Origin of the sequence: Olivibacter sp. 47 (genome assembly GCF_030372825.1) — a bacterium.
GTDB lineage: Bacteria > Bacteroidota > Bacteroidia > Sphingobacteriales > Sphingobacteriaceae > Olivibacter > Olivibacter oleidegradans.
The window spans coordinates 409511-524853 of the sequence record NZ_JAUCNR010000001.1; the positions used below are offsets into that span (position 1 = coordinate 409511).

Consider the following 115343-nt stretch of genomic DNA (forward strand, 5'->3'; position numbering starts at 1 on the left):
ACGTTCCGATTAGCGGCACCCCGCAGTACAAAACCGGTACCTTCCACTTCGAACGAAAACTCATCGGAAATGCTCTGGTTGATGCTTTGCTTTGCAATTGGATACACGCCCTCAAAGCTTTGTTCCAATTTTACGGTTTTGATCGGCTCCACCGGAATCCTTACTTGTGTCGGTGTCACTACCCCTCCATTTTTACGTAGCATTTCCAAAGCGTGCTTATAACTAATATCGTATACTTTGTTGAGCGACATGCGCGTGTATTTGAAATCCATATCCTCCACATCCCTTAAGCCCTTTTTCCAGAAGTCCGGAATTTTATTATAGCCATAAATAGTACCCAGTACACCTGCTGCAGAAGAAGGGTTACAATCCGAGTCCTGGCCGGCACGCGTTGAAATTTCCAAGGTTTTGGTAAAATCACCTTTGCCATAAAGCAGGCCCAATACCACGTAGGCAGCGTTCACCTTGGCGTCAATATCAAGCGGAGCAAAAATACCTTCCGGGCAACCTACCTCCTCCGTCCACTTACGTTGAATTTCAAACCAGGTTTTCTTCCAATCGTCGGGATATTGGTCGTGCCAGCGAATCACATCCGCGAGGCATTGATAGAAACTGCTTTCTACCGGAATCGTCTTCAAAGCTTCCTTCACTATAAAATCGACATCATCATGCAAAAAAGCCAAGGCGTACATGGCTCCCATATATACCCCACCATACCAACCATCACCGTAATTCATGATATGTCCTACCTTATCACTGAGCGCCGAGGCAGCATTCGGCATACCGGGACTCATTAAGCCTGCAAAATCCGCTTCTATTTGAAAGTCGATATCATCCGCGTGCGGGTTATTCAGCCAATGTCCCGATTCGGGCGCCTTCAGCCCGTTCAATATATTATATCTCGCGGCTTGATTGGCGTGCCATAGATTATAGCCGGCATTAGCAAAAGCATGCGCAAAAGAATCCACCGGCGCCTCAATCCCGTAGCGTTCGATTACATCCACAAAAGTCAAGTCCATATATATATCATCGTAGAGATCGGGCCATTCCAGCATCAGCTTCTTAATTTGGCCGTCGCTCCAGGGAATCGGTTGATAATCCTGGATAAAAGTACCGTTATGCCGGAATTCGGTATAACTTCCAAAAGAAACACCGATCGTCTGTCCGGCCCAACCACCTTTAATCTTATCCAATAATTTGGCCCTATCGATAGTCACTTCTTCCCTGCCGGGATGATCCATGACTTTTGCTATCAGTTCCGAAGAAGTGGCGAGTAAAAAAACGGCCACTTTAAATAAAGTATTCATCATATTAAAGGTTTAAAAAATTTAATTGTATCCGGGGTTCTGTTTTAAGTTCGGGTTCGCCTGCATCTCCGTAAACGGAATCGGAAAAAGATTCAGATGTTCACTTTGTGAGGCCGAGTGAAAGCGCCATTCACCGCGGGTATAATTATTATCAAAACGGATTAACTGCGATCGTCTCAAACCTTCCAGTGCAAACTCACGCCCCCACTCGAGCAGCATATTTCCCCATCTAACAGCTGTACCGTTCACCTGAACGGTTTCCGTTAAGTCTGAAGCGCTCAATGCCGACTCCACGCTTCGCTTGCGTACCGCATTCACCAAGATTGCCGCTTCATTTGCATCTTCTCCCAATCGTAAAATGCACTCTGCTTTCATATAATAAACCTCAGCGTAACGCATAGCCACCCAGTCATTGTTCATCGCTCGGCTTGTTCCCATTTCGATTTCATATTTTCCGCAACGATAGCCTTCGGCCTCGCCGCCATTCTCCAAACTGGATACCTCTTTAGTATAATTCAATGGTTTTCCGGCCCATCCTGGTACAATTCCTGTACAATAAAGCATCGATCCGTCACTACCATACTGCTGGCCCATACGCCAAGTCTTCTCCAGACGATGATCATCCGCTGCATAATGCTCAACAAACGAAGGGACCGCACAAACCCCATTATCCAGCCAGGTCTGCAAGTTAAAGGTCTTTACGTTAGAAGGATGCAGTGTTTTCTGCAAGGCCATATAAATCGTACTACCTGTTTTTACCTCATCGTTAGGATAAGCGAATATGATCTCCGGTGAGTTTTCGTTACGCACCGCAAAAGGAGCACTATAATCCGGTTCCAGGCTATACTTCCCGGAAGCGATAATTTCATCGCACAAAAGCTTACAGGCATCATACATGGGTTTCCCAATCCAAGCTTCCGCATTTAAATACAAGCGCGCCAATAGCATTTTCGCATTGAATTTATTAAACCTTCCGTAAGAAAGTCGAGTATCCTCACTCAATAAATCTACATTTTTTTTGATACTCGCTTCAATAAAATCGAACACTTCCTGCCTTGTATTAGTCGCCGGTAAATATCCCGGTTCCACATCAAAACGATCGATCAGCGGCACATTTCCAAAAGCTTCGCAGAGAATATAATACCAGTAGGCTCTCGCCAGCTCTAATTCGGCAATAAATCTGTCCTTGTTCTGAATAGGGAACTCGGCCTTATTGATCTGATAAATCACGCGATTGCAATCACTGATACCGCCATAAGCTTGGCCCCAAAGATCGGAAAAATGCGGATCCTCACTTCGCCACGTGTGATTATTCAAACGGATGTAAATTCCACCGTCAAACCACGCAGCCCTCGGCGTCACCACAATATCTGTGGTCTCCTCAAAATCCCACCATTTACGCCATTCCAACAAGCCCCTATATCCTCCATATACTGGCGCCACTGCTGCCAGCAGATCCCGCTCGTCCCGATAGAAATGCTCTTCCGTCAGTTGATCATACACCTCCTCATCCAGATTGGTACAAGCACTAAAGCTCAATATATTTAATAACACAAATGTTATTCGAAATAGATACATTTTCATAATACACGATTTATAGGTTAATCATACAGCCCAATGTATAGGATCGCACCGTAGGATAAAGCGATTTACTTTCAACTCCCGGCGCTAAGCCTTTTATACTTACCTCCGGATCCATGCCTTTGTAGCCGGTAAAGGTATATAGGTTAAGGCCCGAGAGATAGACCCGTAACCTTTTAAAATACTTATTGTTCAGGTTCAGGTTGTAGCCAAAAGTTATGTTGTCAATCTTTACAAAATCTCCATCCTCGATAAAATAGCTATTATAAACCTGCGGTTCCCATACATAGGAATTACTGCCAAAGGGTTTATTTAGGGCTGATTTAGGGAGGTTTCCCTCACTTATCCTACCCATCGTTTCCCAATGCGCACGGTATTCATTAAACACCTGGTAATCAAATGCACCCCTCACCATCATCCCTAGATCAAACTTCCTATAGCGCATATATACATTCAAAGAAGCATACATCTTTGGCAGGCCGTTTCCAAGCACTTGCTTATCTTCCTGTCCTGCCTCACTCTGCAGTTTTTGTCCGCCGTCCAATGCCTCAACCAGCCACCTACCTTCCTCAGATAGACCTACTGCTTTCAATCCGTAAAAATTACCCAAAGGTTCGCCCTGTTTAACAATATGGGTGTATTGTTGTATACCCGATGAGGTCCAACCCGTATACCAGTAATCCCGCTGATAGCTTTCGTTCGATAAGGATACCACCTTGTTCTTATTATAGGAGAAGTTGCCCGTCAAACTCAAATCAAACTGTTCACGTTGCACAGCTTTTCCTGTTAATGAGATTTCCACTCCGCGGTTATTTATTTTACCCACATTTGCCCACATCGAACTGGTATAATTAGGAGGCACTGGCACCTGGTATTCGGCCAGTAGATTGCTGGTCGTACGATCATACAGATCCAACGTAGCGCTTATTCGGCTTTTCAGTAAGCTTACATCCAAACCAACGTTCCATTCAGCTTTCCGCTCCCACTTCAGATTTGGATTAGGGTTAGATGCCGGGACCACCCCACGTATCCATTCGCCATTAAGAAAACTAGGTGAGGTATAATTTAAAAGTACAAGGGATTGATAGGCACTTCCGATCTCCGTACCCGTGATGCCATATCCAACGCGTAACTTCAGGTCGTCAATAGCCTTTGCGTTTTCCATAAAGCGCTCCTTCGAGATTCGCCAGCCCGCTGAAACCGCAGGAAAGAAACCCCATTTGTTATCCTTTCCGAATTTGGTAGATCCTTCCCGCCGAAGACTGGTCATCACCATATATTTATCCGCATAATTGTAAGTAAGCCGTCCGAAGAAAGAAATGAGCTTACTATTATTACGATAGCTCGACAGCTGTGCCCTCCCATCTAAGATGGCATTTGACGATTGAATGTTCCAAGCCTCAAAATAGTCGGTCGGAAAATCAAAGGCATACATGGAGCTTCCCTGCCGGTTAAAATCCTGATAATTGTAACCGATCATGCCCGTTATACTATGCAATCCGATGTCTTTCACGTAATCAGCCGTCAGTTCCAGTGTCCGATCCATATGCAAGTTATTCCACTTCGTAACTTCACCGTTCTTGTTTTCGATCGTTGTCGTAAAATAGCGGAAAGTATTCCATTTATCACGTGTATCGTCATAGCGTTGAAATCCGCCCATAACACTTACATTTAAATTACTGATGGGTGAATACGTTATTCGTCCACTGGTTAATAAGGTATTCGCCCGCTGCTTATCCGTTTCCTCATTCAGTAAAGCAACCGGATTATAAGGTTTGTAAGAAACCCCGTATTCGTTGTAAGTTCCGTCCGCTGCATAAACCGGTCGCGTTGGATTTGACAACATCGCTTGCAGAAAAGCATCATACCAAGTAACCTGCTGCGTAACCATCGAATTGCTGATATTAAACTGGAATTTCAATTTATCGTCCCACATATTGTGGTTGATATTGGCTTTCAAAATAATCGGCTTCTTATAAGTGCGCAGTAAAACTCCCTCCTGTGAACGATAGGTTCCCGAAAGCATGTAGTTTGTACTTGCCGTCCCGCCTCTTAGCGAAAGATTATGCACAAAATTGATCGGCGTCCGTGTTACCTCCTCCACCCAATCCGTAGAAGTGCCCTCATCGCTTACCTTGTCCGCAAACTGCGGATCCTGTAATAGGCTCCGATAGTCCGTCGCATTCAACAGTTCCGGCTTTTTCTGCAACTGCTCATAACTGTAATATGTATGGTAATCCAAAGAAGCTGCACCGGCCTTTGCCTTTTTAGTTGTTACAAGGATCACCCCGTTTGTACCACGCGTACCATAAATGGCTGCAGCCGATCCGTCTTTTAACACATCAATAGACTCCACGTCTTCAGGTGCAATGGCGTTCAGACTCCCGCCGGGGATTCCATCAATAACCACTAAAGGGTCCGATGAAGCCGATATTGTGGAAACGCCTCGGATGTTAATTTGAACACCGGCGGTCGGGTCGCCCGATGGATTGGACATTTGCAGGCCCGCCACTTTACCTTGCAGGAGCTGCGTAGGACTCCGCACCATACCCTGTACAAATTCGTCCGATTTTACATTTGCGATAGCGCTGGTCACTTCGCCTTTCTTCATCGATCCATATCCTACTACCACCACCTCGTCCAGTTTTGAGGCGTCGGGCACGAGCTGCACAATCACAGAAGCCCTTCCCTGCAGAGGTATCAAGCGATCAGTATAGCCCAAATACGTGATTCGAAGCGTATCCTGTAAATTGGCTACTGATAACTCAAAACGACCTTTTTCATCCGTTAAGGCCGTTTTTCCGCTACCAACGGCCGTAATGCTGGCCTTTACCAGCGCACGCTCAGTCCCTTGTTCTTTAACCGTCCCCTTTACGGTCAACTGTGCGAAACCGGGAAGATACCATAAGGAAAAACAGAGCAATAAGAAGCCCTTAGAAATCTTTTCCATTTCTTTTGAAATTAAGGTTTACAAATTAGGTTCAGTTTCCCGCCATTATTATCAATCCGAGACCGATAATAAAAAGCAGAAACATGGATGTTATATAAAATTTAACGGTTTTGCTCCCACCTTGAAACTCCTTCCAGACAAACACGCCCCACACTGCGGCAACCAGAGTAGCCCCCTGTCCCAGTCCGTAGGAAATCGCCGGACCGGCCTTTCCTGCGGCAATCAGGTTAAAGAGATTTCCAAGCCCCCAGATAGCGCCACCCAGAAGCCCCACTGTATGCATGCGCAGCGGGCCGCGGAAATACATGCTATATGTGATAGGCGGTCCCTCCAAGGGTCTCCGCATCAAGAAGCTGTTAAAAAACAAGTTGCTCACCGCGATTCCGAGTGCGAAAATCACAAAAGCGGTATAAGGCGTCATCTTTCCTACAGCGGGTGTCCTAAAATCCGAGAGGTCCATGCCGGCCGCTACAAAGGGATAAAAGGTTGACATCAATATCCCCGCAATGATCGAAACGACAATCCACTTTCCCGTAGCGCGACTATCCATATTTCCACCTCGATGCATACGATAGGCCAAGGCGTTCAGGATGATGGCCACACTCACACAGGTGACACCCGTAAAAAGCAAAAGAGGATCTCCCTTACTCGCCAGCACGTAGTTCAATACGACGCCAATAATCAAGGCCAGGCCAATGCCAAGTGGAAAGGCCACCGCCATACCCGCATGAGCGATGGCGGCTGTGAGCAGGATGTTTGCCAAATTAAATACCACACCGCCTATCAGTGCACTCCGGATATTAGCGGCTTCTGCCTGCTCCAAGTCTTGTAAAAAAGACCTTCCCCCCTCACCATAACTACCTAGCGTGAATGCACCGAGCAGTGCAAACAGCAGAATGCCCAATACATAATCCCAATAGAACAGTTCGAACCGCCACTGCCCCTGCACTAACTTTTGCGTATTAGCCCATGAACCCCAGCAGAGCATGGTAATTAGGCAGCATACGACCGCCAGCGTATAGGTTTCTACAATAAACATAATCCGTTTAAAATTTGGTTAATTGGTTCAATATTGCTAGCTGATGATACTCATCAGCACCTCATTCCGGTACGGAATAGATGATTGCGCGCCCAAACGGGTTACGGCAATAGCAGCAGCCCGACAGGCAAAGTTTGTCGCTTCGCGCAGAGGCTTACCCTCAGCGATCGCTACGGCCAAAGCCCCGTTGAATACATCGCCCGCAGCCGTAGTATCGATGGTTTCCACACTTGGTGCAGGAACATGGAAGAATGCATCATCCTCCAACACCGCAGCGCCCTGCTTTCCCATGGTAATAATTACCTGCTTGGGACCTTTTGCTTGTATCTTCCGAGCAGCTTGCCCGGCACTGTCCAGGTCAGCTATCCGTATACCCGATAACATTTCGGCTTCACTTTCATTCGGTGTTATGATATCCATCAATTCAAACACTTCCTTAGGCAGTTCATTTGCGGGCGCTGGATTCAGGATGATCTTCATCCCTTTCTCTTTGGCCCTTTTGGCTGTGTAAGCCACAGTGTCCATGGGTATTTCGAGCTGAATAAGCAGCAATGCCGCATCGGGATAATAGGTAAGCGCCTTTTCCACATCGGTCGCTTTCAAGTTCGCATTCGCTCCCGGTGCCACCACAATGCTGTTTTCTCCCTTTTGATCAACGGTTATCAAGGCAATGCCGGAAGGCAGCGCAGCATCCGAAACAATACCCTGCGTGTTCACTCCTTCTTCCTCGAATAATTGGGCTGACTGTTTGCCGAAGATATCATCGCCCATCTTTCCAATAAAAGCAACATCCCCACCCAAGCGTGCTACCGCGATGGCCTGATTGGCGCCCTTGCCACCGGGGTTCATAAAAAAAGACCCGCCTAATACAGTCTCTCCCGGTCGGGGAATATGACTTGTTTTGACCACCATGTCCATGTTCATACTACCTGCTACGATAATTTTCTTCATATATGATCTAAGGAAAAAGTTTATAATTTGATCAACTGCCTTGTGCAGCTTTATCTATTTTCAAAGATAGTCCCTTAACAGTTTCAAAATAGACACAAATTCATATAATTCCTGAATCGTAATTTTATTTTTTAATCTCTATATTTACCACATAACACTCACTAACAACCATTTGTAAACAGACTATTATTTTATTTTCCTGAATTTATTAATATGCTGAAGCTTGAACTGGAAAAATTGATCGGTGGACTATCTGTTTCGGAGCGGAAGCAGTTCAAACAACACTGCGCCGGGCAAAGGGCTCACAAAGAATATGTAGCTTTATTCGATCTGCTGACACAATATCGGGTAGCACCTGACCAGCAGGCTGAAAGTTTGTTTGCTGCGCGCTTCCCTGGAAAATCTTTTGAAAATACCGCAGCTTATTTATACAAGGTACTCAGCAATATGCTCATCCAAACACGAATTGAACAAGATACCTGGTATGCACGTTATCAAGCGCTCATGAAAGCTCGTTTATGCTTTGAGCGTTCACTTCCTTCGATGGCCTTAAAAGAATTGAAGAAAGCCAGGAAACTTGCAATAGAAGCGGAAGATCCCTACATTCAATATCAATCTTTACGCATGGAGCTGGGTTATCTAACTGATATAGGCCTTCCCGATGTACCGGAACAGACACTGGTAGATCAACAAATGCTCGGACGGAACCTATTGCGTATCATGCAGCAGATCCACGAGCATCAATCGCTGTATCAGCTGCTAACCCAGCGCCTAAATCACGATCATGAGCTTGTTTCCCAAGACCAAAAGAAGATAACTGATTTGGTATTGAGCGAATTAAGTATCACCAATCGAGGGATGCGTCATCAATTTGAATCAAAGAAAGTTCATTTGCTCTTCCAATCGTTCTTTTTCATCCGCACCGGTGAGTATCACGCAGCCTTAAAAATGTTCAAAGAATTGAACACGCTAATCGAGGCTCACGAAAATATGTGGAATTTCCCGCCCTACGACTATCTTTCTGCGCTACGAGGCATTCTTGATAGTCTACGAACCATTGGCTATTATGTCGAAATGCAGTATTTCATCCATCGTGTAGACAAACTATCTCAGGGCGCATACCCCGAGCATTTCATCCGCGAGGCAAGCCAAACTCATCACGTTTACCGACTCAATATGCTCACGCAGTTGCGTAAGGACGAAGAAGCCCTTCAACTTGTACTATCGCTCAAAAAACAACAATTGCTAAAGAATAACTTTTACTATCGCGACGAGCACAATGCCTTACTGTTTTTTACCGCTTTGGCTTACTTTCAGCAAGGCCGCTGGTCAGACGCCAACCAATACCTGCAGCTGGCTCTTCGTGAGCGTGAAGTAAGTAGTCAGCTCATATACCGTTCTACATGGCTACTGCATCTACTGGTACACATGGAACTGGATAATCTCGAATACCTTCACTACGAAATCCGGACCTATAAACGGGCATTCAGTAAGCAAGGTGGGATGTTCAAAATAGAGAAGTTTATTTTTAAGCTGGTCCAACTAGACCCCGGACGCTGCAGCATGCCAAAGAGAAAAGCCATTGCCGAGAAGTGGTTTACCCAGCTGGATGACTTACGATTGGATAAACGCGAGCGCCAACTCCTTAAATACGCCGATTTTATCGATTGGATTAAGCGAAAGATAGAAGATAAGCCATAAAAAATTGCGTATTCTATCCCGAATAAAAGAAACATCTATTAGTTTTGTCAGAACAATACATACGCTAAAAAGCCATGAACCGACGTGCCCATACCATTCCTTTAAATACGATGGCCAGTACATTCGGAACGGGTATTTTCCTCGAAACGGCCTCGTCGAGGGATGTAGAATTACATAAGCCCGCGGCAGAAGCGCATCGGGACGACTATCATTTATTTTGCATTCAGGACCAGGGAACAACCACGTTCGAGATCGACTTTCAACGCTATGAAGTCGTCGGCGCTGCGCTCATGTATATACAGCCCAATCAGGTACATCGGGTAATCGGCGTTGAGAAAGCGAACTTCCGTGTACTTATCATCAGTCATGACAACCTTCACCCCGAAATTCTCAATACACTGCAAGAAATAGCACCCGCAAAGCCGCTAAGATTGAGTCAGGAAGCTTTTAGTCTCGTCTCCGAAAGCATGTCGCTCTGCATCAAACATTTTCAACGGAAACAGGAAAAATTATATCACATCATACTCAGAGAGAGCTGCAATGCTTTAGTCGCCTTAATTACCTCTCAATATTCAGCACTTACCAAACCAACGGAAACCCTTTCCCGCTTCGATGTAATTACCAAAACATTCAAATCCATCCTGGAAAAGGACTTCACGCTCATAAAACGACCCACTGATTACGCCAGGCGATTAAAGGTCTCCACTGTTTACCTAAACGAGTGTGTCAAAAAAAGCACCGGCCAACCCGTACGCTATCACATTCAGCAACGTATCATACTTGAAGCGAAACGTTTACTTTATCATTCCAACAAATCGGTAAAAGAAATCGCGTTCGAGCTAGGTTATGACGATTATCCCTACTTTTCTCGTTTGTTCACCAAAATAGTTGGTATGACGGCATTAAGCTTTCGAAAGAAAAACCTTGATTAGTCCAATACTTACCCTGTTTCAGCCTTCTTTGCGCGGTCGTTTCGTGGTTTCTTTGTTCAAAAAAATAAAGATTATGCCAAGCGCTCCCAAATGGGTATTCGATGTTTTCGACCGTGTTTTATCGTCTAAGTCATCAACGATGGAGGTAACCAAGGTCGAATACCTATCCGATACCGTCAAGAGAATTCAATTTACAGGAAATTTTAGAAAGTTCAATTTCGGTGTAGGAAGTTTTATCGATTTCCGGGTAAGTGATACAGAGGCCAGGCGATATACCGTTTCTTATGTTGACGATATGCGCGAAAGACTTGAACTCATTGCGCATATACATGGTGAAGCACCCGGAAGCTGCTTTATGCGTAAGCTCGATATTGGCGACACGGTTAACATCAATCCGCCCCGAGAGTACAAGTATTATGAGCCAACAGCCGCAAAGTACGTCGTTTTTGGCGATGAAACATCCTTAGGACTTGCCTGTTCTTTCTTACCGGTGCTTATACAAAACCGGCATCAGTTTCAATTCTATTTGGAACTGGAAAAAGAAAATCACGACATCGTCTCGCTGTTGCCATTGAGCAATTGCACCGTATTTGATAAGAACGACGCATTTAGTGATGAGAAATGGGTGGACGCGCTACCCGTTGTCCAATCGACCGAATGGCAGCAATCCAACTTTGTCCTAACCGGGAACGCCAAATCGGTCCGAACATTCCGGAAGGTTTTGAAAGCCAGAAACGCGGGTAAAATAGTCTCACACGGTTATTGGCTGGAAGGAAAAAAGGGTTTATAATAAAATTTTATCAGATGATTTACATATTTAAAACTTCCGTACAGCGCGAAGAGGATATCCGGCAACTAAAGCCCTATTTAGATAGCATTCAACCGTGGGCGAAATGGAATTTTGATCTAGAGGATTGCGATAAAATCTTACGGGTCGATACCCCGCGCAATGATGCTTTTAGCATCATTCGCGTGTTGCATACGAATGGTTTTCAATGTGAAGAGCTGTCATATTGATTGCTCCACGTTCGAATGCTTCGATTGATTTTTATACATATCAATAAACACTTGCATCAGCTTGGATGAACGGCGGTTGCTACGCGAGATCAGGACTGTTGTCATCGTTCCGAGCGACTTGCTCAGCGGGAAAGTCTTGATCTCTCTCGCTGCATAATAGGAACTGACAATCTGCTCGGGCAAGATGCTAATGCCCAAACCCGCCTCTACAAAATTTATAATGCCCTCAATGGAATTCACTACAATAGGCCTATACTGTACGATGCCTTTTGCGCTTAATAGCGATTCCAATCTTTCCCGGAATACGCAGCCTTGATCAAATACAACAATCTTAGGGATTGCATGCCGGCTTAATTCCGATGATAAGGAGGCGGCCTTCCTATGCGCCAAGATAACCAATTGCTCTTCGTGAATGATTTCCTGCGTTAGACCGGAGATGCTAATAGGACCCGAAACAAAAGCCGCGTCTAGCTTATAGTCAAGTACATCCTGCACCAATTCCGGTCGCATGGCTGATTTGAATTCCAACTCTACATGTGGGTAGGCCGCACCAAAATCATGCAGAATCGTCGGAACACGAAGCGCCATGGTGGTTTCAATGCATCCGATTTTCAATGATCCCGTCAAGACATCAATATTTTTGACCTCTCTTTTCGCTTCATCCAGCAGGTGAGTAATCTCTTTAGCATATTGCATCAGCACTTCACCTGCCGGTGTCAATGCCACCTTTTTTGCATTTCGTTCAAAAAGCGATGTACCAAACTCCTCTTCCAAGCTGCGAATACGCGCCGTTACGTTCGACTGCACGGTAAACATCGCTTCTGCGGCCCGTGTAAAGCTACTATGCAATGCCACGGCCTCAAATATCCTTAGGTCATTTGTATTCATAAATCATAAATAATGATTTATTACATCATAATAAATCGTTTTTAATAATCAAATATCTGAAATAATTTTGGATAAGCAAAACAATAGAACATGAAAACAAATTCGATTCATTACCATACCCTGAGCGCTAACGGCATCAATATTTTTTACCGTGAAGCCGGCCCGACAGAAGCGCCAACGCTTTTATTGCTACACGGTTATCCAACTTCATCACACATGTTCCGGAGTTTGATCCCGATTTTAGCTGATCGTTATCACCTAATCGCGCCTGATCTTCCCGGCTTTGGCTACTCCGATGCACCTAGCAGAACGGTATTTACGTATACATTTGATAATCTGGCGAAAACCATGCAGGCTTTTATTGACAAATTAAACCTTAAAAGATTTGCCATCTATGTATTCGATTACGGCGCGCCTACGGGTTATCGTCTGGCACTCGCCAATCCTGAAAAAATCACCGGTATCATCTCTCAAAATGGCAATGCGTATGAAGAAGGTTTAGGCTCCGATTGGGGACCTATTCAAAAGTACTGGAAAGAAGATACGCTGGAAAACAGAGATGCACTCCGAGGCTTCGTTACATTAGAAGGAACCAAGTTTCAGTATTTTAGCGGTGTATCCGATCCAAGCTTAATAGCCCCTGAATCGTACACCCTGGATCAGTATTTTCTTGATCGCCCCGAATCGGATGAAATCCAGCTCGATCTGTTAAGAGATTACAAAAATAACGTCGCTTTATATCCAAGCTTTCAGGAATACTTCAGAACCTATCAACCCAAGCTTTTAGCTGTTTGGGGCAACAAGGATCCTTTCTTTTTGCCACCCGGCGCAGAGGCTTATAAAAGAGACATTCCCGATGCAAGCGTAAAATTCTATGACACCGGCCACTTTGCGCTCGAAACCCATGTGAACGAGATCGGCGCAGATATACTGGCCTTTTTAGACAGCCTGCCCCAATAGCCTAATACATAGTTTTTAAATTGATAATATATGGAACAGAAACATCCTTTACCGCCATTCACCTACGAAACAGCACTTCAAAAGGTACAATTAGCAGAAGACGCATGGAACAGTCGCGATCCCGAAAAGGTGTGCCTTGCCTATACCATCGATACCGAATGGCGCAACCGTTCGGAGTTCATCAATGGACGCGAAGAGGTGAAAGCTTTTCTTGCCCGAAAGTGGGCGCGGGAATTAGATTATAAGCTTAAGAAAGAGCTCTGGAGCTTTCAAGAGAACCGCATTGCCGTCCGTTTTGAATATGAATGGCATCAGGCCGAAGGACAATGGTATCGAAGTTACGGAAATGAAATGTGGGAATTCGATGAAAATGGGTTGATGCGGAAACGCTACGCTAGCATTAACGATTGTCCTATTACGGAACAGGAGCGGTATCTTTAACGTATAATCATCAGTTGAAAGACTGTCGAAACTCCAGGGGGCTGTGTTTGGTCTTGGCTTTGAATAGTTTGCTGAACGACTGAGCATGTTCAAAACCTAGTGCATAGGCGATTTCACTGACGGACAAATCGGAAGTAGAAAGCTGCTCTTTCGCTTTTTCAATCAGTTTTTCGTGAATATGCTGTTGGGTGGTCTGCCCCGTCAGCTGTTTCAGCAAACTGCTTAAATATTTCGTCGAAATATGAAGTTCGCTTGCGATGTAACCGACGGTCGGCAGACCTTTAGAAAGTAAATCTTCCTTATTGAAAGAAGATGCTAACACATCTTCCAGACGTTCCAGGATTTTATGATTGGTAATTTTTCGGGTAATAAATTGCCGCTCGTAAAAGCGTTGCACATAAGCAAACAACAATTCCAATTGAGCGATAATCACATCCTGGCTAAATTTATCAATATTTGTATGGTATTCCTGCTTAATATGGTCAATAATACTGTTAATAAGGGCCTCTTCCTTATCCGAAAGAAACAAAGCCTCGTTAGCGGCATAACCAAAATATTCATATTGTTTGATTTTTTTTGCCAGCGAAGTGCCCCAAAAAAAAGCAGGATCAATAAATAACATCCAACCTTCTAAGTTCGGTGGTGTGCTCCCCTCTTCTCCGCGCAAAATTTGCCCAGGCGCAATAAAAGCCATCACCCCCTCATCAAAATCATATCGCTGCTGCCCATAAATCAACTTATCACAACCTCTTTTCAGCGATATCATATAAAAATCAAAAACCGCCGCCGTTACAGACGAATTTCCCTTTAAGTCCGCACAATCAACGATACTAATAAGCGGGTGATGAGGTTTGGGTAGTCCGGATAAGCGATGCCCCTCCGTAATTGATTTTATTCTGACAGGTTTTGAACTTGACATAACAGAGTTTAGCTTTCAAATGGATACTTCAGCCAAATCAATATTAAGGGCATGATTAAAAACGGTATTTCGATCAAAGCCATTTTTGTGTTTCCTGCGTTTAACGCCAAGGCCATAATTAAAAGAATGGACACCGTGTTCAGCACATTCCCGAGAAAGAAAGTTCTCGGAAACAACAGCAAAAGCCCTATAAGGATCATCACGATTCCCATGATCGGGACATAAGACTCTTTGATACCCAACTCAGCCATCATCTTGGCAGATTCCGGATGATCTTTGACATGTAATGAATCCCATCCATGTTTAAAAGACAGGAAGACAGAGATTAATAGTAGGATGAGTGATATAATATGCTTTATCATGTTCAAATCATTTAGCTTATTGAATTCTTTTAAATTGCCTCGTTCTACCCAGCAGCGAAATGCCTACATAACCCCGGAATTCCAATTCATTGGCACTTTTTAATTTCGCTTTCACGTTATATGTTCGTCCATCGTCCGGATTGTATAACGTTCCCTCCTCATATTCACCCTGATAGTAGCGAAGATCACGAAGATTGACGATGTTCTGTCGAGATCTGTTTCGCAAATTCTTATCCGGATTCTTCGAATCCTTTTTGGGTGTTTTTCCATCCGCTTCAAACATCGTCGAAGCCCATAGCAGCTTCCCAAAGTATTTACCTTCCGATCTATATATCTCAAATTTAAGCTTTACATCTGAATCTTCACTAAACCAAACGCCTATTATTTTATCGGCAGGTAAATTTTGAGCAGATGCCGCAAATGCCATCCAGATCAAGGCAGTCGTAAAAAGTAAATTTCTCATTATTTCGTGCGATTAGTTCCATACATAAATGAAGCTCCCATTTTGCCCGCCTGTGCAATCATTAACTTCGGGGCGAGTCGGCTTACCATGCGCATCACTTTAGCAAGACCAGGGAACACTTCCTCTTTATTTTGCCGTATTCCTTTGATAGCGGCGTCCACAATTTTCTCCGGTGCCATCAGCATCTTCGCATTAAAACCATCCTCCTGCATAAACTTATCGTTCAATGATGTCGAGGAACCGGGAGCCACTAATTCCATTACTTTGATATCTGTATTTTTTAACTGCACCCTTAATGCTTGTGTATACGAACGTAAGCCAGCTTTACTCGCGCTGTATATGGGCGATATCGCAAAAGGCGAGAGTGCAATACCCGAAGTTACATTGAGAATAAGTGCCTTTTGTTGCTTTTTAAGTAAAGGCAAAAAAGTTTGTACCATCCGGATCGGCCCCATTAGGTTGATTTCCACCTCACGGGTAATGTCGTTCAGATCCTGCGCCTGCTGTAGACTTATTTTACGCATTTCTCCTGCATTGTTAATAAGCATATTCAGATTTGGAAATTGTACTGCAATATGATCATACAGCTCGCAAATGTCCTCCACTTGAGCCACATCACTCTTTATCACGTGTACAGCTGGAAGTCTACGTTTTATGTCTTGGAGTTTCTGTTCATTTCTCCCGGTAATGATAACCGTGTTACCCAGTGCAATCAGTTTAGAAGCAAAGGTGTAGCCGAAACCTCCCGTTCCGCCAGTAATTAAGATCGTATTCTTTTGCACGTTCATTTTGCTGATGTATTGTTTCAGCAAAGATCAGGCATCATTAGCTAGCGAATTTAACCAAAAGGAACATCGTCGTAGCCAAAAGGGCGAAATGTACGTGGGCACAGTAAACCTTTCCTATGTTCTAAAGTCAAAACTAAAAGCGCCATTAAGCTGGAACGATTTTTCGCTTTGACGCTTTCATTAAATTGAGCAAACATGAAAAGAGCAATATTATTAGCAGTTGCCGCCTTCACGATGGTAATTGTGGGACAAAGCCAAGTACATGCGCAACGCCACGAAAAGGACGATAAGTATTGGGAGCGACGTAAAGAAGCCGATAAAAAAAGATATGAATATTATCGTGAGCGCGACAAAAAGCGGGCAGAATATGCGCGTGAAGAAAGAAAGAGAGAAAAAGAGTACTATCGTGAGTCGGCTAAACGTCGTAAAGAATACTTAAAAGAACGCCGCAAGCATGGGCTACCTAGCTGGGCATTGGCACATCACTACGACGCAAGTCGCCATGTATATTTTCGCGATTATCATACCTTTTATGATCCCTATCGCGGCGGCTATGTTTTTTTAAACGGCGGGAATTGGCGTTTTTCAGCAGAAATACCTTCCTTCATGATCAATGTCGACCTTGGCCGCGCCAATATAATGGTAGTGAAGGATGTTCCGATAAGCAGGCACCCCGAGGACTTTTACGATGACTATGAAGAAGACTACTGGGATGATTAATGTGCTTTAATGTAGTGATTATTAGCGTAAAGCGCTGTAAAATAAGATACCCCATGACCTACTGCGCCAAGGGGTATCTTTATAAGCCATTTTCTTTATTAAAATGATCGAGTGCCTTACGCATTTTTTCATCTTTATCGTATACCTGCTGAAATAACTTTCCTTTTCGCTCCAACAATTCAAAGATCTTATCTTGCGCTAGCCTTATTTTTGTGGTATCCACGCCATGCGTTATTACTTGTTGCATAACCTCTTCCCGATCGGCCATATGTAGCAACTTCAACGCTTGATAATAATCAACCGCCGCTCGTTTTAAGGCCTCCCCTTCCTTCACGTTCCTAACAGAAATAGCAGAAGTTCTTTGTATCAAGGAATCAAATTGCGCTTCCTGTTTATCAATCGCTGATAAGGCGCCCTTAAAATCATCGTTTACCAAGCAATTCAATTTCGCCTCTTCCGGGCTTCCCTCACTTAGTATGATATCTTTTAGGTATTCGTCATTGGCGCTAATCGTGTTCCTTAGGTCAATAGCTTCCGTTGGTTTGCAGGAAGCAAGTACCAGCATGCCACCTATCGCAACAATAATTTTCGTCTTCATAAACGCTTCATCATTTCATGTGCAAATAAATTGATTTTTAACAACATATGGAATATTGCCTTTATTTTTGTTTGCACAGTCAATTATATTGTCGGTGTTCACAATTTAATTTTAGTCAATACTTTATTCAATAAATACGCTAAATCTTCCAACTCTTCTTTTGACAATATGGCGCTTGCTTGTTTGGTAACGTGCTCACGGAAGCTTTCTGAAGCATCTATTAACAACTTCCCTTTGTCGGTTGCTTTGAGATAAAAAACCCGCCGATCTTCATCGCTTTGCTCCTGAGATAGCAAATCATTTTCCAGTAAAAACTTAACCTGTCGGGATATGGCCGGTGCACTGATCCCGAAATCCATCGCCAATTTCTTTCCTGTTGTCTTCCCTTTGCGGTATATATACTCCACTAAGTTATAGTGCGTTGCGGTGACTCCATTAAAATCACCTTTGTTCATATTAGCTAATATATAACACTGAAGATCCGTAAAAACTTCAAAAAACCGTTTCTGCGCGTTTGTCATAAAACAAAAAAAGGTTAACTTAGTTAACTATTAACAAAGTTAATAAAAAAACATGTCTTCTATCAAAATCATCCATGCACGGCAAAATAACCTTAAAAATATTTCACTCGAGATTCCAAAAAAAAGTATCACCGTTTTTACGGGTGTCTCCGGCTCCGGCAAATCATCCTTGGTGTTTGAAACCATTGGTGCAGAGGCACAACGGCAGATCAATGAAACGCAGAGTAGTTTTATCCGAAATCGCTTACAGCACTATGGCGTTGCCGATGTAGATCGGATTGAAAATCTCAATGTTCCGGTCATTATCAATCAAAAAAGATTAGGGGGCAATGCACGTTCTACGGTCGGCACAGCAACCGATGTATATGCTCCTTTACGGCTTCTGTTTTCACGGATGGGCCAGCCTTTTGTAGGGTATTCTAATGTCTTTTCTTTTAATAATCCCCAAGGCATGTGCCCACAATGTGAGGGATTAGGCTTTGTTCAGACCGTCAACGTGTCCACGCTCATCGATAAGGAGAAGTCGTTAAACGAAGGCGCTATTTTATTTCCAACCTTCCAGCCTGGTGGCTGGCGTTGGACCCGCTATGTATATGCCGGTTATTTTGACAACGATAAAAAACTGAAGGACTATACCGAAGACGAGTGGAATAGGTTACTCTATGCGCCAGAGCATAAACCTCCGCACCCCGATAAAAATTGGGGCAAGACGGTAAAGTATGAGGGCGTAATCCCGCGAATTGAACAAGCTTTTTTACGAAAAGATGCCAAGGAATATCATACACGTAAACAGGCCTTAAAGCAGATAATAAGTACACAAACTTGCCCTTCCTGTAAAGGACAACGGTTAAATGAGAAGGTACTCTCTTGTAAAATAGGCGGAAAAAATATAGCAGATTGCACCGCATTAGCTATCGATGAGTTATTGCATTTCATTAATAACCTACAATCCGAAGCCTATGCCGTCATTCTTCAGGAAATAACCAAAAAGCTCCAAAACATCTGCGATATTGGTTTGCAATACTTAACGCTGGACCGGCGAACAGACACATTATCCGGTGGCGAGTCGCAGCGGATTAAAATGGTGAAATACCTTGGCAGTAGTTTGGTCGATTTACTTTATATTTTTGATGAACCCAGTATTGGTTTGCATCCAAAGGACGTTCAACATATCGCTTCGATCATCCATCAGATAAAAGACAAAGGAAATACCGTGCTGATCGTAGAACACGATCCGGATCTCATTAAAATAGCCGATCAGGTAGTAGACATGGGGCCGGGATCGGGCAGCAATGGCGGCGAAATCATCTACCAGGGCGGCTTTGCAGGTCTCAAGCAATCGGATGGAAAAACGGGCCGCTATTTCGCACAGCGTCCTTCGTTCAATAAAAATCCACGCAAGGCTAAGGGATATCTGGAAATCAAAAATGCCACCAAAAATAATTTAAAAAACGTTTCCGTGCGCATTCCCGAAGGTGTCTTTACCGTTGTCACCGGTGTAGCCGGCTCCGGAAAAAGCACCTTAATTCATGGTGTACTACCGGATTTTTATCCCCAAGCCACCATCATTGATCAATCGGCCTTCGTAAGCAATGTCCGATCCAATGTATTAACCTACCTTCATTTATCTGATGCCCTTAGAAAGCTCTTTGCTGACGCCAATCAGGTATCAGAAAAACTATTTAGCAGAAACAGCGAAGGAGCCTGCAAAAACTGCAAAGGCTTGGGCGTAGAAAAGATTGATCTTGCATTTATAGACGACATCGAACAACCATGCGAGGTATGTGGCGGTTCGGGATATGACCCGGAAGTTTTGCAATATACTTACCGCAAGTTGAGCATTGCCGATGTGATGAAGCTGACCATCACCGATGCAATTTCCCTTTTTCCTGAACCCCTGTTTTCAAAAGCTTTTAACTTGTTAATTCAGTTGGGATTGGAATACTTAACGCTTGGTCAACGGTTAGATACTTTTTCAGGTGGAGAAAGACAACGCCTGAAATTAACAAAAGAGCTGAGTGGTTCCGGCAATATCCTTATTTTGGATGAGCCGAGCACAGGCCTCCATCCTAGCGACACCGAAAAATTATTGATTTTTCTGAACCAGCTGGTTGATCAAAACAATACGCTTATTGTAATTGAACATAACCTCGACATCATTGCCAGAGCAGATTGGATTATTGATATTGGGCCCGGAGCAGGGAAATACGGCGGTGAAATTGTATTTGAAGGAACCATAGAACAGCTGTTAAAAAACAAAACCAGTGTTACTGCAAGCTACTTAAATCAGTATTTAAAGACATAGCCTTCGGGGTTTATCAGGACCCTATCAGTATACTTATTCCTTTTTTAAGGACTCAACCGGATTCATCCAAGCGGCTTTAACCGTCTGATAGCTTAAGGTTAATATCGTAATACCCACTGCAAATAAACCTACCAGCCCGAATACCCACCATGGGATCTGGATATGCAAGGCATAATTTTGCAGCCAGTTGTTCATGGCGTACCAGGTTATGGGGATTGCCACTACCAAAGCCAGTGCAATCAATCTTACAAATTCAAACGACAATAAGCTTACGATATCAGGTATCGAAGCGCCCAGCACTTTTCGAATACCGATCTCTTTGGTACGTTTATGAATGGTATAGGTGGTTAAACCCAGAACACCCAAACAGGTAATCAGAAGCACCAATACGGAGAAAACACCCACTACCTCGCCAAATCGACGGTCAGATTGATACTGCTGATCCAATAGTTCGTCCATAAAATGATAATTCAGGGCATATTCAGAGTAGACAGCTTTCCATTCTTTCTCAATCGCCAGCAAACTGCTCGCAACATGGTCGGTCTGTAGCTTTACGGTAAAGAAATCACTTCTTGTGCTATACCAATGGATCATTGGTGGCACGGCTTCCTTTAAAGAATGCTGATGAAAATCACGTATTACACCTATAACCGTTCTTTTGGCTCCCCATAAATCGATCAGTCCACCTACCGCGGCTGCCGGACTTTCAAAGCCCAACAATTTTGCCGCCGTTTCGTTAATAATGAGTTTATTTTCATTTAGTGACCCTTTTTCAAAGTTCTTACCTGCTGATAATTTGATATCATTGGTAGGAACAAAGTCTTCGTCTATGCCATAGAGATTGTAGTTATATCGATTTTTGTCGGTAGCACCGTAACGTGTGATTCCCACGGAAGTGCTAACATCATACAGCGCTGTAGGCACCGCATCGGAAAGTGCGACCTTCTCCACTTCGGGCAAGGCGAGCAAGCTATTCTTAAAGGCCAGACCTTTTTGGCTACGTAGCGAATCAGCACCAGTTTTTGGCCCACGGATTACCAATAGTTCCGAGGGGTTTAAACCAATATCCTGGTTTTTTAAAAATTTCAATTGTTGAAAAACGATTAAGGTGGCTGATAGCACCACCATGGCAGCTACAAACTGCCCCACAATAAGCGCTTTACGAAAGAAACTACCCTCTTTATCGGTCGTAAAGACTCGTCCCACTACCTTAATCGGTTTAGTAGCCGCCAATTGAAAAGCTGGATATAGTCCCGAAATAACGCAATTAAACAAAAGTAAAGAGGCGATGCTCAACCAAAAGAATCCAGTACCCAGCAGGTCAACCGAATTATCCTGCCCAATCAGCTGTCTATAAAAAGGTAAGACTGTAACGATCAACAACATCGCAAAACCTATAGCTGCCACATTAATAATCAACGTTTCTAAGAGCAGTTGGCGAATGAGCAGTCCTTTGGAAGAGCCCAACAATTTACGCATACCAATCTCTTTCACCCGATCAGACGCTCTTGCCGTGGTAAGGTTCACATAATTCACCGATCCCACAAGCAAGATCAACAGCGCAATAACGGCCAGAAAATTAACCGCTTTAACATCGCCATTCACCTCCGGTTCGAAGAATTTATGCGAATGCAAGTGGATTGATTTAATCGGTTCCGCATTAAAAACGTTTCTGACCCTTTCATTTAACTTGCTCTTCGTCAGCGCATGTAGTTTTGCATTAAAGGCGTTGACATCTATTTTTGGCGGCAATTGTATATATAGATAATTGTTATTTCCTCCCCAATTATCATCGATTGACCAGCCTAATGCATTCAATGAAGAGAAAGAAACCAATACATCCAGCTTAAGGTGTGTGTTTGCCGGTGAGTCCTGAAAAACACCGGTAACCGTATATAGCGTATTTTCTTGCTTAACAGTTTTTCCAATGGGATCTTCCGATCCAAAAATTCGCTTTGCTTCCGTTTCAGATAAGACTAATTGATAGGGTCGATGAAAACTGTCGGCATCTCCTTTAACGAAAGGCACTTCAAATAAAGAAAAAGTAGAAGGATCCGCCGCATAAATATGCTCAATCCGGAAAGCTCGATGCTTATACTGAATCTCATTATTATCCTCCAACATTTGTAACCGGGCAAAATCCAGCACCTCCGGCATTTCCCGTTTTAAAAATGGCCCTAAGGGCGGGAAAGTTTCACAATCGGTATCCACATATTCAGATCCGTTATAATTGTCCAACGTTACGCGGTACAAATCATCTGCTTTTTTAATAAAGTTCTCATAGCTATATTCAAAGCGGACAAAATGAACTAACAATAGAAATACGGCGGTCGATACCGCTAAGCCAAAGACATTGATAAGGGCATAATACCTATCTTTCCACAGTGTACGCCAGGCAGATTTTAAGTAGTTAATAAGCATAATGAACGGATTACCACAGAAACGCACAATTACAAAGCCAAAAGCCAAATTGCCTTCCTGTAGCTCACAAAACCCTATTTAGGCATTTAAATCATGTTCGGATACGAACAACTACTGTGCGGTAATGTACAGTTTGTTTAAGTAGCGCTATGAAAATGCTGAAAAATAAAACCCCTCCATGTTGTACCGGGCGGTAAGGAGGGGTTTAAAACCTAAACCTATATTCAAATTTACTTATTTTCTTTTTTAGATGCAAGATATCGTCGTAGTAAATTAAATTTCTTATCTAACACCAACATACACTTGTTATTAAATAAGAAAAAACAGAAGCATCATAAGTGATTCTTCGGTGGCTTACTTTCCGGTCTTTAGAGATGCTTAAGGAGGTCTTATTGGTTTAACCAATCCTTATACGAGATTACCCCCAATTCAGGTTTTCCATCACCATCTAAAATTGAAATAAATTCCAGCTGATTGCCATCCGGATCATTGAAATAGATCGCCAAAGCCGGCATCCAAGCAAACACCATAGGTTGCACACTTCCATCGTTAAGAAAATTGTAAGGCTGAAGCCTTCTGTCTGTTAAAAACTGTTGTGCCCGGTTTAAGATATCTTCCTTCGTACTCCTAAATGCAAAATGCCGTGGCTGAAAGTTTTCTTTGGTTTCCCAAAGCCCCAACATATATTCCTTATCTTGGCCAATCCATAGAAAAACGATTGGCCTTGTTTCATCACGATGTGCAAACTTAAGTCCCAATACTTCTGTATAAAACTTGGTTGCCATTTCTAGATCACGCACCTGTATATGCGTCTCGTAAAGTCCTCTAATCATTATTCAAAACATGTAATTCATTTCTAAACAAGATTTCATTGACTACGAAAATCAAGACACCTTGTGTAGGCGGTCGCAAAAGAAGATTACAACCATTGTAAATTTAGAAATAAAAGGTAAAAGACAAAAATCAATAGACAACGGATTAGTAGCTTAAACAAGTTTTAATGGAAAAATTGAGCTTTCGACAGTTTTGATTTATGCACAGTATTAAGTAAGTTTACTCGACACATTGGGTAGTTCCTAAACAAGATAAAAACCTTGATGAATACGCTATTAAAACTGGAAGAACTAGGACAGCTTTTACTTTCCATACTCCTATTCAGCCAACTGGACTATAGCTGGTGGGTTTTCCCTGCCTGTTTGCTCTTACCGGACCTTTCTATGCTTGGTTATGTGATCAACCCACGGGTAGGTGCCGCACTTTATAACTTTTTTCATCATAAATTACTAGCCATTGTCGTTTTAATTTTGGCATATTGGTTGGATAGTCAGATGCTCGGCTTATCCGGCATCATTTTATTTGGACATTCGGCCATGGATCGGGCGCTTGGCTATGGATTAAAGTTTAATGACGATTTTAAACATACTCACTTAGGCTGGATCGGAAAGAAAAACTGAAACTGACACGCCATATAGCGCTGCAAACAAAATCTATTCACTCCTCAGCGATTTTACCGGATTTGCCAAGGCTGCCTTTATCGTTTGAAAACTCACGGTAGCCAGGGTAAGAACCACCGCCCCAACCGCAGTTAAAACAAAGACCCATATGGAAATATTCGTACGATAATCATAATCGGCCAACCAATTTTCCATCATATACCACGAAATAGGAATCGCCAAACAAAAGGAAATGACGACCAACAGCAAAAAGTTCGTTGATAGTAAAATCCAGAGATTGAACACCGTCGCTCCCAGCACCTTCCGTACGCCAATCTCCTTGGTCCGTTGTTCGGCCATGAACGCTGCTAAACCGAAAATGCCCAAGCAACTGATAAAAATAGCAAAGCCGGCAAATAAAGAAGCCAGACTCCCTATTTTCTGCTCAAAGGAAAACTTATCTGCATAGTCTGTATCCACAAAACTATAGGCAAATGGCGATGCCGGATCATATTTTTTTAGTACGACCTCAATTGCTTTGAGCGCCTTCGCAGTGCTTACGTTAGGTTTGATCTTAATCGTTATCGCTTCCAGGTTATTGTAACTCAGCATAAATACGTTGGGGTATACTTCCTCAAAAGGCGATTCCATTAACACATTCTTAATCACACCAATTACCTTATAGGGCACATCCTCGAATTTTATCGTCTCTCCCACCGGATGCTGTAAAGCCATATACCGCACCGCAGCTTCGTTCAGAATAACCGCATTGCTATCGGTCGGAAAATCCCTTGAAAAACCCCGTCCCTCCTTAAATTCCCATGCTACCGTATTTCCAAAATCGTGCGTCACGTAAGAGACGCCAAAACTTTGATTGATATGAGGCTGTTTCCCCGGCCAATCAAAGCCATCAAAATGGTTATTGATGCCGGTGGCAGTATTAGAGGCCGCAGCCATGTTCTCTACATACCCCGAATTCAGCAGCTCGTTCCGCAAAACGTTATAAACACCTGGCAACCTTAAATCCGGCGTATTTATCTCCACACTGATCAAGCCGTCTTGATTATAACCCAAGGGTCGGTTTTTGACATAGTTTATCTGCTGATAAATGATTACCGTTCCGATAATCAGCGAAAGCGAAACCGTAAACTGAAAAACAACTAGCGAGCGCCTCGATATCTCCGCAAAGCCTCCCACCTTCATCAGGCCTTTTAACACCCCCACCGGTTTAAATGAAGACAGGTATAGCGCCGGATAACTTCCGGATAACAGCCCGGTCAACAGTGCAAACGGAAAAATGGCCAACCAAAATAGCGGAGCCTGCAATGGAAAAACAATCTCCTTATTAGCTAGGTTATTGAACCAAGGCAAGGCTAGCCAAACCAATACGATGGCTACAAGAGCCGAAAAAAATGCAATCAGTACAGATTCGCTTAAAAACTGAATAATCAAATACGCTTTCGAAGATCCAACTGTCTTTCGAATCCCCACCTCGGTTGCCCGCTTCTGAGATCGCGCAGTACTGAGGTTCATGAAATTAATACAGGCCAATAGACATACAAAAACGCCGATTAATCCAAACATCCACACAAACTGGATATTACCGCCCACATTTTTGCCATTTTTGAACTCATTGTACAGATGCCATTCAGAAGCAGGTTGAAGGATAATCTCGGGATGATCATCCCGATTAGGCTTACCCACCAGCAGGTTCTTTACTTTATTAGTTACCTTTTTTAAATCAGCACGCTTCGCTATTTTAGCTAGAATATAAAAGGAATTATTATTCCATTGGTTATAAGCCCTTTTAACCCATGGTCTCGTCGCCAGCAAATGACTCCAGGGAAGAATAAAGTCCCGTTTATTAAAATCGGTATTGGGTGCAAAGTTCCGGTAAACACCAATAACCTTTGCAGACGATTCATTGTTTATTTTAATAGTCTGATTTATTGGATCCCTTTGATTAAAAAGAACCGCCGCAAGGCGTTCACTGATTAAGATGGTGGATGGGTCGGTGAAATCACCAAGAGATCCCCTTGTTAAGTTCAGAGATAAAATAGCAGGGAATGCAGGTTCAGCATAAAAACCCTGGCTAATGGCTTTCTCCTCCCCATTCTCTTTTGTCAGCGTTGCTCGCCCATTACGATACAAGGCGATTCCCTCAAAATCCTGCGCAAACTTATCTTTGAGTTCTTCGGCTGTCGGAATGGATATCGTATTAAAGGTATTGATATGAAGGCCGTCGGAAGAATGGTGTAATACCTTGACAATACGCTCATTATCTTTGAAGCGCTTGTTAAATGACACCTCATCCCAAATCCATAAAGCAATCAAGATACTAATGGTCATACCGAATGCCAGACCAAAAATATTGATCACGGCATGTACCTTGTTTCTAACCAGATTTCGCCAAGCTACCTTGAGATAATTTTTTAACATCGTATGCAGATTATCGGGTGTAACCATCACCTTCAATAAAGCTGCCAAATTACTTATTTGTTGATAAAAGACATCCAGCGGCCCCTTTCCCCGCTAATCAATGTGCGATTACGAACACCTAGGTGTACGCTTGCGAACAGATATACATGGTTAATCCAACACCGACAAGGCCGTTTCGATGACGCCTTCGAAAAATGAACGATCGCTCCGAACTTTGGAATACACGCGCAACCCCGTGATGGTGTTACATAAAAAATGCGCAAGTACCTTTGGATCTTTGGAAGCGTTGATCTGCCTGTCAGCCTGTCCTTTTTTAATCGCTTTGATCAGTGCCTCTTCAATTAGCCGTTCATCCTCGCGCAGCACCTTCCTGATCAATTCATCATGGGTAGCAAGCTCTACCTCCGTATTCACCTTAAAACATCCTTTAGGGCATGCACTGTCGAGCCTATCCACAACACCGATACGTAAGAGTGCCTTAATTCCCTCTTTAACGGAGGATGCATCGTTCAGGGCGGCTTCAATACGTGCGGTCGCTTCCTCCTGATATCGCTCAAGCGCTTTTACAAACAGCTTATGTTTGTCGCCGAAGGCATGGTAAATACTTGACCGCCCGATGCCGAGGCCTTCTATTAAATCATACAGGGAAGTCGCATGATAACCTTTCTCCCAAAAAATAGAAATCGCTTTCTTTAATATCTCGTTCTCATCAAAGTCTTTTGTTCTCATAAAAAATAGCCTTACCCAACAGAGGCAAAGCTATTGATTTTAATAGAAAAAACATTACCGCAAGCCACCACTCGCCAGGATAAGCTCTCCGGTTAACCATTTTGAATCGTCAGATGCCAAAAACGCCGCCACGGCCGCAATGTCATCAGGCTCACCAATACGACGCAGCGGTGTCTCATTCGCCATGGCCTCTGCAAATTCGCTTCCCACAAAACCGGCAGCGCGTGAACCTTCCGTAGCCACCACCCCTGGATTGATCGAGTTTACGCGGATATTTCGAGGGCCCAATTCTTTTGACAACACACGAGTAATTCCATCAACGGCACTTTTAGTCGCCGTATACACGGCACTGCCGGCAGGTGTAGCGCTCGATACGACCGAACCAATATTGATGATGCTCCCTCCTTTTTCTCCAAAACTATTCACGGCAATTTTCGATGCTAAAATTAGTCCCAATACATTGATATTAAACTGACGGTGAAAACTTTCTTCTGTAAACGCTTCAATGGGAGCCCACTCATAGATCCCTGCATTGTTTACCAACACATCCAAGCTGCCGTACCGGCTAAGCGCTTCCGCAAAGAGACGATCCACATCCGCTGCCTTGGATACATCCGCTTGAATGGCAGTCGCTTTACCTCCATTGTTTACAATTTCGGCAACTACCTTTTCTGCATCCGCTTGCGCAGCACCATAGTTAACCACCACCGCGGCACCTTCTGTTGCCAACTTTTTGGCAATAGCGGCGCCGATCCCTTTTGAAGCGCCTGTAACCAGCGCAACCTTATTTTCTAATTTTTTCATATATTGAACCATTTGGTCCACAAAGATAACACCTAATTAGACTGATTGGTCTAATTAGGTGTTATATGAAGAAGTCATGACAATTGAGGTTTTTATTCTTCAACAGATATCCGCTCCATGATATCACTAAATTCAATCCCGTCAAGAAAAGCAACTACTTCGGTTATTTTGCCATCTTTCATTTTCATATACCATGAATACGAGCTACGATAAGGTTTTCCGTCCAGCGCCGTAGCTTCGCCATCCCAAAGCGCAATTACCATATCACCGTCAACAAAAATATTACGTACCGTTGGTTTGATTTTTACCTTCAATTTCTTGTTGAGCGGAATAATCACCTGATCCAAAAATTCCTTTTTGGAGTTATAGACCCTTGAGTAAGGTGTAGATCCCGTTATTTCCCAATGCAAATCGTCCGTCAATAAATCGAAAAAATTACCCGTCCCCTCCTGCCAGTCGTGAAAAGCGTTTGTAATAATTTCTTTATTGGCCAATTCCGCTTCGCTGTAATTTTGAGCTGACGCTATCGAAAATGAAATCATAAAAAGAGAAATTAATAATAGTTTCATTAGGATTATACTTTTAGTTAGTTGATCGAAACAAGCCTCAACGTTGGTTAAGGCTTGTTTTCCTTTAAAATCAAATGCGATTCTCCCAAGCTTTCAATTGATGATCTTTGAGCATATCTTCAATCACTTTAGGAACTACATTTCTGAATTTCCCTTCATCAGCCGGCACGATTTCAATCATGCGATCTATCATTTCTTTCGGATCCATTTTTCCTTCCGGTGTAGCAAAGAAATCATCAAAACCTTTGCGAAGGTCTGCTCTTTTCGTAAAGTTGACTTCATCATCCAACCAACGGAACGGATTATCAGCCATGGTTTCGTTATATCCCGTATAATAAGCACCCGGGTTAATGGTCTGTACCTTGATACCATACCCTGCAAGCTCTTGCTGCAAGGCTTCTGCCAAAGATTCCAGCGCGTGTTTGGTAGAAACATAGGTGCCCCAGTTAGCAGGTGTAAACAAACCTCCCATCGACGAGGTGAATACCACTTTTCCTTTTTTGCCGTCTCGCACCCATCGCTGCACCACCCCTTGCGTAAGAATCAGCGGGAGAAAAACATTCACTTCAAAGTTTTTCCGTACCAGATCTACCGGAATCTCCCAAACGGGCCCCGCCTCCCCCATTCCGGCATTGTTCCAAAGAATATCAAAGTCCCATTTTAAGGCTTGTTTGATATCATACTGATCGGTAAGGTCCAAGCGTTCCACGCGGATTTTATCAGACAAACCTAAGGCAGCAACTTCTTCGCGAAGCGGGGTTACTTGTGATGATACGTGTACCGTTGCAATGATGTTGTGTCCGTTTTTAGCCATTCCTAATGCAGCTCCTTTTCCGAATCCTGAACCTGCTCCTGTAATTAAAATTGTTTTAGCTTCCATTTTTTATCGTTTTAAAATTGGTAATAAAATGTTTATTAGTGTTCTAATTAATTTTGGTTAAAAATTTCCGCTCCCGCGGTTGCAATCTGTAAGTCTTCCGAAACGGCACCGCCTGATACACCGATGTAGCCGATGATACGTTTATCCTTCAGAATTGGAAGTCCGCCGGCAAATCCCACCAGACCATTGTTGGTGTTTACCATGCCGTAGGTTCCTGCTTCAGGTTTTAGGTATTCGCCAACGTTTTCGCTACTGGTTCTAAAAAGGCTGGCCGTTTTCGCTTTCTTGATGGCGATGTCCATGGATCCTAAGAAGGCGTCATCCATCCTTTCAAAAGTCTTAAGATGTCCGCCCGTATCCAGTATCGCAATATTTACATTTACATTGAGTTGTATAGCCTTTGCCCTAGCTTGCTGCACAACCTGTCTTGATTCATTGAGATTGATTTCCATACTATTGCTTTTTAGTTGTTATGTTTTTATTTCGTTTTGTTAAGACAAAGTTGCAGCAGATAGGGAAGGATTCTTATAGGAAAAAAAAGCCGGATTTTATGAAAATCAAACCTGACCAAAAATTTTAAGATTTTTGATAACTTTATGGAACGAAAACTAACCACGTCTATGAAAATGAGCATGGACCACAAAGCGATAGATCGGCTTCGTGATTTCCCGGAACTTACACCTATATACCGGGAGGCCCACGACCGTCCCCCCATCAAAGTGTTCAATCGTGAGATTGAAGACTGCCGTAATTACCTCTCCGCTAATCGACGAGACTTTTATAAAATTCTGATGATCGCCGGCGGAAAAGGAGTTTTCACCTTAGGGCTCAACAAGTATTTAATCGATACGCCGACTCTACTTTTTATTCATCCCAATGACATTATCTCCTGGCAGAAAACTTCGGGAGAATCGGCCGGATATTACCTGCTTTTCAAAAGGGATTTTATCAATCACCACCCCATGTTGAAGGCGACACTAGAGCGACTAAACTTATTTAAAGACAAGTCAAAATCAGTCATCCGGATAGAAGACAGAGACCTTCCCGGCTTTAACCGCCTTTGGGAAAGCATGTATCAAGAGCAAGGTAATGAATTGGGATATGATGCTATTCAGGCCTATATACAACTACTGATGATTGAAAGTGCCCGAAAATCCAATTACCTTGTTCCGCAACGAACAGATGAAGAGTACGACCATATTCATCGCTTTTTTGGTTTACTGGAAGAAGAAGTCTCTCAAATTAACTATGAAAACCCTATCCGGCTCCGAACTGCACAGGAATTTGCAGTCTCCCTCAATCTGCATCCTAATTATTTAAACCGGATTCTTAAAAAACGAACCGGGCAGAATGTAAGTACGCATATTAAGGGGAGACTTTTGGATGAATGCAAAGCACTTTTAATACAAACTACCTGGACCTTAGATCAAATTAGTTACGCGGTGGGTTTTTCTGATCAACCTAATTTTAATTTTTTCTTTAAAAAGAACACGGGATGTACCCCCAACGCATTTAGGAGAGGTGTGTCGCAATGATATTGCTTTATATATCGGTTAATTTTGGAATTACTCAATGTACTGCTAAAAATTACTCAGTACATTGAGTAATTTTTATAAACATGCACGAAAGACTTATTTACAAATATTTACCCCAATGCAGCATCTGTTTTCGTTAAAAAGTTATTAATTGCATCTTTGATATCGATACCAGATCTTTCAGCCAAAACAATAAGCCACCAGATATTTTCACCTAGCTTATGTTCTAATTCATCTTTTGAACCTGCTTTCGGCCAGCGTTGCTGCTCAGACATGATATTACGCCCTACTAATCCTGCATCGGTAAGATACGCCAAGGCATCTTCTTCCACCGTCCATTTGCTGCCGTGATGTTGCAGTTCCAGTTCGTGGTATTTCTTTCTAATTATCATCGAGTGACGAATGATCTCGTCAAAATCTTCTTTATTCATTCTTATGTGATTTTACTGAATCAATTTATCTGCTTTACTTTCTTAACCACATGGGTTTGGTTGTTAAAATTGTTTTATGGACAGAACAGGTTTCAGCGTGTGCCCCCGGCAGATAGCCGATGCTCATCAAAAACTCATTTACGATTTCGCCACCAGTAAAACGGAAGGTTTTCTTAAACAACTTTACCCACTCCTCTTTGCTTTTCGGATGATGATGTTCCAGCCATTTTTCAAAACTGCCATATTCTTTTTGCAAGGCTAAAATAGTTTTGGCATTTTCGATGGCTGCATTTACCTTCAGTTTGTTGCGGATGATACCGGCATCTGCCAACAGCCTTTCCCGATCTGCTTCTGTGTAGTTGGCAATCGTTTCAATATTAAAATCGTTGTATGCTTTTCGGAAGCCTTCTTCTTTTTTCAAAATGGTTTCCCAACTCAGTCCCGCCTGATTGATTTCCATAATCAGGCGTCCGAAAAGCTCATTATCATCATGAATAGGAAAACCATAATAGCTGTCATGATAGTTTTGATGAAGGCTACGGCTAGGCTCTTTCATCATGGGTATATAATCGCAATAACTCATTTTATTTATACTTTTAATTGATGTACAAAAATGAAACAAATTATCAATATAAGGTTCGCCAAAACGGAGCGATCTGTTGTCGTTTTGACGAATCTTCATTGTTAAAGTTCACAGGCAAATTTTTATTTTCCATTGTTTTCGATCGTGCTTAGATCTATCGTGTTTGGTTTAGCGTGATGGGAAAGATCTCCCGCCAATGTAATAATAAACTCACGAATCAAGAAATACCATTTCCCATCCATTCTTTTGAATAGGTCGTGATAACGTCCGATAGCTATCGGTTGCAATGAAAAATCACGATCTGCATCCTGCTGAAAAATAGTGAGGTATGAAACTGCTATCGCCTCGTCGTTATCTTCCAGAATATCTAAAAGACTATTGGTGGTCACATGTGCCGTTCTCGGTGTACCATCAGCATATACCTGAAGGTTCTGCTCCAAATGCTTTGAAACGTCATCTTTTCCTTCCATGGTGCCGCCTGGGGCAATTATTCTCCCGTTGGCAAAGAGTTCACCCACTTTATCAAATTTAGCTTGATCCACGTAGCGTGTATATTGGGCGATTAAATTCAAAATTTGTTGTTCGCTACTCATTTTTTGATTTTTCATTTATAGAAATGTTTGTGTTGGTTGCCTAATATCAATTAGATGGGTATCAGGAATATCTTTTATGATCTCTTCTCCGTAAGCAGATCCGGGCGATTGATAACCGATCTTAAAATCATTATTTAAGATGCGGTGTGCCACCGCTACTACCGAAAGCGGAGTAAGGTCATAGCCCATGGTGCATCTACATACGCTTTTACAACGGTACCGTCTTTGCCCGTAATCTCGGCTGCTATCCCATTTCGCCCCGCTGCACGTTCGTCCTTTGTTGGTCCGTCCGGCAGATTTTCGTTTGTTAAATCAGACAGCTCTGTGGCCGGCAGTTTCAAAGAGAAAAATTCTTCGATATTGGGAATACCCGTAGCTTTATAGCTCAAAATAATTCCCCCCAATGGCGTTGGCATACATTCCACCGCTTCTTCCCCGAATGAAAACACTTTAGACCTTGGGTGTGGGTTATTAAGGATTTCTCCATTTTTACGGATTAATATGCCCAAATCGGCAATGTTCTTACTACTTAAAACCGAGCCTCTGGAGAATCCACCATAATGACGGAACCCTACCTTCAAATATTCGGGTTTGACCACTAACTTTGACAGGTGCACCACCAATGCATCATAACTGACAAATAGCCCTGCACCCGATATCAACTGAATGCCTGCTACCCTTGCTTTATCATCCAAAGATTCTGCCAGTCGGTAGGTGTCTAGTTCTGCACTTATATCAAGATAATGGACTCCAGCGTCAAGGCAGGCATTCATAGCTAGCTCCGCTGTAAGTAGAAAAGGGCCAGCCGCATTTATGAGTACTTGTTTGTCCGTCAATGCCCTTTCCCAAGCTTTAGAGTCGTCTACCGTAAAAATATGGTAGGGTATATTTAACTCCCGTGCCATCGCTTTGATCTTATCTTCCGATCTTCCAGCTATCTCAAAATCTAAGTTTAGTGCTTTTGCTCTGGCAGTAATAATTTTACCAGTATATCCCGTGGCTCCGTAAATCAGCAATTTGCGTTTATTGTTCATTTCTATTTAAAACCTTAATTTAAAAATTAGATGTTATTTATGATCTATTTGTTTTTTGGTGGAAGCGCAACCGAGGCAATATTTTTCGCAGCCCAGGTGAACCCATCAGTTATCTTACAATGACGGATTTGCTCCTCCGTCAATAATATAGTTTACACCAGTAATATAGGAGGCTCTCGGGGATACAAGAAACCCAACCAGCTCTGCTATTTCTTCAGGAAGGGCCATTCTGCCCATCGGTACACCACCTAGAGTGGTCATCAAATCCTGTGTAACTTCTTCAACACTGCGTCCTGAGGTATCAGATAATGATTGTAAATAATCACCCATTGTGTCGGTTTTTACCATCCCCGGAGAAACCGCTGCAACGCGTATGCCCTTAGGGGTAAATTCTTTTGACAGGCTTTTGCTATAGTTATTTAAGGCAGCTTTTGCAACGGCATACGCTCCAAGCGATTCATATAAGGGTAAAATACCACTTAGTGATGAAATATGGATAATAACACCCCCTTTCTGTTCTGCCATTTGGGGTAAAATTGCCCTGTCAATCCGAATAGAAGATTGCAAATTTAATTGCAGATCATTTTCCCAATGTTCATCAGTAAGAGCAGCAAATCCTCCCGACGGACTGGTAGATCCACCCATGTTATTGACCAAAATATCGATGGTTCCAAATTTTTTGTTGATTTCCCGCACTACTTTATCGGTTTCACTAGGAATAGTCAAATCTGTTGGGATAAAATAAGACTTCAAATTTTCGTCGCCTGGATGATTTCTGGCAGTCACTACCACCGTGGCACCCGCTTCAAGCAATCTGTCGGCAATTGCTCTTCCGATACCTTTAGTACCACCCGTTACTAACGCTAATTTCCCGGTTAGTTCTTTTGCAAATTTTTCCATTATTGATTGTTGTATTGAAACATCTGTTTCGTTTTATTTTTTACTTTTTTTTAAACTAGAGACCTAAAAAGTAGTAGGAATAGTTCCGCCATCAATCACATAGTTGGTTCCAGTGATGTAAGAGGCTTTTGGCGAAACCAGAAAGCCCACCAGATGTGCTATTTCTTCGGGTTGGGCCAGTCTGTTCATGGGTACACCGCCCAAACTGTTCATTACCAACTGCGCAGTTTCGTCCAAATTTTTTCCAATGGAGGTACCATAGCTATTCAGAAAAGTTTCCATGGCCGTGGTTTTTACCATACCAGGTGAAACGGTTATCACCCGGACACCTTTGGGGGCAACTTCATTAGCCAATGCCTTGCTATAATTATTAAGAGCTGCTTTGGTAACACCGTAAGAAAAATTAGAAGCATAAAGCGGTAACTTACCATTGAGGGAGGAAATATGGATAACCACACCTGTGTTACGTTCAATCATTAATGGAACAAGTGCTTTGTCTAACTTAATTGCTGCCAATAAATTCAATTGCAGGTCATTTTCCCAGTCGGCATCAGACAAAACGCTAAAGCCACCTGCCGGCGCAGAGGTACCACCTACATTATTAATTAAAATATCCAGTCCGCGGTATTCTGCTATAATTTCTTTCGCCAACTGCTCATTGTCTTCGGGCTTAGTAAGGTCTGCTGCTATAAATGCGTGTCTGAGGTTTCCATCAGGTTTGCTTCTTGCTGTAATAATCACGGTAGCACCAAGTTGAGCAAGTTCATCTACGATGGCTTTTCCGATACCTTTAGTACCACCCGTTACTAAGGCAATTTTACCCGATAATTCTTTCGTTGATTTTTCCATAAATAATTGTTATTACTGAAACATATGTTCCAGATATGATTAAAAAAATTAGTTTTGCTTTGTTACAGAATCACGCAGGATAGTTTGCAGATGTGTCTGACTTTGTCCAACTTCAAAATTTGTTAAATGGATCTCATGGTGCATACCGGATTTTCTAAAACCATTGTCCGTCGCAAACTGTTGCAAAACAGGTAGTGTCTCTAATTCTCCTGCAAAAGGCCCTACATGCAGAAGCTGCACGCAGGTTCCTGCTGTATAGGTGAAATGTTGAAAGTCATTCGCGAATGAAATATCAGGCCTTTCTTTGGCAACCTTTTTAATTTCCTTATCGGTAATAAAATCCGGAACGCGTATTGCAATTCGGTAGTACAGTAATTCAAGATCAACTGTTGTATAGAAGTTGCCGATATCTACGTATCCAACCTCTTCCTCATTAAACCAATAAAATATTTCCACAATATTACTAGTAAATGCGCTGCTTGTCCCTGCATGCTTGTTTTCCAGTGCTGCTACAAATGCCGCGATTGCTTTTTTCTTTTCATAGAAAACAGCAGTACCCGGACTTCCTTTTCCAAGAATAGAAATATAGGCTGCTTTATCTATCTCTACAATTTCGGCTTGCTCCCTTGCCGTGTAATAGGCTTTATATTCCTGTTGTATAGCTAGTTTATTCATAATTATAGAACGTTTGTTCCAAAAAAAAAGTAAAAAAATTATTGATTTATTTGTCTTATCAAGAAGGCAGCCATTTTCTTGATCCGTGTTTTGTCTCGGTGAATAATGAAGGATTCATGCCAGCCGGTAAAATGGTTGATGATATAGTCCGTCAGCATTTCCGCATCTTGGCTCACCTTGATTTCCTTTGCTTCAATCGCTTTCCCAACCAGATCTATCAAAAGATTATAGGTAAATTCGTTATCAGCCTTTATAATTTTCTGCACCTGCTCATCAGTAGTAGCTACTTCAAAAGTTGTTTTGATAGCCAAACAACTGTTAGGTTCATTTGTAATGGCATAAACAGACGATAGAATAAACTTCTCTATCGCTTTTAAAGGAGATTTAATAGGTTGCAATTGTTTTCGGGCGGCCGCCATTCTCGATTCGGTATAGTACTTAATGGATTTTAGAAAAAGTTGATGTTTATCGCCGATCGTATTGTAAAGACTGCTGCTGCTGATGCCCATCGCTTCGGTCAAATCGCGCATAGTAGCTCCATTATAACCCTTTTTCCAGAAAACATCCATTGCTCTGGAAATTGCCAATTGCTCGTCAAATTCTACACTTCTTGCCATAAATTAATTGCAAAGATAATAAGATATTTAGAACATACGTTCCAGAATTATCCACTTAAGGTCATTTTTTAACTGTATTCATTTTTCTATGTTTTTTATTGCGAAACAAAATTCCGCTGATTAGATTTACCAGATTTTCCATGCGCACCATAAGTAGTGCTATAATTCTACGGGAAGCCTGGCATCCAAGGCCTTTAGTCTAATTCCGTAAACTTTTTTTATAGCCTGAAGGAGATAAAGATGTTTTGCTTTTGAACAATTTATTGAAAGACTGCGGGTGTTCAAAGCCCAAGTGATAAGCGATTTGGGCCACCGTTAGGTCATTTTTTGCGAGATATTCCTTTGCTTTTTCAATCACCTTTTCGTGGATGAACTGTTGTGCGTTCAAACCGATCAGGTTTCGCAACAAATCACTCAGGTAACGTGGCGTAACATGCAGGTTTTCTGCAAGGGTAGCAACAGAAGGCAATCCCCCTGTTAATAACTTATCGTCCTTAAAATAATCTTCCAATTGTTGTTCCAGTCTTACCAAAAGATCATTGTTCACCGCCTTTCGGGTAAGGAATTGACGATCATAAAAACGATTGGCATAATTAAGCAGCAATTCAATTTGTGAAATAATCACATCCTGGCTAAATTTATCAATCCGCTCGTTCAGCTCATCCTGAATAAATCTGTAAATGCTGAGGATGGTTGCCTTTTCTTTTTCAGAAAGATATAAAGCCTCTGCCGCGGAATAGCTAAAATAACCATATTGTTTGATGGCCGAATTTAGTGGATAAGACCTAAGAAAGTCGGGATGAATATGCAGCGTCATACCACTGTAGTCGGCCTCTTCGTCCTGCATTTTTAAAAGTTGACCAGGCGCGATGAAAGACATCCCCCCCTCTTCAAAATCATAGAATCCCTGACCGTATTTCAACTTTCCCGAAAAACTCGTTTTGAATGATATTTTGTAAAAGTTCAGAATAATGCCCTCTTCAAAATCTTTAGGATCAAAACGTGCTTCCCCATAATTCATGATGCTGATGAGCGGATGGGATGGTGCAGCTTGTCCCATCGCTTTATGCAGCTGAGATATGGAATTGAATATGACGGGATGTTTTTTCACGATATACAAACTTAATCAAATTTAATTCCTGCTGAGAGACAATAAAGATTTGAAAGGAACAAAATGAAGATTAAAAAATGAACTGGGAACGTATTTTCTTAAATTGTCCCTCCGGTGTCGCTTCGAGGCGTTCCTTATACAAGGCTATAGCATCATTACCAGCTATATACCGCAGTTGATCTTTCCCATCCGTGGCCGCGTCATAAATAATCTGAGCTACATCTGCTGCTTTTGTGTAATTGGCAACCTGTTCTTCGCTGTAGCCTTCACTTACCTTTGCCGCCAAGCGATTATAAGCTTCGTGCATCCCTCCCTGTAAGGATCTTCCTGCAAAATCCGTCTGCATACCACCTGGTGCTACCACTTTAACCTTGACACCAAAATTGGCTAACTCATAAGCGAGACCTTCTGAAAAACCATCTACGGCAAACTTGCTAGCATTATAAACGGAGCAAGTTGGATAGCCTAGCAGGCCAAATGTAGAAGTAATGTTGATGAATGTCCCGCTTTTCCTTTCCCGAAAGTAAGGGACGAATGCTTTTGTAACGTGGATGACACCGAATAGATTGGTCTGCAGCTGAGCATCGATCTGCTCATCGCTGAACGCTTCTAAAGGACCGATGAGGCCATAACCTGCATTGTTCAAGACCACATCAACAGAATGAGATTTCAAAATTTCCGTTACCGTTTTTTGGATTTGTGCTCTATTCGTAACATCCAGTGGCAATAAGGTTACATTTGAAAGCTGGGCCAGTTCAGTTTCCTTCTCCGGGCTCCTCATGGTGGCAATTACTTGCCAGCCTTTCGCCTGAAATAATTTGGCGGTTGCTTTTCCCAATCCAGATGAGGCTCCGGTAATAAAAATTGTCTTTTGCATATTTATTTGTTTTAATTGTACTATGCAAAAGTGGACATTACTATAAACCTGAAATTAATCTAAAACGAAATATTGTAAGCCAAAATGACGTATTTCTCCGCGATAACAAAAAAAGAGCATAGACCGTTAAATTCATTCTTTAAAAAGGAAGGTCATGACTCTTCATTTACTATCGGATTTTCTTTCAACACTCTGGGCAGTGCTATTTCCTCTTCACGCCACGGATTAAAACAGCGGCCCCCGATTTTCCGTCCCACCCACAGGTTTGTTTCTTTTGAATATGGTTTATGTCTTGGCATTCTAGCGATTTAGGCCCTATGCCGTACCAATCCATAAACATCTGCACTATCATCGCAAATTGTATCATGAATGCAAATAATATTGCATTGGTTACGCGTGGAAATCGCGGCTTCGGACTGCTTAATATATCTCAGCAAGTTTTTTTCAAACGCCCTCCCCTCTTAAATTTCTGGCTATAATGATTCCGTGCTGATGCAGGCCAACGCCTGCAATACTGATTGGGCTACAAAGTGTCGGGGTTGGGCTACAAATCAAATTCATTACATCCTGAAATTTGTATCAAGAAAAAATTAAAATCATGAGTACAAATAAAATTGCATTGGTTACCGGCGGAAGTCGTGGCTTGGGAAGAGATATGGCCATCAATATCGCCAAAAAAGGATTAGATGTAGTGATAACTTATCAATCTAACCAAACTGCTGCTGACAGTGTGGTATCTGAAATTGAAAAAATAGGACAGAAAGCATTGGCCTTACCTTTAGATGTGAGCATCTATGAAAATTACGAACCCTTCTTTTCGGATAAACTACTGCCGGCATTAAACAACCATTTTCAGGCTTCGACTATTGATTATCTCGTACACAACGCCGGACAAATTGCACCCGCACCCTTTGAGGCCGCGAGCATCAGCGAGTTTAAAGACATGATACACATCCATTTAATGGCGCCATTCTTTCTTACACAACATGCCTTAAAAATTATGAATAATGGCGGTGGCATTATTAACATTTCCAGTGGGCTTACCCGTTTTACAACCCCTGGATTTGCAACCTACGCAGCAATGAAGGGCGGTTTGGAGGTACTAACCAAATATCAGGCAAAAGAACTGGGCGCCCGTAAAATTCGTGCCAATGTGGTAGCGCCAGGTGCCATTGAAACCGACATTATGGGCGGCGCAGTGCGAGATAATTCAACCCTTAACAAAGCACTGGCTGCCGATACAGCATTAGGACGCGTTGGTTTACCCACCGATATTGGTGCTGTGGTTGCCTTTTTATGTACCGATGAAGCGTACTGGATCAATGCACAACGTATTGAAATATCCGGTGGAATGAATCTTTAATTTCTTCGTATTTTTGGGTAATGAAAACATTCACGCATATTAAAACAATTAGCGAATTTCATCAGCGAAATCGGTTGCCCAAGCCGGAGCATCCCCTGATCAGCTTGGTAGACTACGGTCAAATGTACCACGATGAAATGCTATTGCATTTTACGCAGGGATTTTATTCCATTGCCTTTAAAAAGAATGTTATCGGTAAATGGCAGTACGGACGGCAGGATTATGACTTTGATGAAGGACTCATGTCTTTTTTTGCTCCTAATCAGGTACTGGATATTACGATTGACGAACAACAGTTGAAGAATAAACCATCAGGATGGATTTTACTTATCCATCCTGATTTCCTATGGAATACCGAGCTATCGCAAAAATTCAGACAATATGATTTTTTCAATTACGCGATCAATGAAGCACTTTTCCTATCAGAAAAAGAAGAAACGATTATTGCCCAAATTTTTGCGAATATACAACATGAATACGCTTCAAATATGGACGAATTTAGCAAAAGCATCATCATCTCACAGATCGGGTTGTTATTGAACTATTCACAACGATTCTATAAAAGACAGTTCCTCACCCGGGAAAAAAACAACCACGAAATTCTCACCCGTTTTGAAAAAATTCTAGTGGACTATTGTAGCAGCGAGCTACTGACTCGGCAGGGCTTGCCAACGGTGTCCTATATCAGTGAAAAACTTCATATCACACCAGATTACCTCAGCACGATGTTGCGGCATATTACCGGACAAAACACTCGCCAACATATACAGGATAAAGTCATTGAAATGGCTAAAGAAAAATTATCGACCACATCGGCTTCCGTAAGCGAGATTGCCTATGGCTTGGGTTTTGAACATCCACAATCCTTTAGTAAGCTGTTCAAAAAACGCACAAAACTAACGCCTCTTGAATTTCGAGCAAGTATTAAGGCAACAAGCGCTCCTCAATAATTTGCACGACGGCCGACCCCGCCGCCGCTCGCGTTAAAATAACGTTCAGTTTCTTGCATATGTTGTAAAAATTAACTGACCTTAAGTGGCTACCAATGATACCCATTCAGAAAAAAATATTCACAAAAAGAACATAACCAGTTAAATTCATCCCTTAAAAAATGAAGTTCATCAGAAAAGGAGTAGATTTAGTAATAAATCTTCGCTGGAAACTTTATTTTTGAGCATGCCTCGGGTGAAAAGAATAAATATAAAAAAACTGTTCATTTTTTTCTTCTCCACACTGATTTATGCTTTGTGTCAAATGCTTTTCAGCATTATTCTCATGAAGGAAGATTTATGGGCTAATTTCCACATACAGTTATCAGCACATTATATCGTTATCTTCATCATGTGTTTTGCTGATTATGGCTTACTGCTACTTTTAAATAAATATCTACCTTATTCCAAAAATATATTTTATCGTATTGTGGCGGGCCTTATAGGCATCACATTGATCTGTTTGGTCATTCTGTGGATGTTTAATTACATGATCTACGACGTATTTCATATACCTGAGGAAGGTCTTCCCCCCTTCCTGGTGAAATTTGCATTTGCCATGACAACCAATATCCCGATTCTGTTGGTATTTGAATTAATCTATTATTTCCAGTCGGAACAAAAAGCTATAGCCGACTCCGAAACAGCCAAGCGCAAAGTGCTGTTATTCCAGCACGAAACCTTAAGGTCACAGATAAACCCACACTTCCTCTTCAATTCGTTGAATGTACTTTCTTCATTAATCTATATCAATCCCGACAATGCCAATAAATTCACCAAAGCCCTCTCCAAGACCTATCGGTATGTACTTTCTCTTACCCGGCAGCCGGTTGTTTCGGTAGCGGAAGAATTAGATGCCTTGGATTCGTATCTTTTCCTTATGCGGATGCGGTTCGAAAACTCGTTCACTTTTACGGTAGATAAAATAGCGGACTGTGAAAAGAACAAAATTATTCCGCTCACTTTGCAACTGCTGATAGAGAATGCTTTTAAGCATAATATCGCAACCGAAGAATCACTGTTGCACATAAAAATTACGGTCGACCCTGATTATATTACGATTGAAAATAACATTCAACCGTCTAGCGATGTGGATAAAGGCGGTATAGGACTCAAGTACATTACCAAGCAATATAAGCTGTATGCCAAAGACGTCGTCGTGACGCATACCGGCGATCTATTTATTGTAAAAATCCCTTATATCCAACAATGAAATACCTAATAGTAGAAGACGAACGATTTGCATACGAAGAATTAAAACGGATGATGGCGAAACTACGCTCCGGTTATCTCCTGGAGAAGCAAACCAAAACAGTTATCGATACCATTGGTTTCCTGAAAGCATCTTCTGTCGATTTAATTTTGATGGATATCCGTCTGGCCGATGGCAATTGCTTCGAAATATTCAACCATGTAAAGGTCAACACGCCTGTCATATTTACCACCGCTTACGATGAACATGCCATCAAAGCCTTTAAGCTGAACAGCATCGATTACCTGTTAAAACCTTTTGATGAGAAGGAGTTAGAAGCGGCCTTAATCAAATTCGAAAACATCTTTCATAACCACCACTATATAACCGACCCCAAGCGTTTTGAGCAAATCCTACCGGTTAAAACCAAAAATCGTTTCCTGATATCGAAGGGAGAAAATTATCACTACATAGAAACCACTGATATCGCGCATTTTTATAGTGAAGACGGCGTCGTTTTTCTCCACACCCTTCACGATAAACGGTATATTATTAATTATACTTTAGATCAGCTAGAACAGCAAGTTGACAGCCGTTTGTTTTTCCGCGTATCACGTAACTGCATTGCGAACGTAAAAGCTATTGAAAGTGTTAACAAATATTTTAACAGCCGACTGAAACTTTCCTTCGTACCAGCATGTCCACATGAGGTGCTAGTCAGTCGTGTACGCGTCCCCGACTTTCTGCGATGGATGGACGGGATTGTGGAATAGCTCCAAACACGGAAAACTTCATCCCTTCCATTCTATAGTTCATAGGGCAAATTCTTAGGTCTGTCGCTTGCACCTTTCAATAGCGGATCATCCATCGTTCTTTTGTTCAACATTAAAAACAACATTAAATTTTAGAACGATGAACAAGAACGCAATCACATTTTTCCTAGCAGCCGGCGCCCTATTTCTTTCCCTACAAATGTCAGCTCAGGACAAACCTGTATCATTCGGTATTAAAACCGGACCAAATCTATCTAATTACCGCTTAGGTGGTGATATGAAAAACTTTAAAAGTAAAAGGAAAATAGGCGGTTCCTTTGGCGGTTTCGTTAAATACGATCTGAGTACCAATTTTGCCTTGCAATCCGGGATTGATGTGTATTATGACATCTCGAACCTAGAATCCAAATCAACTCAATCAACTACCAAGTTCAAATCCGTTGGTGTAGAAATTCCGCTCTATGGAATGGTTCAAGGGCAGCTAGGCAGTGGGAAAGCCTTTATAGGCGTAGGCCCTTATGTCGGTTATGGCGTCCTGGCAAAAGCCGGTGGCGTGAACCTGTTCAAAACGAATGGGGAGACCGGAAGACCTGCCCTAAAACGTTTCGATTATGGTGTCGGCGGCATTATAGGATACCAGTTTGATAAAAACTGGCAAATAAATGCCAGTTATCAATACGGGTTGGCCGACCTGCATAAAGCCCAGGGAGGCTCCATGAAAAACCAGCGTGCAGCCATCGGAATAGCCTATAAATTTTAAAAAAGCCAAGCCATAGAACAGGTTGCGTACAGCAGTGTAAATATATGCCCCTAAAGAAAACAGCAAATAAACGTAGGGTCTTCCATTTCATAATTGTCTTAGCGTTATACAAGACATTAATTATAGGAAGCAAGCGATGAAAACAAACAACAAGGGTCAAGCCGGTTATTTAAAAATAGGTTATGCCGTGCAATTTAATACACCTGAATTTCTGTACGCAATGGCTTTTTTCGAATTCATTTTATCCGGTTCATACTACACTTCATCCACCAGATGCTGAAGTCTGCCATCTATTGCTTTCGACATCACTTCATTCACCCTTCTTTTGCTTCCTATATAATAAATAAGTGCAAATAAAAATTTAAAAATCATATGAAGTTCATATCATTCTGCTTAACAACGTTAGCCATACTACTCTATCTCGAAGGCAACGCGCAACAAGTGTCTTTCAGAACCGAGTATATTGGAAATTCGGGCTATTATTATCTGCCTCCGGGTGAAAAACCACGAGAAAAAATCGGTAATAGCAAAGGTTCCGCCATGGTTTACCAAGGAGCCGTCAACATTCCCTTATCCATGAAAATGAATGAAAAGAATCGTCCCACAGCTTGGGGGATTGGCCTTGGCGGATCATACGTCTCTTTGAAAAACCGAAATTTTTCAGATGAAATGGTTTCCGAAATCATGAATATACAACTCGGGGTTTACCATCTACGTCCGTTAAATGACCGATGGTCGATGCGGGCCAGCCTAGGAGCCGGTATATTTGCTCCCACTACCGATTTCTCCAAGCTGACATTTAAAAATGTGCTGGGAAGTGGGGGCCTTGTTTTTATCCGGCACCTGAAACCGAATCTGGATATAGGCGGTGGCGTATCGATCAATAGTTCTTTAGGGTACCCCATGATATTTCCGGCGGTTTATGTTAAATGGAAGCTTCACGGAAAATACGATGTCAATGTAGAAGTAATCGAAGGCCTTGAATTATCGGCAGGTTACGATTTCAACGATCGGTTCAAACTATCTTATGCCATTGAAATGAACGGGCAGGTCGCCTTGCTGAAAAAAGACGGCAAAGACGTGATCTTCTCGCACCAGTATATCGTTACAGGCTTTCGTCCCGAGCTCAAGCTCGGTAAAACCGGGTTAACCATGACCGGTATGGTGGGACTAAACCTATACCGTCCGGCTGCGTACAGCGACAGAACCTTGAAGGGTATATTTGCATCCGATAATGATTACTTTTTTTCTGTTTCCCCTTATGCATCGGTTGGCTTAAAGATGAAACTCTAAATATGAACCCGAAGCAGATACTAAAACAACTTGCTTATAGAAGTGCTTATGCCGGCCTATACATAATAAGCCTGCTACCGATGACCTTTCTATATGCATTGGGTTCCATCACTTATTTTCTTGCTTATTATATCATCGGTTACAGAAAAGAAGTCGTTATCCAGAATATAGCACGTGCCTTTCCGGATAAGCGATACGGAGAAGTCCATGCAATTGTAAAAAAGTTCTACACTTGCTTTACCGCCTATTTTGCCGAAATCATCAAAAGCATTTCCGTTTCGGCTGAAGTGCTTGACAAGAAAATTGTATTTGAGAATCAAGAATTAATTGATCAGTACATAGCCTCCGGACGAGACGTTATTGCTTGCCTGGGCCATTGCGGAAATTGGGAGATGCTGAATTTTATGCCTTTTAAGATGCAATACGACATATATGCCGTTTACAAACCCCTTCGCTCAACCACGATGAATAAGCTGATGATTAGATTCCGGTCTCGTTTTGGCATGAAGTTATTACCTGATAAAGCGGTTGTACGCCAAATACTAGCTAAAGTTCAGGTCCGGCCGTCTATCTATTCCTTGCCGACCAATGTCCGCCGATAAAAGAAGAAAAATTCAGGTTCACTTTCTTGCACCAGGACACATACGTCTTTTCAGGCATGGAGAAATTGGCACGCACGAGTCGATCGGCCGTCATCTACTTACATATTACACAGCTATCTAAAGGGCATTACAAAATAACCTGTTTACCAATCTGTTCCGAAGCTTCAGCTACGCGAGAGGGCGAGATAACCCAAAAATATATAAGCCTCTTAGCCGAAAACATCAAAGAAGAACCCTATGGTTGGTTATGGACACACAAGCGATGGAAAGGATCTCCATCTAGCTGATATCCACCATTAAATTTACAGCATTCCAGATAGCAGCGGCTAAAAATCTTTAGCATAAAACATTTTTGATAATGAAATATCCATGATTACCAAAGACAAACACAAAATAATCCGGATATTCCACCTGCCTGCCGGTAGGCAGGTATGGCCTTTAAAAGAGAAGTCATTTACATATGAACCCGACATGATTAAAAATAATCATTAAGCACACAGGGCAATGATTATTTTAATCATCAAAGGCTCCATCTGACAACTAAAAACAAAAAATAAACAGATGAAATATTTATTAGTTGGAGATAACGGACAAGAAGAACAAATGTTACTCGACCATCTTGCAGCGTTTTTTTGGAACAATGGACACGAAGTGTATAGCCGTACCAGTTTAGGCAATGAAATCAATTATCAAAACATGCTAACATGCTGTGACTATATCGTTTTGCTGACCTTTCGAGATTATCCAACAGCATCATTCTCTGAACCAGGGCAGGCAGTATATGAACATGTTGGCTTAACGAAGAAGCTTCACAAAAAAATTATGCTTGTTTTTTCCAAAAATGGTGTCTATACCAATGCGATTCCATTTCCACATAAAATTTTCCATTTTGAGCACTTGAACAAAAAAGAATTAAGCCGTTTCTTCCGTTGGGGCACGAAATTAAATCTATTTATCAAACATTCACCGCATAGGGGTTACCGAAACTTCATCTTCCTTTAAAGTCTAACATAAAAAGAGAATATCATGCAGTCAACGATCACCTACAATGATATGGCCCTTATTTTAACATGGCCGGATACCACTATCCGCGGAGACGAAAAGTGGATGTTGTTTTTAAAGAAAATTGGCATCGTAAAAAACTTGAATTTTAAAGTAGGTCATACCGGTATTGTTATCATTAAACGAGAAACCGGCGAAATGCTCTTCTATGACTTCGGACGATATATCACGCCCCGGCAATATGGTCGAGCTCGTTCTAAATTTTCAGACCCTCGCCTAGCGATTACGATTAAGGCGAAATTTGAAGGCCGTACTATTGTCAACCTTGAAGAAATCGCAACGCAGTTTGAAGGATTGAAACCTGCCATGTATGGAGAAGGTATTCTTTATTTCGCTATTGCTCGTGGTATTAATTTCGAACGCGCCAAAGCTTACGGAGACGAATGTGTACTTCAAGGTGCATATCCTTATGGTGCCATCGCCCGCAACAACAATAATTGTTCACGATTTATTGTCCGCATGCTTGCTCGGTGTTCCAAGCGCTACAGCTGGCGACATACTATCAATTTCCCCGAAACAATTAAAGCAAGTCCCATCAGTAATTTAGTTAATGTAGTGCCAGATAGAATGATTTACTCATTTACACCCCATGAGGGCTTAAAACATGTTAAGATGAACCGTTGGCAGTCCGTTCGTTTTTTACTGAAAAAGCTAGGAGAGAATGTAAGCCAAAGAAAAGCCCGTCTTTTACCCGCCGACCACTCGGTTGGCCGCATGAACGCACCCTCAAAACCCATTACTGTGCCTAAAGAGGCACAGTATCTTGGAGGCGTGGGTGATGGAGCATGGTTCAGTATACAAGCCACTACTGGCGACAATGTCATCATTAAGCGGTTCACTTCGGAAGGAAAATTGGAGTATGTGATCCTTGGCGAAACAACCGAACCGGTTAACCTGTCACAACCTTTCGAAGTCACCTATGACAGTCACCTCCTCTTTACACATATCAAACAGCACAGAAAAAAGATTCGCATCGAGCATCTACAGCAACTGCCGGTAAACTACTCCCCGAGTGAATGGCGTTATAAGAATCTTCCCGTGGTTGGCTAACCGTCCCTGATCTTTTAAGCCAACTTGTCAATTTCCAGCTCATGGAAGTGTTGCGCAGCAATAGCAAGCGCCCCTACAGCCAGATTAAATCGTTTATGCTACAAAAGCAGAAAATTCTTCTATGGGCAACCTTACTTTTGGCATATCAACCAGGTAATCATTTTCCGCATCCCGATAGCCCAACGAAAGGATCACCGCCGTATGCAATCCCTTCTCCTTTAGCCCTAAAACCTCATCAAATTGGGCAGCATCAAAACCCTCCATGGGCGTAGAATCTATCTTCAATTCCGCAGCCGCCAGCAAGGCAGTACCCAAGCCAATATAAGCCTGTTTACTAGCCCAGACGGCATTTGCTTCCGCTGTATTTGCACTGAAATAGTTAACTAGTTTTTCTGTAAAATTAGCCATCCCACCTTCCGGTAAATTCCGTTGCTTTTCGGCCATTTTTATATATTCTTCAATATATGTTGTGGATATCTCGTTGAAAGCCGCAAACACCAATAAATGAGAAGAATTTACAATCTGTCCGTTAAACGAACCTGCGCCCAATTTGGCCCTTATCTCCGGATTAGAAACTACCAAAACCCGATAGGGCTGTATTCCGCATGAAGAAGCGGTTAGGTTGATGGCTTCTAAAATTTGGTTGATCTTTTCCTCGCTAACTTTTTCTGTGCTGTATTTTTTAGTGGCGTAACGCCATTTTAAATGATTAATAAGTTCCATTGTATAAATTTTTATGTTTGCGATGCAAAGGTAAAGCAGAATTGTTTAAATTTGCCACTAAGTGACAAAAAGTAACAGTGACATTTGGGTAACCAAGGGACAAAAATGAAATCAGAAAGTATACTAATCGAAGACTGTAGCCAAACCGTATTGGCTATAAACGACACCATGGAAATCTTAGGTGGAAAGTGGAAGGTGCTTATTATCGCCTGCCTGTGTTACCAATCCATGCGCTATTCCGAATTACTGAAGAAAGTTCAGGGCATCTCCGGTAAGATGTTAAGTCGGGAGCTGAAGGAGCTTGAAGTAAACGGATTGATTGAAAGAAATGTATTGGCCACTTCTCCTGTCTCGGTAGCCTATAAGATTACAGAGTACGGAAAATCATTAAAGCAATTGACGCAAACCATTGCCGAATGGGGACTTCAACACCGCGCACGTATTCTCAAAGACATGAGACAGGAAAAAGTTTAGGTGAAGCAGTAATTGTTTTGTAAGATTCTATTTAATCAGTTTACTTTCAAAGGCTGTTGGCGTTAGTATTTGGGCTGTTTTAAACGGATTATGTTCTAAGAGATCTTTATCTCCCGTGACTAAAAAATCAGCTTTGGAAAAAATCTATTAAATCTAATAGAAAATTGTCTTTGGGGTCTCTGCTAATTAAATGAGTTGATTTTATCTCAACGTTTTCACCAATTGTTTCCAACAAAACAATTAGTTCCTTCACACTTCCTTTCGGAAAATATTTTTTAAGTTTTTCACGGGCTGTTACAATTTTTATCTCCGTCAATAACTGCTCTGTAATTATAATCTTAATACGGCCGTCAACAATATATTTTTTTATTTTGGAGAGCTGCTTTCCTATTAAGAAACTAATCCAAACATTCGTGTCAAAAATTACTTTAACGCTTTTGTTTATCATATATTTCTTGCCTTACGCTTTCTACTTCTGCCGCAATTGTTTTTGCATCCAACTCGTTTGTTTTAAAGGTAGTCAACAACTGTTGGAGCTTTGAATCTATAACTTCTTTTTCCAATTCCTTGCTCAGCTTTATCTTCTGTTGCTTGGGCAACTGCTTAACCATGGAAAGTATCTGCTCAAAAGTGATATCTATTTGTAATGCCGTTTTCATTTCTAAAGCCGTTATTGTCTTCCAAATTTACATAAATTTATACTGATAAACAACGCTACTAGGAGAATTAGGCATCAAGTCGTATTCTCGTTTGCAGCCCAATTGATCTCTGTGATGGATTGCGGCAATACTCGCCGCAAACATCACCTTTTATACCTACAAACTCAATAAATCTTTCATTCCAAATGCTGTTAGTACTCGGTCGTATTCAACCTGAACGGCTTCATTAGCCGTTTTGACAATCTCTCCCGTAGATGGGTCAACCACGGTTCTTAACGGGCGTTGTCCTTTTGGTAAATTGATTAGCTTTACCACGGCATCTGCAATGTTTTGAGGATCCGGTTTTACAGTTTCAAACATCTGACTAAGGGCATTGAACATTTTTTCCGGAACTTCCGCTATCAATTTATAATCGTCAACAACCGATGTGTCAGATCCAGCTTGAATCTTTTGAGACATCTCAGTCGGGAAAGCCCCCGGTTGAATAATTGCAACATCTACCCCTAAAGGTCGTACCTCATAATGCAAGCCTTCGCTTAAACCTTCCAAAGCGAATTTTGAAGCACCATACACCGCTGAAAAAGGGGGCGAGAACCTACCCCACCCACTCGAGACGTTGATGATCAAACCTTCCGACTGTTTACGCATAAAAGGCAAGGTCAATTTCATTAATCTCCAGGGAGCGATCACATTCACATCAAAAACTCGTTGCACATCGGCCGTAGTAGCACTTTCAGCCACCCCGAATAGGGCAACACCCGCATTATTTACCAATACATCGATGGTACCTTCCTTCGCTATAACAGTGTCAAAAGCCTCCTTAACACTGGTTTCATCTGTTAGCGTAACATCCAAAACGGTGATATTGGCTACCTGTGATAGCGCATTTGCCTTATCTGCATTCTTTCCTTGGGTGTCTCTCATGGTGGCATATACTTTATGCCCCAAAGCGGCTACACTATTAGCGGTAAGCCATCCAAACCCACTATTTGTTCCTGTAATTAATACAACTTTTTTGCTCATTGCTATTCATTTAAATTAATGATACAAAGCTCGGTATCAAAAAAGAGGAAGCATTTACCATTTGGTAAAAAGTGCGCTCAACGGATATTTCTTCGTATTCGGCTCAAGGATTGTTGCGTGATCCCAAGATAAGAAGCGACATGAGAAAGCGGCACACGATTGACCAGGCCGGGAAATTGTTCAATGAACGATAAATAGCGCGTAGTTGCATCCTCAGAAACCAGTGGGCTCCTTCTTTCAATCGCTTTTAACAAACAATTTTTTGTAATCTGAGTTATAATAGCGTCCCAGCCAACAATCGTATTGCCGATCTCGTCCCAACTTTTCTTTGAAAAAACGAGCATTTTGCAAGGGGTAACGGCCTGTACATAATCGGAGGCCACCACTTGTGCCTCAAACTTTTGTTGGTCAGAAACAAAATTGTTCTCGTCTACGAATGAGTGTGTGATCTCTTCGCCTTTGTTGTTGTAATAGCAGAAACGAACGATCCCTTCAAGAATAAACCCAACGTGTCTGGGGATCTTTCCAGCTTCCGAAAAATAGTCATCCTTATGAAGTTCCAACGTTTCCGCTTTGCTCAGAATGAAATCGATTTGCTGTTTGTTCAAATTCCCAAACTGTAATACGTAGTTGATAAACTCTTTCATACTTTAAATTTCGAACTTATTATGAGGAATCCGCTTACCATATGGTAAAAAGTTTTTTCGCTGCCTAATTTATCAATGGCTAGGAACCTGTTTAAAAGAACATTTTTTTTATTTTGATGTCGCTGCTCGTTGCTTCAGTATCGTCCAAGGCCATTTAAGCATTTCAGAACCTCAATGCAAAGGGGCTGTAGCGCCTAGGGAAGGACGGCCTTCCAGGGTGAGCGTAAAGAAAATTCGATTGGAAGGGCCGAAAAAACGTTATGCGAAAAAGCGAAGGAAAGGATTGAGATATGGGGCGGCTCCGCATAACGGCGGGTATGAAATCGAATTTTTAGCGAGAACTGGACAGCCTTGATGTTTGTCTCACTTTGCATCAAGGTAAAGTGAGATGAAAGCTGTGCGCCAATGAACAATCACTGTTCGAAAACGAACACTTGCTGTTAAAAACCAAAGACACAAACAACTAATAATCAAATCGATAAAATTATGGCTCCATTTATGTTTAGCTAATATTCAATTAAAGGGCTCGGTATGATAAAGAACTACATCAAAATCGCTTGGCGCAATCTGCTTAAAAACAAAGGGTATTCCATCTTGAACATAACAGGCTTGGCTATTGGTATGGCAGCTGCCATGCTCATCCTTTCCTGGGTACAAAACGAACGGAGTTTTGACCTATTTCACCATAAAAAAGACCAACTCTTTTTAGTAGGAAACCGAGCCAATTGGGGCGATAAACTTCAGGTGTGGTTCTACACGCCCAAGCCTTTAGGGCCGGCCGCCAAAGCGGAATTTCCGGAAATAGCCCATTACAGCCGCTACTCCGATAACAGTTTTCTGTTCTCCGTGGGCGACAAGAAGCTAAAGGGCCAGGGCGCCTTCGTAGATTCCGCTTTCCTTTCCATGTTCGATTTTCCGTTGCTCGAAGGTGATAAAGAGCATATCTTAAAAACCCCCACCGAAATTGTCATCAGCCAAAGCCTGGCTAAACGTTTATTTGGCAAAGAAGAAGCACTGGGGAAAACGCTCAAAATAGATAGTGTAGATGTAGTGACCGTCTCTGGTGTTCTAGCCGATATGCCCGGCAATACCCGGTTCACCGATGCGGAGTTCCTGCTTCCTTGGAAATACATGGAAAAGATTGGTTATAGCGACGACTATTGGAGCAACAACTCGGTACAAACCTATGTAGAATTAAATCCGGGCATCAGCAAAGAGGCAATGGACAGAAAGATTAAGGACATTACCAAGCGGCATAATGGACCGGAGGAAGACACGGAAGTCCTGCTGCATGCACTCCCCGACTGGTGGCTCCGCTCCAAATTTGAAAATGGAAAGATAGTGGGCGGGCGCATTGATATGGTCAACCTCTTCACGCTGATCGCCGTTTTCATCTTGGTGATTGCCTGCATTAACTTCATGAACATCAGCACCGCCCGAAGTGAGAAACGGGCCAAGGAAGTCGGCATCCGAAAAGTAGCGGGCGCCTATCGCGTGTCGCTGATCGGCCAGTTTTTAAGCGAATCCATTTTGATTGCCGCCATCTCCGGCGTCATCGCCCTGTTTATTACCTGGTTAGCCCTACCCTCCTTCGGCAATTTAATCAGCAGGCGTTTAGCTGTTGATTTTGGTCATTTCCAGTTTTGGTTAAACGCCGTAGGCTTTATTTTAATAACCGGCTTGCTCGCCGGCAGTTTCCCGGCATTTTTCCTTTCCTCCTTTCAGCCTGTTAAGGTGTTAAAAGGCACCTTTAAACAAGCAAAAGCCACTTTTAGTCTTCGTAAAATCCTGGTAGTTGTTCAGTTCACCATTGCCATCATTCTTATTATAAGCACCTTGGCTGTTCATAAACAAATCCAATACGCAAAAGACAGGGAAAATGGTTATGACAAAAACAATGTCGTTTATATTTCGGAGGAGGGCGAGGTCGCCAAGAACAGCAAGCTGATCAAAAATGAGCTGCTCCAAGGAGGTGTAGCCGTATCGGTCACGCGATCCAATTCTCCGATTACCGAAAGTTGGAGTAACAGTAATGGATTTTGGTGGCAGGGAAAAGCACCAAACGATAAAACACTTATCGACCGTATGTGCGCTGACGAGCACATTGTAAAAACAGCCGGTCTTCGTTTAGTGGCCGGCAGGGACATGGACCTGACGCAGTACCCTACCGATTCCACAGCGGTCCTTTTAAATGAATCAGCCGTAAGACTTATGGGCTTCAAAGACCCCATTGGCCAGTTGATCAAAGATAATGGCATTGAATGGCACGTAGTGGGCGTGGTGGCCGATTTTATTTCCCGTTCACCCTATGAACCCGTGGAACCCGCTGTCATCGAAGGAGCGAAAGGATGGTTTAATGTCATGCATATCAAGTTCAATCCTGCCTTATCTACGGCTACCGCGCTTGCTAAAACAGAAGCCATTTTTAAGCGCTACAACCCCAATTATCCTTCGCCTACAACTTTGTAGACAAAGCCTACGCCGCTAAATTCAAAGAGTCCGAGCAAACCGGCACCATGGCAGCTTTATTTGCTTTTCTCACCATCTTTATTTCCTGCCTGGGTTTATTTGGACTTGCCGCCTATATGGCCGAAAATCGGACGAAAGAAATTGGAGTCCGCAAAGTACTCGGTGCGTCGGTTTTTTCAATTACACGCTTGCTGTCCAAAGAATTTGCCTGGTTAGTCATCATTTCTTGTTTGGTAGCTTTTCCTATTGCCTATTGGGCGATGGATAAATTCCTGGAAGCTTACACGTACCGTATTTCCCTCGGTTGGGGTTTATTTATCATCGCAGGATTGGGGGGCGCTTATACTGGCTTTACTCACTGTGAGTTCACAAGCCATTAAAGCGGCAATAGCCAATCCGATTGATTCATTAAGGAATGAGTAAGTAAATGGTTTTTTTACTGTATTGCGCTACGCACAGCGTCTAAGCGTTTTTGTAATCCGTCTTGAACATGTTGTATGGCCACTTTTCCGATCGGCAATCTAAACGGAGGTTGCGCATGGACGGCACAATCGATTATAGCTTGCGCAACATCATACACATTGTCCAGTTCACCAAAACCCTCATCGATAAATTTGCGTAGATCGTTTACCGGTGTGTCTTGGTATACATCCAAAGCAGGCGCTATGAGCAGGCTACTGCCGAAGTTAGTTCCCGTTGGCCCCGGTTCGGCAATTGTAAACCTAATATTAAAAGGCCGTACATCCTGTGCGGTCGACTCGATGAAGCCCTCTATTCCCCATTTAGATGCATGATATAAGCTGAAGCCCGGATAAGCAATCTGACCGCCTTCTGAAGACACCTGTATAATATGTCCCCGCTCAGGCTGTTGGCGCATTACCGGAATCAGTGCTTTTATCAGTCGGATTGATCCTAACAAATTGACTTCAATCTGCTTCGAGATGACATGATCATCCAATTCCTCCACCGCTCCGAAAACACCCAATCCGGCATTGCTCACCGCAACATCTATTCGTCCCATTTCCGCCAGCGCTGCTGCCACTGCATTATAAATACTCTCTGTATCTGTCAGTTCTAAATAACCAACATGGAGTTGTTTAGGATATCTTTCTTTCAATTCCAACAATTGTTCCGTTTGCCGGAGCGTCGCAAAAACTTTGTTGCCCGATGCCAGCAATTGTTCCGTAAGAATACGGCCAATACCGCTTGACGTACCTGTAATAAACCAATTCTTTGTCATTATTTTACGTTATTATTTACAAGACAAAGTTCGTGAATAGGTTTAGGATCAATTTACAGAAAACGAACCATCATTTACAAAAATCAAACCTTTCGGTACTGCAATGGCGAAAGCCCTTCATATTTCTTGAAAAAGTTGGAAAAATGGCTAACTTCTTTAAAGCCCAAGAGATAGGCAATTTCCGAAATATCAATGGAACTATGCTTGATGAGAACACGCGCCTCCTGTAAGAAGCGTTGCTGTATTAACTGGGTAGTTGTACTTCCCATCGTTTTTTTCAAAACCCTGTTCAAGTAGTTTTCGTGAATCGCTAGCGTATCCGCAAAATCCGCTGCGTTCCGAAGGGGCACCTGCCGGTTTTTCAATTCAAGCGGAAACTGTCTTTCCAATAACTCCAAAAATGAGCCGGTAATCCTGCTAGCGGCTGCATCGTGCCGGTTAATCCGTGTTTCTTTCGTAGACACTTCATTTACACTGTGTAACACCTCAAAAATAAAATTCCGGATTTTATCATATTTATGTTGATACGCCGATCGGAAAGCCACGTCCATTTTCTCAAAAATACCTTCAATTTCATCGTACAACCCTTCCGTCAATTCAATAACATTATCCCCTTCAGGCCGAAACATTTGGTAGGCATCAATATTGCCAAAATGATGAAAAAACTCTTTGTTAAAAATACAATACACCCCACTGTGCGAATCCGCTCCCTTCGGAATCCAGTTATAGGGATAAGAAGGATTACCAAAGAACAAACCCCGCTTTTGAATTTCATAGGTTTTATCTGCGAGATGAACTGTATACGCGCCCTTGAGCAAGTTTATTTTGTAAAAATCCCGTCGATTGTAAGGGATAGGCTGTACGGCACAAGTATCCAATTCCTGTACCCAAAAAAGGTTGAAACTACCCAAATCCTTATTCAGTAATTTATTTTGCGATTTCAGGAAGTGGTTCATATCAATTCTTTTCATGTTCTAAAATTACAAAAATCAAACTAATTCCAGTGGGTGATTTCCGCTTCCTTTCATATTCATACCTAAACCGTCAATACAATGATTCTGCTAAGCTGCACCATCACGCTACAAAAGTTTTACCCAGCAGCAGTGCTTATCGTAATACTATATAATTCTTGCAGCAAATACATCGTATTACCGCAAGAGAAAAAATAGATTATTCACCAAATAGGAACAACGTTATCCACTACTACTGAACAATTTCATCCATTTGGAATGAATATCATTTGTATTGGCTTGTATACGAGTAAAAGATGACCAACGTAGCCGATAAAATAGCGATTACAAAATAACCATTCCTTCGATTTTTCTTATCTTTGATTATCAAACTAGATAAGATACCACGATGAAAACCATATCAATACAAGTACCTCCTGCTTTAGCTTCCGCTTATGAGCAAGCAGATCCGGACAGGAAACGAAAAGTTGAGATATATATCAATGCCTTTTTGAACGATTTCTTCAGCAATCAATCCGCTAATGAACGGTTGTTTGAAACAATGAGAAAAGCAAGCGCAGAAGCGAAGTCAAAAGGTTTTTCACAGGAGGAGTTGGACAAACTGCTGAATGAGGATGAATAATTATTTTATATTCGACACAAACACCTTACTCAGCGCACTATTCAACGAAGGCTCTACTGCTGGTCTTGCATTAAAAAGGGCAAGAATTTCAGGCACCTTACTGGTTTCGGATGAAATTGTTGCTGAGTACGTTATTGTCTTCTCTCGTGAAAAGTTTAATAGATGGGTGAAAATGGAAACCCGAATCGACTTCATTGAAAATATAATCAGCAATTCGATTTCTATTAATCCTGCGCAAACTATAACAGCATGTCGTGACCCAAAAGACGACAAGTACCTTTCTCTGGCTGTATCCGCCCAAGCTTCTTGTATTATAACCGGAGACAAAGACCTCCTGGTTCTGCATCCGTTTGATAAGATTCCCATACTTAATCCCACAGATTTTCTTACGGTATATAAATGACCATCTTTGTAAGACCTTCCAAAAGCCATTCTAATGTTATAAAAAGCCCAAATTAAACCTCTCAAAACGCAATTCCGGACTGCAAGAAGTGGTTCATATCAATTCTTTTCATGCTTTACAATTGCTGCACCGGACATGCGCATCAATGCTGTAGGGTCTGGTTATATCGATACGCCGTTGTTTGATCAGCTTGATGAAGAAAAAAAGCAAGCATTAATCGGCAAACGTCCCACTGGTCGTCTCGGAACAACGGAAGAAGTTGACAACCTCGTCCTGTTCTTGAGTGCAGAAACCTCTACTTTTATCAATGGCAGCTATTATGCAATTGATAGCGGGTATATAGCCATCTAAATTAAACAGCTGTATGTCGATCATTCAATTGGTTAATTAAATGAATGCCTGAACTCCAGTGGCGAGAAACTTGTTTTAGTTTTGAATAGTTTGCTGAACGACTGAAGGTGTTCGAATCCCAGTTCATAAGCGATCTCGCTTATAGAAAGGTTCGTGGTAGAAAGTTTCTCTTTTGCCAGCTCTATTAATTTATCATGCAGATGCTGTTGCGTACTTTGGCCGGTCAAAGATTTAAGTAAGCTACTCAGGTAACCCGGCGAAATATTTAAAGTTTCAGCAATCAGTGTAACACTTGGCAAGCCCTTGGAAGCCAATGCACCGCTATTGAAATACGCTGATAGGAAATCTTCCAGGCGGGTAAGTAATTCGTGGCCGGAGGCTTTCCTGGTAATGAACTGACGTTGGTAAAACCGTTCCGAATAGGTCAGCAGAAGTTCGAGCTGTGCAATGATAACTTGCTGACTGAAAGCATCTATGTTTGTATTATATTCCCTTTCGATCTGATCGGTGATGGCTGTAAGCATAGCCTCCTCCTTATCAGAAAGATAAAGTGCCTCATTTACTGAATAGTTAAAGAAATCATATTTTTTAATATTTTTTGCCAGCGGCGTATTCCATAAAAAATCCGGATGGATTAAGATCATCCATCCCTCAGGTTGTCTTCCTTCCTTCAGATCAATTGGTAAATCAATACCGAATACTTGGCCGGGCGACATGAAAAACAATGCACCTTCATCAAAATCACCGGTCTGTTGTCCGTACTTATATCGCGCAGGAGATGCCTTTTTTAGCGAAATCGTATAAAAATCGTAGATGACCCTGAAAGGAATTTCCGCGATGGGCATGTTAACGTCCTCCATACGGATAACGCTAATCAACGGATGTGCAGGACTTGGCAAACCCACGGCCCGATGACATTCAGGTATTGTACTGAAACGGAGCAGTTTAGTGCTATTCATCGATATAAAACTAACTATTTTTATGATAATCTCTCGCAAATTCTTTGGCAAAATCAGCCAGCTTAACCTTACCCATTTTAGGGTTGTTCCGGTGGAAGTTCTCCAAAGCTTTGCCGCTGTGCATCGCAGCCTGCATTTCTACAAGCGTATTGGCCAGTTTTTCCGGCACTTTGGCCATCTTCAAGCCCCGCAACATTTCCTTGTCAGACAGCAGAACCCATTTTAGCCATGGTTTACCTATTGCCGTACCTATGATCTTTGCCGCTTCGTTACAGGTCATTTCCTCGCTGCCCACGTAACGGATTGTTTTTGTTTCAGGATGTAATAACAGCTCCTCCGAAACGGCGTATGCAATATCTTTCGGCGACACGAAAACAATTCGATCCTCCCCACCATAATTGCCCAGAAGCAGGCCAGTCTTCCCGCTGAGCAAGGCCCAAAGCCCCGAATATCGCAACGTTAGAAACATACCCATTAAACCTTTACCTCTAATTAAGTCGATAGACTGATAGAAGTTGTTATAAAAAACAGTCGGGCGCAGAATCGTCAGGGAGATTTTTAAATGACCAAAAACGTGCTCGATATTCTCGTTCCGTGTCAGATCAGCGGCCCAACCACTCAACAGCACCACCCGCTTAATCCCAGCCGGTTCCAAAGCCTGTACATAATTTTGTGCCATCCTTCGTAAATAATCACCCAAATCGGGCTCCGTCATACTCAGAGGAACCATGGCATAAAGAGCATCCGCCCCCATAAAGGTGTCCGTTAAAAACTTAACGTCGGCAATCGATCCGATAGCAGCCGTAGCTCCCAAAGCTTCAATATCCGCCAGTTTTTTCTGATCACTGCTGATCACCGTTACCTGATGCCCTTGAGCAACCAGTATTTCCGTCAGCGGTTTGCCAATATTCCCCAAAGAACCCGTCACAATAATTTTCATAGCTTTATCTAGTATAAATATCTACTTCAACTTTTATTAATTTTCCTTTTGACACTACAAAGATCACTTAACTGCGTCAAAACGATTTATCCAAATCTGCTTTTGGTTTAGTCGAATCCGACATTCACGCTCCAGAAACCGCTAAATTCATATTCGGCTAAAACCAAGCATTACCTTCTTAGAATATTTTAATTTGAAGTGAAAGCAAAGGTATACTTTGCTGCAGGATACACACAGACAAATATCCGGCGAATTCTGTTTGATTTTCGTAACTTTGTCCTATGGAGAAAACGCAATCAATAGAAGAATTCTACAAAAGCAAACTCAACTGGGTACCGACAATATCCGTAGGGAGATTGGCCATTTTAACGTTTTCAAGTTGGATGATTTCGCAGGCACCCATCCCAAACCGGTTCCGTACAGCAGAAAAGACTATTACAAAATCAGCCTGATTATCGGCAGAAATAAAATCTATTATGCTGATAAAGAAATCGAAATAACCAAGCAGGCATTATTATTTGCCAACCCGCAGATACCCTATAACTGGGAATCGCTTGATGATGAACAATCCGGCTATTTCTGTGTGTTTACACCCGCTTTTTTTCACCATTTCGGAAACCTGAGTAAGTACGAAGTTTTCCAGCCCAACGGTACACCTATTTTTGAAATCAACGATGAGCAGGCTGAAAGCATCAAGCAGATTTACCTGCAGATGTTTGAAGAAATTAGCTCAGATTATGAACATAAATACGATGCATTAAGAAATCTGGTGTTTGCTATTTTACATCAAACCCATAAAATGAAACCCGCAAAGAAAATTGACAAACAGGAAATCAATGCATCTCATCGAATATCCATCCTATTTCTGGAATTACTGGAAAGGCAATTTCCCATTGAGGACGTCAGACAACGCGTACAGTTCCGTTCCGCATCCGATTTCGCCAATCAACTTTCAATACACGTCAACCATTTAAGCAGAGCGATCAGAGAAACCACAGAAAAAACCACTTCACAGATTATCGCTGAGCGCTTATTACAGGAAGCTAAAATCTTGCTCACACAAACCACCTGGAATATATCAGAAATTGCCTTTGCCTTGGGCTTTACCGAAGTGACCCATTTCAACAACTTTTTTAAGAAACATTTGAACATAAACCCTACCCAATTCCGCAATGTTAGAATTTCGTAAGTTATTGTTAGCATTTCGTTAATTGTTCCGCTACGGCCGCTTTAATTTTGTGTCATCATAAAAAATTAAAACATATGGACACAACAAAAAAAGTTTGGTTAGTTACCGGTGCTTCAAAAGGTTTAGGCCTATCACTGGTTAAAAAATTGTTAGCGCAGAACTATCGCGTAGTAGCCACTTCCCGCAACATCCAGTCATTAATCGCTGAAGTTAGTGAAGTCTCAGACGTATTCCTACCACTGGAAGTTCGTTTAACAGACAATGAACATGTAAAGGAAGGAATTGCCAAAAGCATCGCCCATTTCGGTCAGCTAGACGTTATCGTAAACAATGCCGGTTTCGGACAAATAGGCACATTGGAGGAACTGACAGACGAAGAAGCGCGAAACAGTTTTGATGTCAACGTTTTCGGCTCGCTGAATGTCATCAGAAATGCCATGCCTTACTTACGCAAAAATAGGTCGGGGCATATCTTCAACATCGCCTCTGTTGGCGGCTTTTCCGGTGCATTTCCGGGTTGGGGCATCTATTGCGCCACTAAATTTGCCGTTGTCGGTTTTACAGAGAGCTTGGCCGAAGAAGTCAAAGGATTGGGTGTACATGCTACTGTTGTTTATCCCGGTTATTTCCGTACCGATTTTCTCGCCAAAGGTTCGGTAAAAACACCTCAGCATACCATTGAGGAGTATGAAGCTGCCCGCCAATCCCAACAGGCACACCTTAGCGACATAAATGGCAATCAGCCCAATGATCCGGAAAAGGCAGCAGAAGTATTGATTGCGATAAGCAAAGAAGAAAAACCGCCGGTTCATTTGTTTTTGGGTAGTGATGCCTATGATATCGTGTATAAAAAAGTAGATTTTATAACCAGCGAAGTAGAGCAATGGAAAAGCTACACACTGTCTACGGCGCTCTAACGCTCGCACTCTTTCTTGGGCATGTTGTTTTTTCTGCAAATGCCCAAGAAAAGAAAGAGTCTGCTTTGCAAAAACAGTTAGACCTGGTTGCCCATCAGTTTAAGCAATGGGAAAATGGCACAGCGAGTTTCTTTGATCTGCTAGCGGATGACGTTAACTGGGAGGTTAGCGGACGGTCTCCCGTTTCCGGTGCTTATAAAGGCAAGCAAGCGTTTATGGAGCGTGCTGTAGCGCCCATTATTGAAAAATTGAAAGAGCCCTTAAAGCCAAAACTAATTAGCCTTACGGCAGACGACCGATTTATCTGGCTTCATTTCAAAGCACAGGCAAAAACCAAAACGAACACGATTTACGAAAACACCTACATCTGGAAACTGCAACTCAACGACGGGAAAATCATCCACGCGGTTGCTTTTTTAGACACGTATGAATTAGTTCAATTAATGCAAAACAATACAACAGTTATGAAAAAGACAATAGAAGAAACCAAAGGGTATATCGGCATGTGGGTAACGGCAGATGGACATATACGTCAGGAATTACTTCCCGGCAACCGTTATGACGAAGCTCGGGGAAGCCGTCTAAGTGCTTATCAGGGAGCCTATAAAGTAAGCGGAAATGAAATCTTTTATCGAGATGACACCGGCTTTACGGCAGACGGAACATTTGTTGACGAAAATACCCTTCACCATGGTGGTTATATCTTTTACAAAGAAGTAAAAGACGAAAAACAATAAATAAGGTCCGTGCAATAATGAGGGTTTCAGCGTTGAACGTATCATGACCCTACTAACTCCCCACCAATTTCGCCCGTTATCAGATCTTTATCAGGTATTACCAGATTCTCATCAGATAAACCTGATCAGAATCTGGTAAAAACTTGGTATGAAACTAATTAAATATCGAGAAACCTATGAAGTAAGTATGAAAAAGGTAGCTGACTCTTGATAAGGGGATCTACTTGAATTACTGGTGGTTACGCCTACTTTCAGGCATAGGTTTATTATTTATTGGTGCCCGATTCTTTTTCGATCCGGTAGGCGCAGAAATTGCTTTTGGCATCAATACACCTACCAACGGAGATTTTTCGTTTCACCACATCAAAGGTGTACGCGACTTCTTTTTCGGATTCATTATCTTGCTACTGCTGCTGAAAAAAGAGTTCCGGATATTGGGCTATATTCTATTAGGCGGAACCATCATTCCAGCTAGTGATTTCATCACCGTACTATCCTACCAAGGGCAAATAACCGGTTATCTTTATGCGCACCTTATAGCGGCAATAATATGCGCGGGCTGTGGACTATACTATAACCGATCAGCGGCACAGCATTAGCGACGATACATTTTTTCCATAGTTTCCCACTGGTACTGGATAACTTTATTCATATTTTGCATAAACTCGAAAGCAAATATCCATTGGAAGTAAGCAACTATTGCTTTGAAAGCAGGTTGGAAGCCAATGAGCTTTATTTTGATTATAAAATAAACAAAGGTATTGCGAAGAATAAAAATGCCACCCATTTAATGCAGAAAGCGGGTTTGATAAAGTAATCCAATTCTGTCAGGAAAATAACCACTTTCATTGTTTCCCCATTTTAACCGTTATAAATCCGGTACCTTTTGCTTACCATGAATAACTAAGTATCCTGACGGTGAACAATGTAAACAGTTGATTGTTATACCTATAGCAAAACAAAACTACAATCGATCATGGGTATTTTAAATGATAAAGTTGCCTACGTAACCGGAGCTGGTTCTGGTATTGGAAAAGCAATTGCCTTATTATATGCCAAAGAAGGTGCTAAGGTAGTGATCTCAGATATAAACGACGAGCATGGTGAAGCTGTGGCGGCGTCCATCAAAAACGATGGTGGAGATGCCATTTATGTAAATGCCAATACAGCCATACCGGAAGAGGTGGAAAATCTCGTTGAAAAAACAGTAGCGCAATATGGCAGCTTAGACATTGCCTGCAATAACGCCGGTATTGGCGGAGAGGCTAACCTCGGTGCAGACCTGAGTATTGAAGGTTGGAAAACCATCATCGACATCAATCTCAATGGCGTATTCTATGGCTGTAAATATGCAACTGCCCAGATGTTGAAAAACGGAGGCGGCGCTATTGTCAATGTAGGCTCCATCCACAGCATTACCGCCGTACCGCAGTCTGTCGGTTATGCTGCATCCAAACACGCGGTTTTGGGACTTACGCGCAATTTTGGTGTCGAATATGCTGCACAAAACATACGCGTCAATGCTGTAGGACCTGGTTATATTGATACACCGCTGCTAGATCAGCTTGATGAAGAAAAAAAGCAGGCATTAATCGGCAAACATCCCATTGGTCGTCTCGGAACAGCAGAAGAAGTTGCCAACCTCGTCCTGTTCTTAAGTGCAGAGACCTCTACTTTTATCAATGGCAGCTATTATGCAATTGATGGTGGGTATACCGCTATATAAAGAGCTGCCATGATAACGACAATGCTTTTTACCGATTAACTTTGCGCACACTTCGGCCATGAAGCAGACTTTTGCCGGGTGCGACCGGTTTTTACCCGTTATACCTGATAAGACACTGGTAGCTATCTGTAATAGCTATTGAACTGACATGAGTTATAGTTGGTTAGACCGAAACTTTCCGTGTAGTAGAATATAGGTTCTGTGTAAAAATAGCTGAAAGCAGGTACACGAATTTTATTTTAGAACGCACTTAAAATTTAGGACTCTATGATAGTAGAAGATGTGATCCATAAAACAGCAAACATAGCATTGAATATGGGAATCGACTGGCGTTACGACTTTAACACCATAAAAGAACAAATGCTCTGGGCTCCATACATACTCCCTAAAATATTAACCAGTGAAAAACATTTATACCTAGCCTGTTTTAGTGTCACTTATCTGTTCTACGTAGAAGATGCAAAGGTAAGGTACAAGGATTTTGTTCATCATGCGATGGATATTCATAGTAGCCGGGCCACGGCTCCAAAGGGCGAATATGACCGCAACAAGTATGACATCGTTTATTACTATGAAAATCTGTTACAGGAAACGCTGAGCCCCTTCAACTATGAACTTGTACATAAAGATTTGCTTGACTTTTTACCTACGGAATTTGACGGTAACCAGGAGAAGCATTTTAGCAGTATGGACGATTATTTAAATGAACGTCTTAAAAACATCGCTGTGCATATTTTCTTTATCATGCTGTACGATGCATTAAATTTGAATTTCCCTACCGAACACGATCATTATTTCAGAAAAGCCGTCTTTAACATTCTTATTTTTAATGACCTACACTCTTATATTAAAGAAAAAGCAGAGAACGAGCAATATAATGCCCTCGTTTTACTACAGAAGGAAAAAAACGATATTGAACATAACGTCCAAGAGTTATTGCAAATGGCCAATGACTATTTGCTAGCATCTTACGAGATAAAGGACGAATTAATGCGAGAGGTTCTTGTAGCTGCACAATTGGGCAATATAGCCTGGGGAAGTACCTGTAGAAGATATGGCGTGATGAAAAATCTTAAATGGCAATAAGATAACTGTTTCTTGATTTAGCATCCTTGGAAACCCGGCCGACAAAAAAGTTAGCTTTGGAGAAAGCTAAATAATGGATTATTTGTAATTACTCAATATATTGAGTAATTTTACTCAACGTATTGAGTAATTTTATAAATATGTTTGAAAGACCTTATTTACAGACACTTACAAACAGAATAAACGAAGAAAGAAAGTTCATTCAAGTTTTAATGGGACCTCGCCAAGTGGGCAAAACCACCTTGATAACCCAATTGACAAAAAAAATAAGCATTCCTTACTTATTTGTTTCGGCCGATGCTGTACCTGCTTCTGATGGTAGCTGGCTTTCAGCGCAATGGGATACTGCGCGTATACAAATGAAGCAAAAGGAGAGTAATGAATTTCTCTTGATCATCGATGAAATACAAAAAATAAATAATTGGAGTGAAACTGTAAAGCTCCTTTGGGATACAGACACCCGAACAGAAACCAACTTAAAAGTCATTTTACTTGGATCGTCCCGCTTACTCCTTCAACAGGGTTTAACCGAATCCTTGGCTGGGAGATTTGAAACCACTTATATGGGGCACTGGTCATTCTCCGAGATGCAACAGGCCTTTGACTGGACGGTGGATGATTATGTATGGTTTGGGGGATATCCAGGATCAGCAAGTCTAATTTCAGATGAAGAGAGGTGGAAACAGTACGTTGTTGGGTCCCTGATCGAAACCAGTATCTCTAAAGACATATTAATGCTTACTCGAGTAGACAAACCGGCACTCATGAAAAGACTTTTTGAGATCGGTTGCAATTATTCCGGACAAATACTATCCTACACGAAAATAATGGGACAACTGTTAGACGCTGGAAATACAACCACACTGGCTCATTATCTCGGCCTTCTAAATACAGCAGGTCTGCTAAATGGATTAGAGAAGTTTGACAATAAACTGATACGCAAGCGATCGTCCAGTCCAAAATTTCAGGTGCATAACACTGCGCTTATCAGTGCCCAAAGGGTGGAAACATTTCAAGAAGTACGATCGCAGCCCGATTCCTGGGGAAGAATGGTTGAATCTGCAATCGGTGCCTACCTAATCAACAGTTCATTTAGTACTGGTTTCCAATTATATTATTGGCGGGAGGGAAATTATGAAGTCGATTTTGTTTTGGAATACCGGGGTAAGGTAATCGGCATAGAGATAAAAAGCGGTCATGCACAAACTACATCCGGCATGCAAGTATTTCAAAAAACGCAAAAGCCTGACCAGGTTCTGTTAGTTGGTGACAGTAGTTTACCTTGGCAGGAATTTCTGCAGCTCAACATTAGCACATTGTTTTAATAAATAATCACCCAAATGGCTTAAGAAAGGATTTGGTGGACTCCCCGTTGTCACTCTTCTCGAAGGCTCTTTGTCGGATTCGTAAGAGCAGTCTTTATCGCCGGTGATCTCACGGTAATAAGTGCAAGTATCAAAGCCCCTAATCCTGCGGAAGCAAACACCCACCAGTGTAAATCAGTACGATACGCAAAGTTACCTAGCCAGTCGTTCATTACTCACCATGCTAATAGTTCTTTTCAGTTGCACTAGCTAGCACATTGATACAATTATTTTGATTAATTCTAAATAAAAGTATATTTGTATCGGATAACGCTTCATAGCGACTTTTGAACGCCACATCAACAGCCCGTATGCTACAAATTGACCATCACACTTTTAAAAAGCTATACCAACAGTACTGGAAAAGAGTGTTCGGCGTTTGTTACCATTACCTACAGGATACCGAACTGGCGAAAGAGCTCTCCCAAGATATCTTCGAATCTCTATGGAAAAGAAGGGACAGCCTTTTCATCAAGGAAAATGCAGAGGCTTATCTGCTCAAGGCGGCCAAATTGGAAGTTTTTCAATACATCCGTAAACAGCATATCAGGCAAAAACATTTGCACCAATATGCTGAAAACGTATCCGACACGGATAACTGCACACAAGAGAGCGTTCTTTACGGCGAGCTCTCCACCCGCGTCGAAGAACTATTAGAACAACTACCCATCAAGCGCCAGCAGATTTACCGCCTCAGTTTTCAGGGAGTTAGCCGTCAGGAAATCGCGTCCACTTTTCAGCTCAGCGAAAAAAGCGTCGAATATCATCTGTACAAGGCCAGGGCTTTCTTACGCCATCAACTCAAGGTCCACCAATAATACCCAACTGTAAATAAGCCACTTACATTTATATCAAAATAAATTTAGGAAAAAACAGCTGTTATGCAACTATATGGTTAGTATAGCGCATAGCTCATTTTAGTTGAATGAAAATCACCAAAGAAATAATAGAGCGGTATCATGAAGGCACTTGCACAGCGGCAGAAGAGAAAGCGGTAGAACGATGGCTTCAGGAAGCGAAGGCAGAACAATCTTACCCTCCTGCAGTGGATATGGATCGTATGCAGAAAGAAGCTTGGCAAGGCTTTGAAAAAAAGTATCGTCCATTACCTCCTCCCTTACACAGCCAAAAGGCATCCTCATCAGTATGGTTGCGGGGTGGTATCGCCGCCGGTATTTGCTTCTTGATAGCCATCGCCTATGGGTATTACAGCCATCAGGCCGGTATCATCGCCTTTCCGGGCAAAAAACAGGTTGATTTCATTGCTGTTTTTGCCCCTAAAGGAAAAAAGAAAACCCTCCTCCTTCCAGATGGGTCCAAGGTTTATTTAAATGCCGGCAGCACCCTGCGCTATGTGAAATCATTTAATCACAAACGCCTTCTTATATTGGAAGGTGAAGCATTTTTTGAGGTCGCCAAGCAACCTAACAAACCCTTTATCGTTCAAACCAAACATAGCCAAATCGATGTATTAGGTACTCGTTTCAATTTAAAAAGCTATCTGGAGGAAAATAAAACATATGTAACTGTAGAAGAGGGATGTGTCCGATTTAGTCCCGATAAACGCATTCAGCCAATTATTTTAACGGCCAACAAACAGGCAACCTATCAAGCTGACAATCAACATTTGGATACCCTAACCACTTTTAACCAAATCGGATGGAAAACCGGTTATCTGGTATTCGATGGCGATCCTTTGATCGAAATCGTACCCGTATTGGAGCGATGGTATAATATCCGAATTACCATCAGTGATCCTAAGCTATACAATTACCGCATCAGAGGGCGTTATCCATCTCCATCCTTGCAGAGTCTGCTGGAAGATCTTGCCTTTACCACGAATATTCATTTTCGCATCAACGGAAGTCAAATCACTCTTTATAAATAACAAAACAGGAACCATGCACCCTACATAAAATCCATAACCACATCACCTATCAAAAAATCCCGGGCCAGCGTCGGCAAAACAGAGACCCGGGCTTAGCAATAGATCCGTTTAATCCATTTACTTTAATCAAAAATATGTATTCTTTCGTTAGAACTACTACGTCTAATAAACATTTTCATCGTTTCTTATTGTTTGCGTTTGCATTCTTTTGTTTTTCCGCAACTTATGCTCAGCAAAATATCCTGGACAAACCCATCACCCTTCACCTCTATCAAACCAAACTATCTGACGCCATCCTGTCGATTGAAAAAGCGGCCGATTGCAGCATCTCCTATAGCGAAACTTTCCTGAACAATGAGCAACTTATTTCCTTGGATGCAAACGATATTCCTTTATCCAGCGTATTGCAACAGATGTTCGGAGATCTAGTCAAAGGAATACGCGTAAAAGGTAATCAAATTAGCATACAACCATCCAAAGGAAAAGGTACCATAACCGGTACCGTTAAAACCAGTGATGGGCAGGCTGCAGCATTTGTCAGCATCAGTATACAGGGTCAGCGAAGCACACAAACAGACGAAAATGGTCATTTTACCTTAACGTCTGTTGAGACGGGCCGTCATACCGTTCAAGCCAGTCACCTCGGACTGCGCACGCAAAACCAATCGGTGATAGTTTCTCCGGAAGAAACAACCGAAGTATTCTTTACTTTCATTGAGAATGCACAGCATTTAGACGAAGTGACTGTTACCGGACAAAAACGAAAAACAGCCTCGGTAACGCACTCGGACCTGCCTATTCAGGATATTCCGCTATCCATACAATTGATTGACCAAACACTCCTTCAACAGCAATTGACCATTGATGTGCGAGACGCGATCAAGAATGTCAGTGGAATCACCAACACGGGCACTTATGCAGGTGGGTACGCAGACTATACAGGAAGAGGTTTCGCTATGAATGGTACCAGCAACTTCAGACGCAATGGTATCTACCTTAACAACATGAGCCATTTATATAACGATAATATCGAACGGATCGAAATTTTGAAAGGCCCTGCTTCCGTCATGTATGGCGATATTGCTCCCGGCGCGGTCATGAATTTCGTTACCAAGAAGCCCCTCGACTATGACTATCGGAAGTTTGAAATGAAAATTGGCGAATATGGATTGTACCGCCCCAGTTTCGACCTGTCCGGCCCGCTAGATCAGCAACATAAGCTCTTATATCGCGTAAATGCCAGTTATGAGCGTTCTAACAGCTTTATTGATTATGTCAACAATCAAACCCTGCTATTTACACCGAGCATCACGTGGTTGATCACGCCAAAACTATCTTGGAATATAGAAGCAACCTTCAAAAATGACGAGCGTACCCACAATGCCGGTGTCGTATCACCCGATGGCACGACGGCCACATTAGATCAGTTACCTCTTAGCCGCTTTCTAGGTGAACCTAACAATCAGTTCAGATACCGGGAGACGAGCTTATATTCTGATCTCAATTACGAATTGAGTACACATTGGCGGATACGAAACAGTACTTTTTATTCTAATACACAAGATCGTGTCGAAGGAACTTATTATCCACTCCTTACGCCCGATGTAGAAGGCAATATCGTGCGCAGTACCTGGATGACCAATTTTTTCCCCACAAGCTGGGGAAATAACCTCGACGTAGTGGGCAATGTGCAAACCGGGGTATTCAAACACGCGCTTGCCTTTGGCATTGACTATTTACGCAACGAAAACGGCTATAACCAAGTGGAAAGCCAGCAAATGGAACCGATTAACATTTTCAACCCTGTATATGGTTTAACCAAGGTAATCAGAAGTAATTCATATCCCGGGATGGAAGGTCCAAAAGCATTTTTCTCCAGAACAGGAATTTACGCGCAAGAGCAACTTTCCACTTTACAGGATCGTTTGCATCTCTTTGTTGGCCTTCGCTATAACATCACGCGGCAGGGCACAGAATTTACAAATGCTTCACCCGCACCCGAATTGTATAAAGAAGATAAGAAAAACCTACTAAGCCCACGCATAGGTTTAGTTATTAAACCCAAAGATTGGTTATCGCTCTATGGTTCTTACGCCCAATCGTATGAACAAAACGGACAGGATATGTTAACCGGAAATATTATTCCGCAAACGGATGCTGATCAATGGGAAACCGGTATTAAAACCAGTCTGCTTAATGATCGCCTTGGTATTGGTTTGGCAGCATTTCGGATCAATAAAGAAAATGTTTTCGGTTACGTCTACAACTTGGCCGAAGAGCCCGACTTTCCTCATCTGTACTGGGATCCTGATACCAAGATAGCTTCTTATTTAGGTGGTCATCATCGCAGCAAAGGGATTGAACTAGATGTAAACGGTGTATTGGCAAAAGGTTTAAATGTGAATTTAGCAGCCTCCTATATCGATGCCTACGTAGTGCAGGATCCGGCATTCGCTACAGGAAATCAGCTACGTGGCAATGCAAAGAAGACCGCCAATTTCTGGGCACATTATCAATTTCAGCAAGGCGCTTTACAAGGCTTTTCGCTTGGATGGGGCATCTTTTATAAAGACGGCTTTTATACCAATAGTAATAATGACCCAACAAAATGGCTTGATTCGTTCTGGTCTATGGATGCCTCTGCCGGATACAACTATCGCAATGTATTTGCACGCCTTAATGTATCAAACTTAACCGACAATATCGGCTACCTGGGCACCGCTGGCTATACCCCACTATGGGTACGCCGGGCCGTGTTGAGCTTTGGCGTACAGTTCTGATTTTCGGCCAGTGGGGCAAAGCCCCATTGGCCACTTTTATTAAGAGATCGTCACGTAATTGGAACCATGCACCGCTGCTGTGCACCAGGGGAAGCGACACTTCAACCAGGTACTTTAACGAAGTACCATTTATAATCTATAATTTATTAATCTAAAATTTAGATATTTGGGTTGAAAAGCGTATGGCAAAATCAACGGAATCGTTAGCAGAATTTTACAGACACAAATTCAATGACCGTCCGGAACATCATGTACCGGAGATAGGGCCGTTCAATGTATTCCGCATTGAAGATTCCATCAAATCGGATCATGCGCCGGCACTTTATACCAGAAGGGATTTCTATAAGATTATGCTTTTACAGGGGCATAGTGTTTTTCACTATGGGGATAAAAGCATACCGGTAAATGGCAATACGTTACTGTTTTTCAACCCCCAACTGCCCTATACCTCTGAACCCTTTACTCCGGAAAACAAAGGATATTTCTGCGTATTTAAGGATGAGTTTTTCAAGACGAGCCTACGTATTAATTTGAACGATCTGCCTTTATTCAGTGCAAACACCCAACCTATATTTGCTTTAGATGAAATCCAGTTTCGGCAGATCAAGGCGATATTTGAAAAGATATGCAGTGAAATAGCGTCAAACTATGTTTTTCGTTATGAACTCATCAAAGGCTATGTAAATGAATTGATATACCTGGCCATAAAACTGCAGCCTACGCAGCAGCGCTTTAAACACCCGGATGCAAGTGCACGTACCACATCGGTATTTTTTGAATTGCTGGAGAGGCAATTCCCTATCACCTCGAGGTCCGAACGTTTTGAGTTTCGCGCACCGAAAGCCATTGCAGAAAAACTTGCTGTCCATGTAAATTACCTCAACCGGGCTATCAAAAAAGCCACCGGGCGCACCACTACCGATCACCTGGCGGAAAGGCTGATCGGTGAAGCAAAGGCCTTACTTAGGCATACCGATTGGAACATTTCGGAAATAAGCTACGCTCTGGGATTTGAAGACCAGGCGCAGTTCAACAACTTTTTAAAAACATACGCAGCAGAATCCCACCTCTTTTCGGCAGGTTTCAAATTCACAATAATCGGTTTGCGAATGACAAATCGTTTGGTATTCCCGTTCCTAATTTTGCATCAAATAAAAAAATGATGGAAAAGAACAGCACACAGGAACAATTGAACAGAGAGATTATTCAGAAAGCTTTAGCCAACTCGGCACATGACTTTACTTTGTTTTTTGAGCAAGCTTTTAGGCAAGATGTTGCATGGACAATTGCAGGGCACGGTCCGGTAGCGAGGACCTATCATGGTTTGAAAGATCTATTTGATAACGCCGAAGCCGAATTATTCAGACGTTTTGCCCAACCGCTTGCCGTAAAAACGTTGGGTGTGTGGGCAGATGGCAACGAGGTCTTTGCTCGTATACAAAGCTCCACCCTAGCTATCGACGACAAGCCCTACAGGAATGAATACATGTATATTATGACCATGCAAGACGGTAAAGTTATTTCCGGCATTGAATGGCTCAACCTGAATGCCTATTATGATATAATCAGTCGTATAAATTTACCTGAATTTAAGTAACACAAAAATATGAGGGTATGCAGCGCGAGCTCAGCAAAGTTAAGCGCTGCAGTTTCTACTTCGATGTTGTTCATTGGAGTAGACCATTTTTTCTTTAAATTCGGAATAATTTAATTTTTAGATCATGTCAGAATACTCTTCGCTTTATATCAACATCCAGATCAAAGAAGAAAAACTTCAATACTTTTTTCAACAGAAACCCATGCCGCAAAGCATCGATGAAAATTGGTCGAAATGGTGGGACAGCCGAAAAATGTATAGCAAACAACCTTTATCGAACCTCCCCTATTATCGCGTTCAGAACAACCGTGCCGTCTTCGACCAATTGCTTGATGGAAGAGATTTCGGGGGTGTTGAGCATTACGACAAAAATACGGAGAGATGGACATTCATCGTTGTTTTTTTTAGTGAGAATTATACAGAGATATCACCGATGCTCTCTCTGCTGAAACAATTGGCAACCTATCAAGATGCAGCAGATACCGGTGTCGCTTTTATCTATGATTTTTTCTGGGATTGCGAAGAAGTAATGGCCTATCTGGAGTTCGCTTCACAGCAGGCCTTGTTCAAAGATTATAGTACCACTAAAGAAATAGAGCCTGCCATTTTGATAGAAGCCAATCGTGCACTTGAAGCAGCCGTCGAAAAATTCAGTCAACAGTTCAAAGAATAATGGATATATGAAAACCAATGCCAAATGAATTGACAGCGATCTTAACTTCCATCCTCCTTCTCAATTTTCCCTATTGCTTCCAAAATCCAACTGCGTAAGCGTGGAGCTAATTCCTTTGAAATTTCAACCTTACATAGGAAATAGAATTTTCCGTGCAATAGAATATAGGTTCTATATAAAAATAGCTGAAAGCAGGAAGACGAATTTTATTTTAGAGCATACTTAAATTGAATTTAACGTCCAGCGGTTACTGCAAATGGCCAATCAATGCCCATATGGTTATTTTATTGACAGGCTGTGCAAAGGATTGCAAATACCAATTAAATTCTATACGTTTGTACGGTAGACCTAGCACTCATAACCAATATGAACCCGGCATGATTAAAGCAATCATCAAAGGCTCCATCTGACAAATGAAAAGCTAAAAATAAATAGATGAAACCAGTATCAGTCGTAGAAAAGGATGAATCTCTTTTGATTACTGCGCTCCAATCGGGAGATAAACGCGCGTTTAGGGTACTGTACGAGCAACTACATCCTGCTGTTTATCGTTTCATCTATGCCTTGTTAAAAGACCAAAGCCATAGCGAGGAAATCCTGCAGGAAACCTTTATCAAGCTATGGGCGAACCGGCATAAATTAGACAGCCAGCAGCCACTATATCCCTACTTATACCTTATCGCCCGACGTTTATCGATCGATGCTTTTCGCAAAGTAATTGCAGAAAACAAATTGAAAGAGCATTTGCAATACGTGGTGGACGATGTAAGCAACCACACCGAAGAGCAACTATTGCTACACGATTTGCGGCAATGTATTGATGATGGAATGAAACATTTACCCCATCAGCAACGGCTTGTTTTTCAGCTTAATCGCTTAGAGGGTTTGTCGTATGACGAAATCGCCAAAAATCTCAAAATATCCCGCAATACCGTACGCAATCACCTCGTAAGTGCTTTAAAAACCATGAAGATATTTATTTCAAAAAATGATATCACTATCTTTTTTTTATTTTTTTTTCCTTTTACACTAGTTCGATCCCCTTCCTTATCCGTATCTATATATAAAAGGGATAAAACTGTCCCCTGCTAACCAATAACGATGCGCTTCAAAGAGGAAAGATTTATTACGCTTTTAAAGGCTTATATGAATGAGCAAATCAGCGAATCCGAATTCGAGGAGCTCGTAAACTATATACAACAAGCAGATACAGCGCAATTAAACGAGCAACTGTTGGACTTATTTGACAAAGCTTGGCAGCAAGCAAATCAGCAGCTCCCGATCAAATTGGACGCAGAGCGTGTCTTACACGGGATAATGACTTCGCCACAGCTTAACACACAAGCCCGGAGGAAAAAACCAAAGGTCTGGTTGATTGCCGCGAGCATAGCAGCGCTGGTATGTCTCGCCACTTTATTAGTTAGGCAATATACCCCCCTTCCACTTCAAGCGGCCAAAGAAAAGTTGCTAACTCAAGAAGAAGATACACTTACATCGGATAGAAGAGAAGTTATGCTTACCCTATCAGACGGACATCAAATCCCTGTTAATGCACTCAGCGAAGGCGTTCAGACCTTTCAATCCGGCACACATGTAAAAAGAGATCAAAACCAGCTGATTTATACCGAAGACCAAGACACAAAGGCTCATCCATCGCCCGCTTTACATACCATCACCACCCCTATCGGAATGGATTATAAGCTGACCTTACCGGATGGTACCCGCGTACAGCTCAATGCCGGTTCTTCCCTTACGTTTCCCGTCGCCTTCGGTCGGCAGGAACGTAAAGTGGAACTCCAAGGTGAAGCTTATTTTGATGTCGCCAAACATCCTAACCAAGCTTTCCTTGTGCAAGCAAAAGGCACCGATATTCACGTCTTAGGAACGGCATTCAACGTTAGCGCATATCAGGAAGATCCTTATGTTGTCACTACTTTACTTACGGGGAGTCTGAAAGTACAGTCCAAAATACTGCGCCCCGGACAACAGGCACTTAGTAACGAAACTGGGCACCCCATCGTTATTCGGGAGGTAGATCCAGACGAAATCATGGCTTGGGCCAGGGGTTATTTTGTTTTTGACCAAGATGACATTAAACAGGTTATGAATACCTTGGCCCGGTGGTACGATATAGAAGTCGTATATGAAGGAAATCTAAAAGGTAAAACCTTTGGCGGAACATTATCCAGGTATACTGATTTCCGACAGCTATTGCATGCGATAGAACAAACAGGATCCGTTAAATTTACCATAACAGGAAGGAGGGTTACCGTGTCTCCCTAACTAGAAGCGGCATTGACACATAAAGTCAGGAACGCTTGGAACCGCTCCTGACCGATAGCATCAAATGCCTGGATTTAAAAAACGTAGGATCATTCATTAAATCACCATCAAATGTATAAAAAAAATACTGCTTTTTCCCGCAGATGGGAAAGAAACGCCTTATTCAAACCCATACTTGTCATGAAGCTCGCATTCATCCTCGTGTGTATCAGCTTATGGAAAGTCAACGCCGCGAGCTATGCCCAACAGATCAGTATTCATAAGCAGCACGCCAGCATCACCGCTATATTTAAAGAAATTCAAAAGCAGAGTGATTATCATATCTTTTATGATGCCGAAATGCTCCGTAACACGAAGCCCGTTAGCCTACAACTGCTACGTGTATCCATCAAGGAAGCGATGGAGCAAACCCTAGTCAACCAAGGCTTGAGCTATGAGATTTTGGATAAGAATATTATTATAAAAAAAGCGGCTTCGGCAGTACAAGATCGAATCATCAGCGGCACTGTGGTAAATACCGAAGGAGACCCCTTGCCCGGTGTTACGGTGCGCATCAAGAATGAGCGTTTGCAAAGCAGCACGGACGCATCCGGTCGGTTTAGTATAAAAGTGCCCTCGGCAGAAAGCGTGCTTGTTTTCAGCTTAATGGGTTATGGCACCGAAGAGCGCGTAGCAAACGCCGAGCGGGAAATCAGAATCCAACTCCGGGAACAGGTGGCCGACTTAAATGAAGTGGTGGTGGTAGGTTACGGTACCCAAAAGCGCACCAACATCACCGGCTCCGTGGTTTCGGTTAGTGCTCAAGATATTCAGGATGTACCCGCTCCCAGTTTGGATGCCGCCATCACCGGCAAAATGGCGGGGGTACAAGTATCGCAAACAACCGGTGCGCCAGGCGGCGGCCTGTCGGTAAAGGTGCGCGGTACCGGATCTATCGGAGCTGGCAATGAGCCATTATATGTGATTGACGGTTTCCCCATCACCGCAAATTATAACCAGAGCAACAACCCCTTAAACTCCATCAACCCGAGCGATATACAATCGATAGAAGTGTTAAAAGATGCCTCGGCAACTGCTATCTATGGCTCCAGGGGCAGCAATGGGGTCATTATCGTTACTACCAAAAGCGGCAAGTCGGGAAAAATGAAAATCGACTTAGACACCTATACCGGTTTGCAAAAGGTAAGCAAATATATGGATCTGATGAATGCGCAGGAATTTGCTTCCTATATCGTCGATTCGCGCAACAACGCTTGGGTAGATATGGGCGGCGACATCAATGCACCCAATGAGGAGCGCAGCGCCATCTATCAAATTTTACCTGAGCTTCAGCATCCTGAAACACTCGGAGAAGGCACTAACTGGCAGAAAGAAATATTCCGTACGGCACCCATGCATAATATTCAGCTCACTTTCTCCGGGGGTAACGAACAGGTCAATTACCTGACCAGTGCGGGCTATTTTAAACAAGAAGGCATCATCCTAAACTCCGATTTTGAGCGCTATTCTTTTCGCGTAAACCTCGATGCCAATACCTCAAAAAAATTCCGGATAGGTTTAAACCTGAGCCCCACTTACACGGTAAGCAACCCTGTTAGGGCAGAAGGCCATTTTGCAGATGGCGCCGTTGTGTTGAGCGCATTGATGATGCCACCAAATTTACCGGTTTATAATCCGGATGGAAGCTATAGCTCCGGCATCTCCCTCGGAAATGGATTCAGCAGTCTGGAAAACCCCGTAAAAGTTGCCCGCGAGCTGGTGAACCACCGCACTAATTTCAGACTATTGGGTACAACTTTTGCGGAATACGCGTTTACGGACGAGTTGAAATACAAATTGCTAATTGGCACCGATTTGCAACACATGAAGTCTAACACCTTCAACCCATCCACTGTTGGACGCGACGGTAATCCGGCACCGGTTATTCCGAGTGCCTCTTACAGTTCACAGGAATCTTATAATTGGTTAATTGAACATACCCTCAGCTATAACAAATTCTTCGGAGATCACCATGTTGATGCTTTAGCGGGCTTTACTGCACAAAAAGTGCGGTCTGATATGGCTAGTATCAACGCCACGAATTTCCCGAACGACTTGGTACAGACGATCAACGCAGGAGTGGTTTCGGGCGCTAGCACTACTGCGCTGGAGTGGTCTTTACTCTCCTATCTGGGCAGACTCAATTACGATTACGCTGGCAAATACCTCTTTACAGCCACCCTTCGAACAGACGGATCTTCGCGTTTTGGTGCCAACAACCGTTGGGGTGTTTTCCCTTCGTTCTCAGGCGGATGGCGTCTTTCTCAAGAGGATTTTATGGCCAACCTTACTGCCATCAATGAGCTGAAACTACGGGCCAGTTATGGTTTTACGGGCAACAACTTTATTGGCAATTATGACCATATTGGCCTACTCAGCAATAGCAATTACGTATTCGGCAGCAGTGGCGGCGCCATCGCCCATGGCCTAGGGCCCAATACCGTAAGCAACGCCAACCTGAGTTGGGAAAAGAACAAGCAACTGGATCTAGCCCTGGAGCTGGGATTATTTAGCGGGCGCTTATTCTTCGTTGCTGATTATTACCGCAAGATAACCTCCGATCTGTTATTGAATGTACCCGTGCCATCACTCACCGGTTACACCATAGCTACCCAAAATATCGGTCGTGTAGAGAATCAAGGGTGGGAATTTGATCTGCGCAGCCAAAATCTAACAAAAGCCCTTAAATGGACAACCGATATCAACCTGTCCTTTAACCGGAACAAAGTACTGGCCCTCGGCCCCAGTGGCGAGCCCCTATTCAGCAATTATCAGCTTACCAATAGTCATATTACCGAAATCGGAAAGCCCATGGGAAATTTCTATGGCTACGAGGTAATTGGCATCTTCCAAAATCAGCAGGAAATTGATCAGAATGCCTCTTTTGCCGATTCAAAGCCGGGGCAATTCCGTTTTGCAGATGTTAATGGCGACGGAATACTAAGTGTAGACGACCGCACCATTCTGGGCAATCCCCAACCCGACTATGTCTTCGGCATCACCAATGCCTTTCGCTACAAAAATCTCGAATTGAGCTTTTTGATACAAGGTGTTCAAGGTAACGAAATTATGCATTTAGGCCGCCGTTTTTATGCCAACTTCGCCGGAACTGCTAACGGATTAAAGGAGTTGAATAACCGCTGGCGTTCAGAGGAAAATCCGGGTAATGGATTTACCCCTAGAGCCAACCGCGACTTGTCCCGCTATAGCAGCAGCAATGCCAGTGCCAACATATCATCCACGCACATCGAAGATGGCTCCTTCATCCGTTTACGCAATATATCGCTGGCTTATAACGTACCCGGCCAGATCCTGCAAAAATGGAAATTGCGGAACGTCCGGATCTACGCCCAGGCACAAAACCTGTTTACGATTACCAACTATACCGGTTATAATCCGGAAGTAAGTGTAAATGGCATCAGCTCCTTAACTCCGGGAGTAGACTATGGCGGTTATCCCATTGCCAAAACATTCACACTGGGTTTAAACCTGGGATTTTAACCAAACAGCTTATGTCAATGAAAAAGATTATTATATACAGCACCTGCCTCCTCTTGCTGATCACTTCTTGCAAGAAGGGCTTTCTAGATTTGGCGCCCATATCGGACACCAATACCGTCAATTTCTATCGTACCGCCGGGGACATGCTCAATGCCGTAAATGCAGCTTATGCCTCCTTACAAAACAGCGGACAATACAATGCTGCCCTATACGCCATCGGTGAAGTAGCATCCGATAATACAGAAATCTTAGATGCCCAATCAGGTATCGATATTAGCCAGATAGACGCCTTTACCACCATCACCAACAATGGCATCCTCAGGACCATGTGGAATGCGCACTACAAGGGCATACTCGCCTGTAATGCCGTTATTGATCGTATTCCTGCCGTGGATATGGACGAAACGCTAAAAGCACGCTATGTAAGTGAATGTTTATTTCTCCGATCACTCATGTACTTTAATATGGTTAGAACCTTTGGAGACATCCCTTTGATAACTAAAGAAATTGTGGATGTGCAAGAAGGTTATGCCTTCCCACGCAGCCCAAAGGAAACCGTGTATGAGCAGATCATTGCCGATTTGGAACAATCCGCTGCTACGCTTCCCAACAGCTATGGTTCTGCAGATGTCGGTCGTGCTACCGCAGGAGCTGCCCGAGGCTTACTCGCCAAAGTCTATTTAACCCTGCAAAGATGGCAAGAAGCCGCCGAGCAAACAAAAGCTGTGATGAACCTAGGTATTTATCAGCTCATGCCTACCTACGAGGGCGTATTTGCGATAGCCAATAAAAACAACGCAGAATCCCTTTTTGAAGTCCAATATAAAAAAGGAGGATTCGGACTTGGCAGTCCATTCAACAATGCATTTGCACCCCGCTTATCCGGACAGATTGTAACCACTATTGGCGCCGGAGGTGGACAGAACCAACCTACTGCCGACATGGCCAATAGCTATGAAGAAGGTGATCAGAGGCGCGCCGTCTCCATGGCAGATGGTTATCAGCAGGGCAACCAATTTATTGCGGTACGCTATATCAAGAAATACCTGGATCCTGCCCCTTTTAGTGCCGGTGATGCCGACAATAACTGGCCGGTATTACGCTATGCCGATATTTTACTCATGCGCGCAGAGGCACTCAATGAGCTTGGATACACCCCGGACGGGGAAGCTTTCGAACTGCTTAACAGCATCCGCAAACGTGCTGGTTTAGCCTCCCTTAGCAGTGCTGCGCTTGGTAATCAAGAAAGCTTCCGAGCAGCCCTCGAACACGAAAGGCGGGTAGAACTTGCGTTTGAAAACCATCGTTGGTTCGACTTAGTGCGCACGGGCCGCGCAGTGGAGGTGCTGCGTGCTAAGGGGATAGCCATAAAAGACCATCAGCTGCTATTTCCGATACCACAAGAACAGATCGATATCAATCCAGACGTCCTCAAGCAAAATCCGGGCTATTAACAACATTCGCTATCCTTTAATAGCATGTATTTACCAAAAACGAATAAAATGAAAAGATATAACATTGTGCTGATCACCATACTGATAAGTACGCTCCTCTCCTTTCCGGGCGAAATATGGGCGCAACAGCGCATACATCCCGATGCCCAATTTGCCGAAGCGAATATCATCGGACAAAAAGCAAATGGCTTTAAAGGCATTTGGTACATGAATCAGCCTTCCGATGACGAATATGCATATAAATACAGTGGCGGTATGGCCACCTACCCCGCTAACCATCGGCCTTTTGCTATCTACGCCCCAAAGGTGCGGAAAACTTTTTTTTGTTTTGGTGGAAGCGATGACGAAAACAGCACCTTATACCACAATGTTTCCTATTATGATCATCAACGGAAAAGACTCGCCAATCCCACCATCATTTTAGATAAAAAGACAACCGATGCCCATGACAATCCGGTTATTTCAATGGATGACGACGGCTATATTTGGGTTTTTTCCACCTCTCATGGCACGTCCCGTCCGTCCTATATCTCTAAATCCAAAACACCTTATCAAATTGATCAATTTGAATCCATCCAGGCAACAGAAATAGTTGATGGCGAAACAAAACCCTTCCATAACTTTTCTTATTTCCAAGTTTATCATCTTACAGGTAAGGGCTTTATTGCTTTATTTACCAAGTACAATAAGCAAGGGCACCGGGTTATTGGTTTTAACACCAGCGCAGATGGGCGCAGCTGGAGCCAATGGCAGGTCTTGGCACATATAGAAGACGGGCATTACCAAGTAAGTGCCGAGCGAAACGGGAAGATTGGCGTTGCCTTTGACTACCATCCTAAAGGTAAAGGATTGAATTACCGTACCAATTTATATTACCTGGAGACTGCTGATTTCGGAAAAACGTGGACGACCGCCGCAGGAAAGCCCGTTAGCCTTCCCCTTCAGGAAATACAAAATGCAGCTTTGGTACATGATTACAGCAACCCGCAACGCAACAGCTATCTTTTAGACATTGATTTAGACGAGGCGGGAAAACCCTTTATCCTGACGATTACCAGTAAAGGCTATGAAGCCGGCCCTAAAAACGCACCGAGGAATTGGACACTCTCTACATTTGATGGGCAGTGGATTGCCGACACCATCACACAGTCTGACAGTAATTACGATATGGGCTCTATCTACCTGAATAAGGATGACATCTATATCATCGGGCCCACTGCAGACGGCCCGCAAACCTATAATCCAGGCGGGGAAATCGCCATTTGGCGGAGCACCCATACCGGTAAAAACTGGGCTCAGGTTAAACAACTAACGGCCCATAGCGAGATGAATCACAGTTACGTGCGGAAACCGCGTAATGCGCAACCCGACTTTTATGCCATTTGGGCCGATGGCAATGCACGGAAGCCCTCTATTTCGCATTTATATTACCTAGGCAAAAATGGCACCGTTTACCAGATGCCACGCGCATTCAACAAAAAGTTCATAAAGGCAAAGCCGATAAATAAAACGCCATGATCTGTAGTCTTTTTACAAACAGTAATGTCTGGAAGCTGGTACAGGTAGGAGCTGCGGCCCTGCCCATACTCGCGATATTCTGGGCACTGGTATTTGCTAAATGGAAAGGACATTGGGCAAGCCTATTCGCTCTTGCATTTGCCTGTTTAATAGCTTATAGCGTCTTTCATGTACCGATGCAAACGATTGCTTTTTCCAGTGTCCGCGGTATGCTCTATGGTTTATTTCCTATATCTTGGATAGTAATCAACACGCTATTTCTTTTTAATCTGAGCGTAGAAAGTGGTCAATTCAAGACAATCAAACAGTACATTGCCGCTATCACGCCCGATCCGCGTTTACAGGTACTACTGGTAGCCTTTTCTTTCGGCGCGTTCCTAGAAGGCACTGCCGGCTATGGTGCACCCGTAGCCATTACGGCAGCCATGTTAGTAGGTCTGGGCTTCCAACCCTTACAAGCTGCCGGCATTTGCCTGATTGCCAATACGGCGCCGGTAGCCTTTGGCGCCGTAGGTATCCCCATTACCGTTTTGGCCGATATCTCCGGTTTACCGGAGATGGCCATATCACAGACTGTCGGGCGCACTTTACCCTTTCTATCTTTGATGATGCCCATGTATCTCATCATCACCTTGGCCGGTTGGAAGCAGATGGTAGCCATACTTCCCGCACTGCTCGTTTCGGGTGGCTCTTTTGCTTTGTTGCAATGGTTCTCCGCCAGTTTCATTGGCCCCACGCTGCCCGATATCATCGCAGGGCTCGGATCCTTGCTTGCCCTATGGGGCTACTTGCGCTTCCGCAAGATATCAACAGAAAAAGAGCAAGCAGAAGGCGGCATACTCCGCGCTTTCAGTCCGTTTTTACTACTTACGCTATTCATTATACTCTGGGGCATACCCACATTAAAACGAGCGTTCGATGAGTGGGCGCAAGCCAAAATCAACATCGGTTTAACAGAGGTGCCTATTCCCTACCTTTCCACTCCAGGTACAGCTATTCTGTTAGCCGCTCTATGTTCGATACCACTTACCGGACTCTCCTTCCTAAAAGCAGCCGGCATTTACGGCAAGACCCTTAAACAGCTCCGCTATGCCATACTCACCATTGCTACAATCATGGGCTTTGCCTACCTGCTGAATGATGCAGGTATTACCCTAACCTTAGCAGCTGCCATGGCTAATACCGGTGCGCTTTATCCACTTTTCGCACCAATACTCGGTTGGCTCGGGGTCTTTATAACCGGTTCCGACACTTCCTCCAATGCACTGTTCGGCAAATTACAGTTTGAAACAGCCCAGCGTATCGGGCTTAATCCACTCACCATGGTAGCCGCCAATGCTTCCGGAGGTGTCTTAGGTAAAATGATTTCCCCACAATCTATCGCCGTAGCAGCGGCAGGCAGTGGTTTAACCGGTAGCGAATCACATTTATTGCGCTATACACTCAAACACAGTTTTATACTATTAGGGATTATCTGCCTTATCGTGTTGTTACAGGCATACGTTTTTAAAAATATGATCCCCGTATTAGACAGTTATGCAACACCTTAAAATTCATCATGAATCCCTTTAACAAAAATCAAGCATATGTTAACATCAAAAAACACGCTCCAGAGCAGCATTTATTTGCTCTTTATTCTGTTGGCAGGATTTGCACCCCTTAATGGACAAACAAACAAGTCGTACGGATACAAGCTCAATCAGGCATTCATTAACGAGCAACTAAGCCAAGCCGTAACGCAGTACAAAACGCTTCGGCAGCACCTACCAAAAGGCGTATTTCCACGCACTTACGAACACGATAGTCTGTTGGTTAGTAAAAGTAACTCCTGGATATCCGGATTCTATCCCGGCACATTGTGGTATTTGTACGAATTCAGCGGAGATGAAAGCTTAAGGAAAGAAGCCGAGAGCCGGATGAAAGACCTGGAAAAAGAGCAATATAACAAGGGCACCCATGATTTGGGCTTTATGCTTTATTGTAGTTTTGGAAATGGTTTGCGGCTCACCGGAAATTCACATTATCAAGAAGTATTGCTCCAAGGAGCTACTTCGTTGATCAGCCGATTCAACCCGCAGGTAGGCTGCATCCGATCTTGGGATCATCATCAAGATAAATGGGAATTTCCTGTCATCATCGATAATATGATGAACCTGGAACTATTGAACTGGGCAAATAGGGTATCAAATAATGAACGCTATGCTGAGATTGCCCAAACACACGCAAACACCACATTGAAAAACCATTTCCGTCAAGATAACAGTTCGTATCACGTGGTCGATTACGCTCCCGCTACGGGCGCAATACGGCACAAACAAACCGCACAGGGCGCTTTCGATGAATCTGCATGGGCCCGTGGACAAGCATGGGGTTTATATGGTTATACCATGATGTACCGAGATACCCGCCACGAAGCTTACCTACAGCAAGCCATGCATATCGCTTCCTATTTAATGAACCACCCAAACTTGCCATCGGATAAGATTCCGTACTGGGACTATAATGCAAAAGATATTCCCAACAGCCCTCGGGATGCATCTGCGGCTGCAATTAGCGCTTCGGCTTTACTGGAATTAAGCACTTACGCTCCGAAGGATACGGCCGCCAAATATGTCAACTTTGCGGAGCAAATCATCCAACAGCTTGCTTCACCCACATACCGCGCAGCCATTGGTACTAATGGAGGTTTTCTTTTGAAGCATTCCGTGGGCAATTTACCTGGCAATAGCGAAGTGGATGTGCCTTTATCATATGCTGACTATTATTATGTAGAAGCCCTTATGCGCTACAGGAATTTATCGAAAAAAAACGGCAAATAAGTCAAACGACCTTCCCAAAAAGCTAGCCGTACAGGTCACGGCTAGCTATCACCAATTACCAGCTCGTCTATAACCCGCACTTCTGTAGTACTTAACCAGTACTAAGGTATAACCAAGATAGTACGAAACTAGTGCGAAAATAGTGCTAAACCAGTGTCACGGCAGTACCAAATGAGTGTCAAACCAGTGTGAAGCCAGTAGGTTTCAGTGTGGTTTTAGTAGGTTTGTAGTAGCTTTTAGTGTCAAAAAAGGGGATTACAACAACCTTCATTGGCAATAAAACTTCCCGGTAGAGAGTCTGGTATCCAACCGTCATTGTAAAAATGTGTAATGTTCCTTTTGCTATCCGGTTCTTATGGAAATTGGTTCATTCATGCATCAAAGCCATAAATAACACACCATGAAAATCCTATTTATACTTTTTACTTTCTTACAGACCTTAGCTTTGCCATCACTAGCGCAGCTTATTTCCAGAAAAGACAGTGCACATTACACTATCAAAACATATTCAATACCCGATACGATCCATGTACGCGGTAAACTCACCACACCCGATGGGGAGCCGGCAATAGGAATTACGGTTTGGCTTAGATCGACAAAGTATTTTTATGATGAGACACCTAAAAGCGTTACAGACAGTTTAGGAAATTACCATATTGAATATATTGAGCCTGGCGATACCCTCCAAATAACGGGACTATATTTTCGGCAAACCGTGCCTGTGATGGGCAGCCGCATCATCAACCTCACCATAAAAGACAGTAGTAACCAAACGATAGACACCATACAAGTCAATGGTAAGGCTAAAGCCAAAAAAACGAAATCACCTGTTCTTTATCAGACAAAAGTGATGAATGCATTTAACTGTTCATTCTATTTCCCGCCAACACCTGCTGGTGGCATTCCAGGTTTTCAAAAGCACCTCAAAGAACATGTTATCTATCCACAAGAAGCTTTGGATCAGGGCATTGAAGGGCTTGTCAGTGTCACATTCGAAATCAGCAAGGAAGGAAAGCCAGTCAACTTCCGTATCAGAAGAGGCATCGGTTACGGCTGTGAAGAAGCTGTTATAGCCGCGGTTAAAAGTCTCCCCTGGAAACCCGCAATCGCGGAGGGCAGTATAACTAATTTCAAAATGGAAGCAACGCTATATTTTGCGTTGGAATAAAACAAGTGGTGAGTACTTAAGAAGTACTAAGGTATAACCAAGCTAGCGCGAAACTAGTGTGAAAATAGTATAAAGCCTGTGTCACAGCAGTACCAAACTAGTGTCAAACCAGTGTGAAGCCAGTAGGTTTCAGTGTGGTTTCAGTAGGTTCGTAGTAGCTTTTAGTGTCAAAAAAGGGGATTACAGTGATCTTAACTTCCATCCTCCTTCTCAATTTTCCCTACTGCTTCCAAAATCCAACTGCGTAAGCGTGCAGCTAATTCCTTTGAAATTTCAATCGTGCAATTTAGCGGTTCTTTCACTTGTAGCTCAAGCTTTCCGTCCTTTATGCGTTTACAAGCCAATAGCATATGCTGTGGCAATGCCATGTTCCGATTTACCTTACGGAAAAAGCCCTCTGTCTCGCTTTCTACTTTTACGAGTGATGATTCATTTGCCGGGATCTTTTGTCCGTCGGTCTTCGTCTGGAGGTAGACGTAAGGTTCTTCATAAAGAAAGCAAGCAATATCTTCATATTGATGGAGGGAGATCAGCTTTTGCGTATGCACTTCATAAATACTCGCCAAGCTTTTGCCGTTCACCTCAAAGTTCTCCTCGGTTTGCAAAAGTGATACACCCCTTTCTAGCTCGGTTATTTGTGTTTTCAAGGTGCTTATTTCATGCTGAAACGCTTCATTTTCTTTTTCCAAACGTGCCTTATCCCTGAACATTGTATTTCCCGATTGGATTGCATATCGATAGCGCCTCAGCAATCCACGCCTTTTTAAACCGGCTCGATTATGCAACTGAACAAAAAAAGCCAAGGTATAACAGAGATTTACCAGCAGCAACAACACAACAATCCAAGGCAAATCCACCTCAAACAAACCCGAAGTTAGCACCTCTGTCGACAACAACTTATGGGCTGCCAGGTACACTAAAAAAAGCGCCAAGCTAGGTGCCGCCCAGCAATATGCGGCCTGAAAAACCAATCTATTGAACCAGCCACTTAACCAATTCCATTTCCTATCCAATATGCGCACCTCCCGGCGTATATATGCCAACGCGCCACCAATAAAGAAGAGAAACACGAAGTAACTCACGTAAAAATTCGCCGTTGTCATCCCCACTAACAAGCCCACCTTAGAAGCATAATAGCAACACAAACCTGCCATCAATAAGGCCCCCATCACTAGCGGGAATCGATCCTGATAGTCGAAAATAGGCCCTTTAGACCTTACCTTATGTTTCGTAAAGTTCTCCTTCATATCAATAAGATCTTATATATCCAGCCCAGGCAGCTTTCCGCACAACAGGTTTGTCACCAACAAGATACAAAAAATAAAAAACCGGCAAAAACACCTATCTGCGTTCGCACCAGCTTTAACCTAAAACGACGGCCCCTTTAACCAATAAAAAAGGGGCTTTAACCGGAAAAATCACGCTTTAACCAAGAATTTGGCGGTGGGTTTACAAACTCCGGTGAAATTTTCATTAGCCCATCCGTATTATTTAACTTTATGAAAATCAATACACTGTGTATTATGAAGCAATACAACACTTTACCTTGGCCGCAACGGATTCTCCTGATGATAGGATCGGTACTATTAATAGGAAGCAGCTACCGTTTATGCAATTATGCCTTCCAGCAAATTATGCAAGTCTTCACGGGTAACCATCAGCTCATTTTTCAGCTTCTTACCAGCATGGGTATGATGGTGGTGTTCGCACTTGCGCTACTCCTTGTCGGTACGGCCTATCTGATCAATGCCTTGGCTTGGGCTTTACCGATTCCATTCGTAGATACCGAAACGGACAAAAATCCATCCGAAGATGCGGAAACGTTAGAAATTCAGATCGGCTCGCGCAATTGCTATATCTTGCTCCTTGCCGCTATAGGATCTTATTACATGCTCTTTTTGCAGCAATCGCAACATATAGATTTCTACTGGGTATTATGCTTCCCACTCTTTCTGCTACTGGTTAACTGGCAAAGTGCACGGAGCTACGTATACTATGTGTTAGGCATCCTTGGTGTAATCGGATTTATCTGCACTTTAAAATTAAATATGCTGTACAACGCCCACTTACTCAGCAGTGTACCCTTATTTTTTAGCGCATCGTTGCTGAGCTACGTTTTAGTCGGTCTGTGGATATATTACCACCTGCGGCGCATGAGTGAAGAAAAATCCTTGATGGAATACCGCTTGCTACTCACCTTTCTATTAGGCACACTTTGTATCATCTATTTTCATTCCATACTCAGCATTATCAATTGCCGATACGATCCGATGAGAGGTACTGTTACCTACCAAGCCATTGTGATGCAAAAATGTCCGCCTTATGGCGATTATACCTTATCCATCAGTTATTACAAAGACAAACGCTATCACGGTATGCTACTGCCCGTTTCAGCGAGGCATTACCATCAAATCAAAGAGGGCGATACGATCACATTAAGATTACATCCCGGGCTTTTCGGTTGGCCTTGGTACCACGACGGGCTTGGCATGCGCGAAGCAATCAAAAAATAAACACAATGAACGTACAATGCATGATACTATTTTACTTCAATTAATAGATGAATATTTTTTACCAAAAGGGTATAGAGGAGCCCCTGATTTTATTCGGGAGTTTCACGACTATGTATTGCCGCTTATTACCCCAATGCGCATCGGCAAGAACACCGTACTTTTCACGCAACATAGTATTCCCAACTGTATTTTCTTTTTGCTCTCCGGTGTTGCCTATAGTTCAATGGAACACCCACTTAGTACGATGCTTCTAGCACCCTTTCTATGGCGAGCGCCTGCTATCATTGGTGATGGAAGAAGTTTTTATAAGCAAAAATCTGCCCGTTTTGCTGTAGCCATGCAAGGATACGGCACGGTGTATAGCTTAGAAAGGAAACACTTACAATTGATTGAGGATAAATTTCCAAAGGTGCAGGTCAATATCCGTTTAGCTATCAAACAACAGCAACAAGCGTTTAAAAATTGGAAAGACTCCTTTAGCCATGAAAAGGTGCCGATTCGATTACAGCACTTATTAGAACAAGATCCAGCACTCCTTGAGCATGTCCAGCAAAAACACCTTGCAGGCTACTTAGGCATTTATGAGTCCTATTGCAGCAAGTTAATCAAAGAGCACAGAGTATCGCTTCTCTAAATAATTAGCCAATCGATGCCATCACCAATTAACTGTTAGCCCACAATGGTCCTATCCGAACGTACCACCAAAATAAGTTTAGGATAAGCCGTTAATGGAATAACATACAAGCTATCATTCTATTAGCAAAAAAATTCAAGCTAAAATCGGCCCTTAGCCTATCATAAGCACCGTTCACTTATAACTCTATAAGTTATTTAGTTATAACCTTATAAGTTGTTAGCTTATAACATTGTAAGTCACTTTGGTCGTTTTTCTATTTTATTTGCAATAAGCGTACGAGAGGTAGAAACAGCGCGGCGATAGGCGGCCGTAGATCGCTACGGCCCCTTATCATAAAATAAAAAACATATGAATGCAAAAACGAGACATATCATTTATAACGGCGTTATCTGGCTGTTGGTGACTTTATGGGTTATCACCATTTGCGTGAAGCTATATGATATCGAAAAAACGAGAAGTGAAATGCGGAATCAAGTGTTTCCGATATGGGTGGCCGAAGTGCTGGTGTGGTTAATCCCTGCCGTATGTGCAGGGATAACCATTCTTTTACTGAGTGGCAAGAGAAGCTTACTCGGATTAAAGGCCTCCCTATTATTACTCTGTCTGTTCAGCCTTTACATTATCCTAGGAATGAACAACGCTTTTGGCAGAATTCCTTGCAGTTGTGGGAGTATTTTGCCACACGGAAATTATAGTGAACAATTACTATTGAACGGAGTATTTATACTTCTCATTACCATAACACTATACAAGAAACTAAACATTTAGTTTTAGTGACTTAGCCAGGTGTTTTTACAGAAAAAGAAAGGAGTTAAAAGGCAACATTTGAGGATAAGAAATGGTTGGGTTTGAGCCTACCCGACCGATATAAAAAAGGAGTAATTAACGCTTTTGGGAATAAAGGCTCCAGTATTCCGAAAGCCATTGTTTAACCCGTTATATCCAGATTTGGTATAACATAAAACGTGAAGCTATGAATACGCTAGCAAAAAGCCTAGGTAAGCTGGGTGCAGTAGCAATGATTGCGACCTTCAGTTTCGCATTTGCGACACCAAGTGTGCGACAAGCACACAACGTGTATAACGCAAACACAAGCGGATCGGGGGCTCCTGATTGGCAGCCCTTAACCCGTTCTGAAGGACCGATCGGACAGCCAGGCACATATCGTTGCGATAATGCCGATAACGTCTGTACTGCTTTCCAAGACCCTGCAACCGGGCAGATCCTTGATGAAAAGGAAGGGATGTACCAAGAAAACAACTAGTACATAACTTTCTGTAAAAACAGAGGGCCATAGCAGCCCTCTGTTTAATAAACTGTTCTACCTTATATTTTGTTCAATCTTATTTGCCTCCAACTCATTCGAAGGAATTGGAAACGTATACCGCGCACTATTCGGTAAGAGGGCAATTATCTGTCCATTGACCATGCGACGTAGCGTAATCGCCCGGTCACTTTGCTGATTTAACCGTCGTAAATCAACCCATCTTACGCTTCGGCCAAGTAGCTCTTTCCGGCGTTCACCCAAAATGACATGCAATAATTCATCAGGCCCCATCAACGGTAAGGCCTTAAAACTGTCATTTGCGTATCGTTTTGACCGAAAAACGTTAATTGTTTGCAATGCTCCGTGTATATCGCCATTGTAAACCTTACTCTCTGACAACATCAAATAAACCTCATCAACCGCTATTCCCGTAAAGGGCAATAAACTCCCAGAATAGGAACCTTTAAAGTTTCCCTGTTCATTAACGAATATTTTCTTTCGCAAATCATTCACGGCAAAAGAAGCAACCAGATTGGTATCAAGCTTTGTAACTGAAGAAATAATATCTGAATAAGAGTTGGGAAAGCTGTAGAATATGACTTCTTTATTCCCTTCTTGTCCTACCGTAGGGAGTGCCATCGGCAAAGGTGCTGCCAGTGAAGCATTCAACGTATTGAAATCAAGCAGCTCATCTGTTATTTTTAGTGTTTCCAAGCTATAATGTTCCACTTCCCGATACTTTCCCATTATCAAATTTATTCTTGCCAATAATGCCAAAGCTGCTGCCTTACTGGGTCTTGTCTTTAAAGACACCTTATCGGGGAGCGATAAAAGACAATATTCCAAATCATGGATAATCTGTGCATAAACATCTTTTATTGGCGCCCTGAACACCCGTTCTGTCACATTACTACTTAGTTTTAACGGGATTCCTGGCATCTCCAAATTGGCTGTGTTATAAGGCGGTGCAAATTGCTGCACCAACCAATAGAATGCTATACTGCGATAAAAAAGAGCCCTCGCTTCGATGAGACGATATCGCTCGGCCTGTTCTTCACCAACACTTAAATCTTTCAAGCCATCTAATACCACGTTGGCGTAAAAAACCTGCTGATAAGGCATATCCCAATCCACTGCAGACAGATTCTGAAAAACATCCTTTTCCCATAAATAAGCATTGCGCGAAAATATAGTATAGGCTTGTAGGCCTTGATCTGTTGTATAAAAATTATCGGCCGAGCTTATCATTAAATAAGGCGATACATTCATTACTCGGTAGCTATTATCAAGTATAGCCTCGAAATCATCAAGCGTACTCGGAACTAGCAGTGCTTTGTCCGGTCTTTCCTTTAAAAACTCCTTTTGACAAGAAGCCAATAATACCGATAATGAGATGAGAAATATTGATAAGATTATTTTCATAAGCGATTTAAAAGGTAAATTTAAAACCAAAGGCCAACGTCCGCGCAGGCGGATAATTGGAAACGGCGTAATCTGGATCAAGGTCTATATTCGTCCGCTTCCACAGCAATCCAACATTATCCACGTAGAGGTAAGCTTGCAGCGTATTGAAAGCAAAGCCACCGACTTTAAGATTTTGCATGGTATAGGTCAAATTAATATCCTGCAATCTTATATGGTCACCCGGTTCAATCAAGTAGTCAGAACTGGAATATAGGCTCTGCCTGTTTCCATTATTTATAGCGGGCATGGACGGAACTTGTGTGAATGCCTCATCACCGGGTTTCTGCCAGCGAAGGGCATAATCACCATGGCTTACCATTCCGTTCAATACGGCGCCATAGGATACCGAATTACGGCGAAAGTAATAACCAAGGCGATAGCTCACATTAAAGGAAAGGGAAAAACAGCCATAATTGAACGTATTCCTTATGGCGCCGAAAGAAGTAGGTCTTGACGGCCCGATGTAATTCAGGTTCTCCACTGTCGTGGCACCGATAATAGCCGCGTAATCTTTACTCAATTCACCATCCAGATAGCCTAGCGGGTCACCCGTTTCGGGGTCCAACCCACCCCATCTGAAAGCATAAAGGGCATAAAGTGGCCGCCCTTCTACCGGATAACCACCAGCATCCGAATTGGCAATATAACTTGTAGCCAAAGCTTTATATTTGAAAGAGGTCACCTCTTCATGTATTGCGCTATAAAAGAAATTGGTGAACCATTTGAATGTGCGGTCAATATTCTTGGTTTGTATATTTATATCAAGACCACTGCCAAATGTACTGGCATTATTGCCCGTGAAGATCTTAACTCCGCTAGAAGGAGGGAATGATGTTCGTCCGATCAGATCCTGCCCCCACTTCCGATAATATTCCACCGTACCGCTAACTACATTGTTTTTTGTTGTAAAATCAATTGCCAGGTTGAGCTGTCGTATTCGTTCCCAGCGCAATTCAGGGTTTGGAGGAAAAACTATCTCAGCAAAAGGCTGACGCGTTATCGCATCGTAATTACTGTAAGAAGCAATCGTATAAGCAGATGTTGACCGATCGACGTTTCCGTTGTACCCAATTGTTGAGCGAAGTTTCAATCGCGGTATCCAATCAATCCGATAAAAATCCTCTCGATCAATTTGCCATCCCAGTCCTGCTGACCATAACGGCACGCCCTGTTGATTTGTTTTTACGCCAAAAAGATTACTCCGATCAAACCGCGCACTACCGGAAACGGTATATTTCTCCTGAAAGGTATAAGCCGCATTTGCATACCATGACACAAATCGATCGACCAGTTCTCTCCCGTTATCTGCAAAAGGAATACGATTAGTTGTGGAAGCGGGGTTTACATAGGAACGAAAAGTAGAAACATAATCCACTGGTTTATTGATAATATGCTGCGTATCGTAACCATATAAGCGATTATTATTAATCGATGTATTTCTTGATTGAAGCTCATATCCTACCAGCGCTGATATGGCATGTGGTTTACCAAAATGACGGTTAAAGTTCAGTTGTCCGCGAAGATAGTTGGTGTTTACAGACTGTTTCCCTATATCCAGGATACCTCCCAGAGGTATCGGCCTTTCAACCGAACCATCTGCCTGTATATTCGAGAACTGATTGATCAGGTTTCTGGTATAGTAAGATTCTTCACCGTTGAGGTTGAAGATATCCGTAATGATTCTATTGCGTTGATACCGGGCATCGATATCCAATCCGTCGATCAAACGATAAGTAAGCCCTACGTTCAACCGATAATCTATTTGCTTTTGCGAACGATCGCTGTTATAAATTTCATCCAGGGGCTTATATTCCCAGTTCAGTAAACCTTCTTCAAATGCTCTATCTACAAAAGAAGTCCGGTAATCTTTGATTATCGCCCGCGGTAATCCCTTTTCATCAACCAACTGTGCATACGGAAAAATAGCAGTCGGCGTACCGACCGGCCCGATGTACGTGATATTGCCCAGACCATTATTTTTGACATTCCCTTCTGCATAATATACATCTGTCGTCAACTGAAGACGTGCATCCAAAAAGCTTCGGTTAAATTTCAGGTTGGCTGTTGTACGCTGATTTTCATTTCCGACAAGATCAGCCAACTTTCGATCGTGCCCAGCTGAAAAGTAATAGGTATAATCACTTCCACCTCCTTCAGCATTGACAAAATACTGCTGACCCAGGCTCCTACGGTATAAGTATTGCTCAATGTCATTTCTGACATCATTCATTTTGAAAAGCGCAATTTGTGTATCCAGTTCACTTTCTGAAAGATAACCATCCCTGTGAGCGACCAATGCCTCGACAACCGGTGTTAAAGGGTACTTATTCACCGAAGTCTCGGCTCTCGTATAGAACCCTTCATTAAAAAGCTTTCTTTCATTTTCAATAAAATCAGCTGAAGACATCATTGGCTGGTAGTGAATGTTAGGACGTTGAGCAAACGTAAGGTTACTATTTACAGTTACCTTATTTTGTGTTCTTCTTTCCCCCTTTTTTGTTGTTATAACGATAACGCCATTCCCTGCTCTTGCTCCCCATATAGATGCCGCCGCTGCATCCTTCAAAACCGTGACACTTGCTATATCGTTCGGATTAACAGTATTGATATCACCTTCATAAGGGAAGTTGTCGATTACAATCAGTGGTTGGTTGTTCGCAGACAGCGTACTCTGCCCCCTTATTGTGATATCGTTAGCACCCGCTCCTCTCCCTTTGTTAAAGACCAGGCCTGGGGTTACATCTGCTAGCCTACTCAAAATATCCGAACTCACGCGTCTATTCAGAAGTGTGCTATCAATCTGTACAAAAGAACCGGTAGCTCGCTCACGGGACAGTTGTTGATATCCCGTTGACACGACGACCTCGTCCAAAGCCCCTACTGCAGGAAACATCTCAATTATCAGTAAGGTGTCAATTGCTTCATTAATGGTCAGGTATTGCCTTTCGTAACCGATACAGCTAATTTCCAACTGTACTTCGGCATCGAATTTAAGGCGAAACAAGCCGTTAACGTCAGTTACTGTAGCTTTGCGGCTTTTGGCATTCAATATCGTGGCACCTCCGAGAGGTTTTAATGAAGTGGCGTTAACAACCTTTCCTTTCAACCCAGTTTGTGCAACAAGTTCGAGCCAAATCATTGAAAGGCTCATTAAAAGTATATATCGCAACATATTTAAATGGAATCTTTTATAGTTAATACCGGGATGGAAACATTTTTCTTCACGAATTTAAAGCCCGACTTTTCGAGCGATTTGTTAATAGCTGCTAAATCCGATAAGTTGTTACCGAAGTCCATATCGACCGCGAAACCACAAGCCGTATCGTCTATTATCGGATACGGAGATTTCTGCATATAGAAAATATTCAGGTTATATACAATATGTTCAGGAAGCATGTTACGGACTTGCAAATTGCCCGTATCATCCGCAACTTTCATTGACGGGGTTCCTCTAACGGTATGCTGTCTTCGTGTTGCCTGAAGGTCGATAAGTACCAGACAGGCTTTATTTCTGTTTTCTACTTCGACACTATATTGCGGGAACATCAATGAGAGATCTCGCTGAAAGATATCAAAACACTTTTCAGTACGCTCCACGGGCAACAGCAGCTCGTAACAGAACGTATTTTTACGGGCCCAATCTAAATAAGCAGCGCCTGTCGCGGAACTGAAAACTTTAGAAGAGTCGCTGACATCCAATTGCAAGCGATTGCTCCCAAAGAACACTTTTCCTTCACCATAAGCCAGCGAAAACAACTTACGCAACGAACCATTCCGTACCGTAATCTTCGTTTGCGGCCCTTTGGCCAGTTGCACGGATGACCCCGCATCCAGCCCTTCGATATAACCACTGATCATACTGTGGTACAATAGTTCATTCCCGCCCCCTCCGTTACCGTTTATCAGGAGCGGTTTGTCCCTTTCGTAGGCAAGGGAATAATCCTTTTTAGCTTTGACAACCAGATTTCCCTTTAGTGCATCCCTTAGTGATTCTTCATTCAATGCCTCCATACCAGTAATAGCCGCTACCTGGCCTTCGGGATCAATCCATACGAAATGAGGCAATACCTGATGCGGAAACAATCTATGCAATGAGCTATCATTCACTACCTTTTCAATTATAGTAGTCTTCTGCCTTTGTAGAACAGGTTTAACAGTAGCGGTATTCTGATAGGTAACGGAGATAAATTGAACTTCGCCCTTAAAGTCTTCTTGAAGCTGATTGAGTTGAGGTAACATAGCAATGCAAGGAGAACACCATGTTGCCCAAAAGTCTAAAATAAGCCACTGTCCTTTATATTTTTCAAGTTTTGTGCTTCCTACAGGATAAGTATGCAATTCCTCCGTCCAAATAGATACTGGCAGCGCATCACCAACATGTAAACCTAGGGAAACAATATCAAGTGCCTGATTTTTGGCCGTATCAATCGCGAAATTTTCTGTAAAAGCCACGCCGTTGGCAGCCTCCGGGGAGGAGGACTGCCGGGCGTGTGCCAAACAAACACAGAACAAGACGTTTAAGGCTGTAAGGTATATGGTGTAGGGTTTAAGGGCGCGCTGGATAACCTTTGCACGGCCAACCTCACTTCTCCCTGTCCTCTCCCCTACTTGCCAACTTGAGCGAAACTGAAGGTGCACTCGATGGGGAATTCCCCCATGGAGCTCGCCACGAGTGCCCATTGATTTCCGACCAATATTAATCGAACCACCGAAGCCATCTTCAAGAGGGGGACAGACGGGGGACCCGACAAATTGTATCGATTTATTATCTATATTGGAGGCCAGCCTATTTAGGGCCCCTTTTTGATCTTTAAATACTTTTTTCTTTTGGGAGGTATCTTTAGCCGATGGCTGACAACTGATAGCCGACGGCCTGCCGACTGGGCAAAGCCCTCCCATTACGTTTTTATCGTTCATTTTTAGATTTGGTTGAAAAGAATCAGTACATTAATAAATCAAGCTCTTTGGCTTGAAAAATTCAAGATCAACCTGCTAAATAGGGTTTTGGGCTTGCGAGCAAATAGGAGATCAAAAATCGTCAACCCATTCTTGGAAACAACGCTTCCTCCTATCCTTCGGAAAAGGGAATTTAATTTCTTTTGATGTTTAGGTTTTGTATTCATCATTTAAAGTTTATAGACATTAAACGACGAAGTATATGAAAAAGGTAGCGAACCGATTCAGAAAGAGACGGGGGCTTACCTTATTCCCTGCTGAAGGCCGTAGGAAGCCGTTGGAGAAAACAAGAGCCTGCCCGTCTCTCTACGCAAAGATAAGAGATCGGGCATTTGACTCCTGAACCTGCTCCGTTGAAAATTTCCTACGTTTTCAGCAGCAAGACTCAGCGTCTAATGCTAATTAAATCAATAGATAGTCAATACTTTACTAGCTATTTCGATTGCTAAAATAAGTAGATAATTACAAAAATGCAAATTTTACTATGTTATTTGTTTAGCTGAATCGTCAGCTGACTTAGGTAATATCGTTTATGATCGAAATTACGCCTCTTTCAGCTTACGTTATCAACCGAGTAAAGTATCGCCGATTAGTCTTAGGCATATCAGCTTACCACCTTTCTCAATTATTAGGTAAAAGCCAAAACTTTGTAATCAACATAGAGAACAGCGATTTACCTGGTCAGTATAATACACATGATTATCCTACGCTTGCTAAATCATTAGACTGGCAGATACACGACCTCCTTCCTCCTGATGAAGCCGATCAAAAAAGTGATGGCACTTTAGTAGAAAAAGCAGTATTGAGCTTGAGCAATGAAACTGATATGCAACTTGTTCTTAAGGGGATGATTGATCATGGTTTTTTCGATAGCGACAAAACTATAACTGATACAGCAAAACATCTTTTTATTGAAGGTAAAGCTGAGGAGAAAATCATGGTGAGAACACTCAACAAACTAGCAGCGAATGGATTGTTGGAGAATAAATCATCGGTGTATACTAAGGCTTAACTCTTTACGAGAAAAATTCTTATATTTGTATGTTAACAGAATAATATGGCCATGCAACTTGTTTCAGCAAAATTAAGAGCAAAAGGAGATCGATTGAATTGGACTCCACTTAAGGATGTAAAGCCCGTACGATTAAACGCTTGTGAAATCGAGGGGAAGGTCGTCCATGTAAAAGAAACGTCTAAGCAAAACAGCCAAGAAAAACCTAAACTATTAATACCTTGATATTTGACTATCCGGGCTACGAGTTACAATTCATACAGAAAAGAAGAATTAAAGATGGTTCAGCCCATCTTTTTTCATTCTTATACAAATTTTGTTCTCCTGTAACCGATCTGCAATATGTACTTACTGCGGATTATCATGAAGGTGATTTTTTTGCCATTAAGTTTTATGCAAAAATGCACCGAAAGAGTGATTTCAAATATTACCTTATTACTAACAGAGGTGATGTTGGTAATTTGCTGGTCACCTGCCTGAAATGTGTTCCTTTATTACTTGGAGAATATCCTACGGCTTCATTTGGTTTTGTAGGCTCGCGCACCTACGATAAAAATTCAAGGAAGATGGAGGGATATTCTAACACCCAACGCTTTAAAATCTATCGGGAGTTTGTATCTAAGAAAATCGGTACCGGTCTATTCCAACATTTCGAATACGAAGAAGTAAGTGGGTATCTACTTATAAATCAGAAATGTGGTGTTGATCCGAACATCAAAGAACGACAACTGGTATCCATGCTAGCTGCCACATATAATGATTTGCCAAATCCTTAAGTCAATTTAGCTAGCACATTTTACAGGTGTCCTTTTTTGGTTGACACTAAATTGTTATGTTTGGGTAACCTTAATCTCTTTTATCAAGCCGTGGCAAAAACAGAAAACAATCCAAAGCAAAGGAATGGTGGGTGTAGCTTAGTAATTATGTCTCGCATGGATTTCGAGATAGCGCGTTTTGTTTTTGAAAGAAGTACAGAAATTGGGCTTACTCCTTCTGAAGTTTCATTTTTGCTAGGGAAGAAAGACGCTTATTTCTTTGATCTTTTGGATCCCACCGATAAAAACAAATTTAAAACCGAACAGCTGGATTTACTCCCGGCTATATTGGACTCTACTATCCGCGAGATTATTCCGAATAATATCCAACCTGACGAGCAAGTTTCCATCACAGGAAGCAAAAAGATCCACGACACCGAGCAATACAAAACCATCACCTATCGATTTACGGTTGAGTATAAAGATAAATCAACCAGGGATTTTATTTGGAAAAAGAAGGAGACAAAAGGAGAACGGAGTAAAGAAAATGAGGCTGTAACCAACTATCTATTGAAGTTAATAAAGGAAGGGTATTTCGACGAGCTAAAATTTGCTTTGACGATCTACCTCTTGTTGCAAGAAAATTTAGGGGCGGCCTTTACCGCAAAAGACATTCAAACTAGTTTAGCTATTTTGTGCAGGAAACAAAATAAAGAACCAGTTTTAGAACGAAAGGAAGATCGGAGTCGGTTTGTTTATCAAAAAGCCTCATTGAATTAGTCAACAAGTTGTTGACCAATCATCGTTTTCTGTAGAAATAACTGTCATAATGAAAATACTTTTAACATACTTAATCTTACTTTTAGCATCTGTCTCATATTCATATGCCCAGCTAAAAGCAATTCATAGGATAGATAGCCTTTTTACAGAATTAACTGAAAAAAATGAATTTTCAGGCGCCGTTTTAATTGCCGATAGCACTAAGACATTGCTGCAAAAAGGTTATGGGTATGCGGATCGAGAAAAAAAGATAAAAAACACGGCAAACACCAGATTCGATCTTTCCTCTGCGTCTAAAGTATTCACTGGAACAGCGATCACCTATTTGGCACAGCAGGGAAGGATCAATTTCAATGATACGATTGGCACATACATAAAAGGTTTGCCTAAAGGTGATGTGATCACCATTCATCAGATACTGACACATTCGGCCGGTTTTGATGATTTTTATAAAGCAAAAGGCTTCAGCTATCGAAATATTAAAAACTGTACCGATATGCTCCCTTTCATGAAATCGATGCCATTAGTTTATAACCCGGGAGACAGTTGCATATACTCAACAGGCGACCTTATTGTGCTTGGAGCCTTAATAGAGAAAATTACGGGTATGGATTTCCAGGATTACATACAGACTTTAATTATTAAGCCCCTTAAATTAAAGAACACCTCTTTTACGCCCTATTGGACATTAGATGAAACGCAACGGCAATACGCGATCGGTTATAGCAAAGACTCAACTCATATCAAAAGAAAACCTTATGATTATGACAATGGCTCTATACCTTTATCGGCAGGTGGTGCATGGAGCAGTATTTCTGATCTATACAAATTTGATCGCGCTGTTTTTACAGGCAAGATATTGAATGAAAAGTATCTAAAGCTGATGACAGCTCCATACACTCCACAGTGGGATAATGCGCATTTTGGTTATGTATGGATTATAACGGATAAGGGAGCGTTTACCAGTATCGGCCATCCAGGTAATAGTTCGGGGTGGCAAGCAATGAATGAATACTATCCCGACCAAGGATATACTGTCATCATCTTAAGCAATTTAGGTTCAGTGGATATTTTTCAGCTGACTCAGCAGGTTGAGAAGATACTGTTTCATAACTAATTTGACGTCATTCGAAGTTAGACATCGGAATGAAAAAAGAAACCGCAGCCAAATATTTTAATGAATTACCTATGCAATGGGGACTACGTGGTGACCCATTTCTTTGGGATGAAATGAAAATTTCATTTGAAAAGATTAATTTACCTGTCAGTTCTCGTGAATTTGAAAAATTACTTTATAAATTTTTCAGACAGTTGACAGGCGAAAGACCGGAAAAAGGTAGGACCATCTTTATTGAACGGTATAACAAAGGTGGTATGTCCGGCGGATTTGTGAGTTGTGATTTTTGGCTAGAGAAAGGTTTTCCACTGTTAATACAACGTTACATCGAAGAGATAGAACGTTAATACGAATAAAAATTTAGCATGACAGCAGCAATACGTGTTTGACGGATTAGTGCAAATTCTTGTATATTAGTTTCATAAACACAACAGTTATCTTCTCCTAATAAAAGAATCTAATGAAAGAATTATTGGATCCAATAAAAACTATTTTGTTCTCATTTATATTGGCTTTTTCACTCCCAATAAAAGCTCAAACTGTCTCAGATAGCATTGATACATTTATCAAAGAAAAAATGGAACGACTCAAAATCCCCGGACTTCAGTTATCCGTTGTGAAAAATGGAAAATTAGAAAAGTCGGGCAGCTATGGCTTTGCAAATTTAGAACATCAGGTTACTACAGATTCTAAGACCACCTTCTCCATTAATTCTATGACTAAAGCGTTTGTTGGCGTAGCAATTATGCAATTACAGGAACGGGGAAAACTAAGTGTGAAAGATCCCCTTTCCCTTTATATTTCCGATATTCCCAACGAATGGAAGTCAATAAAGATTGAACAGTTATTGAGTAACACTTCAGGACTTCCAAACAATATAGACGAAAAAGAGCAAGTGTTGGGTGACGGTACAGAAAACGGAAACTGGGAACTGGTGAAAAAGCTGCCAATGGAATTCTCTCCCGGAGAAAGATTCAGTTACAATCAAACAGGCTATTATATTTTGGGGAGGATACTTAATAAAGTAAGTGGACAACATTTTACTCAGTTTATTGCGGAAAATCAATTTAAGCCTTGTATGATGAAATCCACGCGATTTGGAGATTCCAATGACATTATCCCAAATAATTCAAACTCATATTCGACTATTTATAATGACAGTGGAAAATGGATAAATGATGGGAAACTGCATAACTCGTATGCCACTTTCCCTTTATTTTTTAGAACTGCTACAGGTATTATCTCTACTGCAGAAGATTTAAGTAAATGGCTTATCGCATTGCAAAATGGAAAGCTGCTGAGTCAAGCAAGTATCGATCAAATGTTTACCACCACAAGATTGAACAGCGGAGACATAGGAGGCTTTAATAAGTTAACGAATGGCTATGCTTTGGGATGGCCAACGGTAGTGAGAGAAGAACATCCCGCAGTAGCTCCTGTTGGCGGAATGCGGTCCGCATTATTCGTATATCCTCAAGACGATTTATCCATCGTTGTTTTAACAAATCTACAAGGTTCAAATCCTGAATGGTTTATTGACGAGATAGCGGGCTTCTATATTCCGGATATGAAACGCGAAAATGGATTTGGATTGAGTAAAAACTTAAAATTATTACGTCAAGAACTCTTAAAAAATGATTTCAAAAACGTCAATAAAACTTATAAAAAGGTAGCGAAACAAAACAAAAATTTCATATTGGCAGAAGACGAAATAAATTCTTGGGGCTATCAACTTTTAAAACATAACCAGAAAAAGGAAGCTTTACAAATTTTCAAACTAAATACTACCCTATTTCCCAATAGCTGGAATGTATATGACAGTTATGGGGAGCTATTAGCAACATTGGGATATCGGGAAGAAGCCATTATAAATTATAAAAAATCCCTTGAACTTAACCCTGACAATTCTAACGCCAGTAATTATTTAAAAAACAAAAATTGATATAAAGCTGCCATTGACAAGTAGTTCTGCGAAAGAGCGGTTTTTAGTCAAAGTTGAACGTCTGTGTATTTTAACAACAGAAAAATGGTTTTGCCAACGTGGGGAGCTTGTAGTATTTTCAAGCAGCTGATTCTGGATATACACCAACATTCAGGAGAATATCGATTGATAAAACAGAAAATAAATTGATATTTGAGGATATAGAGGAATAGCTATTAGCACATTTAACTCATAAAGATAGAGAACTAAAATCAACCATGGGATTCGGCCTCAACCTGTTTTTTGCATTTATTCTTATCCTGCTGATGGGCATTCTTTTGCTCGCTTGGATCTTTACGAGAAAGAAAGCTTTCGGTTTGGCATCGGGATCGGTTTTGCTTGGCTTGTTAGGGATATTCTCATTACTGGTGATACTTAACAGGATAACAAGATAATAGAACTGGATCAACCCACGCATCATATCCTATCAGGAAACCCGACTACCTATCGGAGCATCTGGAGTTATTATCTGGTATTTTATTCACCGAAATTCAACAATGTATTTTTTAAAAAGGTAAGTGGAAGCCGATAGCGGAATGAAAAAAATTGGCATGGACACCTAATTAAATAAGATCGATTTTGTATTATCTTTATAAAACAATTTGCTTCTATGTCATACTTAACCTATCTACAAACAGCTTGGGGAGATACTATAGAACACCCTGTTAATATTATTGATGTAAAAAATGCTATTGCTCAATTCCAAGAAGTGGATAATGAACACGGCGCTTTTTGGGTAGCGATAGTGAGGAATAGCGAATATATATTGGAAGCTTCAAAGGATCGGAGTGTAATCGCCGCTATAGGTGACGAGGAATTTAGAGTCGCACTAGCAACTTGGGAGGAAATAACAACATTATATGAGTTATTCTTGGCTATGCGCTTTGAAGAAAATGCTAATGGAAAGATTGTGAGATATGATTTTACCGTCTGATAAGGATTATAAAGCTACCAAGTTAATTATGCAGGGTAAGGCTGTTATGAATAGTGATTTTATAGAACTGGCCGATTTTATATACCAAACATTTGGCGTGTCCCCAGTTAATATCATCTATGACACCTTTGGTAAAGAAAATAGGCCAAGATTAAACCTCTGTTTTGAATTTGCGCGTAGTAAGGCTATTTTTAGTAATCAAAACCAAACCCTCGGCTACAACGCTGAAAAACAGAAAGTGATTGCAGATAAATTTACTGAACTTGTAAAGAACGAACAGCCAGCGTTAGATAAACGTATATTAAATTTCTTTCAAAAGAAAAGAATATCAAAATACAAAACCGATGATGTTTGGGTTATCTATAGCGCCTTTGAACCTATAGCCAAAGCCGAGGCAGGCAACAAGATAAATAGTAACCAAATAGCTGGTTTGAAAACAAAGTTAAATAATTTGGATTTATGGGAAATATCTCGTGTTGATTCTTACGTGACATTTTTTCTATTTACCGAACAACAAGTCCAACAATACGAGCATAGTGAAACAAGAAAAATATGGGCGGACGAATACTTTAAACTTTTAAAGCCTTATGATGAGTTTGGCTACTTTAAACGCGACAACTTCAACATCTTCTTGGATAGCAAGGAAAATTTTGATAAAAATTACCAAAGTAACTGGTATTACTACTATAAATAGGATAAATTACAATCAGACACATATCATGATACAGTGACCACCTTAATGATATGAGATATCAAAAAGGTCAATGCAATCGATAGCTAAATAATAAAAAACTGTAAATGGTAAACATTAATGACTTAAACACGGATTTTTTAGATTTTATATTCCTAAGTATCGACCACGGAATTGATTCTATCAAAGATGACGATGAATTATTGGTGCCATTTTTAATAATCAGTAAGGATGGCGATACCAGCTTAAAACGATTTGCTACCGACAAATATGAGGACAGTATACGTGTGGCTGAAGAACAACTTAGTTCTTTACCCTATACACCAGACTTCGCGCTGATAGTTTACGACGGTTACGTAACAATAGCAAAGAAAAAATATGATGCAATCTTGGTAAAAGCTTATGACAAAACCGAACAGTTTGGATATATTTTTGCCCAGCGTTATTCGATCGCCGATGCAAAGTTAGAAACCCTCGGCAATGTTGCACTGATCGAAGCTATCGAAAACTCTTTAAAGTAGTACCTCAATATATTTGGACATAAACTTCTTGCTATACTGCCACGAGAATTGACTTTATCTGCGGAAAAGAATCTACACTTGACACATACTAACTTTTTAGTAGCTTTAGAAGAATATCGATTGATAAAACAGAGAATAAATTGATATTTGAGGATATAGAGGAATAGCCACTAGCTCATTTAACTCATGAAAACTATCTTAAAAAACCTAGTTTTATATACACTAATTTTTGGATTTTCGGAACTTTTCGCCAGTCCACAATTACCTGACTATATCATATATAAAAAAGATACTATTGCTACCTACAATCTTATACTTGAACAATACCTGCAAAAACAAGATACGACAGCGAAAGAAAAGTTATTTGGGTTGACATTTAGAGCCGGAGCATCGTTTAATTGTTGGAGAGGTTATCAAGCTATTTATAAAATTCAAAATGACAGCCTTTTCCTAACTAATATCCTCAATTGTGGTGATCTTAGAAATGGAAGGGTTGATAAAAGTGGATCGCAGAAAAAAATGAAAGCGATTTTTGGCAAGAATCTCATTAATGAAAAAGTATATGTAGATTGGTTTGTCGGCGATATAAGTTTTCCTTTGAAAAATAAAGTTTTGAGAGATGACGGTGTTTTCTACAGAATCTTCGAACAAGAAAAAGTAATTTCAATAAAAAACGGAATAGTTGATACAATCAAGGATGTTGAAAATTATGTTGACGATCCAAAATCAATAAACAGAAGAGACAAAATAAAATTACGAATACCTTATTTCGGAAATTAAAAAAAGCGAAGTGGAAAAACAGCAACAAATTTGATTGTTCTGCCAAATATATTATAACAATCGATGAAAATGGTAATATTTCAAAAGTTAGGATGGCTAATTCGGACGAAGAAATAGCTCAGCAGTATGAGGTAAAGGAATTGGACTTTTGTATAAAAAATATATACGAATTGTTGAAACCCTTAAAGTTTGATATCATCAAAGATAAAGGAAAGCCGATAGCAGAAGATATTTACCTTGAAATTTGGGTTGAAGACAACGGAAAAATTGAGAACTGGACTTGACATTAAGAGTAGTTTCAATGTTATCCTAGATCAACCTCTCTTTGAAAAAGAAACATGTCTATAGAAGAAATTACACTTGAAGTATTAGCTGAAAGAGCTCTATCAGATTTCGACAGTAAAGCATTAGTCGCATGGGCGGTAAAAATGCTCCATTATGGCCAAGAAAGTGAAAACCTTTTCATTCTAGCTGGTTTAGATTATGAAGCGACGGACGAGCGGGAGAAGTATTTTCAAAAATCATTAGCTGATCTTAACCTGCCGTTAGGTCAATCTGAAGAAACACTCATCGCAAATTACGCGACACTAATAGCGAAGAAAACGGTTAGCGGCATAATTGAAATTGACTTCGCATTAAAACAGATGACAAAAATTGTTTTCGCTACAGAATATGATCTTAGATACATTGCTTTTTATGAAATCGATGAAGATTTAGACCTCCTTCATTATGGTGAGTCGGTTCTATTTAATCCTGGACTAGCTGTACAAAATTATCGTGAATTTATTCTGGAGGAATTTAAGATTTTCCTCGAAATGAAAAGATTAAACATACCGTTAGAAGAGAGGAATTACAGCTATTGTATTTCCTGTTCTAAGTTGGTTAAACCTATTCTGAAAACTAAATATCAACTTCGGAACCCGCATCGATATCAAGTTTGGTGCTGCCCTGATTGTAAATCCGAGAAATTAAGATTTTCGAGTGAACATGCGGTAAAATGGTTGATTATTGAAAGGTATAAAGAAAACGAGCAAAACACATAATTTGGTTTTCGTTTGGTCTTCCACAATGATATATTTCATCAGCATATTATGAATAGCATCAAAAAAAGACGGCCTTCACTTTCAAAGATTACCCATGGCCATAACTTTGTTAATATCTTTTTTAGGTAGTGGATGCGGGCATCGCCTTCATAAATCGCTTACGTATTATAATGGGTATCCCAAGATTGACTTCTGCGATTTGAGGAGTATAAAAATGAAGTGGTGTATACCCAAGGTGCATATTCGGGAATCGACGAATATTGGAGCTTTTATTCTCTTGACAAAAAATGTAAACGTTTAAATGTTGATCTGTACTGTCTCGTCCTAAAAAACTTTACAGATTGTCTTATACTGGAAAAGATTATTTATAGTTGGTTGTTGTAATCTAGTAATGAGCTGAATAAATTTTGGGCCAAATCAACTAAACAATCATTCCAAATTCGTTAGCTCGAGATTAGCAGGCTGTCAGCGTAAATGAATACAAAATCTTTTTAGGCGAGAAATTGGGAGTTTGAAAGTAGTTATTTTTCGTTAGTGATGACTACTCTTTATGGTTTCATTGAAACAAAATTCTCCGCAATTAATACGGAGAATTTTTAGTCAAACTAATTTTTTACACTAGAAGTTTCTTACCGTAACATTCATTTGCTTAGTTACCGGTGAACCGTCTATAAGAAATGAAACGGAAACTGTACCAGACACAGCATTCGACCAAGCCTTTACATATGCGCTATTGCCCACGGTATTTTCAAAAATCCAACCAGATGGAAAACTCCAATTAATATTAGTCGGTGTTTTCCCTGCCAAAATTCCACTCAGAGAAAAGGTGTAGATTGACGGTTCTTCAGACATTTTAATAATCACATCAGGACCAGTTAACGTCACATTCTGATCAGCTAAGGATGGTATATTTTTAATTGCGATATCATTACATCCCGGCAATGAAATTTTTATCAGCCCTCCTGCCAATCCAGTCCGTTTTATTGTGGCAGTAGGCCCCGAAACACTTCCTACAATTTCAAGAGCTCCAGTAGCAGACCAATTAAATGAGTCTGATACTGGATAGTTACTCGCGGTTACATTAAAGACAGTCTGAGAGCCTACACTTAAATCGATGGGTCCGCCAATGGCTAATATCGGGGTCTCATCTATATAAATTTTATCTGTCGACAATGTATTCGACCCATTAGAACTCCAAAACTGCCCAACTCTAGCATTTATAACTAAATTTTCGTAGCATGCCGTTGGTGTAAAATCAACTGTTACATCACTCGCCACTGAATTCTGCGGTACTTTCGTTATTATTGGCCCATTGTTAGGTAATAGAGTTATTTGAGGCGTTTCATATCCTTCACAAATAGGTCCAAGAGTTGGAATAGTGTTTGTAAACTGGAAATCTAAAACTGGGGCATTAGAAATAGCAGATACACGCATTCTAATCTTATAACTTTTTCCCTTTTTAAAAGGGTATTGTACTGAGATAGCAGAACCTTTATGAAAATCATCGCCGCCCTTGGCAAATAGCTCCCATTTCCCTTGAGAGATACTTTGCACCCTCCCATGGATGCCAGTGACATTTACTCCAGAAACACTAACTGTTCTAGCATTAGAGAATACACATCCCGTTAAACCGGAACCGGTAAAATCAATCGTTTTGGTGCTAGTAGAAGTTGTCATTTGCGAATTAAGCTGACCTAGGTTCTGTAAAGCAATCGCCCTATCTACGGTCAGCGCTTTCTCTAACATTTGACCATCCAAGTTTTCATCTGCTTTTTTTGAGCAAGATAACGCGAATGTTAGAGTTAGAGTTAGAATTAAAAATAGATATAATTTCATATTTCGGTTTTTTAGTAAAATACAAATATTTATTAACAATCAAATAGGCCTGCAAAATTTAGAGTTCTTTAGGCTTTATAAAACAAATAAAAATTATTCAATAATAAGTGAAAAATTTAATTTTTACTAATTCTCAGTTTATTTTTTAAACGATTTGTGCCCAATGAACTATGAGAACGGCTGTAGACTAGATAAGTTTTTTTGAATGTTCATGTTTTTCGAATCACAAATCTTTCTCGATATTTTTAGCCGTCAAGCCCGATGAATCTGATACGTCAACATCTCAAAATAGTTCCTTATATCAGAGGAGCAAGTAACTAAAGAGAAGCGAGCGATATTGGATTCGAATTTATCTATGTTCTCCTCTATTACGCAATCATCTTTTAAGTGAGATGTAACAGCTAATATGTAAGTTATATTTTTTGAAAAGAGCGCTGCAAATTCTTCCTTTGTTAGACCATTAACATTTCTGTTCTTCTTTTTCAAAATATCATATAGTCTATCAAAAAAACTAATATTACCTGCTCCTAACGCTTCACTAAGCCTTCTTGCAGAAATAAGAACTTGATTAGTCAGTTCCCGAATTTTTGAGTCAAACCCATACTTCACATGAATTAAATAAAGGTTGTTATCATCGTAATGCAAAATATCACATAGCTCTACACCATCAGAGATAATTGAATCTATCACTATATAGTCAGGAAATGGATCATATTGAAGATTATAATCCCCTTCTCTTTTTAATAAGTTTTTGTCCCATGGCAATTTCAGCACAGTTTTAGGTGCTTTATAAATACACAAAACACGCTCTGTTTGAGTTTTTAAGTCGCTTATAAAAACCTCCTTTAGGTGATACCATTTAGTATCAATAAGAAATACAGGTTTATTTTCATAATTAAGTTCAGCACTGATGTGGTACATAAAAGTCGAAGATGAGATACTCTTACTTCCAAGATATCCTAGAACTCTTACCCCATTTAAAAACACTTTAATTTGAAATGCGTTATTTCCATGAAGCTCATAGGCTCGCCTGATTACAGTTCGGTATATTTCTGAGCGATCAAAGACTGTAGAGAAGACTCTATGAGAATCTTCCGTCTTTTCCTTTAAAACATATTTTTCAGCCTCATAGAATTTTTCAATGTTGTTGGGATTACAAAAGTCGAATTCAAATCGGTCTCGAGGGTCATAAGTCTCACCCAATGCATATCGAATATTATTATATATTTTTTCATGAAGCACGTCTTGTAATTTCTGAATAGAATCTTCATCACTGATTTCTATATACGAACTCAAATATTCTTTTTGCGGCATTGACAAAACGATTAACAAATCTTCTAAAACTTGATGCAGATAGTTAAAGGTCACTGATTTTCTTATTTTGAAACTTCTTCCTACGGCTATTTGCAATCGTTCATTTTCTTTATCCAAAATCAATGGAAAATATAGTTTAGAAGTACTTTCACTCAATTTAACATGAAGCTCTTGAGGAACTTTGCCAAATTTCATGTAGTTAATAATCCGATAATCTTCCCTATATTGTTCATTTGCGGCCATCCTTTGTCCAGTAATGCCACGAGATCTCATTGATGATAATTCATCCTCATTTATTTCGATAATTCTGTCATAGGTATTTAAGCCAAAAGACTGATCTATGAAAGGGATGATCATCCGAAATGCATTTCCACCAACGACCGCAAACAATTCAAACTCCGTTTCAACGAACAAGATTAAAGATAATTTCTTCTGTAAAAACCTGCTGTCCTTTGCTAGTGAAGAAGGTAGAAATGAAGCCCATTCGGATGTCTTTTCATCCGTATTATATAAGTAAAGGTGATATATAAAATTATCTTTCTGATAACTATTCAACAGCGGAGCATCCGAATTTTCTTTCCATTCATTTTTTTTATATGAAGATTTGATAATCCGCTTCATAACGGCTTCATTATTTCTTAATTGTTTCAGGTCGCGGTGATTTTTATCAATACGATAAATATTCGGATAGATGGTCATTGTCTAGTTTTTCTGATTCGAAACTACTGTGATTATTATTTTTTAATAACGTACATTTTTAATTCCTCTATATCTGACCATTCAACACAGTTTGGGGGCACCTTGCCAGAATGGTCAAGCAAAGAGTCAAATAAAGCTTCAACTGTAGCAAACTTCTCTGAATCTGTCGAGATTATAGAGAGCGCATTATATGGTTTCTCTGACGTAAGCTCTTTCTCAAAATACGCCCCTTCAAAATTCGGAATTGACGCTAGCAATCGTACATTTAAACCTTTTGGTCGTATAGTTAATGCTTCAAGAATTCTCGAATTATTAGTCCACGCAGGATTTGTAGCACCACTCTTTATTGTTGGCGTATCACTATCGTGTAAAACGGAATAACCAGTACCAAAATGATTCAGGATTTTTACGAGAGATACAATAGTAGCTTTGCCTCGTGCTCTAACGATATGTATATCTTTATACTTAGCTGGTTTTGCTTGTCTTATGTAGTTAAAAGCAGTATACTCAGTATCTCCTTCGACGATTACAACTTTACCCCCAAAGAAGAACTCTGCGACATATGGATCGCAGATGTTCAGAAGTTTCAAATTTCTCCTATCGTCATCATCAAATTTCACCTTGTCAGGGCGAAAGACAGTAGTACCTTCTACGTCTCCCTTTTCATTACGCTCGACTTTAACTATGGTTGTGTTATCACGAGAAAAATCTATAAAAACTGGTGAATGGGTTGTTACCATTACTTGCCAGTTACCAGCTTTGGGTAAATCATACAACACTTTACATGCTTCTCTAATAGCACTTGGATGAAGACAAATCTCCGGTTCATCTATTAACAAAAGATATGGTCGCTCAAAACTGTTGTCGTCTTTATTCCTCCGTGTTGTTTCAGCAATATATTTGAGAGCCGTCCACAGTAATGTCCTTCTTGCACCACTTCCTTGTTTGTCAACAGTACTTAAAAATCCATCTTGAGGTCCCATCTTCAATTGAGAATTCCATTTAAATAACCCCAAATCCAGCGTCCCTTCAGGCTGGGCTTCGAAATTAACCACATAGTTTGGAAAAACTTGATTTATAAGGTTTGTCAATGAGCCGTTAGCCACTTCAATTTGGTCCTTTGTTTCCTCAATAATTCTTTTTTGCAAGGCAATGGATTGATCTAAAAGCTCATGAAATTCGTTTCGCTCTTCCGATGACTGTAAACTTCTAACTCTCTCTGAAATTGCTGTCATCAAAAGTTTTTTTATTTCCTTCGCCTGCTCTTCCGGATCGGAAAAAGCATCAACTTTATGAGGTTCGGGTTCTCCTTTTATTTGCTACATTTGGAGGCCCAAAGGGTAGCTCTTATCATCCCAACTACCAGATTCCATATTCCACCCTCTCCGAACCGGCTTACCAGTATCAAACCATGTCCATCTTTCCTTGACTAAATAACCTCCATCAACCTTTTCTAACCATTGTTGGCCTACCCGTTCGTCATAAACTATAGTATGTAATTCAATTTGTGGCGGTTTTTCTGGATTAACAATGTTATTTGGGAAATCTTCAATTGTCAACTCACCTTTCTTGGAGCCATCAGACATTACAACTTCATAAGCTTTCAGAATAGAGCTTTTGCCAGCATTATTTGCACCAACCAAAACGACAATATCATTCAAATCTATTTCTACCGGCGTAGCACCGATACACCTAAAGTTTTTTACTATCAATTTCTTTAGTCGAGGTTTAGGCATTTCCTCTATATAAGAAAAATCTTCTGCCGGAGCCTTGGTCGTCTTTGCCATATTTTCAATATTTTTATAAATTAATTTTTCATTATTGGTGGTCTTTCGGCTAAGCCACCTTCTCCTTCTCATAGTACCCAAGACTCTGCACTATTTCTTCCGAGAAGTTATAGATATCATCCAAGCGTGTGATATCATGCTTGGTTTCTTTCTTATCCTGATCAAATAAACCGATCCGTAAGCGATTGCCTGTGAAATAGAAACGGCATATGGGTTTGCGGTTATTATCATCCAAAAGCACCCCGCAATAAGATTGGGTATCGCGCATATAAATACGGCCCACTTCTACTTCCTTGCGTAGGATAGACTTCACAATCAGGAAACCATCAATCTCATCTTGTGTGGTAATAACCAGTGATTCGGGCTCTGTTGTTGCCGGTGTAGCTTCTTCGGCCGTTTCGGTTTCTTTCTTCAGGGCGCTCTTCAAGCGCTCGCTGATCTGATCGTTCACGATCTGGCCAAAAACTCTTTTGGTAAGGGCGGTAAACTGATCGAGCACTTTGGCGGTTACCAAACCTGGATAAACTTGTTTGGCGAAATAACGGACGAATTCTTCTTTTGGATTATACATTTCGCCATTGATCAAGATCTTGATTTCATTGAAAAATTTGAGATCGCTGGCGGTATTGGAGATACTCTCGAGATCGAATATGGATTTATGGAATTTACGGAGCTCGGCAATTTCATTATCGCGCATTTCGGTAATCTTGAACTCGAAGAAGGGTTTCTCGTCCATTTTATTGGGCGTTACCAGATCGGTATAGAAACGGTACTCGAGCCCGTTAGTGAGTAAGCTGAACTTGGCCTCCGTGGTATGAAAATAACGGAAGAGCTGCGAGTTGTGCGGATCTAAGCCATCGGCATAGTGTTTACACTCGATCAGGATGACGGGTTTCTCGTCTTTAAGAATGGCGTAATCTACCTTCTCCCCTTTTTTAATGCCGATATCGGCTACAAATTCGGGATGTACCTCGAAGGGATCGAATACATCGTAACCGAGTATTCGTAAGAAAGGCATAATTAGCGAGGTTTTGGTAGCTTCCTCGGTTTTGATCTGTGGCAGCAAGCGATCTACCCGCTTGGCAAATTGCTGAATTTCGTCTTTGAAGTCCATGCTGTTTGATTTAGTGTTTGACTTATTGTTTTATTCGTTAAACTTTAGGCATAGTTAAATATTAATATTTTCGCTTTTTTACGGTTTCCCGTATTCCTGTTTTGGTTGTTGGTTATTCGTTATTGGTTATTCGTTATTGGTTATTCGTTGTTCCAATGTACATCTCCTTCAGTTTACTTTAATTTATATTTCATTATTCGATCCGTCTTGATTGACTATAACTTCTGGCCGGATATAAGTCGGTTCTCTTTTTGGTACACGCGGATCGTCTCCGTAATAGTTCTCACCTTCTTCGCCCTGCCGGAATATCAATACCAAAAAATAGAAGGGAACTATTTGATACCAACCATTACTGCCAAGATCATGGCATCTCTTTGCACCCTGTGCCCACAAAAACCACAAAAGTGGTACAGCTCCTAATCCCAAAAGGTTATAAATAGAGTCTTCGTCATCACCTATTACGATGTTGATGAAGATTATGAAGATAAGATAGATCAAAAAGCTGATACCGTATTCTAACCTTCTGATACGGCCTTCAAATGAAAAAGGTGCTCTGAACATTTTGGTTATTGGTTGATTGTTAGTTATTGGTTACTCGTTATTAGTTATTGGTTCCGGCGCGCGTAGCTACAGAGCCTATTTTTAGGTTGTTAGTTGTTCGCGTCTCACACGAAGCCATTACATTTTCAATTATTGTTTTTTGTTCTGATTCTATAGGTTATAGAAATGCTGCATTCCTATTCCGTTGGTTGCTATGTTCTAGTTGTTAGTTGCCAGTTGCGAGTTGTCAGACTCACAAAGCTCCCTCACTATTTGATTTCGTTGGTTCAGCTTGTTTAATGTTTTAGTTTGACCTTTTCTTTTTCTTTTGGACCGCCAAAAGAAACAAAACCAAAGGAGCATTGCGACGCGCTCATGAACTCCTTTAATTTCGATCTCTTGTGAATAACCTCGCGACTTGACCTGCTTTAGCAAGCTTTATTGCCTTCAAAAACAAATAAGACAATAAAAAATCTTCTTTGAACGGCTCTGCTGTTACTTAGCCTCTACTACCCGAACATTTCGAGGTCGCTTTTTTCCTTATTGAAGGGTTATTCCTTCGACTATTGATAGCTAACTTTAGTTCTCTGACTTTGGCTTAGTTTGTTTAATATTTTAGTTTGACTATGGAAAGTTAGAAAAAGATTTTTTGATTTCACAAATAAAAATAAAAAAGTGAGCACAATCATATTTTTTAACTTGTACATTGATTCGATTTTTCTCCAAATTTTACGATTACCATATAGAATACGAAACTATTTTCACGAATTGTGTTCTGGATTATATGAAAATGAATAGAAGATCAACTTTCTGTAGGAGCACTATGAATTTGTGAAAATACGAGATTGATAGCACATATTTAGACAGTATTTCTTACCTTAGCTAATATTATTGACACTAAACCTAAGCACCATTTTTATGCGTTATACTTTATTGGAAAGATCAAAATTTAAAAACACATCATCTGCCGTGGATGGTAATCAAAATATTAAAATCAGCTTTTGTCATCCGCCCTCCCTTACTATAAAAAGAAGGTATAATGTAATCCTTAAAACGATATATAATTTTCCCAAATAAAAATATCCCCTTAACACACAGAAATGCAGAACATATCTCATTAGCGAAGTAAAAGAATTCAAACCTTTAACTAAATCAGAACGTTTTGAGAAGAGCCGAACAATATGCCCGTCAGCACTTAGCGAAAGAGGTAACCGAAATACGGAAAAGTAGACGTATTGAAGAACATCTGGAATTAACGTTGTATGAGAAAGCATTTATCTATAAGTATTCGGAAGACGGTTATGAAGGTGTTAACGAAATTTTACGTAAAAGCCAAGGCAGGATAAACACCGAATTTGGTGAACTGTTAATAAAA

115 protein-coding genes (2 of these 115 running past the window's edge) are annotated in these 115343 nt (G+C 41.6%); 65 read left to right on the forward strand and 50 right to left on the reverse strand.

What is annotated here, in order from left to right; all coding sequences use genetic code 11:
- The 5 genes from QT327_RS01650 to rbsK form a co-directional block, all read right to left on the reverse strand.
- On the reverse strand, positions 1-1310 hold the 5' portion of the coding sequence (locus tag QT327_RS01650; protein ID WP_289551780.1) for an ADP-ribosylglycohydrolase family protein. Its footprint begins 223 nt before the window's first position; the window shows 1310 of its 1533 coding nt (coding positions 1-1310); it begins with the start codon at positions 1308-1310; its stop codon lies off the left edge, out of view.
- 18 nt (positions 1311-1328) lie between these two features.
- The gene (locus tag QT327_RS01655; protein WP_149105857.1) at positions 1329-2891 is read right to left on the reverse strand and encodes a RagB/SusD family nutrient uptake outer membrane protein; all 1563 of its coding nucleotides are present in this window, start codon (positions 2889-2891) and stop codon (positions 1329-1331) included.
- Between the two features lie 10 nt (positions 2892-2901).
- A complete protein-coding gene (locus tag QT327_RS01660) occupies positions 2902-5838 on the reverse strand; it encodes a SusC/RagA family TonB-linked outer membrane protein (RefSeq protein WP_289551782.1) in 2937 nt (978 codons plus the stop codon).
- A gap of 31 nt (positions 5839-5869) precedes the next feature.
- Positions 5870-6826 carry a GRP family sugar transporter gene (locus tag QT327_RS01665; protein WP_289551783.1) on the reverse strand — a complete coding sequence of 319 codons (957 nt, stop codon included), beginning with the start codon at positions 6824-6826 and terminating at the stop codon, positions 5870-5872.
- Between the two features lie 87 nt (positions 6827-6913).
- On the reverse strand, positions 6914-7828 hold the full coding sequence (gene rbsK / locus QT327_RS01670; RefSeq protein ID WP_130855304.1) for a ribokinase: 915 nt from the start codon (positions 7826-7828) through the stop codon (positions 6914-6916).
- A gap of 213 nt (positions 7829-8041) precedes the next feature.
- Here rbsK and QT327_RS01675 point away from each other — a divergent pair, with 213 nt between their 5' ends.
- The 4 genes from QT327_RS01675 (at position 8042) to QT327_RS01690 (ending at position 11478) form a co-directional block, all read left to right on the forward strand.
- Positions 8042-9529, forward strand: coding sequence for a hypothetical protein (locus tag QT327_RS01675; protein ID WP_130855303.1), 1488 nt, complete (start codon positions 8042-8044; stop codon positions 9527-9529).
- A gap of 74 nt (positions 9530-9603) precedes the next feature.
- Entirely contained in the window at positions 9604-10461 is an 858-nt protein-coding gene (locus QT327_RS01680; protein ID WP_130855302.1) for a helix-turn-helix transcriptional regulator, read from the forward strand.
- Between the two features lie 73 nt (positions 10462-10534).
- Positions 10535-11251: a siderophore-interacting protein gene (locus QT327_RS01685; protein ID WP_130855301.1), complete on the forward strand. Its 717-nt coding sequence runs from the start codon at positions 10535-10537 to the stop codon at positions 11249-11251.
- A 14-nt stretch (positions 11252-11265) separates the two neighbouring features.
- Positions 11266-11478 (forward strand): hypothetical protein, encoded by a 213-nt coding sequence (locus tag QT327_RS01690; protein WP_013667579.1) that lies wholly within the window; start codon positions 11266-11268, stop codon positions 11476-11478.
- Here QT327_RS01690 and QT327_RS01695 read toward each other — a convergent pair.
- Entirely contained in the window at positions 11470-12366 is an 897-nt protein-coding gene (locus QT327_RS01695; RefSeq protein WP_130855300.1) for a LysR family transcriptional regulator, read from the reverse strand. The two genes, QT327_RS01690 and QT327_RS01695, sit on opposite strands and share 9 nt — an antisense overlap.
- A 90-nt stretch (positions 12367-12456) precedes the next feature.
- On the opposite strand from QT327_RS01695, the gene QT327_RS01700 reads away from it, so the two are divergent.
- Positions 12457-13326 carry an alpha/beta fold hydrolase gene (locus QT327_RS01700; RefSeq protein WP_130855299.1) on the forward strand — a complete coding sequence of 290 codons (870 nt, stop codon included), beginning with the start codon at positions 12457-12459 and terminating at the stop codon, positions 13324-13326.
- A 30-nt stretch (positions 13327-13356) separates the two neighbouring features.
- On the forward strand, positions 13357-13767 hold the full coding sequence (locus tag QT327_RS01705; protein ID WP_289551785.1) for a nuclear transport factor 2 family protein: 411 nt from the start codon (positions 13357-13359) through the stop codon (positions 13765-13767).
- A 10-nt stretch (positions 13768-13777) separates the two neighbouring features.
- Here the strand turns inward: QT327_RS01705 and QT327_RS01710 are convergent, their stop codons facing one another.
- From QT327_RS01710 to QT327_RS01725, 4 genes are read right to left on the reverse strand one after another with little or no spacing between them, the layout of a single operon-like run.
- Positions 13778-14686, reverse strand: a complete 909-nt coding sequence (locus tag QT327_RS01710) for a helix-turn-helix domain-containing protein (protein WP_289551786.1) — start codon at positions 14684-14686, stop codon at positions 13778-13780.
- Positions 14687-14694: 8 nt separating this feature from the next.
- Positions 14695-15048: a hypothetical protein gene (locus tag QT327_RS01715; protein ID WP_130855296.1), complete on the reverse strand. Its 354-nt coding sequence runs from the start codon at positions 15046-15048 to the stop codon at positions 14695-14697.
- A 16-nt stretch (positions 15049-15064) separates the two neighbouring features.
- The gene (locus QT327_RS01720; protein WP_130855295.1) at positions 15065-15511 is read right to left on the reverse strand and encodes a DUF2147 domain-containing protein; all 447 of its coding nucleotides are present in this window, start codon (positions 15509-15511) and stop codon (positions 15065-15067) included.
- Entirely contained in the window at positions 15511-16299 is a 789-nt protein-coding gene (locus tag QT327_RS01725; protein WP_289551787.1) for an SDR family oxidoreductase, read from the reverse strand. Before QT327_RS01725 ends, QT327_RS01720 begins: the two co-directional genes overlap by 1 nt.
- A 195-nt stretch (positions 16300-16494) precedes the next feature.
- On the opposite strand from QT327_RS01725, the gene QT327_RS01730 reads away from it, so the two are divergent.
- Complete coding sequence (locus QT327_RS01730; protein ID WP_289551789.1) at positions 16495-17019, forward strand: hypothetical protein; 525 nt, start codon at positions 16495-16497, stop codon at positions 17017-17019.
- 79 nt (positions 17020-17098) lie between these two features.
- On the opposite strand, the gene QT327_RS01735 is transcribed toward QT327_RS01730, so the two are convergent.
- Both QT327_RS01735 and QT327_RS01740 read right to left on the reverse strand, forming a co-directional pair.
- On the reverse strand, positions 17099-17617 hold the full coding sequence (locus tag QT327_RS01735) for a hypothetical protein (RefSeq protein ID WP_289551790.1): 519 nt from the start codon (positions 17615-17617) through the stop codon (positions 17099-17101).
- 98 nt (positions 17618-17715) lie between these two features.
- The gene (locus QT327_RS01740; protein WP_289551791.1) at positions 17716-18072 is read right to left on the reverse strand and encodes a MarR family winged helix-turn-helix transcriptional regulator; all 357 of its coding nucleotides are present in this window, start codon (positions 18070-18072) and stop codon (positions 17716-17718) included.
- 118 nt (positions 18073-18190) lie between these two features.
- On the opposite strand from QT327_RS01740, the gene QT327_RS01745 reads away from it, so the two are divergent.
- Positions 18191-20443: an ATP-binding cassette domain-containing protein gene (locus tag QT327_RS01745; RefSeq protein WP_289551793.1), complete on the forward strand. Its 2253-nt coding sequence runs from the start codon at positions 18191-18193 to the stop codon at positions 20441-20443.
- 33 nt (positions 20444-20476) lie between these two features.
- Here the strand turns inward: QT327_RS01745 and QT327_RS01750 are convergent, their stop codons facing one another.
- Positions 20477-22864, reverse strand: coding sequence for an ABC transporter permease (locus QT327_RS01750; RefSeq protein ID WP_289551794.1), 2388 nt, complete (start codon positions 22862-22864; stop codon positions 20477-20479).
- 389 nt (positions 22865-23253) lie between these two features.
- Entirely contained in the window at positions 23254-23697 is a 444-nt protein-coding gene (locus QT327_RS01755) for a VOC family protein (protein ID WP_130855288.1), read from the reverse strand.
- Between the two features lie 264 nt (positions 23698-23961).
- Here QT327_RS01755 and QT327_RS01760 point away from each other — a divergent pair, with 264 nt between their 5' ends.
- Positions 23962-24318, forward strand: coding sequence for a DUF4260 domain-containing protein (locus QT327_RS01760; RefSeq protein WP_013667591.1), 357 nt, complete (start codon positions 23962-23964; stop codon positions 24316-24318).
- A 33-nt stretch (positions 24319-24351) separates the two neighbouring features.
- Here the strand turns inward: QT327_RS01760 and QT327_RS01765 are convergent, their stop codons facing one another.
- The 6 genes from QT327_RS01765 to QT327_RS01790 form a co-directional block, all read right to left on the reverse strand.
- Entirely contained in the window at positions 24352-26784 is a 2433-nt protein-coding gene (locus tag QT327_RS01765; protein ID WP_289551796.1) for an ABC transporter permease, read from the reverse strand.
- A gap of 102 nt (positions 26785-26886) precedes the next feature.
- The gene (locus QT327_RS01770; protein WP_130855287.1) at positions 26887-27465 is read right to left on the reverse strand and encodes a TetR/AcrR family transcriptional regulator; all 579 of its coding nucleotides are present in this window, start codon (positions 27463-27465) and stop codon (positions 26887-26889) included.
- 54 nt (positions 27466-27519) lie between these two features.
- Positions 27520-28269: an SDR family NAD(P)-dependent oxidoreductase gene (locus tag QT327_RS01775; protein ID WP_289551797.1), complete on the reverse strand. Its 750-nt coding sequence runs from the start codon at positions 28267-28269 to the stop codon at positions 27520-27522.
- A 92-nt stretch (positions 28270-28361) separates the two neighbouring features.
- Positions 28362-28838 (reverse strand): nuclear transport factor 2 family protein, encoded by a 477-nt coding sequence (locus QT327_RS01780; RefSeq protein ID WP_289551799.1) that lies wholly within the window; start codon positions 28836-28838, stop codon positions 28362-28364.
- Between the two features lie 70 nt (positions 28839-28908).
- On the reverse strand, positions 28909-29718 hold the full coding sequence (locus QT327_RS01785; protein WP_289551800.1) for an SDR family oxidoreductase: 810 nt from the start codon (positions 29716-29718) through the stop codon (positions 28909-28911).
- Between the two features lie 47 nt (positions 29719-29765).
- Positions 29766-30170, reverse strand: a complete 405-nt coding sequence (locus QT327_RS01790) for a GlcG/HbpS family heme-binding protein (RefSeq protein WP_289551801.1) — start codon at positions 30168-30170, stop codon at positions 29766-29768.
- A 144-nt stretch (positions 30171-30314) separates the two neighbouring features.
- On the opposite strand from QT327_RS01790, the gene QT327_RS01795 reads away from it, so the two are divergent.
- Positions 30315-31253 carry a helix-turn-helix domain-containing protein gene (locus QT327_RS01795; protein WP_289551802.1) on the forward strand — a complete coding sequence of 313 codons (939 nt, stop codon included), beginning with the start codon at positions 30315-30317 and terminating at the stop codon, positions 31251-31253.
- Positions 31254-31363: 110 nt separating this feature from the next.
- On the opposite strand, the gene QT327_RS01800 is transcribed toward QT327_RS01795, so the two are convergent.
- The 10 genes from QT327_RS01800 to QT327_RS01845 all read right to left on the reverse strand — a co-directional run bounded on the left by QT327_RS01800 (position 31364) and on the right by QT327_RS01845 (position 38923).
- Positions 31364-31684: a nucleoside triphosphate pyrophosphohydrolase family protein gene (locus QT327_RS01800; protein ID WP_289551803.1), complete on the reverse strand. Its 321-nt coding sequence runs from the start codon at positions 31682-31684 to the stop codon at positions 31364-31366.
- Positions 31685-31718: 34 nt separating this feature from the next.
- The gene (locus QT327_RS01805) at positions 31719-32366 is read right to left on the reverse strand and encodes a DNA-3-methyladenine glycosylase I (protein WP_289551804.1); all 648 of its coding nucleotides are present in this window, start codon (positions 32364-32366) and stop codon (positions 31719-31721) included.
- Positions 32367-32389: 23 nt separating this feature from the next.
- Entirely contained in the window at positions 32390-32875 is a 486-nt protein-coding gene (locus QT327_RS01810; RefSeq protein WP_289551805.1) for a nuclear transport factor 2 family protein, read from the reverse strand.
- Between the two features lie 143 nt (positions 32876-33018).
- Positions 33019-33894: a saccharopine dehydrogenase NADP-binding domain-containing protein gene (locus QT327_RS01815; RefSeq protein ID WP_289551806.1), complete on the reverse strand. Its 876-nt coding sequence runs from the start codon at positions 33892-33894 to the stop codon at positions 33019-33021.
- Positions 33895-34008: 114 nt separating this feature from the next.
- Positions 34009-34794 (reverse strand): SDR family oxidoreductase, encoded by a 786-nt coding sequence (locus tag QT327_RS01820; RefSeq protein WP_289551808.1) that lies wholly within the window; start codon positions 34792-34794, stop codon positions 34009-34011.
- A 63-nt stretch (positions 34795-34857) separates the two neighbouring features.
- Complete coding sequence (locus tag QT327_RS01825; protein WP_130855278.1) at positions 34858-35643, reverse strand: SDR family oxidoreductase; 786 nt, start codon at positions 35641-35643, stop codon at positions 34858-34860.
- 48 nt (positions 35644-35691) lie between these two features.
- Entirely contained in the window at positions 35692-36318 is a 627-nt protein-coding gene (locus QT327_RS01830) for a hypothetical protein (protein ID WP_289551810.1), read from the reverse strand.
- Between the two features lie 38 nt (positions 36319-36356).
- The gene (locus tag QT327_RS01835; RefSeq protein WP_013667606.1) at positions 36357-36935 is read right to left on the reverse strand and encodes a TetR/AcrR family transcriptional regulator; all 579 of its coding nucleotides are present in this window, start codon (positions 36933-36935) and stop codon (positions 36357-36359) included.
- Between the two features lie 199 nt (positions 36936-37134).
- A complete protein-coding gene (locus QT327_RS01840; RefSeq protein WP_242627144.1) occupies positions 37135-38046 on the reverse strand; it encodes a helix-turn-helix domain-containing protein in 912 nt (303 codons plus the stop codon).
- 70 nt (positions 38047-38116) lie between these two features.
- Positions 38117-38923: an SDR family oxidoreductase gene (locus QT327_RS01845; protein ID WP_289551811.1), complete on the reverse strand. Its 807-nt coding sequence runs from the start codon at positions 38921-38923 to the stop codon at positions 38117-38119.
- 598 nt (positions 38924-39521) lie between these two features.
- Here QT327_RS01845 and QT327_RS01850 point away from each other — a divergent pair.
- From QT327_RS01850 to QT327_RS01895, 10 genes are all read left to right on the forward strand, one after another.
- The gene (locus tag QT327_RS01850; protein WP_289551812.1) at positions 39522-40286 is read left to right on the forward strand and encodes an SDR family NAD(P)-dependent oxidoreductase; all 765 of its coding nucleotides are present in this window, start codon (positions 39522-39524) and stop codon (positions 40284-40286) included.
- Positions 40287-40306: 20 nt separating this feature from the next.
- Positions 40307-41236: a helix-turn-helix domain-containing protein gene (locus QT327_RS01855; RefSeq protein WP_289551813.1), complete on the forward strand. Its 930-nt coding sequence runs from the start codon at positions 40307-40309 to the stop codon at positions 41234-41236.
- A 325-nt stretch (positions 41237-41561) separates the two neighbouring features.
- Positions 41562-42488 (forward strand): sensor histidine kinase, encoded by a 927-nt coding sequence (locus QT327_RS01860; protein ID WP_246860307.1) that lies wholly within the window; start codon positions 41562-41564, stop codon positions 42486-42488.
- Positions 42485-43240, forward strand: a complete 756-nt coding sequence (locus QT327_RS01865) for a LytR/AlgR family response regulator transcription factor (RefSeq protein WP_013667610.1) — start codon at positions 42485-42487, stop codon at positions 43238-43240. The genes QT327_RS01860 and QT327_RS01865 overlap by 4 nt, the downstream gene beginning before the upstream one ends.
- 139 nt (positions 43241-43379) lie before the next feature.
- Positions 43380-44000 (forward strand): porin family protein, encoded by a 621-nt coding sequence (locus QT327_RS01870; protein WP_013667611.1) that lies wholly within the window; start codon positions 43380-43382, stop codon positions 43998-44000.
- A 372-nt stretch (positions 44001-44372) separates the two neighbouring features.
- The gene (locus tag QT327_RS01875; RefSeq protein WP_289551814.1) at positions 44373-45293 is read left to right on the forward strand and encodes a DUF6268 family outer membrane beta-barrel protein; all 921 of its coding nucleotides are present in this window, start codon (positions 44373-44375) and stop codon (positions 45291-45293) included.
- 2 nt (positions 45294-45295) lie between these two features.
- Positions 45296-45895, forward strand: a complete 600-nt coding sequence (locus tag QT327_RS01880) for a lysophospholipid acyltransferase family protein (RefSeq protein ID WP_289551815.1) — start codon at positions 45296-45298, stop codon at positions 45893-45895.
- 56 nt (positions 45896-45951) lie between these two features.
- Positions 45952-46182 carry an LpxL/LpxP family acyltransferase gene (locus QT327_RS01885; RefSeq protein WP_289551816.1) on the forward strand — a complete coding sequence of 77 codons (231 nt, stop codon included), beginning with the start codon at positions 45952-45954 and terminating at the stop codon, positions 46180-46182.
- A gap of 274 nt (positions 46183-46456) precedes the next feature.
- Positions 46457-46897 (forward strand): hypothetical protein, encoded by a 441-nt coding sequence (locus tag QT327_RS01890; RefSeq protein ID WP_289551817.1) that lies wholly within the window; start codon positions 46457-46459, stop codon positions 46895-46897.
- Positions 46898-46921: 24 nt separating this feature from the next.
- Positions 46922-48007: a DUF6695 family protein gene (locus QT327_RS01895; protein ID WP_289551818.1), complete on the forward strand. Its 1086-nt coding sequence runs from the start codon at positions 46922-46924 to the stop codon at positions 48005-48007.
- Between the two features lie 93 nt (positions 48008-48100).
- On the opposite strand, the gene QT327_RS01900 is transcribed toward QT327_RS01895, so the two are convergent.
- On the reverse strand, positions 48101-48730 hold the full coding sequence (locus tag QT327_RS01900) for a nitroreductase family protein (protein ID WP_130855267.1): 630 nt from the start codon (positions 48728-48730) through the stop codon (positions 48101-48103).
- A gap of 105 nt (positions 48731-48835) precedes the next feature.
- Here QT327_RS01900 and QT327_RS01905 point away from each other — a divergent pair, with 105 nt between their 5' ends.
- The gene (locus QT327_RS01905) at positions 48836-49204 is read left to right on the forward strand and encodes a winged helix-turn-helix transcriptional regulator (protein WP_289551820.1); all 369 of its coding nucleotides are present in this window, start codon (positions 48836-48838) and stop codon (positions 49202-49204) included.
- A gap of 127 nt (positions 49205-49331) precedes the next feature.
- On the opposite strand, the gene QT327_RS01910 is transcribed toward QT327_RS01905, so the two are convergent.
- From QT327_RS01910 to QT327_RS01925, 4 genes are all read right to left on the reverse strand, one after another.
- Complete coding sequence (locus QT327_RS01910; RefSeq protein ID WP_289551822.1) at positions 49332-49652, reverse strand: putative toxin-antitoxin system toxin component, PIN family; 321 nt, start codon at positions 49650-49652, stop codon at positions 49332-49334.
- Complete coding sequence (gene vap15 / locus QT327_RS01915; protein ID WP_289551823.1) at positions 49633-49863, reverse strand: type II toxin-antitoxin system VapB15 family antitoxin; 231 nt, start codon at positions 49861-49863, stop codon at positions 49633-49635. Before vap15 ends, QT327_RS01910 begins: the two co-directional genes overlap by 20 nt.
- A 156-nt stretch (positions 49864-50019) precedes the next feature.
- The gene (locus QT327_RS01920; protein WP_130855265.1) at positions 50020-50886 is read right to left on the reverse strand and encodes an SDR family oxidoreductase; all 867 of its coding nucleotides are present in this window, start codon (positions 50884-50886) and stop codon (positions 50020-50022) included.
- Positions 50887-50963: 77 nt separating this feature from the next.
- Positions 50964-51533 (reverse strand): Crp/Fnr family transcriptional regulator, encoded by a 570-nt coding sequence (locus QT327_RS01925; RefSeq protein ID WP_130855264.1) that lies wholly within the window; start codon positions 51531-51533, stop codon positions 50964-50966.
- 531 nt (positions 51534-52064) lie between these two features.
- Between QT327_RS01925 and QT327_RS01930 the strand changes: the two genes are divergently transcribed.
- Both QT327_RS01930 and QT327_RS01935 read left to right on the forward strand, forming a co-directional pair.
- On the forward strand, positions 52065-54002 hold the full coding sequence (locus QT327_RS01930) for an ABC transporter permease (RefSeq protein ID WP_289551824.1): 1938 nt from the start codon (positions 52065-52067) through the stop codon (positions 54000-54002).
- Between the two features lie 47 nt (positions 54003-54049).
- Positions 54050-54382 (forward strand): ABC transporter permease, encoded by a 333-nt coding sequence (locus tag QT327_RS01935; protein ID WP_289551825.1) that lies wholly within the window; start codon positions 54050-54052, stop codon positions 54380-54382.
- 56 nt (positions 54383-54438) lie between these two features.
- Here QT327_RS01935 and QT327_RS01940 read toward each other — a convergent pair whose 3' ends face one another.
- Both QT327_RS01940 and QT327_RS01945 read right to left on the reverse strand, forming a co-directional pair.
- Positions 54439-55242, reverse strand: a complete 804-nt coding sequence (locus tag QT327_RS01940) for an SDR family oxidoreductase (protein ID WP_289551827.1) — start codon at positions 55240-55242, stop codon at positions 54439-54441.
- A gap of 83 nt (positions 55243-55325) precedes the next feature.
- Positions 55326-56213 carry a helix-turn-helix domain-containing protein gene (locus tag QT327_RS01945; protein ID WP_289551828.1) on the reverse strand — a complete coding sequence of 296 codons (888 nt, stop codon included), beginning with the start codon at positions 56211-56213 and terminating at the stop codon, positions 55326-55328.
- Positions 56214-56601: 388 nt separating this feature from the next.
- Between QT327_RS01945 and QT327_RS01950 the strand changes: the two genes are divergently transcribed.
- The 3 genes from QT327_RS01950 (at position 56602) to QT327_RS01960 (ending at position 57589) form a co-directional block, all read left to right on the forward strand.
- Positions 56602-56835 carry a hypothetical protein gene (locus QT327_RS01950; RefSeq protein WP_013667625.1) on the forward strand — a complete coding sequence of 78 codons (234 nt, stop codon included), beginning with the start codon at positions 56602-56604 and terminating at the stop codon, positions 56833-56835.
- Positions 56828-57238: a putative toxin-antitoxin system toxin component, PIN family gene (locus QT327_RS01955; protein WP_289551829.1), complete on the forward strand. Its 411-nt coding sequence runs from the start codon at positions 56828-56830 to the stop codon at positions 57236-57238. The genes QT327_RS01950 and QT327_RS01955 overlap by 8 nt, the downstream gene beginning before the upstream one ends.
- 135 nt (positions 57239-57373) lie before the next feature.
- Complete coding sequence (locus tag QT327_RS01960) at positions 57374-57589, forward strand: SDR family oxidoreductase (RefSeq protein ID WP_289551831.1); 216 nt, start codon at positions 57374-57376, stop codon at positions 57587-57589.
- 32 nt (positions 57590-57621) lie between these two features.
- On the opposite strand, the gene QT327_RS01965 is transcribed toward QT327_RS01960, so the two are convergent.
- Both QT327_RS01965 and QT327_RS01970 read right to left on the reverse strand, forming a co-directional pair.
- Positions 57622-58548, reverse strand: a complete 927-nt coding sequence (locus tag QT327_RS01965; protein WP_289551833.1) for a helix-turn-helix domain-containing protein — start codon at positions 58546-58548, stop codon at positions 57622-57624.
- 10 nt (positions 58549-58558) lie between these two features.
- Complete coding sequence (locus QT327_RS01970) at positions 58559-59488, reverse strand: NAD(P)H-binding protein (protein WP_289551835.1); 930 nt, start codon at positions 59486-59488, stop codon at positions 58559-58561.
- Positions 59489-59747: 259 nt separating this feature from the next.
- On the opposite strand from QT327_RS01970, the gene QT327_RS01975 reads away from it, so the two are divergent.
- The 7 genes from QT327_RS01975 to QT327_RS02005 all read left to right on the forward strand — a co-directional run bounded on the left by QT327_RS01975 (position 59748) and on the right by QT327_RS02005 (position 66468).
- A complete protein-coding gene (locus QT327_RS01975; RefSeq protein WP_289551836.1) occupies positions 59748-60677 on the forward strand; it encodes a helix-turn-helix domain-containing protein in 930 nt (309 codons plus the stop codon).
- A 74-nt stretch (positions 60678-60751) separates the two neighbouring features.
- Positions 60752-61594: an SDR family NAD(P)-dependent oxidoreductase gene (locus tag QT327_RS01980; RefSeq protein ID WP_289551838.1), complete on the forward strand. Its 843-nt coding sequence runs from the start codon at positions 60752-60754 to the stop codon at positions 61592-61594.
- Positions 61561-62331, forward strand: coding sequence for an Atu4866 domain-containing protein (locus QT327_RS01985; RefSeq protein ID WP_289551839.1), 771 nt, complete (start codon positions 61561-61563; stop codon positions 62329-62331). Before QT327_RS01980 ends, QT327_RS01985 begins: the two co-directional genes overlap by 34 nt.
- A 224-nt stretch (positions 62332-62555) precedes the next feature.
- Positions 62556-62930, forward strand: coding sequence for a DUF4267 domain-containing protein (locus tag QT327_RS01990; protein ID WP_289551840.1), 375 nt, complete (start codon positions 62556-62558; stop codon positions 62928-62930).
- Between the two features lie 377 nt (positions 62931-63307).
- Positions 63308-64057: an SDR family NAD(P)-dependent oxidoreductase gene (locus tag QT327_RS01995; protein WP_289551842.1), complete on the forward strand. Its 750-nt coding sequence runs from the start codon at positions 63308-63310 to the stop codon at positions 64055-64057.
- Between the two features lie 267 nt (positions 64058-64324).
- Positions 64325-65143: a terpene synthase family protein gene (locus QT327_RS02000; protein WP_149105877.1), complete on the forward strand. Its 819-nt coding sequence runs from the start codon at positions 64325-64327 to the stop codon at positions 65141-65143.
- A 140-nt stretch (positions 65144-65283) separates the two neighbouring features.
- Positions 65284-66468 carry an ATP-binding protein gene (locus tag QT327_RS02005; protein WP_289551843.1) on the forward strand — a complete coding sequence of 395 codons (1185 nt, stop codon included), beginning with the start codon at positions 65284-65286 and terminating at the stop codon, positions 66466-66468.
- 50 nt (positions 66469-66518) lie between these two features.
- On the opposite strand, the gene QT327_RS02010 is transcribed toward QT327_RS02005, so the two are convergent.
- The gene (locus QT327_RS02010) at positions 66519-66680 is read right to left on the reverse strand and encodes a hypothetical protein (RefSeq protein ID WP_289551844.1); all 162 of its coding nucleotides are present in this window, start codon (positions 66678-66680) and stop codon (positions 66519-66521) included.
- Between the two features lie 138 nt (positions 66681-66818).
- Between QT327_RS02010 and QT327_RS02015 the strand changes: the two genes are divergently transcribed.
- From QT327_RS02015 to QT327_RS02080, 14 genes are all read left to right on the forward strand, one after another.
- Positions 66819-67325 (forward strand): RNA polymerase sigma-70 factor, encoded by a 507-nt coding sequence (locus QT327_RS02015; RefSeq protein WP_149105880.1) that lies wholly within the window; start codon positions 66819-66821, stop codon positions 67323-67325.
- Positions 67326-67432: 107 nt separating this feature from the next.
- Complete coding sequence (locus QT327_RS02020; RefSeq protein ID WP_289551845.1) at positions 67433-68395, forward strand: FecR family protein; 963 nt, start codon at positions 67433-67435, stop codon at positions 68393-68395.
- Between the two features lie 134 nt (positions 68396-68529).
- Complete coding sequence (locus QT327_RS02025; protein WP_289551847.1) at positions 68530-71175, forward strand: TonB-dependent receptor; 2646 nt, start codon at positions 68530-68532, stop codon at positions 71173-71175.
- Between the two features lie 182 nt (positions 71176-71357).
- On the forward strand, positions 71358-72338 hold the full coding sequence (locus QT327_RS02030) for a helix-turn-helix domain-containing protein (protein ID WP_289551848.1): 981 nt from the start codon (positions 71358-71360) through the stop codon (positions 72336-72338).
- Positions 72335-72772, forward strand: a complete 438-nt coding sequence (locus tag QT327_RS02035; protein ID WP_289551849.1) for a nuclear transport factor 2 family protein — start codon at positions 72335-72337, stop codon at positions 72770-72772. The genes QT327_RS02030 and QT327_RS02035 overlap by 4 nt, the downstream gene beginning before the upstream one ends.
- A 124-nt stretch (positions 72773-72896) precedes the next feature.
- Entirely contained in the window at positions 72897-73445 is a 549-nt protein-coding gene (locus tag QT327_RS02040; protein WP_289551850.1) for a hypothetical protein, read from the forward strand.
- A 435-nt stretch (positions 73446-73880) separates the two neighbouring features.
- A complete protein-coding gene (locus QT327_RS02045) occupies positions 73881-74537 on the forward strand; it encodes an RNA polymerase sigma factor (RefSeq protein WP_289551851.1) in 657 nt (218 codons plus the stop codon).
- A gap of 54 nt (positions 74538-74591) precedes the next feature.
- Positions 74592-75728 (forward strand): FecR family protein, encoded by a 1137-nt coding sequence (locus QT327_RS02050; protein WP_289551852.1) that lies wholly within the window; start codon positions 74592-74594, stop codon positions 75726-75728.
- A gap of 111 nt (positions 75729-75839) precedes the next feature.
- Complete coding sequence (locus QT327_RS02055; protein ID WP_289551853.1) at positions 75840-79268, forward strand: TonB-dependent receptor; 3429 nt, start codon at positions 75840-75842, stop codon at positions 79266-79268.
- A 17-nt stretch (positions 79269-79285) separates the two neighbouring features.
- Positions 79286-80722 (forward strand): RagB/SusD family nutrient uptake outer membrane protein, encoded by a 1437-nt coding sequence (locus tag QT327_RS02060; protein WP_246860310.1) that lies wholly within the window; start codon positions 79286-79288, stop codon positions 80720-80722.
- Positions 80723-80770: 48 nt separating this feature from the next.
- Complete coding sequence (locus QT327_RS02065) at positions 80771-82240, forward strand: BNR-4 repeat-containing protein (protein WP_289551855.1); 1470 nt, start codon at positions 80771-80773, stop codon at positions 82238-82240.
- Complete coding sequence (locus tag QT327_RS02070; RefSeq protein WP_289551856.1) at positions 82237-83790, forward strand: L-lactate permease; 1554 nt, start codon at positions 82237-82239, stop codon at positions 83788-83790. Before QT327_RS02065 ends, QT327_RS02070 begins: the two co-directional genes overlap by 4 nt.
- A 36-nt stretch (positions 83791-83826) precedes the next feature.
- Complete coding sequence (locus tag QT327_RS02075; RefSeq protein WP_149105889.1) at positions 83827-85059, forward strand: glycoside hydrolase family 88 protein; 1233 nt, start codon at positions 83827-83829, stop codon at positions 85057-85059.
- 400 nt (positions 85060-85459) lie between these two features.
- Complete coding sequence (locus QT327_RS02080; protein ID WP_289551857.1) at positions 85460-86227, forward strand: TonB family protein; 768 nt, start codon at positions 85460-85462, stop codon at positions 86225-86227.
- Between the two features lie 191 nt (positions 86228-86418).
- On the opposite strand, the gene QT327_RS02085 is transcribed toward QT327_RS02080, so the two are convergent.
- The gene (locus QT327_RS02085) at positions 86419-87474 is read right to left on the reverse strand and encodes a hypothetical protein (RefSeq protein WP_289551858.1); all 1056 of its coding nucleotides are present in this window, start codon (positions 87472-87474) and stop codon (positions 86419-86421) included.
- A gap of 276 nt (positions 87475-87750) precedes the next feature.
- Between QT327_RS02085 and QT327_RS02090 the strand changes: the two genes are divergently transcribed.
- From QT327_RS02090 to QT327_RS02105, 4 genes are all read left to right on the forward strand, one after another.
- Positions 87751-88740, forward strand: a complete 990-nt coding sequence (locus QT327_RS02090; RefSeq protein ID WP_289551859.1) for a hypothetical protein — start codon at positions 87751-87753, stop codon at positions 88738-88740.
- Positions 88741-88756: 16 nt separating this feature from the next.
- Positions 88757-89374, forward strand: a complete 618-nt coding sequence (locus QT327_RS02095; RefSeq protein ID WP_289551860.1) for a cyclic nucleotide-binding domain-containing protein — start codon at positions 88757-88759, stop codon at positions 89372-89374.
- Between the two features lie 351 nt (positions 89375-89725).
- Positions 89726-90145 (forward strand): MauE/DoxX family redox-associated membrane protein, encoded by a 420-nt coding sequence (locus QT327_RS02100; RefSeq protein WP_289551861.1) that lies wholly within the window; start codon positions 89726-89728, stop codon positions 90143-90145.
- A 205-nt stretch (positions 90146-90350) separates the two neighbouring features.
- The gene (locus tag QT327_RS02105; RefSeq protein ID WP_289551862.1) at positions 90351-90641 is read left to right on the forward strand and encodes a hypothetical protein; all 291 of its coding nucleotides are present in this window, start codon (positions 90351-90353) and stop codon (positions 90639-90641) included.
- 57 nt (positions 90642-90698) lie between these two features.
- Here the strand turns inward: QT327_RS02105 and QT327_RS02110 are convergent, their stop codons facing one another.
- From QT327_RS02110 to QT327_RS02120, 3 genes are read right to left on the reverse strand one after another with little or no spacing between them, the layout of a single operon-like run.
- Positions 90699-92066: a RagB/SusD family nutrient uptake outer membrane protein gene (locus tag QT327_RS02110; RefSeq protein WP_289551863.1), complete on the reverse strand. Its 1368-nt coding sequence runs from the start codon at positions 92064-92066 to the stop codon at positions 90699-90701.
- 7 nt (positions 92067-92073) lie between these two features.
- Positions 92074-95247 carry a SusC/RagA family TonB-linked outer membrane protein gene (locus QT327_RS02115; RefSeq protein WP_289551864.1) on the reverse strand — a complete coding sequence of 1058 codons (3174 nt, stop codon included), beginning with the start codon at positions 95245-95247 and terminating at the stop codon, positions 92074-92076.
- A gap of 35 nt (positions 95248-95282) precedes the next feature.
- Positions 95283-97025, reverse strand: a complete 1743-nt coding sequence (locus QT327_RS02120) for a TlpA family protein disulfide reductase (RefSeq protein ID WP_289551865.1) — start codon at positions 97023-97025, stop codon at positions 95283-95285.
- 241 nt (positions 97026-97266) lie between these two features.
- On the opposite strand from QT327_RS02120, the gene QT327_RS02125 reads away from it, so the two are divergent.
- The 13 genes from QT327_RS02125 to QT327_RS02185 all read left to right on the forward strand — a co-directional run bounded on the left by QT327_RS02125 (position 97267) and on the right by QT327_RS02185 (position 106678).
- Positions 97267-97407 (forward strand): hypothetical protein, encoded by a 141-nt coding sequence (locus QT327_RS02125; RefSeq protein ID WP_289551866.1) that lies wholly within the window; start codon positions 97267-97269, stop codon positions 97405-97407.
- A gap of 189 nt (positions 97408-97596) precedes the next feature.
- Complete coding sequence (locus tag QT327_RS02130) at positions 97597-98076, forward strand: hypothetical protein (protein WP_289551867.1); 480 nt, start codon at positions 97597-97599, stop codon at positions 98074-98076.
- Between the two features lie 221 nt (positions 98077-98297).
- The gene (locus QT327_RS02135; protein WP_289551868.1) at positions 98298-98852 is read left to right on the forward strand and encodes a hypothetical protein; all 555 of its coding nucleotides are present in this window, start codon (positions 98298-98300) and stop codon (positions 98850-98852) included.
- A 156-nt stretch (positions 98853-99008) separates the two neighbouring features.
- Positions 99009-99611 carry a hypothetical protein gene (locus QT327_RS02140; protein WP_289551869.1) on the forward strand — a complete coding sequence of 201 codons (603 nt, stop codon included), beginning with the start codon at positions 99009-99011 and terminating at the stop codon, positions 99609-99611.
- 49 nt (positions 99612-99660) lie between these two features.
- Positions 99661-100728 carry a serine hydrolase domain-containing protein gene (locus tag QT327_RS02145; RefSeq protein ID WP_289551870.1) on the forward strand — a complete coding sequence of 356 codons (1068 nt, stop codon included), beginning with the start codon at positions 99661-99663 and terminating at the stop codon, positions 100726-100728.
- A gap of 29 nt (positions 100729-100757) precedes the next feature.
- Positions 100758-101075 (forward strand): hypothetical protein, encoded by a 318-nt coding sequence (locus QT327_RS02150; protein WP_289551871.1) that lies wholly within the window; start codon positions 100758-100760, stop codon positions 101073-101075.
- Between the two features lie 113 nt (positions 101076-101188).
- A complete protein-coding gene (locus QT327_RS02155; RefSeq protein ID WP_289551872.1) occupies positions 101189-102670 on the forward strand; it encodes a serine hydrolase in 1482 nt (493 codons plus the stop codon).
- Positions 102671-103319: 649 nt separating this feature from the next.
- Positions 103320-103643 (forward strand): hypothetical protein, encoded by a 324-nt coding sequence (locus tag QT327_RS02160; RefSeq protein ID WP_289551873.1) that lies wholly within the window; start codon positions 103320-103322, stop codon positions 103641-103643.
- Positions 103627-104337 (forward strand): hypothetical protein, encoded by a 711-nt coding sequence (locus QT327_RS02165; protein WP_289551874.1) that lies wholly within the window; start codon positions 103627-103629, stop codon positions 104335-104337. Before QT327_RS02160 ends, QT327_RS02165 begins: the two co-directional genes overlap by 17 nt.
- Positions 104338-104441: 104 nt before the next feature.
- Positions 104442-104855 carry a hypothetical protein gene (locus tag QT327_RS02170; RefSeq protein WP_289551875.1) on the forward strand — a complete coding sequence of 138 codons (414 nt, stop codon included), beginning with the start codon at positions 104442-104444 and terminating at the stop codon, positions 104853-104855.
- 186 nt (positions 104856-105041) lie between these two features.
- On the forward strand, positions 105042-105635 hold the full coding sequence (locus QT327_RS02175; RefSeq protein WP_289551876.1) for a hypothetical protein: 594 nt from the start codon (positions 105042-105044) through the stop codon (positions 105633-105635).
- A 92-nt stretch (positions 105636-105727) separates the two neighbouring features.
- Positions 105728-105919 carry a hypothetical protein gene (locus tag QT327_RS02180; protein ID WP_289551877.1) on the forward strand — a complete coding sequence of 64 codons (192 nt, stop codon included), beginning with the start codon at positions 105728-105730 and terminating at the stop codon, positions 105917-105919.
- 54 nt (positions 105920-105973) lie between these two features.
- Complete coding sequence (locus QT327_RS02185) at positions 105974-106678, forward strand: hypothetical protein (RefSeq protein WP_289551878.1); 705 nt, start codon at positions 105974-105976, stop codon at positions 106676-106678.
- A 618-nt stretch (positions 106679-107296) separates the two neighbouring features.
- Here the strand turns inward: QT327_RS02185 and QT327_RS02190 are convergent.
- The 6 genes from QT327_RS02190 to QT327_RS02215 form a co-directional block, all read right to left on the reverse strand.
- On the reverse strand, positions 107297-108514 hold the full coding sequence (locus QT327_RS02190; protein ID WP_289551880.1) for a hypothetical protein: 1218 nt from the start codon (positions 108512-108514) through the stop codon (positions 107297-107299).
- A 252-nt stretch (positions 108515-108766) separates the two neighbouring features.
- On the reverse strand, positions 108767-110527 hold the full coding sequence (locus tag QT327_RS02195; RefSeq protein WP_289551881.1) for a DUF6119 family protein: 1761 nt from the start codon (positions 110525-110527) through the stop codon (positions 108767-108769).
- 35 nt (positions 110528-110562) lie between these two features.
- A complete protein-coding gene (locus QT327_RS02200) occupies positions 110563-111843 on the reverse strand; it encodes an ATP-dependent nuclease (protein ID WP_289554400.1) in 1281 nt (426 codons plus the stop codon).
- A gap of 3 nt (positions 111844-111846) precedes the next feature.
- Complete coding sequence (locus QT327_RS02205) at positions 111847-112386, reverse strand: AAA family ATPase (RefSeq protein ID WP_289551882.1); 540 nt, start codon at positions 112384-112386, stop codon at positions 111847-111849.
- A complete protein-coding gene (locus QT327_RS02210; RefSeq protein WP_289551884.1) occupies positions 112364-113428 on the reverse strand; it encodes a type I restriction endonuclease in 1065 nt (354 codons plus the stop codon). Before QT327_RS02210 ends, QT327_RS02205 begins: the two co-directional genes overlap by 23 nt.
- Before the next feature lie 183 nt (positions 113429-113611).
- On the reverse strand, positions 113612-113989 hold the full coding sequence (locus tag QT327_RS02215) for a DUF805 domain-containing protein (RefSeq protein WP_289551885.1): 378 nt from the start codon (positions 113987-113989) through the stop codon (positions 113612-113614).
- Positions 113990-115130: 1141 nt separating this feature from the next.
- On the opposite strand from QT327_RS02215, the gene QT327_RS02220 reads away from it, so the two are divergent.
- Positions 115131-115343, forward strand: the 5' portion of a protein-coding gene (locus QT327_RS02220) for an ADP-ribosyltransferase (RefSeq protein WP_130855193.1). The gene runs 345 nt beyond the window's last position; the window shows 213 of its 558 coding nt (coding positions 1-213); it begins with the start codon at positions 115131-115133; the stop codon falls past the right edge of the window.

Coding starts and splice junctions, on each gene's coding strand:
- QT327_RS01690 (WP_013667579.1), top strand. CDS start 11,266: ATGATTTACATATTTAAAACTTCCGTACAGCGCGAAGAGGATATCCGG.
- QT327_RS02140 (WP_289551869.1), top strand. CDS start 99,009: ATGGATTTCGAGATAGCGCGTTTTGTTTTTGAAAGAAGTACAGAAATT.
- QT327_RS01835 (WP_013667606.1), bottom strand. CDS start 36,935: ATGGCAAGAAGTGTAGAATTTGACGAGCAATTGGCAATTTCCAGAGCA.
- QT327_RS02115 (WP_289551864.1), bottom strand. CDS start 95,247: ATGATTTGGCTCGAACTTGTTGCACAAACTGGGTTGAAAGGAAAGGTT.
- QT327_RS02080 (WP_289551857.1), top strand. CDS start 85,460: ATGAAAATCCTATTTATACTTTTTACTTTCTTACAGACCTTAGCTTTG.
- QT327_RS01790 (WP_289551801.1), bottom strand. CDS start 30,170: ATGGAAATCAATCTCAATGAATCAAGACAGGTTGTGCAGCAAGCTAGG.
- QT327_RS01750 (WP_289551794.1), bottom strand. CDS start 22,864: ATGCTTATTAACTACTTAAAATCTGCCTGGCGTACACTGTGGAAAGAT.
- QT327_RS01685 (WP_130855301.1), top strand. CDS start 10,535: ATGCCAAGCGCTCCCAAATGGGTATTCGATGTTTTCGACCGTGTTTTA.
- QT327_RS01895 (WP_289551818.1), top strand. CDS start 46,922: ATGCAGTCAACGATCACCTACAATGATATGGCCCTTATTTTAACATGG.
- QT327_RS01720 (WP_130855295.1), bottom strand. CDS start 15,511: ATGAGAAATTTACTTTTTACGACTGCCTTGATCTGGATGGCATTTGCG.
- QT327_RS02035 (WP_289551849.1), top strand. CDS start 72,335: ATGATGGAAAAGAACAGCACACAGGAACAATTGAACAGAGAGATTATT.
- QT327_RS02145 (WP_289551870.1), top strand. CDS start 99,661: ATGAAAATACTTTTAACATACTTAATCTTACTTTTAGCATCTGTCTCA.
- QT327_RS02180 (WP_289551877.1), top strand. CDS start 105,728: ATGGCTAATTCGGACGAAGAAATAGCTCAGCAGTATGAGGTAAAGGAA.
- QT327_RS01820 (WP_289551808.1), bottom strand. CDS start 34,794: ATGGAAAAATTTGCAAAAGAACTAACCGGGAAATTAGCGTTAGTAACG.
- QT327_RS01730 (WP_289551789.1), top strand. CDS start 16,495: ATGAAAAGAGCAATATTATTAGCAGTTGCCGCCTTCACGATGGTAATT.
- QT327_RS01795 (WP_289551802.1), top strand. CDS start 30,315: ATGGAACGAAAACTAACCACGTCTATGAAAATGAGCATGGACCACAAA.
- QT327_RS01855 (WP_289551813.1), top strand. CDS start 40,307: ATGAAAACATTCACGCATATTAAAACAATTAGCGAATTTCATCAGCGA.
- QT327_RS01660 (WP_289551782.1), bottom strand. CDS start 5,838: ATGGAAAAGATTTCTAAGGGCTTCTTATTGCTCTGTTTTTCCTTATGG.
- QT327_RS01905 (WP_289551820.1), top strand. CDS start 48,836: ATGAAATCAGAAAGTATACTAATCGAAGACTGTAGCCAAACCGTATTG.
- QT327_RS02130 (WP_289551867.1), top strand. CDS start 97,597: ATGATCGAAATTACGCCTCTTTCAGCTTACGTTATCAACCGAGTAAAG.
- QT327_RS01825 (WP_130855278.1), bottom strand. CDS start 35,643: ATGGAAAAATCAACGAAAGAATTATCGGGTAAAATTGCCTTAGTAACG.
- QT327_RS02215 (WP_289551885.1), bottom strand. CDS start 113,989: ATGTTCAGAGCACCTTTTTCATTTGAAGGCCGTATCAGAAGGTTAGAA.
- QT327_RS01815 (WP_289551806.1), bottom strand. CDS start 33,894: ATGAACAATAAACGCAAATTGCTGATTTACGGAGCCACGGGATATACT.
- QT327_RS01880 (WP_289551815.1), top strand. CDS start 45,296: ATGAACCCGAAGCAGATACTAAAACAACTTGCTTATAGAAGTGCTTAT.
- QT327_RS02190 (WP_289551880.1), bottom strand. CDS start 108,514: ATGAAATTATATCTATTTTTAATTCTAACTCTAACTCTAACATTCGCG.
- QT327_RS01655 (WP_149105857.1), bottom strand. CDS start 2,891: ATGAAAATGTATCTATTTCGAATAACATTTGTGTTATTAAATATATTG.
- QT327_RS02070 (WP_289551856.1), top strand. CDS start 82,237: ATGATCTGTAGTCTTTTTACAAACAGTAATGTCTGGAAGCTGGTACAG.
- QT327_RS01965 (WP_289551833.1), bottom strand. CDS start 58,548: ATGAATAGCACTAAACTGCTCCGTTTCAGTACAATACCTGAATGTCAT.
- QT327_RS01665 (WP_289551783.1), bottom strand. CDS start 6,826: ATGCTCTGCTGGGGTTCATGGGCTAATACGCAAAAGTTAGTGCAGGGG.
- QT327_RS01700 (WP_130855299.1), top strand. CDS start 12,457: ATGAAAACAAATTCGATTCATTACCATACCCTGAGCGCTAACGGCATC.
- QT327_RS01745 (WP_289551793.1), top strand. CDS start 18,191: ATGTCTTCTATCAAAATCATCCATGCACGGCAAAATAACCTTAAAAAT.
- QT327_RS01850 (WP_289551812.1), top strand. CDS start 39,522: ATGAGTACAAATAAAATTGCATTGGTTACCGGCGGAAGTCGTGGCTTG.
- QT327_RS02125 (WP_289551866.1), top strand. CDS start 97,267: ATGAAAAAGGTAGCGAACCGATTCAGAAAGAGACGGGGGCTTACCTTA.
- QT327_RS01830 (WP_289551810.1), bottom strand. CDS start 36,318: ATGAATAAACTAGCTATACAACAGGAATATAAAGCCTATTACACGGCA.
- QT327_RS01995 (WP_289551842.1), top strand. CDS start 63,308: ATGGGTATTTTAAATGATAAAGTTGCCTACGTAACCGGAGCTGGTTCT.
- vap15 (WP_289551823.1), bottom strand. CDS start 49,863: ATGAAAACGGCATTACAAATAGATATCACTTTTGAGCAGATACTTTCC.
- QT327_RS01775 (WP_289551797.1), bottom strand. CDS start 28,269: ATGAAAAAATTAGAAAATAAGGTTGCGCTGGTTACAGGCGCTTCAAAA.
- QT327_RS01890 (WP_289551817.1), top strand. CDS start 46,457: ATGAAATATTTATTAGTTGGAGATAACGGACAAGAAGAACAAATGTTA.
- QT327_RS02010 (WP_289551844.1), bottom strand. CDS start 66,680: ATGAACGACTGGCTAGGTAACTTTGCGTATCGTACTGATTTACACTGG.
- QT327_RS02025 (WP_289551847.1), top strand. CDS start 68,530: ATGTATTCTTTCGTTAGAACTACTACGTCTAATAAACATTTTCATCGT.
- QT327_RS01910 (WP_289551822.1), bottom strand. CDS start 49,652: ATGATAAACAAAAGCGTTAAAGTAATTTTTGACACGAATGTTTGGATT.
- QT327_RS02100 (WP_289551861.1), top strand. CDS start 89,726: ATGAATGCAAAAACGAGACATATCATTTATAACGGCGTTATCTGGCTG.
- QT327_RS02170 (WP_289551875.1), top strand. CDS start 104,442: ATGGTAAACATTAATGACTTAAACACGGATTTTTTAGATTTTATATTC.
- QT327_RS01925 (WP_130855264.1), bottom strand. CDS start 51,533: ATGAAAGAGTTTATCAACTACGTATTACAGTTTGGGAATTTGAACAAA.
- QT327_RS02015 (WP_149105880.1), top strand. CDS start 66,819: ATGCTACAAATTGACCATCACACTTTTAAAAAGCTATACCAACAGTAC.
- QT327_RS02165 (WP_289551874.1), top strand. CDS start 103,627: ATGATTTTACCGTCTGATAAGGATTATAAAGCTACCAAGTTAATTATG.
- QT327_RS01715 (WP_130855296.1), bottom strand. CDS start 15,048: ATGATAAAGCATATTATATCACTCATCCTACTATTAATCTCTGTCTTC.
- rbsK (WP_130855304.1), bottom strand. CDS start 7,828: ATGAAGAAAATTATCGTAGCAGGTAGTATGAACATGGACATGGTGGTC.
- QT327_RS01755 (WP_130855288.1), bottom strand. CDS start 23,697: ATGATTAGAGGACTTTACGAGACGCATATACAGGTGCGTGATCTAGAA.
- QT327_RS02090 (WP_289551859.1), top strand. CDS start 87,751: ATGAAGCAATACAACACTTTACCTTGGCCGCAACGGATTCTCCTGATG.
- QT327_RS01900 (WP_130855267.1), bottom strand. CDS start 48,730: ATGGAACTTATTAATCATTTAAAATGGCGTTACGCCACTAAAAAATAC.
- QT327_RS01860 (WP_246860307.1), top strand. CDS start 41,562: ATGAAGGAAGATTTATGGGCTAATTTCCACATACAGTTATCAGCACAT.
- QT327_RS01960 (WP_289551831.1), top strand. CDS start 57,374: ATGCGCATCAATGCTGTAGGGTCTGGTTATATCGATACGCCGTTGTTT.
- QT327_RS01870 (WP_013667611.1), top strand. CDS start 43,380: ATGAACAAGAACGCAATCACATTTTTCCTAGCAGCCGGCGCCCTATTT.
- QT327_RS01710 (WP_289551786.1), bottom strand. CDS start 14,686: ATGTCAAGTTCAAAACCTGTCAGAATAAAATCAATTACGGAGGGGCAT.
- QT327_RS01800 (WP_289551803.1), bottom strand. CDS start 31,684: ATGAATAAAGAAGATTTTGACGAGATCATTCGTCACTCGATGATAATT.
- QT327_RS01940 (WP_289551827.1), bottom strand. CDS start 55,242: ATGACAAAGAATTGGTTTATTACAGGTACGTCAAGCGGTATTGGCCGT.
- QT327_RS01970 (WP_289551835.1), bottom strand. CDS start 59,488: ATGAAAATTATTGTGACGGGTTCTTTGGGGAATATTGGCAAACCGCTG.
- QT327_RS02185 (WP_289551878.1), top strand. CDS start 105,974: ATGTCTATAGAAGAAATTACACTTGAAGTATTAGCTGAAAGAGCTCTA.
- QT327_RS01725 (WP_289551787.1), bottom strand. CDS start 16,299: ATGAACGTGCAAAAGAATACGATCTTAATTACTGGCGGAACGGGAGGT.
- QT327_RS01955 (WP_289551829.1), top strand. CDS start 56,828: ATGAATAATTATTTTATATTCGACACAAACACCTTACTCAGCGCACTA.
- QT327_RS01680 (WP_130855302.1), top strand. CDS start 9,604: ATGAACCGACGTGCCCATACCATTCCTTTAAATACGATGGCCAGTACA.
- QT327_RS01950 (WP_013667625.1), top strand. CDS start 56,602: ATGAAAACCATATCAATACAAGTACCTCCTGCTTTAGCTTCCGCTTAT.
- QT327_RS02205 (WP_289551882.1), bottom strand. CDS start 112,386: ATGAGAAGGAGAAGGTGGCTTAGCCGAAAGACCACCAATAATGAAAAA.
- QT327_RS01980 (WP_289551838.1), top strand. CDS start 60,752: ATGGACACAACAAAAAAAGTTTGGTTAGTTACCGGTGCTTCAAAAGGT.
- QT327_RS02110 (WP_289551863.1), bottom strand. CDS start 92,066: ATGAAAATAATCTTATCAATATTTCTCATCTCATTATCGGTATTATTG.
- QT327_RS02050 (WP_289551852.1), top strand. CDS start 74,592: ATGAATGAGCAAATCAGCGAATCCGAATTCGAGGAGCTCGTAAACTAT.
- QT327_RS01985 (WP_289551839.1), top strand. CDS start 61,561: ATGGAAAAGCTACACACTGTCTACGGCGCTCTAACGCTCGCACTCTTT.
- QT327_RS02120 (WP_289551865.1), bottom strand. CDS start 97,025: ATGAACGATAAAAACGTAATGGGAGGGCTTTGCCCAGTCGGCAGGCCG.
- QT327_RS02160 (WP_289551873.1), top strand. CDS start 103,320: ATGTCATACTTAACCTATCTACAAACAGCTTGGGGAGATACTATAGAA.
- QT327_RS01920 (WP_130855265.1), bottom strand. CDS start 50,886: ATGAGCAAAAAAGTTGTATTAATTACAGGAACAAATAGTGGGTTTGGA.
- QT327_RS02210 (WP_289551884.1), bottom strand. CDS start 113,428: ATGGACTTCAAAGACGAAATTCAGCAATTTGCCAAGCGGGTAGATCGC.
- QT327_RS02095 (WP_289551860.1), top strand. CDS start 88,757: ATGCATGATACTATTTTACTTCAATTAATAGATGAATATTTTTTACCA.
- QT327_RS02075 (WP_149105889.1), top strand. CDS start 83,827: ATGTTAACATCAAAAAACACGCTCCAGAGCAGCATTTATTTGCTCTTT.
- QT327_RS02055 (WP_289551853.1), top strand. CDS start 75,840: ATGTATAAAAAAAATACTGCTTTTTCCCGCAGATGGGAAAGAAACGCC.
- QT327_RS01810 (WP_289551805.1), bottom strand. CDS start 32,875: ATGAAAAATCAAAAAATGAGTAGCGAACAACAAATTTTGAATTTAATC.
- QT327_RS01875 (WP_289551814.1), top strand. CDS start 44,373: ATGAAGTTCATATCATTCTGCTTAACAACGTTAGCCATACTACTCTAT.
- QT327_RS01845 (WP_289551811.1), bottom strand. CDS start 38,923: ATGCAAAAGACAATTTTTATTACCGGAGCCTCATCTGGATTGGGAAAA.
- QT327_RS02150 (WP_289551871.1), top strand. CDS start 100,758: ATGAAAAAAGAAACCGCAGCCAAATATTTTAATGAATTACCTATGCAA.
- QT327_RS01675 (WP_130855303.1), top strand. CDS start 8,042: ATGCTGAAGCTTGAACTGGAAAAATTGATCGGTGGACTATCTGTTTCG.
- QT327_RS01695 (WP_130855300.1), bottom strand. CDS start 12,366: ATGAATACAAATGACCTAAGGATATTTGAGGCCGTGGCATTGCATAGT.
- QT327_RS02105 (WP_289551862.1), top strand. CDS start 90,351: ATGAATACGCTAGCAAAAAGCCTAGGTAAGCTGGGTGCAGTAGCAATG.
- QT327_RS02060 (WP_246860310.1), top strand. CDS start 79,286: ATGAAAAAGATTATTATATACAGCACCTGCCTCCTCTTGCTGATCACT.
- QT327_RS01760 (WP_013667591.1), top strand. CDS start 23,962: ATGAATACGCTATTAAAACTGGAAGAACTAGGACAGCTTTTACTTTCC.
- QT327_RS01735 (WP_289551790.1), bottom strand. CDS start 17,617: ATGAAGACGAAAATTATTGTTGCGATAGGTGGCATGCTGGTACTTGCT.
- QT327_RS02030 (WP_289551848.1), top strand. CDS start 71,358: ATGGCAAAATCAACGGAATCGTTAGCAGAATTTTACAGACACAAATTC.
- QT327_RS02085 (WP_289551858.1), bottom strand. CDS start 87,474: ATGAAGGAGAACTTTACGAAACATAAGGTAAGGTCTAAAGGGCCTATT.
- QT327_RS01780 (WP_289551799.1), bottom strand. CDS start 28,838: ATGAAACTATTATTAATTTCTCTTTTTATGATTTCATTTTCGATAGCG.
- QT327_RS02155 (WP_289551872.1), top strand. CDS start 101,189: ATGAAAGAATTATTGGATCCAATAAAAACTATTTTGTTCTCATTTATA.
- QT327_RS02040 (WP_289551850.1), top strand. CDS start 72,897: ATGTCAGAATACTCTTCGCTTTATATCAACATCCAGATCAAAGAAGAA.
- QT327_RS02045 (WP_289551851.1), top strand. CDS start 73,881: ATGAAACCAGTATCAGTCGTAGAAAAGGATGAATCTCTTTTGATTACT.
- QT327_RS02065 (WP_289551855.1), top strand. CDS start 80,771: ATGAAAAGATATAACATTGTGCTGATCACCATACTGATAAGTACGCTC.
- QT327_RS01785 (WP_289551800.1), bottom strand. CDS start 29,718: ATGGAAGCTAAAACAATTTTAATTACAGGAGCAGGTTCAGGATTCGGA.
- QT327_RS01705 (WP_289551785.1), top strand. CDS start 13,357: ATGGAACAGAAACATCCTTTACCGCCATTCACCTACGAAACAGCACTT.
- QT327_RS02175 (WP_289551876.1), top strand. CDS start 105,042: ATGAAAACTATCTTAAAAAACCTAGTTTTATATACACTAATTTTTGGA.
- QT327_RS01945 (WP_289551828.1), bottom strand. CDS start 56,213: ATGAAAAGAATTGATATGAACCACTTCCTGAAATCGCAAAATAAATTA.
- QT327_RS02020 (WP_289551845.1), top strand. CDS start 67,433: ATGAAAATCACCAAAGAAATAATAGAGCGGTATCATGAAGGCACTTGC.
- QT327_RS02000 (WP_149105877.1), top strand. CDS start 64,325: ATGATAGTAGAAGATGTGATCCATAAAACAGCAAACATAGCATTGAAT.
- QT327_RS02195 (WP_289551881.1), bottom strand. CDS start 110,527: ATGACCATCTATCCGAATATTTATCGTATTGATAAAAATCACCGCGAC.
- QT327_RS01805 (WP_289551804.1), bottom strand. CDS start 32,366: ATGAAGATTCGTCAAAACGACAACAGATCGCTCCGTTTTGGCGAACCT.
- QT327_RS01740 (WP_289551791.1), bottom strand. CDS start 18,072: ATGAACAAAGGTGATTTTAATGGAGTCACCGCAACGCACTATAACTTA.
- QT327_RS01865 (WP_013667610.1), top strand. CDS start 42,485: ATGAAATACCTAATAGTAGAAGACGAACGATTTGCATACGAAGAATTA.
- QT327_RS01935 (WP_289551825.1), top strand. CDS start 54,050: ATGGCAGCTTTATTTGCTTTTCTCACCATCTTTATTTCCTGCCTGGGT.
- QT327_RS01930 (WP_289551824.1), top strand. CDS start 52,065: ATGATAAAGAACTACATCAAAATCGCTTGGCGCAATCTGCTTAAAAAC.
- QT327_RS01770 (WP_130855287.1), bottom strand. CDS start 27,465: ATGAGAACAAAAGACTTTGATGAGAACGAGATATTAAAGAAAGCGATT.
- QT327_RS01885 (WP_289551816.1), top strand. CDS start 45,952: ATGGAGAAATTGGCACGCACGAGTCGATCGGCCGTCATCTACTTACAT.
- QT327_RS02005 (WP_289551843.1), top strand. CDS start 65,284: ATGTTTGAAAGACCTTATTTACAGACACTTACAAACAGAATAAACGAA.